This is a genomic window from Ureibacillus sinduriensis BLB-1 = JCM 15800 (genome assembly GCF_000772955.1).
Lineage (GTDB): Bacteria > Bacillota > Bacilli > Bacillales_A > Planococcaceae > Ureibacillus > Ureibacillus sinduriensis.
Map to the genome: position 1 here is coordinate 1 of NZ_JPVO01000041.1, position 98983 is coordinate 98983.

At 38.5% G+C, this 98983-nt stretch carries 104 protein-coding genes; 39 read left to right on the plus strand and 65 right to left on the minus strand.

Translation table 11 applies throughout. The features are described 5' to 3' along the window. Nucleotides 1-373: 373 nt before the first annotated feature. The 3 genes from CD33_RS03565 to CD33_RS03575 form a co-directional block, all read right to left on the minus strand. Nucleotides 374-1387 carry a DUF3231 family protein gene (locus CD33_RS03565; protein ID WP_036198348.1) on the minus strand — a complete coding sequence of 338 codons (1014 nt, stop codon included), beginning with the start codon at nucleotides 1385-1387 and terminating at the stop codon, nucleotides 374-376. Between the two features lie 457 nt (nucleotides 1388-1844). Then, complete coding sequence (locus CD33_RS03570; protein ID WP_036198349.1) at nucleotides 1845-2024, minus strand: hypothetical protein; 180 nt, start codon at nucleotides 2022-2024, stop codon at nucleotides 1845-1847. Nucleotides 2025-2565: 541 nt separating this feature from the next. Next, nucleotides 2566-3312 carry an SDR family NAD(P)-dependent oxidoreductase gene (locus tag CD33_RS03575; protein WP_036198350.1) on the minus strand — a complete coding sequence of 249 codons (747 nt, stop codon included), beginning with the start codon at nucleotides 3310-3312 and terminating at the stop codon, nucleotides 2566-2568. A 168-nt stretch (nucleotides 3313-3480) separates the two neighbouring features. On the opposite strand from CD33_RS03575, the gene CD33_RS03580 reads away from it, so the two are divergent. Continuing rightward, nucleotides 3481-3843 (plus strand): winged helix-turn-helix transcriptional regulator, encoded by a 363-nt coding sequence (locus CD33_RS03580; protein WP_036198352.1) that lies wholly within the window; start codon nucleotides 3481-3483, stop codon nucleotides 3841-3843. A 133-nt stretch (nucleotides 3844-3976) separates the two neighbouring features. Here the strand turns inward: CD33_RS03580 and CD33_RS03585 are convergent, their stop codons facing one another. From CD33_RS03585 to CD33_RS03605, 5 genes are all read right to left on the minus strand, one after another. Then, nucleotides 3977-6163, minus strand: a complete 2187-nt coding sequence (locus tag CD33_RS03585) for a DNA topoisomerase III (RefSeq protein ID WP_036198354.1) — start codon at nucleotides 6161-6163, stop codon at nucleotides 3977-3979. A 180-nt stretch (nucleotides 6164-6343) separates the two neighbouring features. Next, nucleotides 6344-8341, minus strand: coding sequence for a penicillin-binding protein PBP4(5) (gene pbp4 / locus CD33_RS03590; protein WP_052129966.1), 1998 nt, complete (start codon nucleotides 8339-8341; stop codon nucleotides 6344-6346). A 217-nt stretch (nucleotides 8342-8558) separates the two neighbouring features. Further along, nucleotides 8559-9755 carry an aminotransferase-like domain-containing protein gene (locus tag CD33_RS03595; RefSeq protein WP_036198358.1) on the minus strand — a complete coding sequence of 399 codons (1197 nt, stop codon included), beginning with the start codon at nucleotides 9753-9755 and terminating at the stop codon, nucleotides 8559-8561. Nucleotides 9756-10162: 407 nt separating this feature from the next. Next, nucleotides 10163-10837, minus strand: a complete 675-nt coding sequence (locus tag CD33_RS03600; RefSeq protein WP_052129968.1) for a YdhK family protein — start codon at nucleotides 10835-10837, stop codon at nucleotides 10163-10165. 140 nt (nucleotides 10838-10977) lie between these two features. Beyond that, nucleotides 10978-13215 carry a heavy metal translocating P-type ATPase gene (locus tag CD33_RS03605; protein WP_084591250.1) on the minus strand — a complete coding sequence of 746 codons (2238 nt, stop codon included), beginning with the start codon at nucleotides 13213-13215 and terminating at the stop codon, nucleotides 10978-10980. Nucleotides 13216-13845: 630 nt separating this feature from the next. Between CD33_RS03605 and CD33_RS03610 the strand changes: the two genes are divergently transcribed. Together CD33_RS03610 and CD33_RS03615 are read left to right on the plus strand one after the other, a co-directional pair. Further along, nucleotides 13846-14316, plus strand: coding sequence for a staygreen family protein (locus tag CD33_RS03610; RefSeq protein ID WP_036198360.1), 471 nt, complete (start codon nucleotides 13846-13848; stop codon nucleotides 14314-14316). A gap of 123 nt (nucleotides 14317-14439) precedes the next feature. Next, nucleotides 14440-15252, plus strand: coding sequence for a ZIP family metal transporter (locus CD33_RS03615; RefSeq protein WP_258516529.1), 813 nt, complete (start codon nucleotides 14440-14442; stop codon nucleotides 15250-15252). A 174-nt stretch (nucleotides 15253-15426) separates the two neighbouring features. Here the strand turns inward: CD33_RS03615 and CD33_RS03620 are convergent, their stop codons facing one another. The 3 genes from CD33_RS03620 to CD33_RS03630 form a co-directional block, all read right to left on the minus strand. After that, a complete protein-coding gene (locus tag CD33_RS03620; RefSeq protein ID WP_036198364.1) occupies nucleotides 15427-15699 on the minus strand; it encodes a DUF1292 domain-containing protein in 273 nt (90 codons plus the stop codon). A gap of 84 nt (nucleotides 15700-15783) precedes the next feature. Beyond that, nucleotides 15784-17235, minus strand: a complete 1452-nt coding sequence (locus CD33_RS03625) for a protein adenylyltransferase SelO (RefSeq protein ID WP_036198366.1) — start codon at nucleotides 17233-17235, stop codon at nucleotides 15784-15786. A gap of 18 nt (nucleotides 17236-17253) precedes the next feature. Then, the gene (locus CD33_RS03630) at nucleotides 17254-17829 is read right to left on the minus strand and encodes a hypothetical protein (RefSeq protein ID WP_052129969.1); all 576 of its coding nucleotides are present in this window, start codon (nucleotides 17827-17829) and stop codon (nucleotides 17254-17256) included. 262 nt (nucleotides 17830-18091) lie between these two features. On the opposite strand from CD33_RS03630, the gene CD33_RS03635 reads away from it, so the two are divergent. Beyond that, nucleotides 18092-19495 (plus strand): MATE family efflux transporter, encoded by a 1404-nt coding sequence (locus tag CD33_RS03635; RefSeq protein ID WP_036198367.1) that lies wholly within the window; start codon nucleotides 18092-18094, stop codon nucleotides 19493-19495. A gap of 45 nt (nucleotides 19496-19540) precedes the next feature. Here CD33_RS03635 and CD33_RS03640 read toward each other — a convergent pair whose 3' ends face one another. The 3 genes from CD33_RS03640 to CD33_RS03650 form a co-directional block, all read right to left on the minus strand. Continuing rightward, nucleotides 19541-20083: an NADPH-dependent FMN reductase gene (locus CD33_RS03640; protein ID WP_036198369.1), complete on the minus strand. Its 543-nt coding sequence runs from the start codon at nucleotides 20081-20083 to the stop codon at nucleotides 19541-19543. A 91-nt stretch (nucleotides 20084-20174) separates the two neighbouring features. Next, the gene (locus CD33_RS03645; protein WP_036198371.1) at nucleotides 20175-22013 is read right to left on the minus strand and encodes a cation:proton antiporter; all 1839 of its coding nucleotides are present in this window, start codon (nucleotides 22011-22013) and stop codon (nucleotides 20175-20177) included. Between the two features lie 175 nt (nucleotides 22014-22188). After that, nucleotides 22189-23001 (minus strand): NAD-dependent epimerase/dehydratase family protein, encoded by an 813-nt coding sequence (locus CD33_RS03650; RefSeq protein ID WP_036198373.1) that lies wholly within the window; start codon nucleotides 22999-23001, stop codon nucleotides 22189-22191. Nucleotides 23002-23153: 152 nt separating this feature from the next. Here CD33_RS03650 and CD33_RS03655 point away from each other — a divergent pair, with 152 nt between their 5' ends. The 5 genes from CD33_RS03655 to CD33_RS03675 all read left to right on the plus strand — a co-directional run bounded on the left by CD33_RS03655 (nucleotide 23154) and on the right by CD33_RS03675 (nucleotide 27842). Then, nucleotides 23154-24203, plus strand: coding sequence for a PseG/SpsG family protein (locus tag CD33_RS03655; protein WP_036198374.1), 1050 nt, complete (start codon nucleotides 23154-23156; stop codon nucleotides 24201-24203). A gap of 172 nt (nucleotides 24204-24375) precedes the next feature. Further along, nucleotides 24376-24564, plus strand: a complete 189-nt coding sequence (locus tag CD33_RS03660) for an SE1832 family protein (protein WP_036198376.1) — start codon at nucleotides 24376-24378, stop codon at nucleotides 24562-24564. A gap of 132 nt (nucleotides 24565-24696) precedes the next feature. Then, nucleotides 24697-26265 (plus strand): ABC-F family ATP-binding cassette domain-containing protein, encoded by a 1569-nt coding sequence (locus CD33_RS03665; protein WP_036198378.1) that lies wholly within the window; start codon nucleotides 24697-24699, stop codon nucleotides 26263-26265. Nucleotides 26266-26921: 656 nt separating this feature from the next. After that, nucleotides 26922-27326: a transcriptional regulator Spx gene (gene spx / locus CD33_RS03670; protein ID WP_036198380.1), complete on the plus strand. Its 405-nt coding sequence runs from the start codon at nucleotides 26922-26924 to the stop codon at nucleotides 27324-27326. 75 nt (nucleotides 27327-27401) lie between these two features. Next, a complete protein-coding gene (locus CD33_RS03675) occupies nucleotides 27402-27842 on the plus strand; it encodes a MarR family winged helix-turn-helix transcriptional regulator (RefSeq protein WP_036198382.1) in 441 nt (146 codons plus the stop codon). A 223-nt stretch (nucleotides 27843-28065) separates the two neighbouring features. On the opposite strand, the gene CD33_RS03680 is transcribed toward CD33_RS03675, so the two are convergent. The 5 genes from CD33_RS03680 to CD33_RS03700 all read right to left on the minus strand — a co-directional run bounded on the left by CD33_RS03680 (nucleotide 28066) and on the right by CD33_RS03700 (nucleotide 32014). Further along, nucleotides 28066-28716 carry an amino acid ABC transporter permease gene (locus CD33_RS03680; protein WP_036198384.1) on the minus strand — a complete coding sequence of 217 codons (651 nt, stop codon included), beginning with the start codon at nucleotides 28714-28716 and terminating at the stop codon, nucleotides 28066-28068. A 12-nt stretch (nucleotides 28717-28728) separates the two neighbouring features. Continuing rightward, on the minus strand, nucleotides 28729-29382 hold the full coding sequence (locus tag CD33_RS03685; protein ID WP_036198386.1) for an amino acid ABC transporter permease: 654 nt from the start codon (nucleotides 29380-29382) through the stop codon (nucleotides 28729-28731). Between the two features lie 173 nt (nucleotides 29383-29555). Continuing rightward, nucleotides 29556-30380 (minus strand): transporter substrate-binding domain-containing protein, encoded by an 825-nt coding sequence (locus CD33_RS03690; protein WP_036198388.1) that lies wholly within the window; start codon nucleotides 30378-30380, stop codon nucleotides 29556-29558. Between the two features lie 25 nt (nucleotides 30381-30405). Continuing rightward, nucleotides 30406-31134 carry an amino acid ABC transporter ATP-binding protein gene (locus tag CD33_RS03695; RefSeq protein ID WP_036198390.1) on the minus strand — a complete coding sequence of 243 codons (729 nt, stop codon included), beginning with the start codon at nucleotides 31132-31134 and terminating at the stop codon, nucleotides 30406-30408. Nucleotides 31135-31468: 334 nt separating this feature from the next. Beyond that, nucleotides 31469-32014 carry an RNA polymerase sigma factor gene (locus CD33_RS03700; RefSeq protein ID WP_036198392.1) on the minus strand — a complete coding sequence of 182 codons (546 nt, stop codon included), beginning with the start codon at nucleotides 32012-32014 and terminating at the stop codon, nucleotides 31469-31471. Between the two features lie 261 nt (nucleotides 32015-32275). Here CD33_RS03700 and CD33_RS03705 point away from each other — a divergent pair, with 261 nt between their 5' ends. Continuing rightward, on the plus strand, nucleotides 32276-33658 hold the full coding sequence (locus CD33_RS03705) for a dipeptidase (RefSeq protein ID WP_036198394.1): 1383 nt from the start codon (nucleotides 32276-32278) through the stop codon (nucleotides 33656-33658). 284 nt (nucleotides 33659-33942) lie between these two features. After that, the gene (locus CD33_RS03710) at nucleotides 33943-34197 is read left to right on the plus strand and encodes a hypothetical protein (protein WP_036198396.1); all 255 of its coding nucleotides are present in this window, start codon (nucleotides 33943-33945) and stop codon (nucleotides 34195-34197) included. A gap of 666 nt (nucleotides 34198-34863) precedes the next feature. Here CD33_RS03710 and cyoE read toward each other — a convergent pair. The 4 genes from cyoE to CD33_RS03730 form a co-directional block, all read right to left on the minus strand. Next, a complete protein-coding gene (cyoE, locus tag CD33_RS03715; RefSeq protein WP_036198397.1) occupies nucleotides 34864-35748 on the minus strand; it encodes a heme o synthase in 885 nt (294 codons plus the stop codon). Between the two features lie 394 nt (nucleotides 35749-36142). Further along, complete coding sequence (locus CD33_RS03720; RefSeq protein ID WP_052129971.1) at nucleotides 36143-37222, minus strand: AbrB family transcriptional regulator; 1080 nt, start codon at nucleotides 37220-37222, stop codon at nucleotides 36143-36145. A gap of 274 nt (nucleotides 37223-37496) precedes the next feature. Beyond that, nucleotides 37497-37862, minus strand: a complete 366-nt coding sequence (locus CD33_RS03725) for a VOC family protein (RefSeq protein WP_036198400.1) — start codon at nucleotides 37860-37862, stop codon at nucleotides 37497-37499. Nucleotides 37863-37963: 101 nt separating this feature from the next. Next, nucleotides 37964-38608 (minus strand): NIF family HAD-type phosphatase, encoded by a 645-nt coding sequence (locus tag CD33_RS03730; protein ID WP_036198402.1) that lies wholly within the window; start codon nucleotides 38606-38608, stop codon nucleotides 37964-37966. Nucleotides 38609-38890: 282 nt separating this feature from the next. On the opposite strand from CD33_RS03730, the gene CD33_RS03735 reads away from it, so the two are divergent. Beyond that, complete coding sequence (locus CD33_RS03735) at nucleotides 38891-40885, plus strand: methyl-accepting chemotaxis protein (RefSeq protein WP_036198404.1); 1995 nt, start codon at nucleotides 38891-38893, stop codon at nucleotides 40883-40885. Between the two features lie 72 nt (nucleotides 40886-40957). Here CD33_RS03735 and CD33_RS20800 read toward each other — a convergent pair whose 3' ends face one another. Together CD33_RS20800 and CD33_RS20805 are read right to left on the minus strand one after the other, a co-directional pair. Then, on the minus strand, nucleotides 40958-41089 hold the full coding sequence (locus tag CD33_RS20800) for an N-acetyltransferase (RefSeq protein ID WP_309299184.1): 132 nt from the start codon (nucleotides 41087-41089) through the stop codon (nucleotides 40958-40960). Nucleotides 41090-41136: 47 nt separating this feature from the next. Beyond that, nucleotides 41137-41430, minus strand: a complete 294-nt coding sequence (locus CD33_RS20805) for a hypothetical protein (protein WP_309299185.1) — start codon at nucleotides 41428-41430, stop codon at nucleotides 41137-41139. Nucleotides 41431-41600: 170 nt separating this feature from the next. Between CD33_RS20805 and CD33_RS03745 the strand changes: the two genes are divergently transcribed. Beyond that, the gene (locus CD33_RS03745) at nucleotides 41601-42167 is read left to right on the plus strand and encodes a GNAT family N-acetyltransferase (RefSeq protein ID WP_036198407.1); all 567 of its coding nucleotides are present in this window, start codon (nucleotides 41601-41603) and stop codon (nucleotides 42165-42167) included. Nucleotides 42168-42238: 71 nt separating this feature from the next. Here CD33_RS03745 and CD33_RS03750 read toward each other — a convergent pair whose 3' ends face one another. Then, entirely contained in the window at nucleotides 42239-42442 is a 204-nt protein-coding gene (locus CD33_RS03750) for a hypothetical protein (protein WP_036198410.1), read from the minus strand. 279 nt (nucleotides 42443-42721) lie between these two features. Here CD33_RS03750 and CD33_RS03755 point away from each other — a divergent pair, with 279 nt between their 5' ends. Then, nucleotides 42722-42901 (plus strand): small acid-soluble spore protein H, encoded by a 180-nt coding sequence (locus CD33_RS03755; protein WP_036198412.1) that lies wholly within the window; start codon nucleotides 42722-42724, stop codon nucleotides 42899-42901. A 58-nt stretch (nucleotides 42902-42959) separates the two neighbouring features. Here the strand turns inward: CD33_RS03755 and CD33_RS20920 are convergent, their stop codons facing one another. Together CD33_RS20920 and CD33_RS03760 are read right to left on the minus strand one after the other, a co-directional pair. Then, a complete protein-coding gene (locus CD33_RS20920; protein WP_328587766.1) occupies nucleotides 42960-43058 on the minus strand; it encodes a hypothetical protein in 99 nt (32 codons plus the stop codon). A 312-nt stretch (nucleotides 43059-43370) separates the two neighbouring features. Then, a complete protein-coding gene (locus CD33_RS03760; RefSeq protein ID WP_258516509.1) occupies nucleotides 43371-43637 on the minus strand; it encodes a VOC family protein in 267 nt (88 codons plus the stop codon). 264 nt (nucleotides 43638-43901) lie between these two features. Here CD33_RS03760 and CD33_RS03765 point away from each other — a divergent pair, with 264 nt between their 5' ends. Both CD33_RS03765 and CD33_RS20665 read left to right on the plus strand, forming a co-directional pair. Continuing rightward, the gene (locus CD33_RS03765) at nucleotides 43902-44108 is read left to right on the plus strand and encodes a hypothetical protein (protein WP_036198413.1); all 207 of its coding nucleotides are present in this window, start codon (nucleotides 43902-43904) and stop codon (nucleotides 44106-44108) included. Between the two features lie 28 nt (nucleotides 44109-44136). Next, entirely contained in the window at nucleotides 44137-44271 is a 135-nt protein-coding gene (locus CD33_RS20665) for a hypothetical protein (protein WP_258516512.1), read from the plus strand. Between the two features lie 49 nt (nucleotides 44272-44320). Here the strand turns inward: CD33_RS20665 and CD33_RS03770 are convergent, their stop codons facing one another. Both CD33_RS03770 and CD33_RS03775 read right to left on the minus strand, forming a co-directional pair. Further along, nucleotides 44321-45040, minus strand: a complete 720-nt coding sequence (locus tag CD33_RS03770) for an AAA family ATPase (RefSeq protein ID WP_036198415.1) — start codon at nucleotides 45038-45040, stop codon at nucleotides 44321-44323. A 28-nt stretch (nucleotides 45041-45068) separates the two neighbouring features. Then, nucleotides 45069-45536, minus strand: coding sequence for a GNAT family N-acetyltransferase (locus CD33_RS03775; protein ID WP_036198417.1), 468 nt, complete (start codon nucleotides 45534-45536; stop codon nucleotides 45069-45071). A gap of 165 nt (nucleotides 45537-45701) precedes the next feature. Between CD33_RS03775 and CD33_RS03780 the strand changes: the two genes are divergently transcribed. Beyond that, the gene (locus tag CD33_RS03780) at nucleotides 45702-46667 is read left to right on the plus strand and encodes an NAD(P)-dependent alcohol dehydrogenase (RefSeq protein ID WP_036198419.1); all 966 of its coding nucleotides are present in this window, start codon (nucleotides 45702-45704) and stop codon (nucleotides 46665-46667) included. 12 nt (nucleotides 46668-46679) lie between these two features. On the opposite strand, the gene CD33_RS03785 is transcribed toward CD33_RS03780, so the two are convergent. From CD33_RS03785 to CD33_RS03815, 7 genes are all read right to left on the minus strand, one after another. After that, complete coding sequence (locus tag CD33_RS03785; RefSeq protein ID WP_036198422.1) at nucleotides 46680-47516, minus strand: GNAT family N-acetyltransferase; 837 nt, start codon at nucleotides 47514-47516, stop codon at nucleotides 46680-46682. Between the two features lie 152 nt (nucleotides 47517-47668). Then, nucleotides 47669-48541: a YitT family protein gene (locus CD33_RS03790; protein ID WP_036198423.1), complete on the minus strand. Its 873-nt coding sequence runs from the start codon at nucleotides 48539-48541 to the stop codon at nucleotides 47669-47671. Between the two features lie 201 nt (nucleotides 48542-48742). Then, a complete protein-coding gene (locus tag CD33_RS03795; RefSeq protein ID WP_036198424.1) occupies nucleotides 48743-49333 on the minus strand; it encodes a nucleotidyltransferase family protein in 591 nt (196 codons plus the stop codon). 93 nt (nucleotides 49334-49426) lie between these two features. Then, entirely contained in the window at nucleotides 49427-49984 is a 558-nt protein-coding gene (locus tag CD33_RS03800) for an isochorismatase family protein (protein ID WP_036198425.1), read from the minus strand. A gap of 127 nt (nucleotides 49985-50111) precedes the next feature. Next, entirely contained in the window at nucleotides 50112-50864 is a 753-nt protein-coding gene (locus CD33_RS03805) for a YqjF family protein (protein ID WP_036198426.1), read from the minus strand. Nucleotides 50865-50914: 50 nt separating this feature from the next. Beyond that, on the minus strand, nucleotides 50915-52045 hold the full coding sequence (locus CD33_RS03810; protein WP_036198427.1) for an NADH-dependent flavin oxidoreductase: 1131 nt from the start codon (nucleotides 52043-52045) through the stop codon (nucleotides 50915-50917). A gap of 156 nt (nucleotides 52046-52201) precedes the next feature. Beyond that, on the minus strand, nucleotides 52202-52528 hold the full coding sequence (locus CD33_RS03815; RefSeq protein WP_036198428.1) for a YnfA family protein: 327 nt from the start codon (nucleotides 52526-52528) through the stop codon (nucleotides 52202-52204). A 335-nt stretch (nucleotides 52529-52863) separates the two neighbouring features. Between CD33_RS03815 and CD33_RS03820 the strand changes: the two genes are divergently transcribed. The 5 genes from CD33_RS03820 (at nucleotide 52864) to CD33_RS03840 (ending at nucleotide 59834) form a co-directional block, all read left to right on the plus strand. Further along, nucleotides 52864-54042, plus strand: coding sequence for a beta-ketoacyl synthase N-terminal-like domain-containing protein (locus tag CD33_RS03820; RefSeq protein ID WP_052129972.1), 1179 nt, complete (start codon nucleotides 52864-52866; stop codon nucleotides 54040-54042). 12 nt (nucleotides 54043-54054) lie between these two features. Further along, nucleotides 54055-56442 carry a putative bifunctional diguanylate cyclase/phosphodiesterase gene (locus CD33_RS03825; protein ID WP_052129974.1) on the plus strand — a complete coding sequence of 796 codons (2388 nt, stop codon included), beginning with the start codon at nucleotides 54055-54057 and terminating at the stop codon, nucleotides 56440-56442. 277 nt (nucleotides 56443-56719) lie between these two features. Continuing rightward, nucleotides 56720-57049: a hypothetical protein gene (locus tag CD33_RS03830; RefSeq protein WP_036198429.1), complete on the plus strand. Its 330-nt coding sequence runs from the start codon at nucleotides 56720-56722 to the stop codon at nucleotides 57047-57049. Between the two features lie 159 nt (nucleotides 57050-57208). After that, entirely contained in the window at nucleotides 57209-59011 is a 1803-nt protein-coding gene (locus CD33_RS03835) for a S9 family peptidase (RefSeq protein WP_036198430.1), read from the plus strand. A 298-nt stretch (nucleotides 59012-59309) separates the two neighbouring features. After that, nucleotides 59310-59834 carry a metal-dependent hydrolase gene (locus CD33_RS03840; RefSeq protein WP_036198431.1) on the plus strand — a complete coding sequence of 175 codons (525 nt, stop codon included), beginning with the start codon at nucleotides 59310-59312 and terminating at the stop codon, nucleotides 59832-59834. A gap of 66 nt (nucleotides 59835-59900) precedes the next feature. On the opposite strand, the gene CD33_RS03845 is transcribed toward CD33_RS03840, so the two are convergent. The 3 genes from CD33_RS03845 to CD33_RS20430 are packed head-to-tail and all read right to left on the minus strand — an operon-like array spanning nucleotide 59901 to nucleotide 60884. Beyond that, nucleotides 59901-60119 carry a hypothetical protein gene (locus CD33_RS03845; RefSeq protein ID WP_036198432.1) on the minus strand — a complete coding sequence of 73 codons (219 nt, stop codon included), beginning with the start codon at nucleotides 60117-60119 and terminating at the stop codon, nucleotides 59901-59903. A 23-nt stretch (nucleotides 60120-60142) separates the two neighbouring features. After that, nucleotides 60143-60706 carry a DNA-3-methyladenine glycosylase I gene (locus CD33_RS03850; RefSeq protein WP_036198433.1) on the minus strand — a complete coding sequence of 188 codons (564 nt, stop codon included), beginning with the start codon at nucleotides 60704-60706 and terminating at the stop codon, nucleotides 60143-60145. A 19-nt stretch (nucleotides 60707-60725) separates the two neighbouring features. After that, nucleotides 60726-60884 (minus strand): hypothetical protein, encoded by a 159-nt coding sequence (locus tag CD33_RS20430; RefSeq protein WP_176400129.1) that lies wholly within the window; start codon nucleotides 60882-60884, stop codon nucleotides 60726-60728. Between the two features lie 228 nt (nucleotides 60885-61112). Between CD33_RS20430 and CD33_RS03855 the strand changes: the two genes are divergently transcribed. Then, nucleotides 61113-61796: a toxoflavin lyase-like VOC family protein gene (locus tag CD33_RS03855; protein WP_036198434.1), complete on the plus strand. Its 684-nt coding sequence runs from the start codon at nucleotides 61113-61115 to the stop codon at nucleotides 61794-61796. A 49-nt stretch (nucleotides 61797-61845) separates the two neighbouring features. Here the strand turns inward: CD33_RS03855 and CD33_RS03860 are convergent, their stop codons facing one another. The 6 genes from CD33_RS03860 to CD33_RS03885 all read right to left on the minus strand — a co-directional run bounded on the left by CD33_RS03860 (nucleotide 61846) and on the right by CD33_RS03885 (nucleotide 66946). Next, a complete protein-coding gene (locus tag CD33_RS03860; RefSeq protein ID WP_036198435.1) occupies nucleotides 61846-62343 on the minus strand; it encodes a CarD family transcriptional regulator in 498 nt (165 codons plus the stop codon). Nucleotides 62344-62614: 271 nt separating this feature from the next. Continuing rightward, nucleotides 62615-63619, minus strand: coding sequence for an acyltransferase family protein (locus CD33_RS03865; RefSeq protein ID WP_052129975.1), 1005 nt, complete (start codon nucleotides 63617-63619; stop codon nucleotides 62615-62617). A 213-nt stretch (nucleotides 63620-63832) separates the two neighbouring features. Beyond that, nucleotides 63833-64387 carry a GNAT family N-acetyltransferase gene (locus tag CD33_RS03870; protein WP_036198436.1) on the minus strand — a complete coding sequence of 185 codons (555 nt, stop codon included), beginning with the start codon at nucleotides 64385-64387 and terminating at the stop codon, nucleotides 63833-63835. Between the two features lie 132 nt (nucleotides 64388-64519). After that, complete coding sequence (locus CD33_RS03875) at nucleotides 64520-65296, minus strand: sulfite exporter TauE/SafE family protein (protein ID WP_036198437.1); 777 nt, start codon at nucleotides 65294-65296, stop codon at nucleotides 64520-64522. A 193-nt stretch (nucleotides 65297-65489) separates the two neighbouring features. Continuing rightward, nucleotides 65490-65879 carry a hotdog fold thioesterase gene (locus CD33_RS03880; RefSeq protein ID WP_036198480.1) on the minus strand — a complete coding sequence of 130 codons (390 nt, stop codon included), beginning with the start codon at nucleotides 65877-65879 and terminating at the stop codon, nucleotides 65490-65492. 77 nt (nucleotides 65880-65956) lie between these two features. Continuing rightward, entirely contained in the window at nucleotides 65957-66946 is a 990-nt protein-coding gene (locus CD33_RS03885; RefSeq protein WP_036198438.1) for an NADPH:quinone oxidoreductase family protein, read from the minus strand. Nucleotides 66947-67393: 447 nt separating this feature from the next. Between CD33_RS03885 and CD33_RS03890 the strand changes: the two genes are divergently transcribed. Both CD33_RS03890 and CD33_RS03895 read left to right on the plus strand, forming a co-directional pair. Further along, entirely contained in the window at nucleotides 67394-67810 is a 417-nt protein-coding gene (locus CD33_RS03890; protein ID WP_036198439.1) for a DUF1284 domain-containing protein, read from the plus strand. A 306-nt stretch (nucleotides 67811-68116) separates the two neighbouring features. After that, nucleotides 68117-69175, plus strand: coding sequence for a GH25 family lysozyme (locus CD33_RS03895; protein ID WP_036198440.1), 1059 nt, complete (start codon nucleotides 68117-68119; stop codon nucleotides 69173-69175). 272 nt (nucleotides 69176-69447) lie between these two features. On the opposite strand, the gene CD33_RS03900 is transcribed toward CD33_RS03895, so the two are convergent. Beyond that, entirely contained in the window at nucleotides 69448-69975 is a 528-nt protein-coding gene (locus tag CD33_RS03900; RefSeq protein ID WP_036198441.1) for a YtxH domain-containing protein, read from the minus strand. Between the two features lie 478 nt (nucleotides 69976-70453). Between CD33_RS03900 and CD33_RS03905 the strand changes: the two genes are divergently transcribed. Genes CD33_RS03905 through CD33_RS03915 form a run of 3 tightly spaced genes read left to right on the plus strand, consistent with a single transcriptional unit; the run spans nucleotide 70454 to nucleotide 72198 of the window. Continuing rightward, entirely contained in the window at nucleotides 70454-70663 is a 210-nt protein-coding gene (locus tag CD33_RS03905; protein WP_036198442.1) for a hypothetical protein, read from the plus strand. Between the two features lie 12 nt (nucleotides 70664-70675). After that, complete coding sequence (locus tag CD33_RS03910; protein WP_036198443.1) at nucleotides 70676-71038, plus strand: spore coat protein; 363 nt, start codon at nucleotides 70676-70678, stop codon at nucleotides 71036-71038. Nucleotides 71039-71061: 23 nt separating this feature from the next. Continuing rightward, nucleotides 71062-72198: a zinc-dependent alcohol dehydrogenase gene (locus tag CD33_RS03915; RefSeq protein ID WP_036198444.1), complete on the plus strand. Its 1137-nt coding sequence runs from the start codon at nucleotides 71062-71064 to the stop codon at nucleotides 72196-72198. 157 nt (nucleotides 72199-72355) lie between these two features. Here CD33_RS03915 and CD33_RS03920 read toward each other — a convergent pair whose 3' ends face one another. After that, complete coding sequence (locus CD33_RS03920) at nucleotides 72356-73378, minus strand: serine hydrolase domain-containing protein (protein WP_036198445.1); 1023 nt, start codon at nucleotides 73376-73378, stop codon at nucleotides 72356-72358. A gap of 456 nt (nucleotides 73379-73834) precedes the next feature. On the opposite strand from CD33_RS03920, the gene CD33_RS03925 reads away from it, so the two are divergent. Beyond that, entirely contained in the window at nucleotides 73835-74830 is a 996-nt protein-coding gene (locus CD33_RS03925) for an NAD(P)/FAD-dependent oxidoreductase (protein WP_036198446.1), read from the plus strand. Between the two features lie 50 nt (nucleotides 74831-74880). Here CD33_RS03925 and CD33_RS03930 read toward each other — a convergent pair whose 3' ends face one another. Then, nucleotides 74881-75369, minus strand: coding sequence for a YndM family protein (locus tag CD33_RS03930; RefSeq protein WP_052129977.1), 489 nt, complete (start codon nucleotides 75367-75369; stop codon nucleotides 74881-74883). Between the two features lie 125 nt (nucleotides 75370-75494). Further along, on the minus strand, nucleotides 75495-76193 hold the full coding sequence (locus tag CD33_RS03935) for an AIM24 family protein (RefSeq protein WP_036198447.1): 699 nt from the start codon (nucleotides 76191-76193) through the stop codon (nucleotides 75495-75497). 322 nt (nucleotides 76194-76515) lie between these two features. Between CD33_RS03935 and CD33_RS03940 the strand changes: the two genes are divergently transcribed. Continuing rightward, on the plus strand, nucleotides 76516-77079 hold the full coding sequence (locus tag CD33_RS03940; protein ID WP_036198448.1) for a sigma-70 family RNA polymerase sigma factor: 564 nt from the start codon (nucleotides 76516-76518) through the stop codon (nucleotides 77077-77079). After that, nucleotides 77076-78095 carry a DUF4179 domain-containing protein gene (locus CD33_RS03945; protein ID WP_036198449.1) on the plus strand — a complete coding sequence of 340 codons (1020 nt, stop codon included), beginning with the start codon at nucleotides 77076-77078 and terminating at the stop codon, nucleotides 78093-78095. Before CD33_RS03940 ends, CD33_RS03945 begins: the two co-directional genes overlap by 4 nt. Before the next feature lie 101 nt (nucleotides 78096-78196). Here CD33_RS03945 and CD33_RS03950 read toward each other — a convergent pair whose 3' ends face one another. Next, nucleotides 78197-78727 carry a GNAT family N-acetyltransferase gene (locus CD33_RS03950; protein WP_036198450.1) on the minus strand — a complete coding sequence of 177 codons (531 nt, stop codon included), beginning with the start codon at nucleotides 78725-78727 and terminating at the stop codon, nucleotides 78197-78199. A gap of 349 nt (nucleotides 78728-79076) precedes the next feature. Here CD33_RS03950 and CD33_RS03955 point away from each other — a divergent pair, with 349 nt between their 5' ends. Next, nucleotides 79077-79421, plus strand: coding sequence for a MerR family transcriptional regulator (locus CD33_RS03955; RefSeq protein WP_235863394.1), 345 nt, complete (start codon nucleotides 79077-79079; stop codon nucleotides 79419-79421). 41 nt (nucleotides 79422-79462) lie between these two features. Further along, nucleotides 79463-80770: a hemolysin family protein gene (locus tag CD33_RS03960; protein WP_036198452.1), complete on the plus strand. Its 1308-nt coding sequence runs from the start codon at nucleotides 79463-79465 to the stop codon at nucleotides 80768-80770. 103 nt (nucleotides 80771-80873) lie between these two features. On the opposite strand, the gene CD33_RS03965 is transcribed toward CD33_RS03960, so the two are convergent. The 7 genes from CD33_RS03965 to CD33_RS03995 form a co-directional block, all read right to left on the minus strand. Continuing rightward, nucleotides 80874-81338 carry a DinB family protein gene (locus tag CD33_RS03965; protein WP_036198453.1) on the minus strand — a complete coding sequence of 155 codons (465 nt, stop codon included), beginning with the start codon at nucleotides 81336-81338 and terminating at the stop codon, nucleotides 80874-80876. A 40-nt stretch (nucleotides 81339-81378) separates the two neighbouring features. Next, a complete protein-coding gene (locus CD33_RS03970) occupies nucleotides 81379-81828 on the minus strand; it encodes a GNAT family N-acetyltransferase (protein WP_036198454.1) in 450 nt (149 codons plus the stop codon). Between the two features lie 30 nt (nucleotides 81829-81858). Beyond that, nucleotides 81859-83295, minus strand: a complete 1437-nt coding sequence (locus tag CD33_RS03975) for a YcdB/YcdC domain-containing protein (protein WP_036198455.1) — start codon at nucleotides 83293-83295, stop codon at nucleotides 81859-81861. Nucleotides 83296-83433: 138 nt separating this feature from the next. After that, nucleotides 83434-84306, minus strand: coding sequence for an AraC family transcriptional regulator (locus CD33_RS03980; RefSeq protein ID WP_036198456.1), 873 nt, complete (start codon nucleotides 84304-84306; stop codon nucleotides 83434-83436). Nucleotides 84307-84546: 240 nt separating this feature from the next. Then, complete coding sequence (locus CD33_RS03985; protein ID WP_036198457.1) at nucleotides 84547-84756, minus strand: hypothetical protein; 210 nt, start codon at nucleotides 84754-84756, stop codon at nucleotides 84547-84549. A 223-nt stretch (nucleotides 84757-84979) separates the two neighbouring features. Beyond that, on the minus strand, nucleotides 84980-85822 hold the full coding sequence (gene pgoN / locus CD33_RS03990) for a glyoxal/methylglyoxal reductase (RefSeq protein WP_036198458.1): 843 nt from the start codon (nucleotides 85820-85822) through the stop codon (nucleotides 84980-84982). 49 nt (nucleotides 85823-85871) lie between these two features. Beyond that, nucleotides 85872-87065, minus strand: a complete 1194-nt coding sequence (locus CD33_RS03995; RefSeq protein ID WP_036198459.1) for an MFS transporter — start codon at nucleotides 87063-87065, stop codon at nucleotides 85872-85874. A 195-nt stretch (nucleotides 87066-87260) separates the two neighbouring features. Between CD33_RS03995 and CD33_RS04000 the strand changes: the two genes are divergently transcribed. Next, nucleotides 87261-87623, plus strand: coding sequence for a winged helix-turn-helix transcriptional regulator (locus tag CD33_RS04000; RefSeq protein ID WP_036198460.1), 363 nt, complete (start codon nucleotides 87261-87263; stop codon nucleotides 87621-87623). 119 nt (nucleotides 87624-87742) lie between these two features. Then, nucleotides 87743-88375: a lysozyme inhibitor LprI family protein gene (locus CD33_RS04005; RefSeq protein WP_036198461.1), complete on the plus strand. Its 633-nt coding sequence runs from the start codon at nucleotides 87743-87745 to the stop codon at nucleotides 88373-88375. 54 nt (nucleotides 88376-88429) lie between these two features. Here the strand turns inward: CD33_RS04005 and CD33_RS04010 are convergent, their stop codons facing one another. Next, a complete protein-coding gene (locus CD33_RS04010) occupies nucleotides 88430-89068 on the minus strand; it encodes a TetR/AcrR family transcriptional regulator (protein ID WP_052129980.1) in 639 nt (212 codons plus the stop codon). A 162-nt stretch (nucleotides 89069-89230) separates the two neighbouring features. Here CD33_RS04010 and CD33_RS04015 point away from each other — a divergent pair, with 162 nt between their 5' ends. The 3 genes from CD33_RS04015 (at nucleotide 89231) to CD33_RS04030 (ending at nucleotide 91854) form a co-directional block, all read left to right on the plus strand. After that, nucleotides 89231-90394, plus strand: a complete 1164-nt coding sequence (locus tag CD33_RS04015; protein WP_036198462.1) for a YhgE/Pip domain-containing protein — start codon at nucleotides 89231-89233, stop codon at nucleotides 90392-90394. A gap of 249 nt (nucleotides 90395-90643) precedes the next feature. Then, the gene (locus tag CD33_RS04020) at nucleotides 90644-91240 is read left to right on the plus strand and encodes a phosphatase PAP2 family protein (RefSeq protein ID WP_036198463.1); all 597 of its coding nucleotides are present in this window, start codon (nucleotides 90644-90646) and stop codon (nucleotides 91238-91240) included. Between the two features lie 368 nt (nucleotides 91241-91608). Beyond that, complete coding sequence (locus tag CD33_RS04030) at nucleotides 91609-91854, plus strand: YkuS family protein (protein WP_036198465.1); 246 nt, start codon at nucleotides 91609-91611, stop codon at nucleotides 91852-91854. 1041 nt (nucleotides 91855-92895) lie between these two features. On the opposite strand, the gene CD33_RS04035 is transcribed toward CD33_RS04030, so the two are convergent. The 5 genes from CD33_RS04035 to CD33_RS04055 all read right to left on the minus strand — a co-directional run bounded on the left by CD33_RS04035 (nucleotide 92896) and on the right by CD33_RS04055 (nucleotide 97334). Next, nucleotides 92896-93801 (minus strand): ABC transporter ATP-binding protein, encoded by a 906-nt coding sequence (locus CD33_RS04035; RefSeq protein ID WP_036198466.1) that lies wholly within the window; start codon nucleotides 93799-93801, stop codon nucleotides 92896-92898. A 17-nt stretch (nucleotides 93802-93818) separates the two neighbouring features. Further along, entirely contained in the window at nucleotides 93819-95012 is a 1194-nt protein-coding gene (locus tag CD33_RS04040; RefSeq protein ID WP_036198467.1) for a hypothetical protein, read from the minus strand. 11 nt (nucleotides 95013-95023) lie between these two features. After that, nucleotides 95024-96142 (minus strand): ABC transporter permease, encoded by a 1119-nt coding sequence (locus CD33_RS04045; protein ID WP_036198468.1) that lies wholly within the window; start codon nucleotides 96140-96142, stop codon nucleotides 95024-95026. A 295-nt stretch (nucleotides 96143-96437) separates the two neighbouring features. After that, nucleotides 96438-96944: a GNAT family N-acetyltransferase gene (locus CD33_RS04050; protein ID WP_036198469.1), complete on the minus strand. Its 507-nt coding sequence runs from the start codon at nucleotides 96942-96944 to the stop codon at nucleotides 96438-96440. A 117-nt stretch (nucleotides 96945-97061) separates the two neighbouring features. Further along, nucleotides 97062-97334, minus strand: coding sequence for a hypothetical protein (locus tag CD33_RS04055; protein WP_036198470.1), 273 nt, complete (start codon nucleotides 97332-97334; stop codon nucleotides 97062-97064). A gap of 395 nt (nucleotides 97335-97729) precedes the next feature. Here CD33_RS04055 and CD33_RS04060 point away from each other — a divergent pair, with 395 nt between their 5' ends. Continuing rightward, on the plus strand, nucleotides 97730-97924 hold the full coding sequence (locus CD33_RS04060) for a hypothetical protein (RefSeq protein ID WP_036198471.1): 195 nt from the start codon (nucleotides 97730-97732) through the stop codon (nucleotides 97922-97924). A gap of 199 nt (nucleotides 97925-98123) precedes the next feature. Here the strand turns inward: CD33_RS04060 and CD33_RS04065 are convergent, their stop codons facing one another. Further along, the gene (locus CD33_RS04065; protein ID WP_036198472.1) at nucleotides 98124-98663 is read right to left on the minus strand and encodes a GNAT family N-acetyltransferase; all 540 of its coding nucleotides are present in this window, start codon (nucleotides 98661-98663) and stop codon (nucleotides 98124-98126) included. Nucleotides 98664-98983 lie beyond the last annotated feature (320 nt).

Consider the following 98983-nt stretch of genomic DNA (forward strand, 5'->3'; position numbering starts at 1 on the left):
GTCCAGTAAATTACCGAAAACATGCCAGCCAATTAGCTGCATAATAAAAACTCTAACTTTAAGGGGTCACTACCTCCTTATTCAAGGAAAGCGCCCGATTGCTGAATAACGAAGATTATAATTTGGTACCAAATAGCCTTGGAATTAAGTACGGTATTAACCACTGTTAATTGGTTTGTTGAATCACTTTTTCAATTTCCCCATGAAAACTTAGAATTATGACTACTTTTAATTTCCGTTGCCATTGATAAGAATCTATAAAAAATCAATACAATTCGTTTGATATATTTTACGTTTGAACAAACCATCGTAGTGCTATGCGCCACATTTGTTTTTCAAATGGACGCTTAACCATTTATACAAACCCATATTTTTATGATTTATCTTGGGAAATTTCTTTTCTATTAGGAGCAAGTGGTGGTTGTTCTAACCATTTATTTTCTACCATTAGATTAAACCATTTTTTTGTTACCATTAGATTTTTCAGAATGATGCTTTCATAAGTTGTTACAAGGTCCGTTCGCATTGCTGTAGCTAGTCCTACACCTTGATACGCCTGTGCAGTTTGGAACAAGAAACCAATATGATATAACATTAACTTATCTGAAAACGGTGAATCCGTAGAAACTGTTACTTCTGTTTCAATCGATCTAGGAATTGGTAAATTATCCTTGTGCATTATTTTTGAAAGAGCTTGTATTTGAGTATCAGATGTTTTCTCTGTATCCGCTAAAAACTTTCTTACTTCTTTTGATTGAGTGACCTGACTAAATCCAATAGAAAGAGCTTTAGCCATAATACTTTTTTTAAGGTTGAAAGATAGGCTTATGATTTCAGGAGCAGCTATACGTCTTCCTTTTCCTAAAATTCCGTCCGTAAAATCCTGACTAGAAACATATTCCGGATTTTTTGAAGGATAAAATAAAGGGTCTCTCTGAAAAATTCCTTTTTCAAGCATTAACTCTACGGTTTGATGATACATCCTTTTACCGTCATTATCACATGAATCGTAAAAATACCGTAAGTCCTCTCTGACAGAAACGCTTAATGAACTTGTGTGTCCTAACAAACCATGTAAAGTCATGATGTGCAAATATTGTAAGCAAAATATGTCAGTAAATAATCTCTCTGCACCTATATTAAGATCAGATTCAGTAAATCCTATTGGTACTGGAAAACCCTCGTTCTCGATAAAAGTTATTATTTCATTCTTTTGTTTTTCGAATGTTTTGATAGCATCATCAAATATTTCTTTTATCGACTCATCTTCAATAATAGAAAACATGTACCTATTTACCTGATCAGTCATTGTTCCATTTACATACTCCATCCATAATGATCCTATTTCGGAAGATGTGAGTTTTATTTTATTTTTGTCCTTATCCACGAAATCACCTCTTTAGTAAATTTATCTGGGACAACTAACCCAATCACTACTTTTTTTTATGAGACATAGTTTGTGGACTTTTAACGGATTTATTCTCAGATTCCTTCAATATTAAAAATATATATCTCATTATAATAATTACTCATTAATAGAAACCATCTTTTTTATAGATCAATCAATTAATTACCCTGAATAAACTTTATGAGTTTTTCGAGGCTTGTACAATTTACTATATGTTTTTGTTTTTCTGTAAAGATTATTAACGGTTTTCACGATTGCCCGCATCTTAGTTACGATTACGGTCGAGGTTTGCTTCGCGAGTGTTATTCCACAATCTGGCCCTATTGCTGAAGAAGGCACAATTCTTATTCAAGAATTGCACCCTTTAATGGATTAACTATAATAACCTTAAATTTACTTCATTCTTCTTACACTAACCCAACCGTTAATGCAATAATTACTGAGCTTCTATTATTTCGCGTAGGAATGGCATGACTACATCCCCGACGAACAAAAAGATGGCGATGTAAAGGGTCGTTCCAGCTATTGGCAGAATCCATTTTTTCTTCTTGTATTGGAGCCAGTAATTAACTGCCCACATGACGAGCAGGAAAACAAAAAAAACGAATGCAAACATGTCACCAATGGAGTCTTCGACTGGGGGCTAATATTAACCACAGAGAAAAACGCGAGTAAACCGATAGCTCCCAATAGAAGTAAATTGACAACATGCACGACAATATTATAAATAGTATCATTGTTTTTCATTTAACTTCCACCCCTCATTTAACTTAAAAAAATGACGTTTCTTTTCTGTACGAAGTTCCAATAAATCCCTAATTTTAGTCATGTGACTGTGTTGCTCCACAATCTGGCCCTATTGCTGAATAAGGCACAATTCTATTCAAGAATTGCGTCCGATAATGGAATAAAGCACTTCCTTATTCAAGGAAAGCACCCGTTACTTTAAGTACATTTATTTATTCACGAAGTAATCTTTTTTACAGGTCATTTAGTGGTAGCCCCAGGAATATGCGAATTTACAACGTTAAGCAAATTCAAACATAAAAAAAGTCGAATTCCCTGTCCTTTAAGGAAACGACTTTTTTATACGACTTCTTCAAATAAATCTCCATTAACCTTTTTGGGGGACTATTTGTAATCTCTGCGCAGTGAAATTATACCTGTGCTAGCCCGCCATCTACGAACAATTCAACACCCGTCAAGTAACTGCTTTCGTCTGAAGCAAGGAAAGATACAGCGTTTGCTACTTCTTCAGGTGTCCCAACTTTTCCAGCTGGAACAGTATTTCTGCTATTTTCCAGTACCTCTTCAAGTGCATCACCAAAAAGCTCATCGTATGCAGGTGTAAGAATACCTCCTGGACTAACCACATTTACACGGATTTCAGTACCTTTTAGGTCAAGAATCCAGTTGCGAACTAGTGCTCTTAATGCGGCTTTAGATGCTCCATATACACTAAACGCTGGGTTGCCAATTGATCCAGCAGTAGAGCCAGTTACAATAATAGAACCTACTTTGTCCGGGAATAGTGATAACGCTTTTTGAACAGTAAAGATGGTTCCTTTAACGTTAATGTCGAACGTTCTATCAACCTGCTCTTCAGTAATTTCACCTAATGGAAGGAAGTTGCCGGTGCCTGCATTAGCAAAAAGAATGTCCAACTTACCTTTTTCCTGCTTTATAATGTCATATAGTTTGTCTAAGTCTTCAAGCTTAGAAATATCACCTTGAACACCGGTTACGTTCTTGCCAATTTGGTTAACAGCTTTATCAAGTTCGTTTTGTCTGCGTCCCGTGATATAAACATATGCACCTTCGTTTACAAATTTTTGTGCTGTAGCAAGACCAATCCCACTTGTTCCTCCCGTTACAAGCGCTATTTTACCTTCAAATTTACCCATACTTAACACTCCTTTAGAATTAATTTTATTTTATGTCTAGTACCGTTAAGTACTTGAAGAACAACTTACAAGATATAGTATCCTTCAATAAGCACATTATCGGAAGTACCCACTTTTTTGTGATATAGTAACTAAAAAGTAATAAATGGGGAATGGAGAGCTTTAGACATGAAAAAATTTAGTTGTGGGTTTGAAGTGACAAAGGAAGTTATTGGCGGAAAATGGAAAGGCCTTGTATTATACTTTTTAATGAATGGACCAAAGAGAACGAGTGAATTAAAGCGCATTATCCCAAATATAACTCAGAAAATGCTGATTCAAACACTAAGAGAGCTGGAAGCCAGTGGACTTGTGAGCAGAAAGATGTATAATCAAGTACCGCCGAAGGTTGAATATTCATCCACTGAACTTGGAGAATCTCTTAAACCTATCTTGCAGGAGCTCTGTCAATGGGGAAGCCATTATGCGGAGCAAGAGTATGCAGAAGGTGAATATGAAATTGTACAGCCAGAACAAGTTTCAATTTCATAGAGATCTAAAGGTATTAGTCATCTTAATCAATACCTTCAGAATAAGGTTTAGGCATGCAGTTAGCAATTAGAATAAAAACGAGCTATTGTCATCCAAAAAGGATTCAAAATAGCTCGTTTTTAGCTTCCCAATATTAATCTAATTTTATATTTTTCAAAAGGTCGGCAAACGCATTATTGATCGGTTCCGCTTCTTTTTCCTGTTGCTTCATATATTTTTGTACACTTCGTTTATCTACTTTGCCTCCGCCTTCTTTTTTGCGGCGCGCTTCAAAAGCAGATAGTTTTTCACGATAACCACATTTACATACGAAAATTTGCCCATCCCCTTCGCCTCGCAACTCCAGCTTCTTCTTGCATTGAGGGCAACGTGCATTCGTTACACGGGAGACGTTTTTGCGATGGCCGCATTCACGGTCTTGGCAAACGAGCATTTTTCCTTTTTTGCCGTTCACCTCAAGCATTGGTTTTCCGCAATCCGGGCAGGATTTCGTTGAAATATTATCATGCTTGAATTTTTTATCGCTCCCTTTAATTTCTGAAACAATTTCTTTCGTATGTTGTTTCATTTCATTAATGAACACATCTTTTTTCAACTTGCCTTTTGCAATCAACTCAAGTTTTTGTTCCCACTCTGCGGTTGTAGCCGGTGAGCGCAATTCTTCAGGAACTAGATCAAGTAGCTGGCGTCCTTTGGAAGTAATATAGATTTCCTTGCCGCCCCGTTTTTCGATTAAAAATGAATTAAATAGTTTTTCGATAATATCTGCGCGTGTGGCGACTGTTCCCAGTCCCCCGGTTGATTTTAACGTATCTGCAAGCTTCTTGTCCCCGGTTTCCAAATACTTTGCCGGATTTTCCATTGCAGATAGCAATGTTGCTTCCGTGAAACGTGAAGGCGGTTTTGTTTGTCCCGAAGTTTGGGCAATCAGTTTCGTCTTTAACACTTCGCCCTTTTCTATACGAGGAAGCAGCTGCTCTTTGACATCATCCGTATCTTCATCATCGAAACGATTTTCATAAACTTCTTTCCAACCGGCTTGCAAGACTGTTTTCCCTTTCGCTATAAACTTTTCACCCTTAATTTCGGCTTGTAAAGTTAACTGCTCATACTCATGTGCAGGAAATAGAACCGCCAGGAAGCGTTTCACGACCAAATCATAAATCTTGCGTTCCTTATCCGAAAATGCTGAAAAGTTCACATAACCTTCTGTCGGAATAATCGCATGGTGATCGCTTACTTTGCTATCATCCACAAACGCTTTTGATGGCTTTATCGGTTTCGTTAACACTTTGTTTGCAAGCGGACGATATTCACCTATCCCACACGCTTTGAGACGCTCAGGCAAAGTACCGACAATATCGGATGATATAAATCTGGAATCCGTTCGTGGGTACGTTAATACTTTATGCTGCTCATATAGCTTCTGCATAATCGTTAACGTCTCTTTTGCAGAGTAACCAAAGAACTTATTGGCATCACGTTGCAGTTCCGTTAAATCATATAATGCAGGGGCAAATGATTTTTTCGCCTTACGGTCGATGGATACGACCTTTGCATGATCTCGGCCAAGCGATTTTACAATTGTATCGATTTTTTCTTTATTGAAGCTACGGCTATTGCCATTTGCATCTTGCCATGTCAATTTTACTGATTCCGTTTGTGCTTCGATTCCATAATAAGTTTGGGGTTTGAAGTTCTTGATTTCATCTTCGCGGGCTGCAATCATTGCAACTGTTGGTGTCTGCACGCGCCCACAATTCAGCTGGGCATTAAAGCGAGTTGTTAAAGCACGGGTAGCATTCAATCCGATATACCAATCCGCTTCTGAACGTGCTACGGCAGCATGATATAAATTTTCATAGTGTTTGCCGGGCTTTAAATTTTGGAATCCATCCTTTATGGCTTTATCTGTTACAGATGAAATCCATAAGCGTTTGATCGGTTTGTTCACCTTCGCTTTTTCAATAATCCAGCGTGCAACTAATTCACCTTCACGACCGGCATCGGTCGCGATGATAATTTCATTCACATCTGGACGATTAAGCTGTGATTTAACTGCATTGAATTGCTTACCTGATTGTTTGATCACCGTAAGTTTCAAACGATCCGGCAACATTGGCAAATCCTCTAAATTCCATGTTTTATATTTCACATCATAGTTCTCCGGATCAGCGAGCGTGACTAAGTGCCCCAACGCCCATGTCACGATATATTGCGTGCCTTCTAGATAACCATTTCCTTTTTTATCACACTTCAGCACACGGGCAATGTCACGTGCGACTGATGGTTTTTCTGCAAGTACTAAGCTTTTTGCCATTGATTAAAACATCCTTTCATACAAATCCCTTTGTTTACTATAGCATAAGCTCCCTGGTTCATCATTCATTCGGCTGCAACTCTTCAAAGCATTTCTCCCGATATTCAAAAGCCCAAAATCCTGTTCTTGGATCTTGGGCTAATGCGTTTTTTTTGAACTTCAAAAGGCACCGTTAGTTATTTACTGCGTCAACAATTCTAGATATTGGATAACCGGTTTGATGAGTTGCGTCGCTGTTTTCCCTACTGCCCTATGATCCTCCACAATCGAAACAGCCATATAGCTCGAGTCATTTGCATCGAAAACAGTGATTAGGCTATTTTCAACTCCGCGCTCCCCTTGCGCTTTTTTTAATTCAGCCGTGCCGGTCTTAGCTGCAATATTTCCTGTACCATTCAATTCATGAGCCGTCCCTTCTGGGGCTGTGACAACTTCTACCAACATCGGTTTAATTGTATCTATCGTTTCTTTCACAAATACTTCTTTTGTTTTCGCTTTTGCACCGGCAATGAGGTTTGGGTAAGTTAATACACCATCGTTTGCAAGGACGGAAAAGTTGGCTGCCATGTGAATCGGTGACATTAACAGTTGTCCTTGACCATAGGCCGTATCCGCTAATAAAATCTCGGATTCAAATACTTCTTTATTCGAAATCTGAGCCGGTTCCATCGTCAAAGGCAATTCATATGATTCGCCAAAAGTAAGCTTATTCAAACCCTCACGGAAAGTCTCCTCTCCCATCTCCAAAGCTTCCTGTGCGAAATAAATATTATCGGACTTCACTAAAGCCGTCCTTAAATTCACATTAGCCGTTTCGGATACACGTGAAATTTTATAGCTACCCCATGAAGCATCTTGTTGCCATTGCAGTCCGGAAATTTGATGTGTTTCATCGACAGTCGTCACACCTGATTCAAGTCCTATGGAAGCAGTAATCGGTTTGAACGTCGAACCTGGTGCGTAGCGAGTCGTTATTCTGCTAATGAAAGGCTTGTCTTCATCATTATTGTAGGCATCGTACTCGCTTTGCGAAATGCCGACAACAAATTGATTCGGGTTGTAAGACGGTTTGCTGACGAGGGCAAGTAAATTGCCTGTTTTCGGTTCCATGACTACTGTGGATCCCGCAGCATTCCCAAGTGCATCGAAGGCAGTTTGCTGTAGATTCGCATCAATGGTCACTTCGATTGTTTGTCCATCTTGCTTCTCAATCTTTTGAATTGTAGCCCTTTTTTCGCCATTTGCCGTTTCGATGTAGATTTCCCCGCCATTTTGCCCGCGTAATTCTTTCTCGAAGGCAAGTTCCAATCCTGTCCGACCAATCACATCACCAGCTTGCAATGTAGGGTCCTTTTCGATATCCTCGGCATTGACCTCGCCGACATATCCAGTGATGTGTGCCGCAGCCTCACGCAATGGATATGCACGTGTATCTACCTGTTGATACTGAACCGCCTCGATAGCTGGCGTATCTGCACCATAAGGCAATGTTTTTAATGGGACAAAATGTTCTTCCTGCACCCAGCTTTGTCCTAGCTGACCTTCTATAAAATCAACCGTTATCCACAACTTTTCTGCTATAGCCACGATTTTTGCTGTTCTCGTTTCCCCTTCGCCTAAATCTTTCGGTACAACCCCTGCTTGGTAAGTTATTGTATTAAACGCCAGAGGTGAACCTAATCGATCCACGATTTCCCCTCTCTTTGCTTCATTAACTGTATAGCGAATTTTATCGTCCGAAAGCATGCCGGGGAAGATTAATTCCGCTGTCCAATCAATTTTATAATCATCCTCGTTTTCAATGAGCTTCGTTTTATAACGGATTTCCGATATTGTTCCTAAAACGGTGTCGAATGTGGCAATGTATTCCAAGTTATCTTCTTCATCCACTTCATAGTCGATTTCCATATTGGATACACCAATGCCGCCAAAAATAGCTTTGTACTTTTCAACGATCGATTCCTCTGTATAACCCGCTTGCTCAACTGAATCTTTTGTAACGAGCCCAGGGATTTTTTCAAAGGATTGCTCTTTTAACATTGCCACCCATTCCTGTGCAACCCGGTCTTTTTTTTCCTTCGTTTTTGTTTCATTCCATTGTTGATAGCCGAATACCGAACCGGCAGCTACCAACAAAATAGCGATGAACCCTGCTATCCACATCCATTTTTTCTTCATGTACACCATCCCTGTTCAATTCCAATGTATAATAATTACTCTCAGTTTAGCATATGGTTAAGAATTTTCAGATGAAATATAAAAAAGAATTGAGTTTCTATTAGATTGACTCAATTCCAAAATTTAATAACTATTAAAGTAAATTCACACAATTTCAAGTGTTATTTTCCATAAATTAATATGACTCTTCCCTAATTGCTTCTCTTTCGTCCTCCACTTACACTATCTGCTTCTCGGCAGATAGGGAATAGAGTATCTTTCCTAATCGTTTAATCCCCTCTTCGATTATTTCTGGTGAAGAGTTTGTATAGTTCAAACGTAAAGTATTTACATTTGTTTTATCGGTATAGAATGGGTCACCCGGAACGAATGCTACTTTTACTTCCATTGCTTTTTCAAAGAATTCAAGGGCAGATGTCCCTTCCTCCAATGTTACCCAAATGAACATCCCTCCATCTGGTTTTGTATACTTCACGGAAGATGGGAAGTATTTTGCCATTGCATTCAGCATGGCATTTGCTTGAGTTTCATATAGATTGATAATCTTCTTAACATGTGAGCCCAAGTCATTGTTCACCAAATACTCATGCAGTATCATTTGTGAGAAAATATTCGTATGCAAATCCGTTGCTTGTTTTACAGTATTTATATGATGCATTAACTCTTTATTTTTTGTTACCACATAGCCAAGTCGCATACCCGGCGTTACGATCTTGGAGAATGATCCGAGCAAAACGGAATTTTCCAGTTTACCTGCCCCGATGTAAGGCAACTTTTCCCCATTCCAGCGCAGCTCACCGTATGGATCATCTTCAATCAACACCACATCATATTTATTCACCACTTCATAAACAGCTTCCCTTTTTTCCTTGGAATAGCTAATGCCCGTGGGGTTTTGGAAATTCGGGACTGTATAGATAAATTTAATATTATTATTCGCAGCAAGTGTTCGATCTAGCTGTTGGGCGTCTAGGCCATCCTCTTCCAATGTTACCGAATAAAATTGTGGTTCGGCTAAAGAAAATGCCTGGATTGCCCCTAAATACCCAGGCTCCTCCATCACAATGCCCTCCCCCTTGTTCAGGAGTACTTGAGAAATAAGTTGTAATGCTTGTTGGGAGCCTGTGGTAATTAAAATATCATCCGGTTCAAAGTGTAGTCCGTAATCTTTTTTATATTTGTCTGCAATGTATTGTCGCAAAGGTAAATACCCTTCGGTAGTCGAATATTGGAATAATTTTGCCCCATTTTCTTCAACGGCATGATTAATCGAGCTTTGCAATTCTTCAATTGGAAAAGAAATTGGGTTTGGTAAACCTCCAGCAAACGAAATGACATCAGGTACATCGGTCACTTTTAAAATGTTTCGTATAAATGATGATGGAGTATTTAATATTTTATCAGAGTACTTCATAGCAATTCCCTCTTTTTTTCGATAGTCGCTGAACCATTTATACTTATTCTCCAAAGGATTGGATTTGAAAATGAATCAGTGTTACATGATTTTATCAGACTATTTAAAATATTTCAAAATAAATTTTGACTAATTTATATAAATCGTTAAATTTTTAGCAGTCCAATGCAAATATTTGCTCGAACTCTTTACGTTACGCATCCTGGTGATGGAAATATGCTCTTTTTTGATTTTCTTGAGATTATAGGGGATATCGTAGTAATTCAATAACTCGCAAGGATAGCCCGGGAATCAACACTCATGTCACTTCAGATTAGCTTCCGCTCACAATGATTGTTGATCCGAATATGATCATTCCTTATAAAAAAATAGCCCAGTTCTTTTTACAAGAACTGGACCGCCATGTTTTATTGGGAATCTGAATTTGAACCTGAATCTGAATTACCATCCCAATCCGTGTCATAATCGGATTCTTCTTCAGTTTCCAGCTCGCTTTCCTTGAGCCATAAATGATTTGTTACAGTTTCACCTAGGGAATTTGTATAATCGACTACGTAGACTGTTGTATCTTCCACCGTATCAACGGAACCTTCAGCACCCTGCATTCCGTCCAGATGGTTGACATTGATGATGACATCCGAGCCAACATCGATTTTCTCATCATCCATCCCCGAGATCTCTCCCTCTACAAACCATCTGTGATTTTCTTCAAATTCATCACCATTGGTCGGCTTATATGAAACAGAGTATACTGTTGTTTCATAAGCCCCCTTGATAGTAGCCATCGCACCTTCCATGCCGTCTGTATGGCTTGCATTGATGACTGCGGTACTGCCAACAGGGAACCTAGGATTTTCTGCTTCTTTTAAGCCTTCTGGCAGCTGGCCTTCAGCATGCCCTGCATGTTCGACAGATTCCTCGGCCGCTTCTTCACCCACTTGTTTGTCTGTCCCCTCAAGGTTATTTGTCACATCCGCCCCAGCTTCAGTAGGTTCATTTTTTTCCTTATCCCCCCATCCACAAGCGGATAAAAGCAGTACGGAAAGCAGTGTCATCGTAACTAATAGTAACTTACTATCCATTTTCATAATCCTCCTAGTTTCTCAAGTCTCTCCACTAGTTTAAGGATTGAACTTTCCAGCAGATTCTATTCATAAAAATGGTATTACTTTAGAAATGATGATGGAATGAACGCTTAAATTAAACAATAAAAATGGGCTGCTCAATGAACATCCCATTTTTTTGTTGCTTTCTTATTCAATTCGACTCTTTGCAAGCGTAATGCATTCAGCACCACTGAAACGGAGCTGAATGCCATCGCCACTCCAGCCAGCCACGGTGCAAGGAATCCTGCTGCTGCAATCGGGATGCCCAGCGTATTATAGCCAAACGCCCAAAATAAGTTTTGTTTAATATTGGCCATGGTTTTATGGCTCATTATAATGGCATCCGCTATACTGTTTAAATCCCCGCGAATCAAAGTGATATCCGCCGCTTCCATGGCAATATCCGTACCGGTTCCAACGGCCATGCCGATATTAGCCACTGCTAATGCCGGTGCATCATTTGTACCATCTCCGACCATCGCAACTTTCCTGCCCGCTGCTTGCAATTTCCTGACTTCTTGTGCTTTTTCTTCAGGCAAGAGCTCTGCCATAACCCGTTGAATCCCCAACTGTTGTGCGATGGCCCGAGCAGTTCGCTCATTGTCCCCCGTCATCATAATGACCTCAATTCCCATGTCCTGAAGGCGTGCAATAGCTTGTCCCGAAGAATCTTTAATCGTATCGGCCACGGCGATCATGCCTGCATACCGGCCATCGATGCTCGCGATCATGGCGGTTTTCCCTTCGGCTTCAAGTTCTTCCATCATCCCGAGTGCTCCGGAAATATTGATATTATATTTATTCATTAATTTACGTGTACCTACCAAAATGGCTCGTTGGTTGACCGTTGCCTTGACACCATATCCAGGTATCGCTTCAAAATCGCGGACTTCGCGCAGCTTGATACCTTCTTGTTCTATCCCTTTAATAATCGACTGTGCAAGTGGATGTTCGGATTGTTTTTCAGCTGAACCTATAAATGAAAGGAGCATCCGAATATTCATGCCCTCGGCAACGATGACATCTGTTAGAATAGGTTTGCCATTTGTGACTGTTCCGGTTTTATCGACAATGACTGTATTAATATGATGAGTCTGTTCAAGGTGTTCCCCGCCTTTAAAAAGAATGCCCAATTCTGCTGCACGACCGGAGCCGGCCATTATGGATGTAGGTGTTGCAAGCCCCAATGCACACGGACAGGCAATTACGAGAACGGCAATTAAACTTTCCATTGCTGGTCCAAATTCACCTGGGGCAAGGAAGATCAACCAGACGAGATACGTCATAATGGCAAGAGCGATCACGACCGGGACAAAAACATCCGAAATCTTATCGGCCAGGCGTTGAATAGGCGCCTTAGAACCTTGCGCATCTTCCACCACTTTAATAATTTGGGCGAGCGCCGTATCACGTCCTACTTTTGTTGCCCGTATCGTAATAAAACCATTCTTGTTGACGGTCGAACCGAATACAATAGACCCGGCTTCTTTGTCAATCGGCAGGCTCTCACCTGTTAACATCGACTCATCAACAGCGGTATTGCCTTCCAAGATTTCTCCATCAACCGGTATTTTTTCGCCTGGCCTTATTAAAATAATATCGCCGACTACTACATCTTCTATCGAGATTTCTCTTTCCGCATCATTCCGAATCACTAATGCCGTTTTCGCTTGCAATCCCATCAACTTCTGAATCGCTTCCGATGAACGCCCTTTTGCTTTGGCCTCGAAAAGTTTTCCCAAAAGAATAAGAGTAATCAAAACTGCACTTGTTTCAAAATAGAGATGTGGGTAATGAAGCTGTGCATTTGTATTAACTGCCTGATAAACACTGTAAAAGTAAGCTGCCGACGTACCCATCACAACAAGTACATCCATGTTGGCACTTTGATCGCGTAGCGCTTTATAGGCACTGATATAAAATTGCCCTCCGATGATGAATTGAACAGGTGTGGCCAAAATCATCTGCACCCAAGGATTCATCAGGATTTCAGGAACATAAATAAAGGAAGTTAATGAGAAATGACCTACCATTGTCCATAAAAGCGGTAATGACAGAATTGCAGAAATGGCAAATTTTCTTTTTTGCTTTTGTATCGCTTCTTCGCGGTGGTTGAACACCGCCTGATCATTCTCCTTAACCTGTGCCCCATAGCCCAACTTTTCCACCCGGCTTATGATATCGGACACAGCAACTCGACTTGAATCAAACTCGACTGTCGCATTCTCCAAGGCTAAGTTGACATTGGCCATCGTTACGCCGTCCATTTTATGAAGGCCTTTTTCAATTCGGGCAGCACAGGCTGCACATGTCATGCCAGTAATTTGCAAACTTGTTGCCTGGGCATTCATCATTTTGTTCCACCAACCTCCAAATACCGATTAGGGCTATAGATATATGTCAAAAGAGAGAGCTGTCATCGAGCACTCTACTCTTGAAGCAGTTTTATTACTGAACTACGTATCCTTGGTCATCAATCGCTTCCTTAATTTGTGTAAGCATGATTTTCCGTTCATTATAAGAAATGTTTACTTTGCCCGTTTCAAGATCTCCATACACCTCATTTTCTTAGCTCACCGACACTTCTTTCCACTGTTTTTTTTGCAATGTCCACAAGACATTCCTTTGACTACCAATATCACGTTTTCCATATATCCATCGCTCCTTTACAAATTCGATGCAGGGCTATAATATTGTCAAACATTCTACTAAGTTCTGGATGATGGCTTTTTCGGCACTGTTTTTTGTTCGTTAAGTTTTCAATCGTTTTATCCAGTTTCTTCAACTCCGTTCTATCTTTCACTGCTTGTCCATATAAATTATGTTAGTCGCATAGAAAACATTCGATTCATTTGCTATATGTAGTTCCTTTAACACACCCTTTTAAACTAAGAAACGAAATTGACTAACCTTCCGAGTATTTGCGCCATATATTAGCTCGATATTTACTTTTACGGTTAACCGATTTTTAGGAGGCGAATTAAATGGAGGATTTCAATCCCCAAATGATGCAAGTGAGATTTATTCTACCCGCAAGTCCTATCGACCCTTTAATGGGAAGAAAATATACACTGACACATTCAGATGGAACCGGTCAACTTTTTCTCGATATTGGAATTGATTTTAATTATGAGGCTATCAATGGGGAATTGCGTGATGAAATCATTGCACAATGGCAAAATGATTGGGAATATCGATTAATGGGTAAAGTCTACGTAGACAATGGAGAGTATACAGAGGAAGAAGCACACAAGCGATACAATCAATTTAAAAAACACATGAATGGCGCACTGCAAGGCATCGTTTTTGGAGACCGATTATTTTTATCAAACTACCCGCTGCTCCTTGATGCACCAATCTACATCCTCTTTGAGTCTACCTATCCACAATTTAGGGAAATCTATAATTATGGCACCCCACAACATTATTTGAATCAATTTCAGTTTGAAATTTAATTCATTTACTAGTTTGATAAGCTGAACCCCATCCATTTCCATTGATTTTCCAGTTTATTCAGATTAAAATTTTCACTAAGGAAACATTTAATATGAAAGTTTGTAAAGGGGATAGAGCCATTGATGGACTTAATTTTAGAGCTTGATCCACTCCTTCAAGTAATAATTGCCACACTATTTACTTGGGGAATGACGGCATTAGGTGCTGCTCTAGTATTTACAACCAAGACCTTCAATCAAAAGTTTTTGGATAGTATGCTCGGCTTTGCTGGTGGTGTAATGATTGCCGCAAGCTTTTGGTCTCTATTAGCCCCCGCTTTGGAGATGGCTGAAGGCGGAAGTCTGCCAGCTTGGCTTCCAGTAGCAGTTGGATTTTTGCTGGGGGGAGAATTCATTTACTTGATTGATAAACTGCTCCCCCACCTCCATCCCAACGCACCACTCAATAGTGCAGAAGGAATTCGTCCAAAAAAACGAAAGAGAAGTACTTTGCTCGTTCTCGCGATTACATTGCATAACATCCCTGAAGGCTTGGCCATCGGTGTATCTTTTGGTGCCGTTGCCCTTGGCTCGCCTTCCGCTTCACTGGCAGGTGCCCTGGCTTTAGCCATCGGAATCGGGATCCAAAATATCCCTGAAGGTGCTGCTGTGTCGATGCCTTTGCTACGGGATGGACTCTCAAAGAAAAGAAGCTTTCTCTTTGGCCAGTTTTCAGGAATGGTTGAGCCCATTTCAGCAATAATCGGATTTCTGGCTGTGGCATATATTGAGCCGCTATTGCCCCTCGCTTTAGCTTTTGCAGCAGGTGCCATGATTTTTGTTGTGGCAGAAGAAGTAATTCCAAGTTCACAAGAAGAAGGAAATAAAGACCTTGCCGTCATGAGTTTAATGATCGGCTTTACTTTGATGATGATATTGGATGTTGCATTGGGCTAATACTTGGGGGTCGGCATCCCCAAGTATTATTGAGCTATGAGCGTTTTCAATCTATTACGAGCGACTTTCGCCCGTTTATGAGCGGTTTTTTCCTCTTTACGGGCGAATTACTCCTTTTCTTCCCAAAAAAAGACGCCTCCAATTCTGTTTGGAGACGCCCCTTGAATCAACTAACTATATTTCCTCTTCATCCATGATTTCATCGAAGGCAGCCGATACCTTATCGAATTCTTCATCACTTTCGACCGCGCTAAAATCGCCTTCACTATCCACTTTCAGGAAGAAAACATCGATATCTGCTTCCGTATCCTCCTGAATGTCGTCTACAAAACCGACTGCCACGTATTCCGTACCTTCGATATTGATGGAAGCTAGAACTTCAACTTCCATTTCCTCATCATTTTCATCAGTAATTGTAAATACTTCTCCTACTTCGTGTTTTTCCATGAGCGTAGTCTCCTTTTATTTCATGCTTTTAGTATCCGGAACTGGAATATAATTGAGAATCGCTTCCCTAAACCTATTATATCCTCAAGTTCCACAAAAAGTCCGATATGGGCGTTTTTGTGTTTCCGGCACTATGCAGTATTCCTCATACTCCGATGAATAATCATACGGATCAGCAAGCGCTGCCAGTAACCGTTCCAGCACACTTAAATCGCCATTTACGGCTGCATCCAATGCCTCTTCTACACGGTGATTCCGCGGTATAACAGATGGATTGCTATTTTTCATTAACTCCGTAGATTCTTCAATACTCTGTGTTTGCCTGCTGCGTCTTAGTTCCCACTTTTGGAGCCATTCCTCGAACCCATCTTTGCCTTGGAGCGGTGATTTTTCATGTTGACCGATTGTGAGTGCACTAAATGTATTTGTATAGTCTGCTTGATTTTTTTCCATCAAGTCGAGCAGCTCATCAGCCAGCTCTTTATCTTGATCTTCTTGGTCGAACAGACCCAGCTTTGCTCTCATTCCATCAAGCCAGTACTTCTCGAATTGGCCCATATACTGCGATATTTGACCTTGAGCAATTTCAATCGCTTTGTCCTCATCGTCGTCCAATAGAGGAACAAGCGACTCGGCAAAACGCGCTAGATTCCATAGCCCCATTTTTGGCTGGTTGCCATATGCGTAGCGACCCTTCGTATCAATTGAACTAAATACCGTTTCAGGATGATAGGTATCCATGAAAGCACATGGTCCAAAATCAATCGATTCCCCGCTAATGGCCATATTATCCGTATTCATGACACCATGAATAAAGCCTACGAGCTGCCATTTAGCAATCAATTCAGCTTGTTTCTTAATGACTTCTTGAAGCAAATACAAATATTGGTTATCGCTATTTGGAATATCTGTGTAGTGTCGGATGATTGTATAACTCGCCAAAGATTGAAGATCCTCAAAAGAACCCCAATTGGCGACATATTGGAATGTCCCGACACGAATATGGCTGGAAGCAACACGCGTCAAAATGGCACCTGGGAGATCCGTTTCGCGGATGATTTTCTCTCCTGTTGAAACAACAGCCAAACTTCGGGTAGTAGGAATCCCCAATCCATGCATCGCTTCACTAATAATATATTCCCTTAGCATTGGTCCGAGTGCTGCCCGACCATCTCCTCCGCGTGAGAAAGGCGTTCTTCCTGCCCCCTTCAGCTGGATATCGAATCGTTCGTTCTCTGGGGTCATCTGTTCTCCATATAAAAGGGCCCGCCCATCCCCAAGCATCGTGAAGTAACCAAATTGATGCCCTGCATAGGCTTGCGCCATTGGAAACGATCCCTCCGGTGCTTTATTGCCGGCCAGGATTTGTACTCCTTCTTCACTTTGCAGCTCATCGCTGCTTAAACCCAACTCTTTTGCGAGCATTTCATTGAATATCACGATTTTTGGGTCACTTACAGGATGAAGACCTACACTTGCATAGAGCGTATCCGAAAGCCTTGCATAACTATTATCAAAATTCCATCCAAATCCCATAGTATCCTCTTCTCTCTTTTATTGACTATTTTTAGCCTTGGTAGCTGTATTATACTGTTCACCAGAATTAAGTATCCTGTTAAAAAAACCTGTAATTATAAAGCATGCAATACAAGCAACAGTCGTGATAATACTTGCCAGAAGTAGGCCGAGCGATCTCATGAAAGTATCCTCTCCTGGATAATATGGCTCAATTCCAACATACATATATACAAATAGTATAGTTAATCCGAAATAAAAACTGCTGCCGATCAGTGCAAGTATGATTCGTTCCCCATTCGATCCCATCCATGCTTTATTAAAGCCAATCCAAACCCATATGCTCAGAACCACTGCCACGATCATCACGAGGAGATGGATATAAGGTATAAAAACAAGGGTCAATGCATATAGAATCCCAAGGCACCCAAAAAACAAAGCGGCATTTATTAAAAGTAACATAATTCCGGCCAAATAACTTTTTTGAAACCATTTTAACTTTTGCAGTTTTTTTTCAAGTGCATTATTTCCGTTAACGCGATCAGCTATTGGTTCACGCAAAAACAAGAGGAAAAGGAATCCTATGAGCGCGGCTGCGAAAAAGAAAGCAATCAATCATAAAACCTCCTTATATGGTAATTATAACGCACCCCCTCATTGGTAGTTTCAGCCAAACTATTCCCTCTTTTTATGGATTTACTTAAAAAGAGCGTATTTTCTTCATATAAAACGTTTACATAAATTAAATAATAATTTTATATTTTTTATATCACTTTTGTGATAAGATATTGCTCGATGTTAGAAAAAGACATTTCGACCAACTTTCATCGAAGTGAAGTTTTTCTATACAGATATCTCTAAAGAAAGAGGAAGATGAATGAGTGAAACACTTAAAAAACCTGCTGAAAAGCTAAGCTTGTTCCATTTAACATGGCCAATTTTTCTGGAAGTTTTCTTATTTATGTTAATGGGGCTGGCCGATACCTTTATGTTGAGCGCCGTCTCGGATGATGCGGTTTCAGGTGTCGGTACAGCCAATCAATATATACACATCGCGATTTTAATATTAGAAGTAGTTGGAAATGGTGCTGCAATTGTTGTCTCCCAGTATCTTGGCTCACGTCGATATTTTGAAGCCGCTAAAATTTCAGCATTAGCAGTTACTTTGAACCTATGCGTCGGACTTGCAATGTCGGTCGTTTTTATTTTGTCATCAAAGCATTTAATGAAGATGATGAATTTGCAAGGTGCAGTACTTGAGCATGCACAAAGCTATTTGATCATTGTAGGTGGAGGAATCTTCCTGCAGGCCATCATCAATTCATTAGCGGCAATCATCCGCGTGCACGGATGGACGAAGCAAACCATGTATGTTTCTTTAGGAATGAACATATTCCACGTTGCTGCGAATTACGTTTTAATTTTCGGTAATTTTGGTGCACCGGAGCTTGGTGTGCAAGGTGCAGCGATTTCTTCAGTAGTCAGTCGATTACTTGCCGTGTTCGTGTTCCTATGGCTACTTTATCAAGCCTTGGAGATAAAAATAAAATTCGAGTATTACATTACCTTTTCAAAGGATTATGTGAAAAAAATCTTATCCATCGGGATACCAAGTGCCCTAGAACAGATTTTGTACCAACTATGCCAAATTATTTTCTTGTACTATGTAACATATCTTGGCGCTGAAGCGCTGGCAGCAAGACAATATGCAAATAACATCTCTATGTTTACGTATTTGTTTGCTCTGGCCATCGGAATGGGGACTTCAATTATTACTGGCCGCTTGGTCGGTTCAGGGGAAAAGGAAGCAGCTTATAAGCAGCTATGGTTCAGTGTGAAGGCCGCACTTATCTTTACCGCTGTTATTGCAACTCTTGTAACAATATTCCGCGTTCCTTTAATGAGTCTATTTACTGACAATCCAGAAGTGATCAAGTTCGGTGCTTCAGTGTTGTTATTAAGTTTATTATTAGAAACTGGACGCACAATTAACATAACAATAATTAACTCGTTACGCGCTTCAGGTGATGCGAGATTCCCGGTGAAAATCGGATTCCTGTCGATGGTTTGCATGAGTGTACCTTTAGGCTATTTACTTGTCTTCGTTTTCGATTTAGGTTTAGTCGGGGTATGGCTTGCTATTGCAGCCGATGAATGGACTCGGGCAATTATCATGCTATTCAGATGGAAAAGTCGCAAATGGGAGCATCATGCATTAGTTTCACCATCCACGGACGACAAGGTTGAAATTGAGTTAAAAGAAACACCTGCACTCCCATAAGAGCAAATAAAAATGGATCTCCTATTGATGCGAGATCCATTTTTTTTAGTCTTTATTCGGCAATGTTTCACTTAATTTACAGTACTGTACGAATACATAGGCCAATTCCTGCAATCGCTCCTGGATTTCCTCATCTACAATCATATCGTTTTCATCGAAGTGGGATGAGTGCGTATAGACATAATTGGGTGTTACTAAGCAACGGAAATAATCCAGAATAGGTCTCAACTGATTTTCGACTACTAAATGATGTTGGTATGTACCACCATTGGCAACCATAGAGACCGGTTTATATCTCATTGCCTTGGGATTGATCATATCAAACGCATTTTTCAATACTCCAGGAATGGATGCTTGATAAATCGGCGTCGAGATAATATATCCGTCCGCTTCCTCGAATTTTCGAATCATTTTTTGCATATCTTCGTTTAGCGGGCTACCATCCAGAATTTGATGTTTTAAATCGGCAAAATATAAAATTTCTAGCTGTAAATCATTATTAATTTCCTTGATATATTGTTCAATTTGTCGCAAGATTGCGCCTGTTTTCTTTCCGAATACAGTGCCATCAACAAGTAATATTTTCATTATTGTGTTTCCTCCACCTTTTTATTTCCAACCGTTATTTTATCAGATGCGGCGGAAGTGGAATAGGGAACCGGTTTAGATTAATTAAAATTCAGTCTTTTGGCGGATTTTCGGTATTTGTCGCCCTCTCCATCGCCTTTTCCATCATTCGGGTTGGTGAGGACAGGCTTACGATGGTCGTTCCGGCGTCAAAGGAACGCTTTTTTGCAGTAGCCAAAAAAACTAAATTATTCTCACTATCCACGGCAAATAATGGGATTGTTTTATGTTCCTTGTCCCCAATAAAATCACCCAATGTGTATTGATCGGTTAGTTGGGTTTTCCGAATCATATAACCTTCTTCAATGAGGCGATCCAACGAGTGTATATCATATTCCCCGTCGCAAAGAATTTTACCGCCAATAGATTTGCTATAGCCTCCCGGATCCCCCGTATGTCTTGGTGTTTGAAAAATATGTTCCCGTCCCAATTCGGGCACAAAGTGTTGGCAAATCAATGCATTATAAGCATCATCTTCCGTTGCTGCTATCAACATTTCATACGGTGTCAAATCTACATGATATTCCGTATTTTCGCTTAGAATATCTCCAACTTCCGTCCTTAAGCCGAGTTGGCGTGCATGAAATAGAGATCCCCAAGAGCGATCGATCACCAACACCGGTTTATTAAAACTTTGCAAAGCCTCACCGAACACCGCACTAAATCGACTTCCCCCGACAATCATTACACCTGCTTCATCGGTTGCCCGAAGGTCCAGTTTCTTCGCTAGCCAGCTGATTGAAAACCCATGCGCCAATACCGTCGCAAAAACAAGCGCTAGCGTCAAGGCTGTAATGATATCTGCATCAGGAAAGCCTTCCTCTCTTAATACACTCGCAAAAAAACCGGAAACGGTAAGCGCGACAATTCCCCTAGGAGCAATCCATCCGATCAAAATGCGTTCCTGTATTGTCAAGCCTACACCAATTGTCGCAAGCCAGATTGAGATTGGCCGCACAATAAATAGCATCACCAAAACAAAGATGAGCATATTCCAGCTTAAAACATCCATCAATGTATCAACGGTTAGAGACGCAGTTAACATGATAAAGACCCCGGAAATTAAAAGAACCGATATATTTTCTTTAAAATGCAGTAAATCCTTTAGACTAGTTAAATGCATATTCGCCATAATAATCCCCATGGCAGTTACGGCGAGCAATCCTGTCTCATGCATAATCATATCGGTCAACACAAATACGAGAAGTACAGTCACCAAGACAATGGGTGATTTCAGGAATTCGGGGATATATCCATGTTCCAATAATTTACCTAGTAAAAAACCCGCCCCTGCCCCAATAATCGCGGAGAGGAAAGACGCACCAAAGAATAGTAGAAGTGAATGACCGGTGATTGATTCATTGGTCCATAACACCACTTGCAGGGCAAACAAGGCAACAAGGGCACCAAAAGGGTCTACTACTATTCCTTCCCATTTCAAAATTGTTGCAGGCCGTTCTTTTAGTTTTGCCTGACGCAATAGCGGCATAATAACGGTTGGACCCGTGACGATAAAAATCCCACCGATGATAAAGGCCACATCTAGCGAGATGCCCGCTAAGTAGTGGGCTGCAAAGGATCCAGCAATCCATGCTATAAATGAACCGACTGTAGATACACGGAAAATGGATTTGCGCGAATCTTTTATTTCTCGAATATCCAGACTTAGACTACCTTCAAATAAAATAATTGCTACAGCAAGCGAAATAACCGGATTAAAGATCTCCCCAAAACTTTCTTTCGGGTTCAATAATCCGAGAAAAGGGCCGACAATCAATCCTGCAAGCGACATAACGACAATCGCAGGAAGTCTAAATCGCCAGGCAAGCCATTGTGACAAAATTCCAAGTGCGATAATCGCAACGATTTGGAAGAGTATTGAATCAAGCATTGTACTACCCCTTTTTACAAGTGATGAAAGCGAATCCGTATAACTCAACCCATACAGCAAATATTAATCGTCAATTCTATTTTGATGATTTGTCGTTTTTAATGATTAATGAAAAAAAAGCCCTCCCACAAGTTTAGTATTTGCGGAGGACGTTCTTTCATTCCATATTCATTAGTTATTGTTTCGTTTCATCGTTCACTTGCAGCTCTTGAAGCTTCTCACGGTTAAATACCACTTCTTCATCGATTGGGGTCAACTCTTCTTCTTTAAATTTACCCCAATTAAAAATTTCCTCACTAGGAGCTAGTCCCTCTTCAGGCAATTCAGGCATCTTCATATTTGAAAGTTGTGCAGAATTATAAATCGTGACAGGTGATTTATCACCATATAATGCGATTGTTTTCATAGCCAATGCTAGCTGAGCGGCCTCAATAGAGCGATATTTTTTCATTGGTCCAATTAGTAAAGGGTTGAAAATTTTCAACACCCATTCCCCTATTTTTTCACCAAACCGAAATTCATTACGTTCCCCAACTAATAAAGATGGTCTTACGATGGATACTTGAGGCAGCTCCAAATCGATCAACTCTTTTTCAAGTTTCCCTTTCACTCGATTGTAATATACTCGCGACTTCTCATTTGCACCCATTGCCGAAATAAGGATGAAATGCATGATGCCACATTTTTTGGCTAGTGAGGCAATGTGCAGTGGATATTGTACATCCACTTTCTCAAACTCCTCGCGTGAACCTGCCTTTTTAATCGTCGTACCAAGGCAGCAATAAATTTCATGAGCAAATTCAATATCCTTCTCTTCTATTTGATCAAAAGAGCGTAATTTCACAGTTAGTTTTGGATGTTCAAATGTTGGTTGTTTTCGCGCAATGACAGTGACAGAAACATATTCTTTACTCTCACAGAGTAGTTTTACCAGGTTTGAACCGACCAAACCCGTACCGCCAACAACAATTGCTGAGCGCATTTCCATTTTTCTTTCACTTCCTATCATCTTTCTCTATGTTAGCGCATAAAATTGAAAATCTATGTTACCTCTTTGCAATGACTCTATTGTTAATTTTCACACATACTTTCAAATTTTTCACCATAATTTAATTAATAGTTGGGAAAGGATGGGATTATATGCAGAATGAACTAAGTGTCACTTCTTTAAAAAAGAAAATCGCCTTTATCGTTGAGCATAGTGCAATAAAAGGATATTATCCACTTGAACGCGCAGCAATATTAGCAAGGCTATTAAAAGAAGAAGAAAGTGTATATATTTTTTTAAAACAGGATGGACAAGAAGCTATTGAGATTTTCACTGACAAACAGCTTTCTCCTATTCTGTTCGATAATTATAATGAATTAAAAACGCAGATTCGTAATCTTGAGCCCGATTTAATCGTTCAGGATGGAAAAGATACATTGGTGGAACAAATTGAACAGCTGAGGCCTTTCTGTAAAGCGATTGTGCATTTTGATGATTTTGGTGAAGGTTCCATTCTAGCGGATTGCAATATCGTTGCGCTTTTCGAGGAAGTTAGGGAAAATACCGCCCAAAATATTATTTCCGGCAGCTTCGCCTTTGCTGTAAAGGAATCTCTTAAAACAATTGCGAATGAACGAGTTTCAAATGAACTATCAAATCCGCCACATATCGTTGTCGCCTATGAAGATGGCGATGAAAACAATCTAACCTACAGAACATTGCGCCACTTGACCCAGTTGCAAATTCCATTAAGCGTGACGGTGGCAATTGATCGGGAGTACAAGCATTCAATCGAGGATTTGCAGATGATGGTGCTGAGCCGCCGCAATACAAAAATATTGAAGGATGAACATGCTTTGGAAAAGCTTTTGCCCGAAGCCGATATTGTCATTTGCAATGCAAACTATACCCCATATAAAGTGGCAACAGTTGGTATTCCTTGCATTACAGCCGCACAAAATGAACGGGAGTTGAACAACGCTTTCCCTAGGGAGCATAATGGGTTTATTCATCTCGGCTTGGGCCGTAAAATGAAACAATCCAATATCCAAAATGCCGTAATGGAAATGCTGTTGCATGAAGCAAGACGCGAACGGGCTGTACGGAAGCAGTTTGAGCTTGAAATTCAAGATAATAACGACGTGATTAAGTCACTACTTCTAGATTTTGCATATGAACGCCATAACATGGTGTCATTGTAAATTTGCATTCACAGCATTTTGGACGAGTATCTTCGTTTAAAATGCTTTTCTTATGCAAGAAGGCTGATAGATTTTAGTAATGCCGGTTTTTCATTATTAATGAAAAACTACACCTTCCTATGATACAATGTCTTTAAGTTTTTGTACCGACAGAATAAGGAGCGTTGGAATTATGCCTACGAAATCAGAGCTTCAACAACAAATTGCAGAATTAAAAATGGATTATATCAATCTTCAAGGCGATATAGAAAAGCTTGAAAGTACAGGTCATGCTGATTCTGTTGCAAAAGCGGAAGAGCGCCTTTCCAACATGGAAAAACAACTTGCTGAACTGAACAAACAGCTCGCGGCGTTGTCGTAACCCGCGAGTTTTTTTATGGATATAGAGCTTCAGTTTTTTAGGTTGACCATCTATATAGCGCTAGATATAGAAATCGATTATTAAAGTTTATTGACAGATAAAGCAAGAAATCTACTATCGGAGGAATTTGGTATGGCAATATTAACAGTTGAAAATTTAGGTCATTCATTTGGTGATCGTACTCTTTTCAAAGATGTTTCATTCCGCCTCGTTGAAGGCGATCACATAGGATTGGTTGGAGCAAACGGCGTCGGAAAATCTACATTGATGGGTATTATTACTGGACAAACAATCCATGATACCGGCCGTGTGGAGTGGCTTCCCGGAACACATTACGGCTACTTGGACCAACATACGGTATTGAGTGCAGGGCGTACAATGCGCGAAGTGTTGCGTGATGCATTCCTTCCATTATATAAAAAAGAAGAAGAATTAAATGAAATTACTAATAAAATGGCTGAAGCAACTCCGGAGGAACTGGAAGAGTTGCTCGAGCAAATGGCCGATGTTCAGGATGCATTGGATGCGGGGGACTTTTATTCATTAGATATCAAAATCGAAGAGGTTGCCCGTGGTCTGGGACTGGATGCGATCGGATTGGAGCGTGATGTGGCGGCTCTTTCCGGTGGTCAGCGTACCAAGGTTTTGCTGGCAAAACTATTACTTGAAAAACCAAAAGTGCTGCTTCTTGATGAGCCGACAAACTATTTGGATGAAGAGCATGTTACTTGGTTGAAAAACTATCTTAAAAACTATCCACATGCTTTTTTATTAATTTCCCATGATACAGAGTTCATGAATGAAACAGTGGATGTCATTTTCCAACTAGAATTCTCCAAGCTGACACGCTATACAGCAACGTACGAGAAATTTCTGGAGCTTGCAGAAATTAATAAACGACAGCATATTGACGCATATGAAAAACAACAAGAATTCATTAAAAAGCAAGAGGACTTCATTGCAAAAAATAAAGCACGTTACTCGACAACAGGCCGTGCGAAATCCCGTGCAAAACAGCTTGACCGTCTGGAACGAATCGATCGTCCCGAAACAGCTGTGAAACCTGAATTCAGCTTTAAAGAGGCTCGCACACCAAGCCGTTATGTAGTAGAAGCCGAAAATCTTGTAATTGGGTACGATAAAGAAAAACCATTGCTTCCTCCCCTTACATTTATGATTGAACGTGGGGAAAAAATTGCACTTGTTGGAATGAATGGAGTTGGGAAATCAACTCTACTTAAAACAATGCTAGGAAAAGTAAGACCACTTGATGGAAGCGTAATACTTGGCGACTATTTGGTACCTTCCTACTTTGAACAAGAAGTAAAAGCAGATAAAATCACGCCGATTGACGATGTCTGGAATGCCTTCCCATCAATGGAACAGGCACAGGTCCGTGCGGCTTTAGCACGTGCAGGCCTGAAAACAGACCATATCACACGTCCTTTAAACTCATTGTCCGGGGGCGAACAAGCGAAAGTCCGCCTTTGCAAACTGATGATGGATGAAACAAACTGGTTAATCTTTGACGAACCAACAAACCACTTGGATGTCGATGCCAAAGCTGAGTTAAAGCGCGCCATGAAGGAATTTAAAGGAACAATTGTCTTAGTATCGCATGAACCTGAATTCTATGAAGGCTTGGCAACAAAAGTTTGGAACGTTCAAGACTGGTTTACAACCGGGAAAACAGATTTATAGGATTGATACGGATTAGAGCCGATTTTTGGCTCGGTCCGTTTTTTTGGTTTGCTTGAGGGTCTGGGGGTGTATATTGTTGGTCCGGATTGAAAGTTTCGATAAGTGTGAGATACATCCTACCCGCTCTAATTATTTAGTTTTCCATGAATTCATTTTCCTATCGGCAATCATTTCTTTCCTTAATAAACCGCATCCACCACCGTTGATTATATGGAAGTAAGCAAATAATCATCCCACTTTATGCAGCGGCATCACTTGGAATACAAGCATAATTTGACACTCACTTTCTATAATGCAATATAATCCTGCCTTTTCCCAATCTGCAACTTCCCTTCCCCGCCCCCCATCTCCTTTTTCATACTCTACTTTGGATACTAGCAAAATATTAAATTTAAGTTTCCAACATTGGAAGTTAGTCGAGGTAAATAATTCAAATTAGCATTTGTAATTAAAATATGCAATTATTTGAAACTTTTTTTCCGTAAAAACGTATATATTTATAGAAAAACGGTTATTAATTTAATGTAACAAGCCCACTTATAGGACGGAAATCGCTATTGACTTACAATTAACTTATTGGTAAGATATTAATATAAACAATATGACTTACTAGTAAAATTACGAAACTTTAAAATATATGAAAGCGAGGAGATTTTATGACAGTTACAATTTATACACAATCTAGCTGTTCCTCTTCACGAAAAGCTATTAAATGGTTAAAAGAAAATGAAATTAATTTCACTGAAAAACGCATAACATCACAACCTTTAACATTAGCAGAATTTAAAAATATTTTAAGAATGACTGAAGATGGTACAGACGAAATCATTGCAACTAACTCAAATGACTTCAAAAACTTAAATATCGATATTGAACAACTATCAATCCAAGATCTGTATAACTTGATTCAGCAATATCCACGTATGTTGCGCAGCCCAATATTACTGGACGAAAAACGCATCCAGGTCGGTTACAACGAAATGGATATTCGTCGATTCATTCCACGGAAAGTCCGTGCCTACGAGCTAAACGCCATGCAACAAATCGCTGCACAAGGATAATCATTGGCTAGCGAAAGCAAATTTCGTAAAAGTACAAGACCTGCGAAATGAATTTTGTAAGTGGAGCTGAACATTATGGATAACCAACGGCATGAAACCCTTTCCTCTCTCTTTGAAGTTGTCTCTTCATTAGAGCGTAAATGGGCAAATGAGTGGAACCAGCAAAATATTTTAGGATTTTCTAAATCTCATATATTACTCTTAGATTTATTGGCCAAAGAAGGTCCAAAACGTCCTTCCGCTATTGCTGAACGCTTAAAAGTGACGACGGGTGGCGTTACTGTTTTAACTTCAAAGTTAATTAATGGTGGCTTTATTGAGAAAACACAAAGCAATGCCGATCGTCGCGCTTCGCAAATCGCTATAACATCTGAAGGCGAAAGAATATTACAAGAATCCCGCGCCCAAGTGACGGCAATGGTAAACTCAATGTTTGGCATGCTCACAAATGAAGAAATTAAAACGTTACATACAATTTTTGAAAAATGTCTTGTGACTGGAAATGGGCAAAGTTAAAATAAGTAGCATCAAGTATTGGAAATATCATTAAAAAAAGAGTAAGATGCAACCATATGCATCTTACTTTTTTTGATGATAAGTTAAGCAGTTTTAAAAAGCTAGTGTATGGTTCAAAGCTTTTCCCACCCGAAATATTGATTATGTACCACAAATACCAATTATAAAAAATCAACGCTAAGATTACAAAAAAGGAAACTACCCAATAGGTAGCTCCCCTTCATTAGCTCGCCTTTAATTCTAATCTTCTTGTCACGATTGATAGGATATAATTTACAACAAAGTACATTAATGCTACTAGAATGAAGATTGGAACAATATAATTGATACTTTGTGCATTAAGCACTTGTGCGTTATGCATTAAATCTGGTAAAGCGATAACTGTCGCAAGTGATGTGTCTTTCAATAATGAAATAAATTGACTTACTATCGGTGGCACCATCTTTTTAATTCCTTGAGGGAGAACGATGTGCCATAGAGTTTGAATATACGATAATCCAGAAGATCGACCTGCTTCAATTTGTCCTTTCGGTACAGAATTCAATCCACTTCGTATAATTTCAGCTAACATGGCAGATTCAAAGACCGTTAATGCAATAATTGCAGATGCTTCAATGCTAAACTTAATTCCAATTTCGGGTAATGCGAAATAAACAAAGAATATGATCAACAGTAAAGGTAAGTTACGGATAACTTCAATCATACCGGCTACAATTTTAGAGACAACTGGTATATCCGCATAACGGAGAATTCCTAGTATACCTCCTATAATAAAACTCAATACAATTGAAATAGCTGCTACTTTTAGTGTAATCCAAAAACCATCTACTAAAAACATTAAATTGTCAGGGCTATATGCTCCGATAAAATCCATTCACCTAACCCCCTAATTACTCAGTGCAAGTCTTTTTTCTAAACGATTTACGCCCAGACTTAAAGGAAGCGTAATAATTAGGTAAAAGACAGCAACAAAAATATAAACATCAAAAGTTACGAAAGTTCTAGAAGAAATCAAATCTCCCTGATACATTAGTTCTCCTGCAGCCACAATTGTCAAAACTGATGAGTTTTTTACTAAATTGATAAATTGGTTTCCTAATGGCGGAATAACAATTTTAATCGCTTGAGGTAAAATGACATGCACCATTGCTTGAGTATAAGTGAGACCCGATGATCTCGCCGCTTCCATTTGTCCCTTTGGTACTGAGAGAATACCCGCACGGATTGCTTCTGCAATAAAAGCAGCGGTATATATCATTAATGCCAATGTCCCAGCAACAAAACCACTTAAACGGATTTCAAATACAGGTAGCCCTGTGAAAATAAAGAATAAAATAATTAATAAAGGTATATTCCGGATAAACTCAACGTAAATTGTCCCAATCCAATTTAATGGTTTGATAGGAGCAATTCGAAATATCGCTAAGATTGTTCCCAATATGAAACTCCCAATAAGCGCTAGGAAACTTACATACAAAGTATTTTTGAATCCTTCTAAAAACACATCAAAGTTTTCAGATAGGATAGTAAAATCAAGCATATTATCACTCCATTAAATAACCAAGATAGAAAAACTGTAAAACAATAATACTAAGAACTTACGAATTGAGATCATTCTCCAAATTAGCTTGGACTGTCTTTATAAACAAAACGGGCAGCTACCCTTTGTAGAGTATTTCTTGACTGCCCGTCAACTTACAAGTCTTTATTAAATTAGAAATTAAGCCATTTGCTATAAATTTCGTCATATTTGCCGTTTTCTTTTAATTCAGCAAGTGCATCGTTAACCGCTTGAACAAAATCGTCACTGCCTTTTTTCATAGCAATACCATATGGCTCATCCGTAAAGATATCGCCTACAAGCTCAAAATTACTATCTTCCGAAGCCATTCCGTATAGAATCGCATTATCTGTTGTTAAAGTATCCCCTTGACCAGCTTTTAAAGCCGTAAATGCTTCTGCATAGTTTTCAAATTCTAATACTTGTGCATCAGGAGCTTTTTCACGAATGTTGATTGCTGATGTAGAACCTTTAACAGCGATTACTTTTGTGTCCGCAGTAATATCATCAATGCTTTGAATATCGCTGCCTTTTTCAACCAATAGTGATTGTCCAGCCTCAAAGTATACATCCGAGAAATCAACTTCTTGTTTACGTTCTTCAGTAATTGTCATAGTAGCAATAATTGCATCAATTTCACCATTATTTAACATTGGAATACGAGTTTTCGATGTTACTTCTTTAAATTCCACTTTAGAAGCATCGCCTAAAATAATTTCAGTGATTGCTTTTGCCATATCAACGTCGAAACCTTCAATTTCTCCATTACTTGGATTTTTAAGACCAAATAATTTTGTATCGTTTTTTACACCCCAAACAATTTTATCATTTGCTTTAAGCGTTTCTAATGTTGACTTACCTTCCGAAGAAGAGGCATCGTCTCCTGAGTCCTCATCACTGCCACCACATGCCGCTAGAGCAAATACCGATAGAATTAGTAAAAACATGAAGGTGAAGAGTTTTTTGCTTTTGAACATTTTAATTCCCCCTATTTTCTATTTTTTAATGATTCAAAATTCGACTAAGGAATACGCGAGCGCGTTCATCTTTTGGCTCATTATAAAACTCAGTCGGATCTGTATCCTCAAGTATCTGACCCTTATCTATAAAGATAATACGATCTGCAACTTCTCTTGCGAATCCCATCTCATGAGTAACAACGACCATTGTCATCCCTTCACGAGCAAGTGCTTTCATAACATCTAGAACTTCTCCAATCATTTCTGGGTCCAATGCGGATGTAGGCTCATCAAACAACATAATCTCAGGATTCATCGCGAGACCTCTGGCAATTGCAACACGCTGTTGTTGTCCGCCCGAAAGTTGGCTTGGATAGGAGTTTGCCTTTTCAGGAATCCCCACCTTTTCCAAGTAATACATAGCCGTCTTTTTCGCTTCATCTTTTGATTTGTTAAGTACTTTCACAGGTGCTAACATTATGTTTTCCAAAACCGTTTTATTAGGATATAAGTTAAAATGCTGGAATACCATTCCCACATTCTTTCTAAATTCGTTTATATTTACTTTTTTATCGTTCACTACAACGCCATTTACTTCGAGATGGCCTTCCGTTATTGTTTCTAATCGGTTTATACAACGAAGCAGGGTACTCTTACCTGAACCAGAAGGACCGATAATAACAACTACTTCCCCTTTGTTAATTTCGAGATTAATATTATTTAAAACATGGAAATCTCCGTAATGCTTATGTACTTTTTCGAATTTAATCATTAATAAAACCCCTCACTATAAAAGTAATGCGATCACTTTTATGTATCATATAAAGCTATTAAATTACATATTCAAAGGTATTTTTAACACTTTTCAAGTATAGTAGCAATAATCTAAAAATCAGCTATTTTCTGAATAATACGATTATAAGTAATTTGTCGATTTAAATCATTGCCTTTTTGATATAGGTTTAATCTAATTTTGATATATATTGCATTTATAACAGGAAAATCAATGTATCTCAATACATACCAATACGTTACATTCCTAATAAATATGAGTAAAAAAAAGGAAATCTCCTATTAAGCAGGAAATTTCCTTTAGTTCTTTTTTCTTACGCCATCACAACATCCTTAAGAGATGAATCCGAAAGTAATATTTCTTTTAATCTAGCCTTCGCTCGAAATAGACGGGATTTTACCGTTCCAATTGATACCTTCATCAATGTTGAAATTTCGATTAAAGAATATTGATCAACATAGAAATACCATAATGTTTTTTGATAGATCGCATCCAGTTCATGCATTTTCTCCTGGACAATTTTCGTTACAACATCTTTTTCCACCTTTTCTTCAGTAGAAATGTCATTGCTGGGAACCAAATCTAGAATCGGTACGTCTAATGTTTCAGGTTGACTCATCATATACTTGCTTCTTCTGACATTCTTGCGATAGCGGTCGCGGAATGTATTCATTGTAATTGTTGTAAGCCAAGCTTTCACGTGATCAACCTTTTGTACCTGCTCTTCATTACGCACAACTTTCACCCATACTTCTTGCATCAAATCCTCGGCTTCTGCTGTGTTGCGAGTTAACTTTAAACATAAGTGATATATATAACGGTTATATTCTTCATAAATTCCATTTAAACAACTAATCATGTTTTATTTCCTCCAATATTCAATACCTTCTGTTTACATTTTCCCAAATAATTGCATTACACTCTATCGGATTTGCTTTCAATTACATTACATTCTTGTAATGTAGTAGTAACACAAAAATCGCTTCAATATTCAGAATTCTCCTAGATTTGTGTGTGTGCCTGGCACTCACACTATTCAGATTAGTTTGTGTGCCTGGCACGCATTCGGTATGCTATACTATTTCTACTATCTAAATAAATTTGAAATGAGGGTTTATGAATGAGTCAATCGCAAACTTTAGATGCTTATTTTACAGAAAATCGTGAGAAACACTTGGAGGAATTAAATGAATTTCTACGAATTCCAAGTATCAGTTCCCTTTCCGAACACAAACAAGATATCCAAACAGCGGCCGAATGGTTGGCGGAGAAACTGCGCATGTTAAATATCGAAAACGTATCGGTAGATCAAACTGCCGGTCATCCGGTTGTTTATGGGGAATGGCTGCATGCCGAAGACAAGCCGACTATATTATTCTATGGCCATTATGATGTTCAACCCGTCGATCCGCTTCATCTTTGGGAATCGGAACCTTTCAACCCTGTAATCCGCGACAATAAACTATTTGCTCGTGGTGCTTCTGATGATAAAGGACAGGTATTCATGCACTTAAAAATGATCGAAGCGTTATTCGCAACAGAAGGGACACTTCCTGTAAACGTGAAATTCATTTACGAAGGTGAAGAAGAAATCGGTAGTCCGAACCTGCCTGCCTACGTGGAAGAAAACAAAACTAAACTTTCTGCAGACTTGATTTTAATCTCCGATACTGGTCTTTATGCTCCTGGAAAACCTGCTGTTTGTTACGGTTTACGTGGTCTTACCGGGGTTCAAATCGATGTGCGTGGGGCAAAAGGCGACCTTCACTCTGGCCTTTATGGCGGCGGTGTTCAAAATGCAATCCATGCATTGGCAGATATTCTGGCATCGTTCCGTGATGAACATGGAACAATACAGGTGGAAGGTTTTTATGATAAAGTGCTTCCATTATCCGACGAAGAGCGTCAAGCTTATCGGGAACTAAACTTTGATGAAGAAGCATTGAAACAAGAAATCGGCGTAAATGAACTATTCGGTGAAGAAGGATACTCCTATTTAGAACAAACATGGGCTCGTCCTACGTTAGAGATTAACGGCGTTTTTGGCGGTTTCTCCGGAGAAGGAATCAAAACCGTACTTCCCGCTGAAGCTGGTGCAAAAATTACTTGCCGCTTAGTGCCTGACCAAGACCCAAATGAAATCGTCGAGCTGCTCAGAGCACATATTGAGAAGCATAAACCAAAAGGTGTGGAGGTAGTTATATCCGAGTTCGATAAAGGCGCTCCCTTCTTAACACCATTCGATCACCCATTAATCCAAGCAGCTGGACGTTCTTATGAACGCGTCTATAATGTCCCGACAGCATTTACACGTGGCGGCGGTTCCATTCCTATAGTCGCGGCATTTGATGAAATTTTAGCTCTACCTGTTGTCCTGATGGGGTTCGGTTTAAACAGCGAAAACTTCCATGCCCCGAACGAACACTTCCACTTGGAAAACTTCGATAAAGGTTTGCGCGTTTTGGGTGATTATTTACACGAAGTATCAAATCTCGAATTTTAATCACTTATATCAACCTAAAAGTTCTTTTTCCGAACTTTTAGGTTTTTTTATATTCAATCCCCCTCTTAACTACTCCAGAAAAATTGCAACTCTGTCTTCCTCATCTCAATCAAGCATTGTGAGTAATAATCATCATATTGAAAATACCCTAATCTTCGTTAAGAATATTTCATTTATGTAACAAAAAGGAAATTCCTAAATATTTATAGAATTCCATTAATATATACATTTATAAGCATATTTCTAGCAACATGCTATCTTTCTTGAACAGGAGTGTGATTTGTATGGAAAATAAAAGAAGTCTTGTAATTCTAATGCAACCAGTTGTTGGCCTTTTACTAGTATTGATTGGGATTTATACGTTCGCCGTGGGAAGCCCGAACTTACTGCCATGGGCGTATATGTTGATGGGACCCCTCTTTTTTGGAATGGGGCAATATGAATTGAAAAGTCAAAACAAGAAAAACTATAGTATTTTCTATTACTCATTAGCAACTGTTTCTCTTCTATTCGGTGTTTACTCATTTAGTGCATTCTAATCCAGTTAAAATATTGTGCAATAGCCGATGCGTAACGTCATCGGCTTTTTATATTTTTATAGTAAATACCCTAACATCGGAATTTTAAACTACACAAATTCCGGTTATATATAAATAGTAACAGAAAAAACACCGTGCACTAATGCACGGCGCTTTTGGACTGACCCTTTTAAAAAGCATTTTATATATAAACATAGGGGAGGTTATATATCTTGTCGAACAAGCTTTTATGAGGTTCTTATGAGCTTTACTTACCACTTTTACTAAAAGGAGCAATTTCTCATAGAGAGGCTGTCAAAGGTTGACCTCCTATGATATTTTTATCTTATCATCTCAAGCATTGGTTGGATATCGCTCATCCTTACATGTCACATTTTCATCACATTTCCGTTCACATTTCTGAAATATTTTGTTGTATAACACAATCTACTCAAACATTTTAACCATCTCCCTAGTCAAATTATTTAAAGAAAAATCCTTTATTAAAAGGGTTCGTTAAAATGAGACTATTACATTTGCATTCTTTTCTGATATGCAACAGAGTTATCCCGTTAGGATTGTTAATAATTACACGCCTACGCTTAAATTTTAAATAACTACCCCATTTCTTTATCCATTAATAATAGAAAAGGCATCCCATCTATTGATGGGACACCTTAGTCGATATTACTGGAAGATCATGCCGACACTGGAATAGATAATTACTGTTGCAAATACTGCCATCATATAGATTAACGAGTAACCAAACATTTTATTTGCCCACTTTTTCTCATCCATTTGTCGATAGCCAACAATACTGATCCAAAGCCATATTCCGCCCAGAATGAGTGAGACAAGCGTCAGCCCCCAACTTAAAGGAACGAACAAGAAGCTTGTCAGCATCATGATGACTAAATAAATATTCGTTTGCAAGTATGTTCGTCGCATACTCTTTATAACAGGTAACATTGGAATATTTGCCGCAGCATAGTCATCTTTTTTACGTATCGCAATCGCATAGAAATGCGGCATTTGCCAGATCACCATGATAATAAACAACGCCCACGCCGCGGGATACCAAATATTCGGCGCTACCGTTGCCCAACCGATTAGCGGGGGCATTGCACCTGAAATACTACCTACTTCTGTATTCCAAATTGTTCTTCGTTTTGACCACATCGTGTAAGGGACAACATAGAAGAATACGCCAAGGAATCCAAGAAAAGCAGCTAGCCAGGTTGTTAAAGAGAGAACTGCCAACCCCGCAATCAACAGGATAATACCGACAATCAGTACTGTTCGAGCACTTAATTCCCCTGTTACTGTAGGTCTGGATTTCGTACGTTGCATAATTGCATCAATATCGCGGTCATACAAGTTATTAAAAATTCCCGAAGCTCCGATAATAAAAGCAGAACCTACAAAGGCAAAAATGATATGCGGTATATGTTCTATAAAATTTAATTTGTACGTATATAATGCGAGCATAAGTGCGGCAATCATAGGAATTAAATTCGACTTAATTATTCCTGTCTTAACCGCCTTAGCCCAGAGATCAAGATAGTTTTGCATAGTATGTCTTTCCTCTCATTTTTAGGCAACCATTCGCGGAAGCACTATATTCTATCATACCATTCTGTTATAGCTTTCAACAATCACATCGCTTATTTTAATATGAATATTCATTGACAATTAAATCGAAATCCCAAACTTTACCTTATTTACAAGCATCTAATAAGCTATCGACACTAAACACATAACAAAAAGGGGCGGGACAAAATCCAAAAACACCATTTTCGATGGAAAATGGTGTTTTTAGTGTGCCTTGATTACCGTTACGAAGGCGCGCATCCAATGGCACGGCTCGAGCCTGTTGTCTCCCCCTTGTCTCGTCCCCCAGGAGTCGCCCTCCACTCCAATCAATCCACAGAGTATGATATTAATAATAAATATGATTCCATTGTCCCTATTGTATTCCGCTTTTTTTCAGCCGATTTACTTTTTTCTCCACTTGTCTATTGTCTATATATGAACATGCTATCTTCAACAATGGCAATACTAACAAAAAGACGAATAGCAACCTGAAAATCTGAAACACAGTTACTGTCGAAACATCAGCTCCAATAGCGGTCGCAAGTAAGCTCATTTGATCCAGTCCACCTGCTGCTGTGCTTAAAAAGCTTGTCGATAAAGAATAATCCAGGAAGCGAATTAATAGAAGGCCTTGTCCGAAAGTGATGGCAATTAAAAACATTGCACTTCCTATCCCCAATAATATTATTTTCTTTCCCAGTTTAATCATATTTGGTTTTAATAATAGGCCGATATATGCACCCATTAGTAATTGAGCTATATGTAGTACGACTCCCGGTACATGAGGTGTATCAAACGAAAATGAAGTGAGCGCCATAATTAATAATATTGGCGTTAAAAAGTATGGAACTGGCAATTTAATCTTTTTCCCGATCCATACTGTCGCCCCAGCCACTAACAATAAAACTATCAACGGCAACAAATCTCTGCCCAGGACACCATCCGTATTCCCAGGGAGCACGGCATGCCCTGACAATACAAACGGAATGACCATCACAATACTAACTACTCTTACAACGTGAAAATATGTAACGACAGCCAAATCAATATCTTTTTCTTCCTCAGCGAACACGACAATCTGCCCCAAGCCACCCGGGACAGTACAAGTTAATGCGGTCTTAAGGGAAATGCCACCCCATTTTTGCACTCCAAGCGCCATTACTATACTAATAATAACTAGAGCGATATTGATCAAGAACATAAAAAGGACTAACCAACCCATTCCTGAAAAAACATTTAACTGAAACGTTTGACCAATGGATACACCGATGACAATTAACCCTATATTCCGTAGCTGGATTGGCCAATATAATTCAAGCTTGATGAAAAATTGACTAATCAACACAGCAAACAAAGATCCTAGCATCCACGGAACCGGCAAACCAAGCATATCAAACAATAGGGCTCCAATAACGCTTATGATTGCAACTAAGCTAATTGATTTTATATGCATAAGTTACCTCTTTTCTATTTCGTGTTCCTAAATAGATTACCATATTATATGTTTTAGTGAGAACTGTGTTTATGTTTATATGTCTCAGTACCCGTATTGATGCAAATGCAAAAACCGGTTTCTAAATCGAAACCGGTTTTTTCGTAGAAGGATGAATCAGTTGTGCTCTGACCACTCTTAGAATACGCAAAGTAATGGACATTATACTCTGCTATTGTGGAACCCTCTCATTCTGACTTGATCCCCCAAGTAAATAGTGCGTAATCCAACATTCCTATCGAGTGTAATTCAATAGCCAACCAACACCAAACTGATCCACTAAATTCGCATGTAAAGCTCCCCAATTGGTGTCTTGGAGTTCTACAGTCACACTTCCGGAGACACTTAAATCATTATATACCCTAGTAATCTCATCTTCACTTTCACATTCTAGACTTACTCGTACATTATCCCCTTTCGTCGTTCCCCCAAAATGATCCGAAAAATGAATAGTACTATTGCCTATAACAAGTTCTGCATGTAAACACTTGCCATCGTCCGTTTGTTGAACATTGCGAATTTCGCCATTAAATATATTCCGGTAATATTCTATTATTTCTAGACAGTTCTCTACAAAAATGTATGGACTTGCACTTCTCAAACTTATTCCTCCATTCCTCATTTTCCTGGGATTTTACCACCCGATTAGTATCACCAAATTTGAGCAAGTTAAATAACACAATTTGGTTATACACAAACCGCTTATGGAATGAGGGTTGTTAATTCCCTAATATCGTCAATGACAATGTCAGCTTGCTCCAGCTCATCTTTTTGAGCAAAGTCAAAATTCACGCCTATCGAGATTAGCCCATTATCTTTTGCCGCTTTAAAATCAGACAACCGATCCCCCACAACCCATGCTGAGGAGAGTTTATTTTCTTTCACTACTTTCTTTACCAGCTCCGATTTATTACCTGAAGGTATCAATTGAATGCTGTAGACCTTTTTAAAAAAGCGGTTCAAATGATACGTATCGACAATTGATTGCAAGTATTCCCCGAGCCCATTACTGGCGATGAAAAGATCATACTTGGTACTTAGTGATTGAAGAGTCATTTCCACATTTGGATAAAGAGACCCTTTTTGGCTACGGATTATCTCATTCAGTTTTCCTTGAAACAACTCATTACTATTCTCTCGGTCTTCTTGTGAAAAGCTTGGACATAGCGTTTCCCAAACAACCGGTAAGGGCACACCCATAATTTCGCGGTATTTGTTTATTGGCGTCTCTCCAACCCACAAACCATTTTCTCTTAACACGTTAAATGTTCCTTCCAATGCCGGTTCCAATATTTTATCTGTTTGAAATAAAGTACCATCCATATCAAAAATTATCGCTGTATTCATTGTTGCCTCCAATTTTCTTAGTTTACTTACATACTTCATATGTATAGGTTTTTTATCTTTTTTCCAACTACTAGCTTCTGTTAGATAAAAGAAAAATACATCTTCCACCTTATATTATTTTGTAATAAAAAGTAAATATATATAAATTTATGTAAAAGTGGGGATGATTTATTTTCTGAATAGTAGAAATATATTAAATATAATTAATTTTTAGCATGCTTTGTATATAAGATTTTGTTATTATAGTGTCATTATAAATTTATTATATTAGGAGGGATTTTTTTGAAGATATCTATTAGATGGCGAATACTGGCTATAGTTTTAATAATTATCGTGTTAGGCTTGGGTACACTAGGAACTGTCAGCTCACTTTTAATCTCTTCTAAGACGGAAGATAGTGTAATTCAACAAAGTGAAGTAGTTGTTGAAGGACTCTCTGACAATATTACAACATTTTTATCAATATATGAGAAAAGTATAAAAAAATTGGCCGTGTCACCAGATGTACATAATTTCCACTCATTTTCACTTACTTATAACGACGACGCCGATCAATTATACCGAGCCGATTTAGCAGATTACCTATCAGTATATGATGCTGCTTCAGGCATTTACTTTACCGATGGTGAATACACGATTATGGAACCTCATTTTGAGGGGCTCAAGGACCTCGATATGAAAACACGCCCTTGGTATACAAAAGCTATGCAAAATCCTGATCAGTTTGTTTGGTCGTCCCCTTACCTGGATAGTGTTACCGGCGAGTATGCGATAACAGGTTCTATGGCTGTTAAAGATGGTAATAAAATTATAGGTGTTATGGGTGTAGATATCCTATTAGCGCAACTAACAGATATGTTATCAACCACTAACCTGGGGTATGATGGTTATCCTCTAGTATTAGATAACAGCGGAAGCGCGATAGTGCATCCATCGAGAATGGGAGAAGACCTCAGTGCAGAAGAATTCGTTCAAGCATTACAGACAGATAGTAATACAAAAAATAAATTGAAGGCAACGATCGATGACAAAGACGCTGTAATCGTTTATACGAAAGTGCCGGAGTTAAACTGGACAGTAGCTTCAGTCTACTACGCCGATAATTTAAATGGACTTGCCAAGAATATTCAACAAGTCATCTTATATATTTCAATAGCTATTATTGTGGTTACTTTCATTGTTTTATTCCTTTTTATAACGAACGTTCTAAAACCTATCAACAAACTTGGGCACTTAATGAAAGAAGTTTCGCAAGGGGATCTATCAGTCAATATCGAAGTTAAATCACAGGATGAAATTGGTAAACTCAACACCCATTTCAACTCAATGATTGTAAACATGAAGAATATTATTAAAGTTGTGCAAGAATCATCAAATAACGTGGAACATCGTTCTCATCACCTAAGTGCTCTAGCTGAGGAAACAAGCGCTTCTAGTGTAGAAGTTTCAAATGCAGTAAATGACATCGCAGTTGGAGCGACTACTTCATCGGAGAATGCCGATGCGGTAACAGAAACTACAGGCCAACTCGGCGAAAAAATTAACGAGATGCTGGTTCAGTCCCATTCTTTACATGACATTACAGAAAAAGCAGATCAGTTAAATATTTTAGGTCACGACAAGATGAAAAATTTATTGGGCTCCTTTGACCATTCCAATCACGAGTTAACGATAATGGCACAGGCGGTTAAAGGCTTAGAGACAAAAGTGAATGCGATTGATACTGTCATGAGTTCGATATCTGATATTTCTGCTCAAACGAATCTACTCGCACTCAATGCAAGTATCGAAGCTGCCCGTGCTGGTGAGCATGGAAAAGGCTTTGCTGTTGTAGCCGAAGAAGTTAGAAAGCTTGCAGAACAATCAGCAAGAGCGACAGTACAAGTTAAAAGGACGCTCATTGAGCTTCAAACAGAATCTCAACAAGTGGCAAATCAAATGGGGGAAATGCAAAAAACATTCCTAAACCAAGGTGCTGTAGTAGAAGATACTAGTTCCCTTTTCAAAAATCTTTCTGCTCTTATTGAGAACATGGAAGGTACATTTAAGAATGTCATTTTCCAAATTGAAGGGATTGTTATTTATAAAGATCAAGTAATTCAAACAATTGAAGAAATGTCACTAACAGCTCAATCCACTGCCGCTGCCTGTGAGGAAGTAAGTGCTTCAAGCGATGAACAGCTTACAGCAATCCAGTCTGTTGCAGAAGCCTCAGAACAATTAAACAACTTAAGTACAGAGCTAGCAACTGTTATAAGTAAATTTAAAATAAAATAACCTGTCAAGCGGATTAAATTTCGTCCCACAAGCATATTCCAAACCTTTTGGGACGGATATTTATCTGATTAGTTAATCCCTCTTTACCATGGTCATAAATTCCGCTCGATCCGTCCAAAATTCTTTATCTTTTTTAAACCCAAGTTTTTCGTATAAACGAATTGCTCTCTGATTAAATTTGGCTACCGTTAACCGGATACTCACTTTCCCGTTTTTCTTTTTGATTACATTAATTATAAAAGAACAAAACTCTACCCCCTTCCCCTACCGACGAATCTTGGATTCATCCCTAATCCCATATCAACAAAATTTTCTTTATAGGCCCGTGTGGCATGTCCAGCAGGTACTTGCGCAGATTTACCAGAACAAAAAAATCCAAACAATTCATTTTCCGTATCTACTAAAGCATAGTATGAACTATCAAGTAATTCTTCCAATGCTTCCTTTGTATACTCATTATCATAAAAATTATAAGGTGGATCATACTTCCAATTAAGTATTTGAGTTGCATATTGCTCATTCATGTCGACTACTTTCATTTCCATGTCTACCATCACTCCATTACTGTTTCGCTAAGTTGTTAAACATCCTTTAAATCAGTTATATGTAAATTTAATTTGGGCAAAGCAAAATATTAAGTATTTATTTTAGAGGACTTTCGCTTTTTTTGAAGAATTTAAATATCTTTACATCAATGTATTCGGGAGGGGTTTCAATGATTGCTAGTATAGTTGGTAACAGAGTGACATTAAGAGAGCTGCAAGAAACGGATTGGATGGATGTGCATTCCTACGCCTCTTTGCCTATTGTATGTCAGTACCAACCTTGGGGGCCAAATTCAGAAGAAGATTCCAGGGAGTTTGTTCAGCAAGTGATTTTCGACAGTAAAGAAATTCCTAGATCCCGTTTTGTTTTCGCTGCGACAGTAGAAGATAAGCTCATCGGTTCAGGAGAAATCAACATACAAGATTTTATTGATAGAAAAGGTGAAATTGGATATGTTGTACATCCTGATTTTTGGCGATCTGGATATGCTACAGAGATTGCAAAACTATTAATTACATTTGGCTTCACTCAGCTAAACTTGCATCGAATTTCTGCAACTTGCGATCCTCGGAATGTAGGCTCAGTAAAAGTTTTAGAGAAGGTGGGCATGCTGAGAGAAGGAACAGTTCGTGACGATTTTATCATACATGATGGCTGGAGAGACTCTCACCTTTATGGCATTCTCGAACATGAATGGCTTGAAACTGCTTCTTCTCGAAAAATCATAGATCGATAAAGCCCTATATCCTTTTTTTTATTCTGTAATTTCACCTCAATTAAAGCAGAGGTGTTTTTTTATTCCAAATTTTATATACCATTACAAGTAAAAGACCAGTTTGATATGAACCCTTCCTTATGTACAACTGGATAACCATCAAGATTGTAGCAAGCATTGGACGCCTCCATAATTTCTTTATGGGTTAAATACAAATCTATTGATAACCCAATAACAACCATTAAAGCAAGAGAAGAGAGAATAAGTATTACTTGTTTTTTGACACTATTGTTCACTTTAATACACTCCTTATAAAATCCACAACAACGATAATATATGATTGTTTTTAACTAAATATGACAATCTATTACATAGTTTTCACTTTTTTATAGTTAATATACGAAGAACAAAAATGATTGTTTCATTTTTAGTGTATTTTTATTTTAATCTTTAGTTAATACTTCCTTTTTTGTCCAGAAGAGTTAATAATATTTGCCTCTATTTAGTTTTAATTACCTCCTAAATGCAAATAATAAGATTGGAATGTTAACTTACTCAATCAGGAGGATATCAAGATGAATGTTCAAAGAGCCCAAGAGATTTCGGAGTCTCCGGTTATTGCAAACGTATTGTATAACGGAGAAAAGGTATATATTCAACATGTAGATGCGGAAAAAGGAACTGCTAGAATATACCCTCTTGATGATCCTCAAAAAGAACAAGATGTTCCTTTATCCAGTTTATTGGAGCAGTAAGAAGTAATCAGGGAGAATATGTAATTAACAATATTCTCTCTTTTCTTTTTTATTATTTTCACAAGGGGTAATTCATTATCATTACCACATTCCCATCTGGATCTGCTACATTGAACCAAGCCATTTCATCAACATGCCATTCAATTTCCCTAACTATCTTATAGTTCCTCTTTTTTAAGTACTGATAAGCTCATCAAATTAGGAGCGTAAAAATTAAATATCGGATTTGAACTTGTTTGATGTTTAAAATGAGGATCGAAAGTATGATCATCTAAAGTCAGGAAGTACTCCCTCAATAGGTACATTGAAAACGGAGGATTTTATTATTTCTAAATCAACTTTTATGCCAAGTAGTTCGCAATCCCATTGTGCAGATTTTTCAAATTACTTGCATGAATGAAAATACCGTTCATTCGGTTTTTAATAGGAATTTCCTTTTCCATTAAAAACAACCTCCTACAAACATGAGTTACTTCTTTTGAATTAGACCAAATCCCATCCCAACCGGGTCGACCAAATAAGCTAAATAAAAATCATCAAATTCCATTTTATCCCGAAGAATCATAGCACCATTCCCTTTTGCTTTCTGCAACGTTTCATCGATTGATTTGACCTCTATTTGTATTCTTGTCCCGTGAGGATAATCACTAGGCCCTTTACTTATCCCCCCATCTATACCATGTTCTTCTGCTTGTCCCGTTGTTACTGCCCAATAATCCCAAGAGGGCTCGGCCACTTCCCAGCCAAACACGTCAGCAAAAAATTGGGCTGCTTTTTCCGGATTTTGACTGCTATTTCAAACCCAATAACTCTTGCCAAATTTATAGACCTCCTTATTTTAAAAAAGTATTATCATTTGTTCCAATATTTTGAAAAATCCATTTGAACTATCCATCAATAGAAAATAGGAAATTAATGTCTCCCTATGTAAATGTTTTTGACACCCTACCTAGAATAAAACCGTTTATCCTGAGCAAATTAGTACCTAGGAGGTGAATTCATGGGGAACAAAAACAGCAAGGAAACATTGAATGTGAGAACCCACAACCCTTTCGAAACTTATGCACATTTGCATAGAAATACCACTAGTCATCGAGATAATCCGGAGGACAATACTGCTGAGATAGCAGAAGAATTCGATTCAAAAGTTAAGAATAAGAACAATGCAACCAATCATGACAAAAATCAACAATCAAATAAAAGATAAATAATCTAAACTAATGGAGGAACTGGAAATGGCGAAAAAAAATAAGAATAGAAATAATAATAACAACAACTTAAACAATAACAACCAAGAGATCGCTCAAGAGTTGGATGTACAAGAAGTTAAAAACAACAACAAAAAGCAGAAAAAGAACAGAAACAATTAGTTAACTGTAGATGCACCAAAAGTACATATCGATACTTTTGGTGTATTTACTATTCCTCTCCTTGGAGAATGTCCTTTAAAAATCGCTCCCTGTTTTCCAAAAAGTACCTCATAATTCGGTAATGATTCGTTTCTTCATATTTTATTTCTTGAATGGACTCTTCATCAAAACTGTAGATTGTAGCATTGGGGTATCCTAAAAGAATTGGTGAATGTGTCGCAATAATAAACTGACTGTCTCCTTCTTGGACCAAATCATGTAGAATCCTTAAAAAAGCAAGCTGTCTTTGGGGGGAAAGTGCTGCTTCCGGTTCATCCAATAAATAGATCGCATTTCCATTAAACCGGTTTGAAAATAGCGACATAAAGGATTCCCCATGGGACTGTTCATGTAAAGAGCGCCCACCATACGATTTAAAAGCTGCTACTTCATCTATATGTGATGCAAAGTTATAGAAAGACTCTGCACGCAAAAAGAAACCGTTTGTTACTTTTGGCCACCATGAAAGTCTGATAAATTCACCTAATGCAGATTCGGACCGATGAACATCATAAAAATTGTTCCTTCCCCCACCAGCAGTATTAAATCCGCATTTTTCTGCAATTGCTTCTAATAGTGTCGACTTGCCCGAACCATTTTCTCCAACGAAAAATGTGACCTGATTCTCTATTTCCAATCGGTCAAGTGTCTTGATTGTCGGGATTGAAAAAGGGTATTCATTATACGATGAAATTAAATCGCGCTGGAGTTCAACTCTATTCAAGAACATTTTTAATCCCCCTCTTACCTCTCATATACTATAAATAATAGCTCATAACTATGAGCTCGCCCTTTTTGCCCATTCTTCGTTCCCCTTCATCAACATATCCACATTTTTTGTATAGATTATGGGCAACTTCATTTCCAAGATTCACTGCTAAAACAATTTCATTAATACCATAAAAATTTTCTCGAACAAAAGACGGTAATCGCTTTAACGCCTGTTTTGCATAGCCATTTCCTATATAGCGGATATCTGTGGAAAATGCTCTTAATAAAATTGCATCGGGATTGTCAGAATAGGGTTCTACCCCCTTATTTTTATGTAGATTAAAGTATGTAACCAAGATCCCGCCCTCAATCGCCATTATGGCGTGTCGATCCGGATCCTTTGCGCAAAGCTGCGTACAATCAACCGGTGCACCGGTAAACCTTAGTTGGTCCTCAGTTATTTGATAGTTTTCAACTGCCTCTTTATATGTTTCGTTATAAAAACAAAGATTCAAGATAATCACCTCACACAGGAACATTTGTTCCTATTTTACATTATATCACTTGTTCCTTCAACCATATTTTTCAAAAAATTCAATTTCCTATTTTGGACTTAGCTGTATTGAACCTCTTTTTGCTGGAATATACTCCTATATAAATTTCAACTTTGGAGGGTATCCATGAAAGCAATTATTACAAAAAAATACGGAACACCTGATATTTTGGAGCTAAAAGAAGTTAATAAGCCATTACAAAATGATGATGAAGTATTGGTAAGTATTAAAGCCGCCTCTATAAATTACGGTAACTTAGTTCTTTTATCGGGAAAACCATTTTTGGCACGAATGGCTTTCGGTTTGTTCAAACCTAGATTCGCTATACCAGGTGGTGATATCGCGGGGATAGTTGAAGCAATCGGCAAAAATGTAACCGGGTTTCAGCCAGGCGATCAAGTTTTCGGTGACCTTTCCGCTTTTGGATGGGGAGGATATTCCGAATATGTCGCGCTCCCGCAACGAGCAATAGTCCACAAACCAACTAATCTTACTTTTGAAGAAGCCGCCGCTGTTCCTATGGCAGCAGTTACAGCCTTGCAAGCGTTGCAGAGGGGCAAAATAAATTCCGGCCAAAAGGTGCTAATAAACGGTGCCTCTGGAGGAGTCGGGACTTTTGCCATTCAGATCGCTAAGGCATACAACACAGAGGTGACAGCCGTTTGTAGTTCTAGAAATATAGAAATTGCACGTTCACTTGGTGCAGATCATGTCATTGATTATACAAAAGAAGATATTTCAAAAATGGAAAATCGCTTTGATCTCATTCTTGCAGTGAATGGATACGTTCCGATTTCAACCTATAATCGTCTTCTAAAGCCAGAAGGTTCATACGTGATGATTGGTGGTTCTGAAGCACAAATGTATCAGGCCATGTTCCTGGGTCCCCTCCTATCCTTAACAAATAAAAAGAGCCTTAAGAACATGCTGCAGAAAACGAATCGAAAAGATTTGCTATTTTTAAAGGAACTTATTGAAGCGGATAAAGTAAAACCCGTTATCGATCGAACTTACAAGTTAAGCGAACTAAAAGAAGCCTTCGAATATTTTGAACAAGGCCATGCACAAGGAAAAATTGTCATTTCTATTTAATCTATTGTACCTTCACCCGCGTTTAAGTCGGTAATTGAACAATATATCCTTTTCCGTAAAACCTACTTTGAAGTAAATATGATTAGCTTGATCATTTTTCCGTTCTACACACAATTTTATTTCTTTTATAGTCAAAAAAGTAAAGAGTTCCGTAATAACTTCGTTCAGCAACATGGTGCCATATCCTTGATTTTTAGCAGATGGAGAAATAGCAATGTAGTGTAGGAAAGCTTCTCCCAATTCCATATCTACCTCATAATGAGCATAGCCAAGAATTTCACCCGTTGTTGATTTCAGCACTCTTAAAAAACAATATTCATCATTCAATCGGGCTACAATCGTTTTGGCATCATAATATGTATCCGGAAACTCTGCTCCATGCAAATATTCAAAAGCTTGATAGTCGGTATCACAATATTTTGTGCTTTTAAATTCAAGCACACCTTCAAAATTTTCTTTTTGAAGTTCTAAAATTAGGTGTTCACCCGTTTTAGTAGCTTGCAGTATGTTCATAAACTCCTGCTGAATGTGATTATCACTATTCAGAAAAAAGTTGAATGACCTGATTGTTGGATACTCTTCCAATAGCCGTCCCCATATTTTTTGCTGTAATACGTGCGAAGAAGTTTTATTAAATGGTCCCCATACTTCCGCACTTTTTCCATCAATATCCAACCCAATTGCCGCATCTATTTTTCCTTCAATATTTTTGGCAATATAAAAGGCAATCCGACCATTTTCCTGAACAAAATCTTTTTTTAATGTTGCATAGATTTCTTCAACTTTGTCACCACAATATCCAATATGGGATGATTTTTGATTATTTACTTCGTATAGGAAGTTTGCCACTCATCCAAATCTGCAGCCATTTCAATCATTGCAGGCATATAAGCACCCCATTTCTTTCTGATCTATAAAAAGTTCGTTGTGTTAGCGATAAACCCTTTTATATAAAGAAAAAAAGCGTTTCTTTTTATAGAAACGCTTTCCAGCATTAACAATTAATGAATATCCCGTTTTCTAAAGTTACCGCCCTTCACTTCCGCTACATCATAGACGGTAACAAAAGCACCTGGATCGATTTCTTGAATGATCTCTTTCATTTTACTTTCTTCCAAACGGTTAATGACACAAGTCACTTCAATGAACTTTTCTTTCGTATAGCCGCCATATGCTTCATTATAAGTGGCACTTCGACCTAGACGATCACGAATCGTATCAACAAGCATTTCCGGTTCCAGGGTGATAATTTTAAATGTCTTAGAGCCACTTAGCCCTTCTTCTACAATATGAATGACCTTAGATGCTATAAAGTAAGCAATACCCGAAAGAATAGCGCCTTGCAGACCGAAAACTGTTGATACAATAATGAAGACAAATAAATTCAGGAATAAAATTAAATCACTTGTCCCAAAAGGCAATTTTTTCGATAAGAGAACCGCCAACATATCAATGCCATCCAATGCACCGCCATTACGCAGCGCCAAACCCATACCAAATCCGAGGATAATCCCGCCGACAACCGTAACCAATAAAGTATCGCCATCAATAATGGCCGGGATATGATGCATGAGTATTGTCCCAACTGCTAATGAAGCTATACCCAACACTGAATAGATAGCAAAGCTTTTCCCAATTTGCTTATACCCAAGCCATACGAATGGGATGTTCAAAACGGCGATTAAAACGCCCAAAGGTAACCCGAACAACTGTGAGCCGACGATACTTAGTCCCGTTACTCCACCGTCCGATACATTATTCGGAATTAATACAGCCTCCAGTCCATATGCTGCGATTAACCCCCCCAATATAATCATGATGGATTTCGTTAAAATCCTGACTATATTAGTCTTTTTCTTTCTCACTTTATTCATTTTGTTTCCTCTTTCCAATACAGTTTCGTTCGGTTATGTAAAGTTTTTCACTTATATTTCCCAATATAATAATTATATATTAGCTTTCCCTATTCTCAAAACAACAGCCCTTAAAAGTTATATTGAAATGCTTTTTTGCAGTCGATAACTTGTTGAAATCCTAATCCACGAACAATGATCAGATAAAATATTCAAAGCCTTCTACTGCACAGGCGAAATGTTATTGACCTGTAAAATTTGTAATTTCCCCCACGTTCCTTTCCAATCTTTTTGAGCTACACGTGTTTCATAATTCTGAATTCTCCCTTTGTCCATCAATACGAAGGGAGTCGGCTTAACAACCATATTTACAACGTCGGTAATCCCATACGGTGCAGCCAAAATCAGGTTACCCCGGCCATCCAATTTAATTCCGATTGCAGTTGCTGTTTCCGGAAATTTTGATATTGCATCGATTGAAGATGTATAAGGAGCAGTGTTATTTCTTATGTGCATTCTCGCTTCATTTTTTACGGACCATGGAATATTTGGCAGGAGTGATTCCAACTTTATCTCGTACCACTTTTCCTCTGATTCATCAAGATTGGACGAATCAAAGTAAATTACGTCCACATCAGGTACCTGCGTCCTTTTATGAAAACCATGTAGTGTATCCCAAATTTTTGCCCTTACAAACCCCGCACATATCCACCAGTCAGGAAGATCCAATGTTTTCGCAGCTTGTAAGATGTCCATCATCCAAGCATCCTCCCGAATGATTGAAATAATCTTTTCCTCATTCAACAATACCATTCTCCCCCTTATGTCTTCTAAATCCCCAATAAAAAACTGCCAAAGCGGCAGTGGAGATCTGTTTTGATTAGAAATATTATAGACTATATCAACTTATCGATAATTATTATGTGTAGGCGTAAACAAATCCTCATCCGAATTTCGAACAAGTGAAAAATTATCAACATTGTAATGTCCATGCAATGTCCTATTATGATGATTGATAATTTGTTGTCCAGTTAGTGCATCTGAATCAGATGTAGAGTGTCCGTCCTCTACCAGCGTCACGTCAAATCCAGATACTGTTGCCGTCCTTACCGCTGTGTCGATGCAGTATTCCGTTTTGCACCCCATCATGACAAGATGTTCAATTCCACGTTCTTTTAGATAATTATTTAATGGCGTCCCATAAAATGAATTTGTCGCTGCCTTGTTAAAAGTGATGGTATGCGAAGGCACATTGATTCCCGGATGCACCTCAAAACCGGGGCCTTCGCCATTTGCAACATCGACGTCCCGGATAAATATGATTGTAATCTTTCTGTCTAATGCCTGTTGGATAACCGCGTTAATCTTTGTTATTAATCTTTCCTTTTCGATCACTCCCGGTTCAACGTGATCCCCTTCAATCAACGCTTGCTGTGCATCAATGATTACTAATGCTTGTTTCAACTAATTTCCCCCCTAGCAACTTGTTTATCTCCATTTCTATTCCTTATCTGCAGAAAAAAATCCTTCTTTCCGCCATGATAATTTAAATCTAAAAGAGCGATACCCTTATAAAAAGGTATCGTTCCCATTATTTATTCTCTGCCTGGACGATCGGCCAAATACGAACCACTGCCTTTTTGGCATAATGCAATATCGGTCTTTCGTAATTCGGCACGATATTCAAGGCTTTCAGCAAGGTGTTATGCTGGAATTCAGCTTCCGCTCTTTCCAGCAGCCAAGGTTCGTGCAAAATATCCGCTCGTAAAGGGACACCTTTTTCATTGACAGTATAGAGACAATATCGTTCCACTAGCCATTCTTCCATCGACCCTTTGTCTGCCACTGATGGCGCGGATATCGACTTATAATTGCACAGCAACTGTAGACCTGACTTCTTTTCACTTTCAAATATGATTAATTCCTTCGCCTTTTTGTAGTACATGTTCATATGAAAGTAGGGCAACCGGAAAAATGTTTTAGCAGAATATGCGGCAAGAAAGTTGGAAGCCGTTAAACTAAAAAAGTAAACTCCCGGCTTTCCATTCAGCGTTACATACGTACGGACATTAAAGCCTGGAAACGCAGCCATTCCGGGTATGGGCGGCAATCCTCTTAAATGCATGGAACTCGTTAAGTAAGGTACAATAGTAACCCACCCGGTTTGATAAAACGTATCCAACGTCAACCCACTTGGCACCAAATTTTCTAGAACTTTGCGTGGCACCGGATAATGTGCAAATAAGACATCACTCCAAGTCTGCTTCATAATCCAAGGCAAACTGGTCGTTAACTTCCTCTTTTCCTCTATACAGCCTTCTTCAACAAACATTCGCTCTTTCATTTTCCTTGCTGTCACCACCTTCATTATTCGTAGATAATTTCCAGTATGAACTAAACGCCAGGGAACCAACCAGGTGCGTTTAGGATAATTTTCCATAACGTGTCTGGTACAACTAACTCTTCTTGCTTTTCTTTATCGATCTCAGTTACGATTTCATCTTCTTTTCCATCCGCTACTTTTTGGACCCAGTCCGGATCTATAATCAATTCACGACCCAGTGCCAATAAAGGTATACCCGTCGCAAAAGCTCTGCGCGCGTCTTCAGCACTATAAATCGAACCAACCCCAATCAATGGGACACGTCCGTTGATTTTTTCAAGTAAATACTCAATACGTGTTTTCGATAGATCCTCAACACCTCTTTTGGCAGTTGAGAAAAATTCCATTAATGAAACATGCAGATAATCTAAACCTTTGTCGGCTAAAACATCCACTAACGCTAATGTATCCGCCATTGTAATGCCGTTTTCTTCAGGTTCTTCGGGAGAAAAGCGATGTCCAATTATGAAAGAAGCGTCACCATACTTTTCTACCACACTTTTCACCTTATCAACTACTGCCAATGGGAACGCCATGCGTTTTTCCAAGCTTCCACCAAAGCGGTCTTCACGCTTATTGGAATGTCCTGAGAAAAATTGTTGTATTAAATAACCATTTGCCCCGTGAATCTCCACACCATCATACCCTGCTTCGATTGCTCGGCGGGTTGCTTCACCATATGCTTCGATAATTTCATAGGCCTCTGCTTCTGTTAAAGGTTTCGGTATTTTCCCTTCTACTCCGTTATGAACAGCCGGCACATCGCTCGCACTGACAATTTCACCATTTGGAACCAGCTCAGGAGGAGACATTTTTCCGCCATGATAAATCTGCAGGATCGCTTTTGCCCCTTGTTCCTTAATGGCTGTTGCCACGCGCTTCATGCTTGGAATAAATTCATCACTATAGGCAGCAAATTGTCCATGGAAACCTTGACCATTTGGCGTTACATGCGTACACGCTGTAATGACCATACTTACTCCGCTAGAACGACGGGAATAGTATTTAATCTCTGCGTCCGTCACCGTTCCATCCGCATTAGACGAATAGTGCGTCATAGGTGCCATAATAAGCCGATTTTTTAATTCAACTCCATTCGGCAATGTATGCGGTGTAAACAAGTCTTTATATTTTTCATTCATATCTTATTCCTCCCCTTACTAATTGCAGAATCTATTTAGAAAGCTAAGAACTCCTATATCAATCTCATAGCGTAGTCCCTAATTTCCAAAATGTAGACCTTATGTATATACTAAACAAACATCACCCAAATCAGTAACTAATATGCTTGGGGAAACTTAATGGCGTGGTGCGAACAACATCACTGACACGCCGGCTAAGCAGATGCATGCACCAATCCAATCATAGAAATCAGGAGTTTTCCTATCAATCCCCCATCCCCATAACACTGAAAGGATGATAAACACGCCGCCATAAGCTGCATAAACTCTCCCGAAAGATAAAAAGTTTTGAAATGTGGATATAATACCGTATAGCGCCAATGCAATCCCACCCCCTATCCCCCAATACAAAGGTTTTCCTTCCCTTAGCCATAACCAGATCAAATAACCTCCGCCAATCTCCGCAACCCCTGCTAAGATGAATAACGCCATTGTATAAAACATATTTCAACACTTCCTTAATCGTTTTTATAAATTATACTAAACACTTTCACCAAATCTGTACTTGAGCAATCTGTTCTTGTTCTCTATAACTCCCCGTCCAATACCGTCATTCCCACCCTTCTAGAGTCGATCTACAAGTATCATCTCAATGTGACTAATTAAATTTAAACCGTACCTCTTTGGAATCTGAGAATAGTTAATTAGTATCATTACAAGTCTTATGCACTATACATTGCAAACATATTGCTTCCTTGCACTTAAGTCCTATCGAATATGGACGGTGTCGAGAATTGTTGTATATAATTGAATGAAGTCAAATTTTGTAGGTGAAATACTTGGACGATATCGTAATTACCGGTTATGGCATTAAAGCACCTGGTATTTTAGATAATTTAAGCTTTTTAAATGTTTTAGAAAAGGGCATATGTACACAGAGTATTTTAAGAAACCCTCAGTATCCGGAAACTCATATTGTTGCGGGTATAATAGAGGACAGTTTCCTAGATATACGAGGAAGAAATTATAAGCGCCACTCGCGTTCTGTCAGAATGGCGGTCGCCTCTGCTTTGGATGCTTGCGAAATGTCGAATTTGGAATATTTCAAACCACACCGTATTGCAGTAATAATGGGAACTTCTGCTGGTGCCATTCTTGAAATAGAACAGCAGTCTTCAGACTTTTTTGATTTAAAGACTACTCCCATCCAAGGTGTTTCATATGCCGATACACACACGCTTTCGGGTACGGTTGCAGAGGTAATAGGTTCGTTTGGGCCTGCCTTTACTTTAACTACCGGATGCACTGCCAGTTTGGATGCACTGTCTATCGGAAAACTCCTTCTTGAAAATGGGACCGTGGATGCGTGCATTGTAGGTGGAACCGATGCGCCGTTAGGCCAGTGGACAATCAATGGCTTTAAAAAATTAAGAGCCCTCTCAACCGAATTGTCCATTGAAAATGCTGGTGTTCCTTTTTCAACAGCCCATCGCGGATTTGTTATATCGGAGGGCGCTGGAGTTATTGTGCTGGAACGCAGACAAACAGCAGAATCACGCAGCCAGAAGATATACGGAAAAGTTGAACGGGTCATAACGAGAAATGAAGGGCAAAAACTATTAAGTTCAGATACGACCGGCAGACATATGCTTGAGGTATTCCAGGATACTATCGGGGATACTGTACCAAGCTATGTAAATAGCCAGGCGCTTGGTCTGGAAACAAACGATCACATAGAACGCTTGGTTCTGAAAGAAACATTCGGCTCGGAAGTACCGATCACTTCAATTAAAGGAATGACTGGACATTCATTTGGTGCAATGGGGGCCATTCAAATCATTTCATCACTACTTTCAATGGAACATGGGTTCATACCTCCTACCATTAAAACAAAATGCGTTGGTTTTAATGATATACCCATTGTTCTGAAGACTAGATATCAAGCTGTGGACTCTGTATGCATCACTGCTCATGGCAGTAGCGGGAATAATGCCTGTCTACTGCTGACACATTGCTAGGAGGCGCAATACATGTTTTTTACCTTTTTAATTTTACTATCCTGCATTCCGATAGTAGTCGGCGTGACGCTATTAATTTTATTTAAAAAATACAAGCTATCGAGAGTGCTATTTCTACTTCTCTTAATGGTGACATTTTGGCAATTGGATGTTGCCTTTTTATATTCTTATAATCTTTTAAGTGAAGAAATTATCCTCTTCTTGTTCAAGTTGCTGCGCTTTGGTTCGATTTTGATTACACCTGTATTTTTCCATGTCGGATATACAATTGTGCAAGAAATCTTGCCGGAGGAATTGCAAAAGAAATGGAAACCTTATGTAAATCGTACTACTGTCTTTTTATTCTACGGACTAGCCTTTTTTGTATATATCGTAGGATGGAGCAAAAATGGAGTTAGTAGTTTGGAGCTTATGCAAATAGGTTCCAACGAATTTTACTTTCCAGTTTACGGAAAGTTATCTTGGACTTTCATTTTCAATATTTTAATCTTCCTGGTTAGTATGACCACCTGTTTTTTAATTAGTTTAAATGTTAAACAGAATAGCGAACGTACCTTTTTAGTTTATTTTAGTATCTTTTCAACTGTTGGTTATGCTATAGGTGGCTTAAATATGTTTCCGGCGGCAAAATTATACCCAAGTTCAATTGCGTTGCTAGTCTATGCCCTTTCCATATTAATCATTTCTAGCAGAATGCATCTAGAGATTGTGAATAATATGAACAAGAAATTAAATGAGCAGAAGAAATTCCTTTTTCAAGTAATCGATTTGAACCCGAACTATATCTATGCACGAGACAGAAATGAACGTTATACTCTGTTAAATCAATCCTATGCACAGCTGAAAGGAATCAACATCCAGGATATGGTCGGGAAAACGGATGATGAACTGCAACGAGAACCCCAACTGGAAAAAAGAATACAGGCGGGCAATCTATACGAGGTGCGGGAAAAAGTCTTTATTCGCGAAGAAGAAATCACCTCTGCTTCCGGTGAGGTCGTATGGGTTCAGACTGTCAAGGTCCCAATCAATCTGGATGAGAGCTCCGCAATACTTGCTGTCTCAACAGATATTACTGAACGGAAACAATATGAAGACGAAATCAAGTTCCAAGCCTATCATGATTCTTTAACCGGATTGCCGAATAGACGAATGTTTAATGAAGATTTGACCAGCCTCCTGGAAAGAACAAAGTCGGAAAATAGTCAGAGTGCCATTATGTTTCTAGATTTAGACCGATTCAAATACATTAATGACACAATGGGGCATGACGTTGGAGACCTTCTATTAGTCGAAGTATCAAGACGTATTGAGAATCTGCTGAAGAAGAGGCACCATTCAGCCAAAATTTATCGCCTTGGGGGGGATGAATTTACAATTCTGCTTTCACAATATAGTGCTACCGAGAGTGAAGCCCTTGCCAAAGAATTATTGGCGCAATTTAAAACTGGCTTCATGATTGTTGGCAGTGAGTATTTCATCACCCCGAGTATCGGTATCAGCATCTATCCACAAGATGGCGTTGATGCAAATACCCTCATAAAACATGCTGATACGGCCATGTACTATGTGAAAGAAAAAGGGAAAAATAACTATCAATTATTTACTGCGGAAATGCAGAAAAACTTCTACCGAAAGATGATGATTGAAAGCCAATTAAGAACAGCATTGGATAATAAGGAATTGGAACTATATTATCAGCCTATCATTGATTTAAAATCCAAAAACATTGTTGCAGTGGAATCTCTATTAAGGTGGAATAACGAAACTGTCGGACCTGTGTCACCTGATGAATTTATACCGGTTGCAGAAGAAACAGGAATGATTTTGCCAATCGGCCATTGGGTGCTGCAAACAGCTATCCAGCAAAATGCGAAATGGCTGAGTGAAGGTTACAAACCTTTAAAGACAAGCATCAATGTTTCAGTGAGGCAATTACTTGATCCAATGTTTGGGGATAATGTGAAAAATGCAATAGAAAGCACTGGGATCGATGGGGACAAAATTGTACTGGAGATCACCGAGAGCATTGCAATGTATGCAGATTCGATGATAGAAAAGCTGAATGCCTTAAAGAAAATTGGCGTCACCCTCTCGATGGATGACTTTGGGACAGGTTACTCCTCCCTTAGTTACCTAAACAAGTACCCATTGGATTCACTGAAAATCGATAAATCGTTTGTTATGGGGATGCATCAAGACGAGGAGCATAAGGCCATTGTAAAAACGATTATTGCCATAGCAAATCATCTTGAATTGAGGGTGATTGCCGAAGGAATTGAAGGCCTGGAAGATGCCGACTACTTGAATGAAATGGGTTGTGATTATGGCCAAGGATATTACTTCAGCCGCCCACTTCCTGCAAAAGAATTCGAAGAAAGATGGCTGGCCTTAAAATAAATAACTATTTTTGTTAGTATATTTTGCAAATTAGAATTTTATAAACAAGCAAATAAGGCATTCAGTATGAAAACGTACTGAATGCCTTTCATTTTTTCATATGCCCATCTATCTTGCCATTTGGCATTTGCTATCTACCACAAATCTATAAAAGTTGCTCAGGACTACATATGTAAATCTTGTATAACCATCCTCTTATCTAATAGGAATTCCCACCTTTAATTACCAGCCTACTTTTAGACGATTCTATATTATGATTGTTAGTGAGGTGATGAAAATGATAAAAGCTTATACATACCCAGTAATTTTTGCTCTAGAGGATACAGAAACAGATGAAGGTGATTTCCCCGTTTATATCAGAATCCCAGATCTTATGGATGCGGGATTTTCCTTCGCCGCATCTGCAGGGAATACTGAAGACGATATTTTGGCTATTGCCAGCGATTGCATGAAGATGTCCCTTGCCGATGGGCTTCGTCGTGACTTACAGGCGCCAATAGCATCAAAACTTGACAACGTTGACTTAAAGAGACATCTGTCACGGTATGACGATGAAGATATAAATCTTAAAAGCATCGCAATAGAATGGATTAAAACTGAGGTGTAAAGCCTCAGTTTTTTTGCAGTTCATAACAATAAATTTGCCTATCCTATCCGCCCTGTCGCTACCGCTTTGCAACTAAAATTATTAGGTACTTTTCTTCATTTATAAGAGACTGAAAATTGTGTTAATATCGTTGTATCTTAATAGAATTGGAGAGTTGATATGATAAGTTTTTCTAAACCTGGTGTAGAACAATTTTTTCAGACGTTAACGATTTCAGATTTCACAATTAGTCCTGACGAAAAACAATTGGTATTCAGTACCAATTTAAACGGTTATTTCAACCTGTGGGCAATGGATTTGCCAAATCAATTCCCTTATCCTCTCACATTTAATAATCAAAGTGCAGCATTTCTGTCTTATGCTAAAACAGGTGAGTTCATTATTGCAGGCTTCGATAAGGATGGGGATGAAAATGCACAAATTTATGCTGTTTCCCCCCAAGGCGGAACATTATATCCTCTACGTCTGCATGAAGGCGAACGTCACTTTTTTTCACATCTGAGCGAAGATGGAAAACGGCTTTACTATCCAAGTACTTTTGGTAATACAACCTACTTCAATAACTACGTTTATGATATCGAATCAGGAGAAGAAAAACTCTTGCTTGAAGGTGAGGAAGCACCTACCTTCATCGATGCAGTGAGTCCTAACGAGGATTCCTTTGTTGCCATCAAACAATACGGCAACACCCATTCTGTGGCTTATGTATATCTTGGAGCAGAGAAGCACTTGCTCACTCCCGAGACAACGGAGCAGCATACTGTTACAGGAATTGTCTATACCTCTAATTCGGAAATTTACTTTTTAACTGAATACAACGCAGATTTAAATTATCTAGCAAAATTAAATCTAGCAACAAAAGAATTTTCAATCGAATTACAGCTTGATAAAGAAGATTTCACATATTTAACATATTCAAAGAAAGATCATTCTCTCTATCTAATCGGATCATATGGTGTTGAGGATCGTTTATACAAGTACAATCTGGAGAACGGCCAATTACACTCCTTGAACACGCCGACAAGTGTGATCGATAAACTAGTCGTTACTTCCAGTGGCAGCCTTTATGTTCTAGGTCGCAATGCAACTACACCAGGTAATATTTTCACCTCGAAGGATAATGGCACTGACTGGATAGAATTAACTCATTACCGTGTACCGGGGGTAAACGAAGATGAATTGGTTGAGCCGGAAGTGTTGACTTACCCTTCATTTGATGGAATGGAAATTGAAGCATTATTTTTCAAAGCGAAGGAAGAAACCTCAAATGGTCATGTTATTCTTTGGCCTCATGGAGGTCCGCAAGCTTTGGAACGCAAAACTTTCCGATCCATGTTCCAATCTCTTCTTTATAGCGGCTATTCGATATTTGCGCCAAACTTCCGTGGGTCAACCAATTACGGTCTGCAGTTTTCCAAAATGGTTGAAGGCGATTGGGGTCATGGGCCACGTTTAGATAATATCCAAGGTTTGGAATGGTTAATTGAAAAAGGCTATGCTGACAGAGAAAAAATTCTACTATTGGGAGGAAGCTATGGGGGCTATATGGCCCTTTTACTTCACGGTAGACATGCAGAGTACTTCAGGGCGGTAGTGGACATTTTCGGACCGAGCGATCTCTTCTCATTTATCGACTCTGTACCTGAGTTTTGGAAACCTTATATGGAACAATGGGTTGGGGATCCTGTGAAAGATAAGGAAAGATTAACAAAGGATTCCCCCATCACTTATTTAGATGGCATGACAAAACCAATGCTCGTCATTCAAGGAGCAAACGATCCACGCGTTGTGCAAAAAGAGTCCGATCAAATTGTTGCTGCACTGAAGGAAAAAGGACGCGAAGTGGAATACATCGTGCTGGAAGATGAAGGACACGGTTTCTCCAAAAAGCAAAATGAGATACTCGTCTATGGAAAAATTATCGAGTTCTTCAATCAACAAATCGCCAAATTGATGCAATAATATTAAAATAGCCCTTAATGCTGGATTTTCTTTGCATTAAGGGTGTATTATTTTTTCCGGTTGCATCGCATCTCAAAATAAATACACATATCAAGAAATTGCCACCCCTTCGTTCAACTCAAGAAACAAACACGATGAACAATCCTAATGATCTAAAAGAATTATTATAAATTCTTTTATTGCCTCCCCACTCAAATTTTCAATTTTTGAAATATATAAAACTCATTTAAACAAACGGTTTTTCTACTACAATAAGTAGAAACCTTAAATAGAATAAGAGTTAAAAGGAGGCAACATCATGAATAAATGCGCACATCTGATGGGTGGCCTAACAGCAGGTATAGCCGCATCAAAGCATCTCCTTCCATCGGTTTCACAAAACGGATCGTTTGATGGCTTGTTGGGTATCGGGGCGGTACTTTGTGGAGCTATACTGGGATCGCTTCTTCCTGACATTGATCATCGAAACAGTTATATCGGCAGAAAGCTGAAGATTGCTTCTTTTATCATTAGCAAGACACTAGGGCATCGAAGTGTCGTTCATACTCCTCTTGTTATCTTTGCGTTCTCCGCATTGATTTACTCCTTATCAATCGGATTAACCGGCCCAATTCAAGCCTTATTAACCCCCTTTATTTATGGGTTAAGTTGCGGGATGTGGAGTCATCTGCTTCTAGATATGATGACCAAAAGAGGGATTCCCCTCCTATATCCCTTCACTAAAATGAGTTTTCGGATTGCGAATTTCAAGAGTGGCGGCATGGGCGATACTATCGCAATAATGGGCTGTACGCTCTTGATGTTCTTGATGTTAATTAATTGAGATATAACGAAAAAAATGAGCACATTACGAGCTGACATTCAGCCTGTAATGTACTCTTCCTTTTCACTATTGCTTATGATTCATTTTCTCTTTCCTTGAATGAATAAATTTTTGAGTGACCATTCCCGCATTAAATAGCGCAATAATCATAACCAAGTAAAACAATAATCTAGGTAAAGCAAATTCCCCTTCATACGAAAAATCCGTATAGTAGAAAGAATTCATCACAAAGCAACCTGCTACAAATATTGTTAGAATGAGTTCAAATCTCGAGGATTTCCTCAATTCTTTTACCTCCCTAGTCAATTTCATTGTGAATGTGACGGATGGCAGCAGCATTCCAGGATGTGGTCGTTCACCATTCCCACCGCTTGCATAAAGGAGTACATAATTGTACTTCCGACAAACTTAAAACCCTCTTTTTTCAGTTTTTTGCTCATCTGATCACTAATTTCGGTCGTTACAGGAACTTCCTTCATGGACTTCCATTCATTGATGATCGGTTGATGGTCGACAAAATCCCATATGTAATTGGAGAATGAACCGTATTCCTTTTGTATCCGCAAAAAGATCTGAGCATTTGTTACAACACTTTGTATTTTCAACTTATTCCGGACAATCCCTGGATTTTCTTTCAGGGCTTGTAATTTTTCCTCAGTGTAATGAACGATCTTTTCAGCATCAAATTGATCGAAGGCTTCGCGATAGTTCTCTCTTTTCTGTAAAATCGTCCACCAACTTAACCCTGCTTGTGCACCTTCCAAGCAGAGCATTTCAAATAGTTTCCGATCATCATATACAGGGACTCCCCACTCTTTATCATGATACTCAATATATAACGGTTCTTTTGTTACCCATCCGCAACGCTTCACTGTAATCAACCTCCATTCATTAGCATTTCTTCTCTATTTCTTGTAGTAGCCTAATCATTTCTTTGTTTTGTTCTACATGAATTTCGCTATTTATTTTAATATGACGAATCCATCTGACGATAAAAGCCAATATGAACAACGGCACAAGATAAAAAATAGCGGCAATCAAATCTCCCATTTAAACACCCCTTAAATTACTCCATTTATAACTGTTGCATTTGCACTTATATGATAATATCAATTTCATTTCAAAATATAGCACACACTTTTATACATCCTAAATAATACCATATTACAATTAATCAGTTGTTAATTGTAGTAAAAACTATATTTAAGACTTTTGTACAAAATGAAAAAGTTATAAATTGCATTATGCTCACTATTAATAAATTTTGGGAGTGACGATATGAAGATAAATAAAGTTACCTTATATGCCCATGATTTGGAGGGCTTGGAAATTTTCTATTGCAAGAAACTCGGGTTTCAAAAGCTCGAAATGACTTCAACAGGTTTGGAAATCAAGATTGGGGAGAGTATACTAGCATTTGAAATGGCAGTTCCAAACGAACAAAAGCAATACCATTTTGCATTCAACATCCCAAGCAATCTTTTTGAGAAAGCAAAAGAATGGATCCAGTGCCACACCTTACTGTTAAAGGACCAAGGTCGGAATTTTGCATATTTTGAAAACTTCGATGCCCATTCCGTATATTTTTATGATCCTGAAGGAAATGTCGTTGAATTGATCGCCCGCCACTCCGCTAACCCTGCAGCTCATACTGACCGATTTACGGCAAGAGAGATACTTAGTATCGGCGAGATTAATTTAACAACTGAAGATCTGTTGGTAGTGGGACAAAAATTGGTTTCCCTCGGGATTCCCTTACAAAATGGAGCTGAGCTGGATGAAACTTCACTTAATTTTATGGGGGAACCGAACAGCAATGCCTACATCTTACTAGGGCCCGCAAAGCGCAATTGGTATTTTTCCACTAAGGATGCTGTTGTGAGTCGGATTAATATTATTGTGAATGGTCATCTTGAGCTTTCGGTTGATAAAAATGGCCGTTTCCATTACAAAAATAGTTAAAAAACGGGCATTTCTTCGCTTTGAAGAAATGCCCCTATGCTCATTACATTTAATTTGCCAAAATGATTTCTTCAACTTTATCCATTACCTGTTTGGCAGTTAAATTAAAGCTTAGTGCCAACTCCTCGGAAAAATGCGCTATCACTTGTTCGAGTATTTTTAAGTCTTGGTTGGGCAAATTTTTATCCTCTTTATTTAATTCGATCTTTTTTCTTAAAATGGTATTAATCATTTGGGCAATCTGTATATGATTTTTTGATTCTATCACTTTTTGATAATGTTGCGTCCGTTCATTCATACGGCTATGCCAGACATCCGGTGGATTTTTAAATGTCTCCAAAATCGTCTCCGCTGCCTCTTTCGTTGTAATAGTCGATAGTTTAGAATCCTTCGCTTCAACAGGATGATATAACCTGATGGATGCATCATGATAAGAATGCAATATATAGTAGGTTTTCTTTTGTCCAGAGAAAGTTAACTCCTGGATATCCTGGACTACGCATACGCCATGTGCACCATAAAAGACCTTATCCCCAATTGAGAACATCGTTTTCCCCCTTGTAATTAGCATTTTATTGTATGCCACTCATTACATCCAATGGCTTTTAAAAATGTTTACAGCACTCTCTCCAGCCACTTCTCATTAGTCAGTATATTCGCCGACTGCTCCAAATACCTCTAAAAATGCATCGTTCCAACTATCTTACTATTTTCGCATTAACTTTTATCATTTATAACGCAAACAATCAAATAGTAGTGCGTCAATAAAAAGAAGTGTTAACCTTTTACTGGCTAACACTTCATATTAATAGTCATTGTTAAACTAAATTTCTAGTACCGAACTTTTTCGGTAAATTCATAATATTACCAGTGATTAATGGCGAAGTAACCTTCCACACCCATTTGCTTGATAAAAGATAGACAATGAAAAATGCGATCCCGAACAATGCAATGTAGTTGCCCGTTTCTTCAATCCATTCATAAATGGCCGTTTCCTTAAACGCTCTGATGATAAATAGATGCAATAGGTAGATTGCCAATGTTTTACCGCCAATATCTGTATACCATTGCACATTTTTAGGGACAAGTGACAAGAAAATATAAGTTGCTATAAACATAACCCCATATACGGCCAATCTGCTTAATGCGCCTGAGTCGACTATGCCATAGCCAATATCCCCATACGGAATTCTACCGAAAAACCACTCTTTCCATCTTACATCGCCAAATTGATAAACGAATACTACGAGCATTATTCCTATAATATATGCTGCACACATATTCCATTTATTTTTCAGCTTTACAAAATTTTCCCGGTTCAAGTGATATCCCAACAGGAAGAATGGGAAGAAGAAGAAAGTTCTGGCCAAGGATAACCATTCATTCACTGTACTTATGTATCCAATAAGCAATGAGAGGGCGATCGATACTAATATCATCATCTTATGACTACTGAATGCCCATAAAAGGAATTTCCATATCGCCATACTAAGTAAAAACCATAATGCATAGCGAGGCTCGAAAATTTCAAACACTACATTATCTCCAAAAACGTTTTTATAATATACGGTATATAAGAGCTGAAAGATAATATATGGCAACAACAAGGTCTTTCCAATTTTAACCAAATCTTTCCGACTTTTAATAGTTCTTGAAAAATGCCCCGATATTAAAATAAATGCCGGCATATGAAATAAATAGATGACTAAATACAAAGTATCTATATATTGATTTTCTTTCAGATACCCCGACAATAGATGTCCTAATACAACCAAGTAGATTAATATTGCTTTTGCGTTATCAAAATATGCACTTCTATTCATGATGACTTCCTTTCAAGCAACCATTTTAACATAGAATAATAAAATTCTAGCTGCCAATTTTTTCATTCCCAAAATGCACTGTTTTAAAACATTGCTAACGTGTTATTTTTCATCATAGTCATCTGGGAATGGCTGCTCGAGGAACACCCCATCCATTCAATCGTTTAAATGAAAAAAACATTAATCTACTAGATTAATGTTTTGCAACCCAACTTATAATTTATAGTCTTCTTTTAATAGCCCGTACATATATAGGTCATCAAACTTCCCACAAGCATACTCGTATTTCCTCAACAGTCCTTCTCGAAGGAAACCTGCTTTTTCCACCATCTTTTGCGATGCGATATTGGGAGGTTCAATTAATGCTTGAATACGCTGGATATTCATGTGTTCAAATGCATAATGAATAATTGCCATGATCGCTTCACTTCCAATACCTTGCCCCCAATATTCCTTGCTTACTTCAAAACCGATGTCAGTTCGATAATGACTGGAAACCGTGTTCAAAAACCCACAGCTGCCGATGATTCGATCCGAATCTTTTAGGCTTATTCCCCATCTAATTCCTGTTTGTTCTTTAAAAATTGACTCATACCAAGAAATTTCAGCCAAGGCATCCTGTACCGATTGAAAAGGTTCCAATCCATAGTACTTCATAACCTCTGGATCGGATAAGTACGTATAAATACTGCTCGCGTCTGTCTCCGTAATTTTTCTAAGAATCAATCTCTCTGTTTTTAGTACTGGAAATACGATTTCTTGTCCCATTTCATCCCTCCTCCAATTCCCAATAATTCCAATTTTATGGCGAAGAAGGATATTTGTAAATGTACAATACATTGGTCAGGGCATAACTCTACACTAAAATAGACACATAGTTTCATATACTGTCTGTCATTTCTATAATAGGTCGATCCAAATTTTCATTGCAGTTCCAAGTATGAGGACTGCCAGGATGTTTTCTAGTACTTTCGCGTTAAGTTTTGTACTTAATTTCGCCCCCATCGGAGCTGCCATTAATCCGGCAATAATTATGATTACAGCAGGCAGGTACTCCACCTGTCCTGTCGATATTTTCCCTATCGAGCCTGCAACAGAGGAAATAAAAGTTATTGCCAAACTTGAAGCGATGGCCATTCTTGTCGGTATACGAAGAATCAATAGCATGATGGGGATAAGCAGGAATCCACCACCTGCCCCAACGATTCCCGAACCAAGTCCTACAAAGAATGCTAGGATGGCAGCAACAGGTTTATTAAATGTTACTTGCTCTATATGAGACTCATCGACTTCTTTTTTGGGGATGAACATCATAATCGCCGCAAGTAAAGCTAAAAATCCATAAACAACATTTACTTGAGTCTCGGTCAAATAACCCGACCCAAAGCTGCCCAATAATGACCCAATGAGTACAAAGCCACCCATGAGGATGATTAATGATTTATTTAAGTATCCACCATTACGGTATCCAAGTACGCCTGCAACCGATACAAACAATACATCCACTGCACTTATACCTGATACTTCATGGGCTGTAAACGTTTGAAATCCGAATACTGGCGGAATCATCAGAAGCAGAGGAAATTTAACAATCGCACCGCCAATTCCAAGCATCCCTGATAAAAATGATCCAATGAATCCTAATGTAAAAAGGAGTACCGCATAATAAAATTCCATGTTGTTTCCTTCTTTCGGGTAAATCTCGCAGCATACTCATCCTACTAGACAAGGGTGTATATTACAACATCCCTTTCATTAAACTTTATTAAAAAAAAGTTAATTCTTCTTCACCTTTCCTCTTCTGACAACAAAACATGCACAAAAAAAGACTGTTTTAAAAAATTGCTTTAAAACAGTCTTCCTCTTTTTATCAATTTTTCGCTATTACCGCCATCGTACAGCGTGAGATGCAAATCAATTTTCCCTCTTCATCTTCGATTTTTATATCCCACACCATCGTCTTTCGCCCTTTATGCAAAGGAGTTGCTATTGCTGTGACGATGCCATCTTGTTTACTGCGGATATGGTTTGCATTGATCTCAAGCCCCACGGGATTATACTTTGTCAGATCCACATTCAGCGCCGTGGCTATACTCGCCGCCGTCTCCGCTAATGCAACGGACGCCCCTCCGTGCAAAATACCTGCAGGTTGTCTTGTTTTTGCACCAACAGGCATCGTCATCACAACACGATCCAATGACAATTCCACATATTTAATCTCTAATGCCTCAATCAATGTATTACCGGCCCTCGATTGCATTTGTTCAATAAAAGCAGTCTCGTCCTTTGCACCAAATCGATCTAACACTTCTTGCGAAACAACCATTTTCTAGCCCCCTATAATTTAACTAGTATTCTCCCTCTTGCTTGACCTTTCAGAAGCGTGGGAAGGACTTCCGGCAGTTCTTTCAATGTCACTTCTTGTTGAATAACCTCTTCCAAATTGGCTGGTTTAAAGTCTGTTGCCAGACGCTCCCATACCTTCAAGCGTGTTTCCATATCACAGTATACTGAGTCAATGCCGAGCAAATTCACACCCCTAAGGATAAATGGAAAAACAGTAGTTGGCACACTTGTACCCGCTGTTAAACCACTTACGGCTACAGAACCTCCGTATTGAATTTGACTTAGCAGGGATGCAAGTGGTTCCCCTCCGACCGGATCAACCGCCGCTGCCCACTTCTGTTTACCTAATGCACGTATTTTCCCATCAAAAATCTCTTCTCGAGGAACTATAGTGGAGGCACCAATATTCTTTAAGTATTCCGATTCGGATTCTTTTCCGGTACTCGCTTCTACCTCGTATCCTAATTTCGAAAGTATGGAAACAGCAAAACTTCCGACTCCGCCTGTCGCACCCGCCACCAGCACTTTTCCCTTTTCGGGCTTTACACCGTTATCCTCTAGTCGCAAAACAGATAATGCTGCTGTAAAACCTGCAGTTCCAATTGTCATCGCTTCCTTTAAAGAAAGACCTTCAGGTAACGGAACAATCCATTGAGCAGGAATTCGCGCATATTCACTATATCCCCCGAAATGTGCTACACCGATTTCGTAGCTCGTTGCAATGACTTCATCGCCTTCTTTGAATCGTGGGTCAACCGACGCTACAACCACACCAGCCAGGTCAATTCCCGGTACAAAAGGGTAATTTTTCACGATATTGCCGTTTGGAATGGCGGCCAAGCTATCCTTATAATTTACACCCGAATATTGAACGCGAATTAACACTTCTCCCTCTGGTAAATCCTCTATTGTCAACTTTTGAATATCCACAGAAAATTGCTCTTCCTCTTTATTTACAACTAAGGCATCAAATGACTGCATTTAAAATACTCCCCTTCAATTATGACTGTATAATTATCTCTTAATATAAAATTTCCACAAAAAATATGTAAATCCTCTTATTATTTGCTTCCATTTCATTTGTTAAGTACCTCTGCGGGCTGTACCAGCTATCTCGAACCATCGATACAACCCATGTTTAAGACAAATAATTATACATTAATTTTAGCTAGAATTACATTGGCAGCTACTTCCGGTCCCCAGGTATTTAAATTCATCGATAATCTCAAGGCATATGCAAAATGATTCTGATCATACAAGTATGGGGCGATATCCGATCTTAAAAGCTAGCTCAACTATTCGGCAATCCCGGTTCATGAATAAATAATTGAATATTTCACTAAATATGTAAGTTTGATAGAATAAATTTTAAGTAAACATCAATATCCATTAAGTTAACACATTTCAAATTAATAGGAGTGGAGTACTTTGATTCACTTACGCGGACACCACTTGTTTTGCCTTTTAGGCTACCGTGGTATGGGCTATTCTCCTGAATATGTGAGAAATATGACCAAGATCCATCAAATGTTGAGAAACAACCCCAAGACATGGATCAAAATTGTTAATGGACCAGATCATTTATGCGATAAGTTTCCCCTGACAGAAGAGTACCATTGTGAAAACCCCAATATTTATGATAGAGATGCAGCGATTTTAGCAAAAATGAACCTTGAAATCGGACAGGTCCTAAAATGGGAGGAGATTGAATCCCGTATATCGACCCACATTGCTTCTTCGGATATTCAAGTCGTCTGTGAAACGTGCACTTGGCGTTCCCTTGGGGTCTGTGAAGAAGGGATAGACGAAATTCATCAAGGGAAGGGTTTAAGAGAAATTCACTAATCCCCCTTCCATTCTCTAAAAGTAGCTCAATAATCAATCGGCATCCTCGGTCGAATTTTGGAGGTGATCTATTCCTGGATCAACTCCTTTTTCGATATCCTTTCCCTCGCCTTGCTCTTAACATTTCCTTCCATACTCTATTAAATCCGAGAAAATTGATAGAATCCCCACTTTTGTTTATCCCTATTTATCTCAACACGGATATACCAAACTGTTGCCCTTGCACTTTTCAAAACCAATATATTCGCTCAAGCAACTCTTGTAATCTCGCATATCTTGTAATGAGTTACTAGATTGGAGGTGAATATGGTGAAGAAACTAGGGCAAGTATTTATCGCACTTCTTTTTGTCACTGTGCTCGCATTTACAAATAGTACTTATGCAATCGAACCCGAAAGTTCATCTGAATTTGAAGGGATAGACGTGAGTAGATATCAAGAGGAGATTGATTTTGATGCAGTGGCGAATGCCGGCATGGAAGCAGTGATCATCAAGTCCAGCGAAGGGGTTGACTATACGGATCCCAACTTTGAAGTCAATTATGAAGGCGCAAAGGCGGCAGGGTTGAAAGTTGGTTTTTATCACTTTTTAACTGCTACTACTGTGGAACAGGCTCGTGAAGAGGCAAACTTTTTCGCATCCATAATTAACGGCAAAGAAATCGACATTAAGCCGGTTATGGATTTTGAGGATTTGGAAGGCTTATCTGTTGAGGAGATTAATGCAATCGCTTTAGCTTTTGCCGATGAACTTGAAAGTCTAACCGGGCTTCCTGTGATGGTCTATAGTAATGCGAATAATGCCACAAATGTATTCAGTGAGTCGTTAACGACTTATTCTTTGTGGCTGGCACAATATGACGGGAGCGAACCTTCCGACGAAGTGATTTGGGATACTTGGGCAGGCTGGCAATACACGGACACAGGAACTGTTGAGGGAATTGAAGGGGACGTCGATTTAAATATATTCAATGACGGAATCTTCATAGAAAACATAGCAACAGAAGAAAGTCCTGTTAATCAACCTGAAGCGCAGCCAGAAAAATCTACTAACATGCCCGATTCGGTAGATACATCCTCTACGTATGTTGTAAAGTCCGGAGATACCCTTTATAGTATCGCGAAAAAGCATCAGACTACAGTGTCGGTCCTTCTAGCAAATAACGCGATAGACAATCCAGATTTAATCATGCCTGGGGAAAAACTAACAATCTCTGCTACATCTGCATATATCATCAAACCCGGAGATACACTCTGGTCAATTTCTAAGACATATGGAACAACTGTTGAGGCACTTGCTTCTGAAAACAACATCGAAAATCCAGATATAATCTATGCTGGAGATACGCTGAGTATTCCAGAATAGTTGATGAGGGGGTTAATCGGTTTGATTAACCCTGTGACTGTTGATAACGATCACACGATCAGATCGTTAGTTCCCTCATTTTTTAATGAAAAATAGCGCTTATCCTTGTTATTTGAGGATAAGCACCCGATTACTAAAAATTGTATCCAGTTTGAAGATGCTTTGCTAAATCTACTTCTTACGATTTGGTTATCAAGTGCAGTGGCATTGCTCTCCGAAACCGTTTAGGTAGTCCGATTTCAGAACAAATCGGTATAAACCGATTCGTCCTATTAACCCAATTGTCCCGGTATCTTACTTGTGGTATTAGTAGTGTTGTGGGAGATGGAAGCATCCTTATCAGAAGAGTCGTCACTTTGTGAATCACTGACATTTATTACTTCTTCTCCGGCTTCTTTCACTTTTCCACCGATACTCTTTAAATCAGAAGTGACTTCTTTGGCGCTTGAAATAATATCGCTTGAATCTTCCTTTACTTGAGTAACTGGTCCAAAAATGTTCTCGTTTACTTTTTCATAAAGGTTTTGAGCATCGTTGATTGCATCTTTAAGAACGGAAGAAGCACTTTTCAGTCGCTCTTGTAAGTCGTTTTTCACTTCCGTGGGATTATTTTTGACTTGGCTATACATATCCATTGTAGTTTCTTTCATGTTTTTAGTTGTGGATGTAATTTTGTTCCTCGTGTTTGAATCAAGCATTGCAATGGCCCCACCAATAACAGCCCCAATTACAACACCCTTTAAAAGCTTTCCATTATTTTCATTGACAGTTTCATTGTTATAAGTAGCTGTTTGCGTCATAAATCATTCCTCCTGTATGTTTTATGAATTTGTAACCTTACTCTTTAGGTGCCCCATATTTTTTTCATTAAACTTTTTAAGTAAATTCTTTTTACCAGCTGTTCAAAACATTCCCCGAAAAAAAAAAGCAAACAACTGTAGTTTTTCTTTTATCCCACACATTCGAATTGGTTTTTTTACTGACAAGTACTGTCAAAACACCTTTTTGTAAGTCAACAGAACCACTCCACTCAAACTTCCTAGTAATGTGCTTTTTCACTAGATGGTAAGAATCCCCCTTTCAAGGTATTCTCCTTATTCTTTCGAGGAATTATAAATTTATCAGAAATTGATTTTGGTTAAATATCATTGGGTATATTCGGTAAATTTATAACACTGAGGCATTCCATTTTTTTGCACCCTAATTATAGATCGGATTGTATAAATAACCTCACCACAGGGTAGCCTTTTTAAAGGAAAATCAGGAGGTGCGGATTGCATGTTCGAAAAGAAATTAGCACTTCATGAAACGATGGAGTTTCATGAAGTCATCAACTTTATGACCACTAGTATACTTAAATCGAAGCTTAGCCAAGGTGTAGTCTTTGATGATGATTTAAGAGCATTGTTGGACAAAAATGTGAAATTATCAACCCCGGCTTTAACAGCTATGGTCAAGCTTTATTCTAAATCGGAATTAGAATATTAGGAGGATACTTTTATGGAAGACTACCTAGATCCCATTAACTCGGTTGGAATGCCTGAACTTACCGATTCCGGAGTGGCACTGGAATTTTTGCTGACTACGAAAACAGGTATTCGCAATCTTTCAATTGCCTTAACCGAAACAGCTTCCCCTGCCCTTCAAAAAATCATGAAAACCCAGCTGGATGTGATGATCGAACTCTATTTCGAAGTTTCAGAACTGATGTTAAAAAAGGACTGGCTTAAACCCTATGATTTAGAAGCTCAAAAAGAATTGGATATCAAATCAGCGGAAAACGCAATCAGTATCGCCCAGCTGGATTTATTTCCAAAAAGTATGAACCGAAAAGGGATGTTCCCTACCCCGCCTAAAAACTAAAATGGAAATGAGGGATTTTTTTAATGAAAGCTGTTACTTTCCAAGGCATTAAAAATGTAGAGGTTAAAGAGGTTAAAGAACCTAAAATAAAAAAAGACGATGATATCATTATTCGTTTAACGACTACTGCCATTTGCGGATCTGATTTGCACCTGCTTCATGGAATGATTCCGAATCTTGGACAGGATTATGTCATTGGCCATGAACCGATGGGCATTGTGGAAGAAGTCGGCAAGGGTGTAACGAAGGTAAAGAAAGGTGACCGGGTTGTCATTCCTTTTAATGTTGCATGCGGGGAATGCTGGTATTGCAATCATGATTTGGAAAGCCAATGCGACAATGCAAATGACAATGGCGAAATGGGTGCCTACTTCGGATATTCCGACACAACCGGAGGATTCCCTGGAGGACAAGCAGAGTATATGCGTGTTCCTTATGGCAATTTTCTCCCTTTCAAAATCCCAGAGAAATCCGAGGTTCCAGATGAAAGCTTGGTTCTCCTTGCCGACGCAGCCACCACTGCTTTTTGGAGTGTAGAAAATTCAGGTCTCAAAAAAGGAGATACTGTTGTTATTCTCGGTTGCGGACCTGTCGGGCTATTAGCGCAAAAATATGCATGGTTGAAAGGTGCAGAAAGAGTCATCGCAGTAGACTACATCGGGTATCGACTTAAACATGCTAAGAAGACAAATAACGTTGAAATCGTCAATTTTGAGGACCATGAAAATTGTGGTGAATATTTGAAGGAGATTACCAAAGGAGGAGCAGACGTTGTCATCGATTGTGTCGGAATGAGCGGGAAAATGACGCCTCTGGAATTTCTTGCAAGCGGCGTTAAACTGCAGAGTGGTGCCATGGGAGCTATTGTCACAGCCAGCCAAGCGGTTCGAAAAGGCGGGACCATCCAAATTACCGGAGTTTACGGTGGTCGGTACAATGCCTTCCCACTCGGTGATATTTTCCAGCGCAACGTAGCAATACGTACAGGACAAGCCCCGGTTGTCCACATCATGCCCCATGTCTATAACCTCATTGCCGATGGAAAAGTGAATGTTGGTGACATCATTACACATGTCCTCCCACTTGAAAAGGCAAAACACGGTTATGAAATCTTCGATACAAAACAAGACGGCTGCATCAAGGTGCTCTTAAAACCATAAATCGTCTGCCCCCTTGTCTGCCAAGCGTTTTCAAGACAGTCTGGGTAGTTTTTTATTGAAGGAAATAGCCTAAAAAACGTGTAGACAAAGTCGAAGATCGACTTTGTCTACACTCTGAAGGTACTTTTTTCAAAAGTATCTTTTCTACTGAGTCTGCCTATCGATATTGAGACAGGATTTCCTCCTGTACCAAGGATAAAATTTTATACGCACCTCTCGAACCATTTGAACAAACTACAATCTGCACATCTTGCTCAGGATAAAACGAAGCATGGAAATTCACTCCCGGATCATATCCCATTAACATGTACTGTAGAACTTGACCGACTTTTTCTATCCAAATGCCGTAGCCGTATGACAGGCCGTCCTTTTCTGTTTCATGAATTGTTAATAATTGTTCCGTAGTCTCTCTGCCCATTAGAGAATGACTCGTCAAAGCCTTCCAAAATTTCAGCATATCCGGGGCTGTTACAAAAGCTCCCCCATCAGAACCCCCTTTTACAGGAACAGAGTAAAGATTCGTTTTCCAACTGCCATCCTCAAAATCGATATAACCTGTTGCAGTCATGGATGGAAGCCGATCCAGTTCAAAATAGCCTGAATCCTCCATCCCCGCTCGCTTAAAAATATGTTCCATCACGTACTCATCAAAACTCTGTCCACTTAGTTCTTCGACAAGCAATCCCAATAAAATATATCCTGTATTATTATAAGAAAATCGTTCTCCTGCTTGATATTTCATTTTGCTATTTTGGAAAAGTGGAAGGAAATCTTTCAAACTTCGTATATGATACATCGGCACATTTATCCATAGCTCTTCAAAATCATCCATGACTTCTTCATCGAAATAATCGGGTACGCCCGAAGTATGCGTCAATAAATGATGAACCGTAATATCCGGATCAAAATGGGGGAAATCTATCGATATGAAATTTTTTAATTTTGAGTCGAACTTCAATTTCCCCTGTTCAACCAGCTGGCCAATTGCTGTAGAAGTGAAAATTTTACACCCAGAGGCTATTCCAAATTTTGTATTTAGCTGATTTCTTATCTTATCACCACGATTTGCATAGCCGTAGTTTCCATTAAAAATCTCATTGCCCCCTTGTGCAACTATAACCGTTCCCGAAAACTGAATCTCATTTTGCAATGACTCTATCTTTTCTTGTAAATTGCCCATTTCAACTCCTCCTATTACTATTGAATCTACTTATTCTTTACTAGTGCACAATTTTACACATAAAACAAAAATGTTTTTTCAGAAATATATGTAAATTCCATTATACTAAATAACACCATTTGCAACACTTATATCTGTTCCTGCCAATAATATTGCATTGAGCAAACAGTCTAAAAACTATAAGATAAATGTAAGTTAATGCTTTGAACGGTTATTAACTTAGCCTCTCACCTATTTTTTGGTGATCAATATGAGTATTTTGCCTCAATCAATTATGATTGGGGATTTTTTTATCTCTATTACTACACTCCTTAGGCAAAAAAACTGCTCAAATTAGAAACAACTGCTATCAATATAAATTTGTCTTTCCGAAAATATAATAAAACACTACTTTTACGGTAATACTCCACATAAATAAGTTAATAACAAAAACATTAAAGAAGATGAGTGAGTATATTGAAAACCGATGAAAAAGTTTATGATGTCACAATTATTGGTGGCGGTCCAGTAGGGTTGTTTACTGCTTTTTATGCTGGAATGCGCAATCTGTCTGTCAAAATTATTGAAAGTCTCCCCCAGCTCGGTGGTCGCCTATCAGTTATTTATCCTGAAAAATTCATCTATGATGTTGCTGGTTTTCCAAAGGTTCGGGCAAAAGAATTGATTGATAATCTTGAAGCGCAATTGGAAATATTTGAGCAAACATTCGTAATGGAGCAAACCATTCAAAGTTATGAGAAATTAGATGATGGTGTATTCAAATTAACTACCGATAAGGAAAACCATCTAACTAAAACCATCATCATCGCAGCAGGACTAGGCGCGTTCCAGCCAAGAAAATTGTCTATTGAAAATGCCGCACTCTTTGAAGGGAAGTCACTTCATTATTTTATCGATGATATGAGCTTGTTCAAGGATAAAAGAGTCATTGTCCTAGGCGGTGGTGATTCTGCCGTTGACTGGGCTTTAATGTTAGAGCCTATTGCCAAAAACGTAACCATTATCCACAGAAGAGATAGGTTCACTGCTCACGAACATAGCGTCGAACAACTAAAAAAATCGACTGTGCAAATTAAAACCCCCCTTGTTCCTACAGAAATCGATGGTACGGAAGGGAAAATACAAAAAATGACCTTTAAAAATGCCGAATCCGGGGAGTCTGAAACATTGGAAGCGGATGAACTTATCGTAAACTATGGGTTTACTTCCTCCTTGGGTGCATTAAATAATTGGGGTTTAGACATGAGTAAAATCTCAATTCATGTCAATTCTAAGATGGAAACCAATATTGAAGGCATTTATGCTGTGGGGGATGTTTGCGACTATGAAGGGAAAGTAAAGCTAATTGCCACAGGCTTTGGTGAAGCCACTATAGCCATCAATGCTGCAAAACATTATATCGACCCCTCGACACGGGGACATGTCCCACACAGTTCGGATATGTTCAATTGAAAATAAGGAACAAATAAAGGACTGCCCAAAGATGCTCGGGCAGCTCCTCTTTATTTCATTGGATCTTCGGTTTCACTTTTGGTAACATCATTGTTCTCTTTCTTTTCCAAGCCTTTGTCAAAGTCCTGTGAAAATTCGGTTTGCGCTATTCTAGGAGAATAGGTATAACCCTTATTTTTTTCTGGTTTTTGGACAGTTTCCATAACATGATCCCTGAAATATCGATGATAGAACATCTCACCAACTCCGATAAAAAGGGATGATAAAAAGGCGGCAGCAAACATTGACGTATTTTCGCCATAAGCCCATGTTCCTAATCCCCAAATTACAAAAAAGGCAAGGAACAAGTCACTAGCTGCCGCTATCAGGTTGCCAACTTTGGGTAAGAGGAATACGTCGCCAACAAATGCTACAATGGTTAAGAGCGCCCCTATAAGAAGTATGTTTCCAAATGAAACTCCGTAAAATAATCCCAATACAATCCATAAGACGGCAATCGTCATGGCAAGTTTAATAAAAAAGGCTTTTGTATACTGCATTTGTCAACCTCCTTTCTTTATCTCCTATCGTATAGACTTTCCCGAACTTAAGCCTCCATACGTTCAAGAAATAAAGAATGGGTGGAAAAACAAAACAGTTATACTAATAGTTATATTATTGACGTTTAACTACTGCTCACCTGCATATTCACTTCTTCAAATGGTTGAACGATCACAAACCCGTCGCCCTCAAATCTCATCTGTATGGATTCCCCACTACCTCTCCCTACAAAGGTTTTCAGTGAAATGTCCGTCTGAAATTCGGGCTGAAGGTTACCGGACCATGCCACCGTTGCATTCGGGTCAGTTATCACAGGGTTGCCTGGTGTAACACGCAACGTAAGCGGCTCGTAGTGGGATGTAATGGCAATCATCCCTGTTCCTTCACATCTTACATTAAATAATCCACCTGCCATCATCCCTGCAACTTTTTTCATCAGCTTGATATTGTGTTTGATGGAAGTCTCGAATGCCAATAAATCATTGCCATTTACATGAATGGCTTCGTTTTGTAAATTCAATATGATAATTTTCTTGCCGCTGTCCGCCAAATATAATTTCCCTTTTCCGTTTGCCTTCATGAGGGTTGCACCTTCACCGGTAAAAGCCTTTTTGAACATATGGCCGATGCCGTTTTCCAAAAGCCCTTCACGTTCAAACTTGATCTTCCCACTATAAGAAATCATTGCACCTGATTTAGCCCACACAAGACCATCAAGATTCACTTCCAGAATACGGGGTGTCTCCAGCTCGAAAAACCCTTCTCCCTTATCAACTTGCTCTGTATTTTTTATAAATTCTTCAATTGAATATCTGTTTACCATTTTATCGCCTCCATTATTTTACATATACGTAATGACTTTCAATTTGGTTTCGTAATGTACCATCTGTTCCTTATTTTTTTGTCACAAGTGGATTTTATTATAAAGCCTCAGATAATATTCCGATTTTAAATCTGCCTATCTTTATCGCAAGAATTCTTCTATTTAAAGTACAATAATCCCAATAGCAATCATGCGCGTGACTTAGCATAAACAAGTACCATATTTTTTTTCATTTAGAGTTAGATTTTTTTGAGAATAAATTCTTAAACTGTTCGTTGTACATTATGAAAAAGCTTTTTCAATACCATAAGGAGCGAAGTGAATGAAATGTTCATCAACAAACTTTATTCCCCGATTAAAGAAACAGAAAGAAGACGCACTAGATTATATTATCGATGCCTATTTGCCGCTGGTAAAAACAATTGCAACAAAAATTTTGTACAAGATGAAAAGCGGTGATATTGATGAGTGCGTAAATGACGTCTTCTTGAGTGTTTGGCAAAATGCCCAGCAATTTAATGGGGATGCGCAGGATTTTAAAAAATGGATCGGCATGATTACAAAATACAAAGCCATCGATCATTATCGACAGGTCGAAAAACAAATGAAAAATGAACGATCCGATGCACCACTCGAGGAAAAAGCAAGTTCCTCGCAAACAGATCAGACGGTTCTGAAACGTGAAGAAAAAACGGAATTACTATTTGCAATCAGCCAGTTAGAGGACATCGACCGTGATATTTTTATGATGAAGTATTATCTGGAGCTCTCCAATTCCGAAATCGCCAACAACCTCGGATTAACAAAAGCTGCTGTTGATAACCGTCTTTATCGAGGAAAGAAAATTTTAGCCACTAACGTGAAACTAAAGGAGCGATTTGTATGACAAAAAAGGAATGGCTCGACTTGGATATTGATCAACTTGAGTTAATGGACGTAACAGAAATCGAGAAAGCCCGCGTTAAACAGCACATATTAAAAAAACGAAAAAAACGCCCTATGTGGCGCAATATTGCCGCTGCATCCGCAATTTTCATCGGTGCTGCTGGTGCAACAGGATTTGCCTTTCCTTCACTTGCATCTCAACTTCCATTTATGGACAATGTCATCCAATTTTTCAATGACGAAGAACATCGCTATACGAATTTTGAAGAGTTTTCCTCAGATATCAATCTTTCGCAGACAAGCAACGGCATTACACTCATGATTGATAACGCAGTGTATGACGGTACAAATATAACGGTGTCTTATGCAATTGAAACAGAACATGATTTTGGGGAGGAGTTGATGATTCCTCATTCGTTTGATGTGGTTGATGCATTTGGAAGTGGCGGGAGCGAACAAATTACGAAGATCAGTGATAATCGTTATGTTGGCTTAGCTTCATTCACCCCACACTTCGAGAATAATGAATATCCAGAAACAGTTGAAATTACTTGGTCTCCTAAATCCTTTACCAGTATATCCAATGGATTGGAGGTAGCAGGTGATTGGTCCTTTGACTTCTCCTTAAATCGCCTGGAGGGAGAGCTACAACTCGTAAATAGAATAGTTCAACAAGAAGGGGTTAGCTTTACTCTCGAATCGATTGAATTTACGGATGTATCAACCGTAATCTCCTATGAGCAAGTTGTGACTGAAGAACTGCTTGCAAAATGGCAAAGTGTTACACCCGTCTTCCGAATTACGGATAACTTAGGGAATGTATATGTAGATGAAACAAGTGGTGGCGGCTTCTCCAATGACAACGGCCAAACCTTCAATGGAACAACCGATTTTGGAACAATCCATCAAGATGCCAGCCAACTCATCATCCAACCCGTCGAAATTGCAAGTCAACAATCCGGCGAGGGACATATTGAAATTGAACTTGAGCCGATTGTAATTGATTTAAAGAAATAAAAAATTCAAAAACTCTGTGGAAGTTGAATGACTTTTGACTTCCACCGATTGATTTTCATCCAACATTTTCTACTAATGACATACTCCCCAAAAAATTATTACTACTCATTTTTCAGCAATGAATAGACATAAGTATCATGTGAGGTACCATTTTGATACATATAATCCCGTAAAACTCCCTCTTTTTTAAAACCAAGCTTTATTAGTAAATGGTTGGATGCTTCATTTTCCATAAATACAACTGCGCCGATACGCTTTAGATCTAGTTCATCAAAGCCATATGAAAGAACTTTCAATAGTGCCTCGGAAGTATACCCACTTCTCCAAAAGTCTGGGTGGATTTCATAACCGATTTCCGCCCTCTTATGTTTGGGGGACCAAGCATTAAACCCAATTGTCCCAATGATTCCTTTTTCCCCCTTTATCTCAATGCCCCATCTAATACCTCTTTTTGCTTCGTAGTTTTTTAAGAAGAAATCAACAAACTTTTCTGCTTGTTCTATATGAATCAACGGTTCCTCCCCATAATAACGAGTAACATTTTCATTTGAGAAACAAGCAAAAATTCTTTTGGTATCTTTTTTGGTGATTTCCCGCAAAATTAGTCTTTCTGTCTCTAGAACTGGAAACATCGAACTTCCCCCTTTTCATTCTTTTAAATTTCTTTTTAGAGTGGTGAAAGTCCTCCAATTAGAGATGATGATGTTGTTGCGTCTATTTCTTTGCATTTACTAGTATTTTTAAAGGCCCATTTTCATCTTTTAAAAATAAATACTCGCAAAATTAAGCTTCTCAAATTCAACTTTCCTTATCGCTCTTAATTTTTACAATTATGAAAAATCTAATGCATTTTAATAGCTTAATAGAAACTATCACGTTATACTTTAAGTATCACGTGATAGTTTGGAGGGGTGATAAATTGGGAACGAGAAAATAAAAATTAGTGATCTTGCTACTTATGCCGGTGTTACAAAACGTACAATCGATTACTATACAAATTTGGGCTTACTTGAAATGGAGCGTTCACCATCAAATTATCGACTCTATCCTGTAGAGATGGTTGAGCGTATACAATGGATTGAACAACAAAAAAAGTCTGGAAAATGTCTATCGGAAATAGCCAAAATAATAGGCAACCATGCAACAGAAGATAAACCCTATGAAGAAGTGAATATTCATGAGCTTCGCCTTCAAATGAAAAAACTAGAGAACGATGTCACGAAAATAATGGATTCTTTAAGTGAACAAGAAAAACAAAATTTAAAACGAAAAGTAACGCCGGAAAGTGTTGCTTTAATGCAGTCTTTAATTCTTTTAATACAATAACATGGGAGGTGAATGTTCTACCTTTTTAGTAGAACAACCTATTGTCAACCGTCATATATTTAATTGTTTTTGCCATATTAATTGCTTTAACAGCGTTCTTTGTAGCTACTGAATTTGCGATTATTAAGGTCCGTCAATCACGCATTGACCAGCTTGTTGCAGAAGGCAAAGCTGGATCTGCCGCTGCGAAACAAGTTACAACCCATTTAGATGAATACCTTTCTGCGTGCCAACTTGGAATTACGGTAACCGCTTTAGGAATCGGTATGGTTGGAGAACCCACGTTTGAATTTATTTTGCATCCACTATTCGAAAACCTGGGTATCCCTACTGATTATATTCACTGGTTCACAATTGGTGCTGCCTTTATTATTGCAACATTTTTACATGTTGTTGTAGGAGAACTTGCACCAAAGACCTTTGCCATTCAAAAAGCAGAAGCTGTAACGCTGGCCTTTTCAAAACCAATTCAAATCTTTTACAAAATTTTATATCCCTTCATTTGGACATTAAATGGTTCGGCCCGTTTATTATTGAAGCTATTTGGTATGAAGCCTACATCGGAACACGAGCTGTCACACACTGAAGAAGAGCTAAGAATATTACTTTCTGAAAGCTATAAATCCGGTGAAATCAATATGAATGAGTTGCAATTCGTGAATAATGTCTTTGAGTTCGATGACAGAATTGCACGTGAAATTATGGTGCCACGTACCGATATTATTGGTTTCGAGTTAAACGCCACTTTTGAAGAGGTATTAACAAAAGTAACGGAAGAAAAATATACAAGATACCCTATCTTTGAAGGCGATCGGGATAATATTATAGGGTTTTTAAACATCAAAGACTTTTTAACACTTGGCATGAATAACCGAATTCAGCCTGAAACATTTAATTTAACGAATTATATTAACCCTGTCATTCAAGTAATTGAAATGATTCCAATCCATAATTTATTGCAAAAAATGCAAAAGGAGCGGATTCATATCGCTATTTTATTGGATGAATATGGTGGAACAAGTGGTATGGTAACCGTAGAAGATATTTTGGAAGAGCTTGTTGGGGAAATACGTGACGAATACGATGGTGAAGAGATTCCTGATATTCGCAAAATCAGTGAGAACCACTATTATATCGATTCAAAAGTATTACTTGCTGATGTGGAAAAGCTATTATTTGTCGATTTCGAAATAGATGGCATTGATACAATTGGTGGCTGGTATTATACACAGGATCCAGATTTGGACTTGGCCAAAGTTATTCATCTTCAGGGCTATGACTTTTCTATTCAACAAAAAGAAGGTCAACAACTTCAATATATCGAGGTAATAAAAGCAGAATCTAATTAAAGTGATGGTGGGAAGATTAGCTGTAAACTCCAGATAGTACAAAACCGATTGGAGTTTGTACTATCTATCTTATATTAATTCTTAAATCGTCTATTAAATGCCTCTAGCTACATATACTTTTTTTAATATCAATGATTGTTTGTATATGCATTCCTTCGTGGAAGATTGTTCGAATTAACACTTGCTCGATTGTGTGCATTCCCATTTCTGTTGGTGGATACTCTTCTTCCAATCGATCCCCATATGCTTCCAGCAGTCTTGCTGGTTGTTGTTCCAGCATGACTCTCAGTTGTTCAAAAGAAGGAGTTTCCTCTGAAAAACTATCTGGTGTCGTCCCATATCCAAACCAATTCTCAAATTCTTCGTGTGCCTCTGTTTTTTCCTTCGTTAAAGCCTGAATCCACAAGTATTGATCTAGATAAATATGTCCCATATTCCATCGAATATTATTCCGGAAAGGGGTTGGCACGACTTCCGCTGCTTCTGCTGTTACCCCGTTTAAAACGTGAAGGACATATTCTCTATACGTTTGTAGCTGATTAAATAGAATTTTATGTCGCTCTTTCATTGTTTATCTCCCTAATAATTAAGTTTTTATAATTATAAAATTACTTTTTATCTAATTCCCAATAAACCATTGTTTCCCCAACATCAATTCTGTGCATCCCCAACTTTTCCAGTACTCGCATAGAGCCATGATTATCTTTTAGTGTTTCAGCTTTTATTTTTTCTACTCTAGCTGTATTAAAAGCCCAAGCGATTAAGGCTCCCACAGCCTCGGTTGCGTAGCCTTTGTTCCAAAATTCCTCGAGGAAACCATAACCTACTTCAACAGTATGGTTTTTGTCCGGTTTCCCTTTGAAACCTATATCTCCAATCACTCGATCATCCGATTTTCGAACAACCATCCAACAACCCCAATATAATAAGGATGGGTCTATAGTTAACTCCTGCAAATAAGTAGTGATTTGTGGGCCATTATTATAGTTTTGGTGATTAGCGATTTGAACTGTTTCTTCTGTACAAGGTATTATTTTTAATCTATCTGTTTCTAGCATTCCTATCCCTCCTTTCATTTATAGGCACTATCATTCTTTTTCCGTAATCACTGTCCCCGTCATTGCATCGATGAAACGAATAGCTTTCCTTTTATGACGGTCACAAGCTTGATACACAAGCGTATAGCCTTCACTTCCTTCTTGATCTTTGTTCCATGCCAACTCAAAATCCAGAGACTTTAGAAAAATCATATGTGCCTCTTTCTGTGGGATGGCTGGTTCAGATGGAATGGACTTAAGTTCCTCAAAGTCGAAACGAGGACCGCTATAATAATCAATTTGACCAGTTTGACGGTTAACCGCAACGACTACCAATTCCAAGCGAACCTCTATCCCCTGCCCATTATGTACACGGAAGGTGAACGCTTCTGTCAACTTCGGCTCATCCAATTCCCCGTCTTCATCGTTATGAACGATCAATTGCAAATACCGCTCATAATTTGGGACCATCTTTTGCAGAAATTCAATCGCTTTGTAATAACATTCTTCCCTGTTTAAACAAAGGCCGCCGCTTCGCTTTTTAAACCACATAAAGCCTCTTACTTTTCCAGTTTTTTTCGAAATAAATGCTTTTACGGTATCTTCGTTGTGCCTTTGAAGAAAACTATCCATCGATAAATCCGCTTCCTTCATCTTCCATTCTTTTTCCCTCCAGACTATCCCCTTTTCATCACCCAAATCGGCTTCGCGAATGACTTCCATCTTCTCCGTGATTCCGATCAGTTCTTCTATAGAAAGTTCTTTTTCGATTGGTTCAGGTGGGGGCGATAGTGAAACAAACTTCCCCGGATACTCTTCGTCTTCTTCATGGATGACCGTTAACGTTGGATTCATCACGTCCGCTTTATATCTCATGAAAAGTCCAATATCGTACATAAGACGAAGACCATCTTCGGCTACATCATGAATACTGGCATTCAAGTTTGTCAGAGTAAGTTGGAAATCAAGGCGGCTTTGGACATGTTCAATTAGTTTTTCTTTATTTATTAATTTTGATGGCACGTTAGGTTCTGGCTGTATCCCATAGTATTTAAAATTAACAATTTCACCGCCGGGCTCGACGTCGATAAAGCATCCGGCATGTGGCAGGGGCAAGTCCATCACGATTTGTTCATAATAAAATCTGTATACACCAGTTGATAGTTTCTTAGTTTCGTAGTGTGTTAATCTTTGTAGAGCTTGAGGGTGATGGCAGGACAAAAATTGCTCCGCCAATTGCTTTAATTCGTTATCATTTCGAGGAATTTGGTTGGTCTCAGTGTTATCCCGTTCGATTGACAAGCTAGTCAAATTTCCGGCAAGGTCAAGAGTGATTGAAATCCCTTCATCTTGCAGTTCATCTGTCCATGTGAACACAGCTTCCCCTTTGCCATTTCCCCATTCAAAATATTCTTCCAGGATAGGTTGGAAATTTTCGGGAATTTCGACGAATGTCCTTGCCCGTTCCTTTAATTGTTCTTTATTCAACGAAAACACCTCCAATTTAAAAGTAAAATCATTTCTTGCCGTTCAGATTAATATTAACATAAATATCCAATTAAAAAATCATCTCTCCTCCTGTAGAATCTTAAGAGGGAGATGATTTTAATCAATCCTAATACATAATTATCTTTTCAAGACCGGAATCCAAACTTCACTTTTGACAGTTGGTGAAGCTAAATCTTTACTTTTTATCGACAACATTTCTGGACCTTCGGCTACTTCATAATTGGAGGATGGGAACCACTCAGAATATATCCTTCCCCATGTTTCCTGCAACGTGCCGGGAAAAGGGCCCGATGATTCGAAAATTGCCCATGTCAAGGCTGGCACTTCAAGATTTTCAAAGCCTTCAGGGCATCTATTCGTTGTAGCTACCCCTATATACTGATCCAGTTCGCCTTTTTCTTCCATGCGCCCATCCGAAAAGTTTGTTGACGCTTGAATCAACCCAGCAGGTTCCATATTCGATAAATTTTTAAGTTGAGTGATGTCCTCCATTGTCAACGATTTCCACATTTCTGTAATTTCCGGGTTTTCCCCTTCAAAGATTATGGGAACTCTTTTCATAATGCCTACTATGTTAAATGCCTCTTTTCGTTCAATTCGGTAATTCATTTCATTTCCCCCTCTAATGGATAATTGAAAGGTCATTAGTGGATAGGCTTTTAGTGGCTTTCTATTTGTTCTTGCTTCTGAAGGAGTCACACCATGTAGGTTGTGGAAAGCCCTGGTGAATGAGTCCGGTGAATTGTATCCATATTTAATCGCAATATCGATTATTTTCATATTACTGCTATTTAACTCTAAAGCCGCCATACTGAGTCTTCTTCGCCGAATATATTCCGAGAGCGGAATTCCTGCTAGAAACGAAAACATTCTTTTAAAATGATATTCGGAACAATGAGCTATTCTTGCAACAGTCCGGAAGTCTATTTGCTTCGTAAGGTTTTCCTCAATATACCCCATGGCATCATTCATATGTTTAAGCGAATCCATTCTTTGACCTCCCTCTATAGTTAGAATACCAGGAGCCATTGGCATTCATCCGACAATCCGTGCACCATTATGCAGGGTAGTACCGTCTATTTTGTATGTACCCATAAACAATTTTGTGTTCTAGGAACTCCAGCTAAACCATTCTATTCTTTAAAAGGTTATAACTCAATGTTGCCATCTCACTTTATTTTCGCTCAAAAAAAGTGCAGAGTTCTATAATAAGAAATCTGCACTTTACATTTAGCGGGATGCTTTAGGTGGCTGGCATACATCGCATTTACGTTGGTTATTATTTTTAAATTTCGTGAATGTTCTTTCAAAGTTTGTTCCACAAGAACATTTAAATAGCAATTTTTGTGAAAATCCGTGATATTCTGTCGTAAGCAATTTACTCTCCGAATTATTTTCAACAAATTCTTTAATTTTTCCAATCGTCCATCGTTTATTCATTTATGACACCTCCATTGTTTAAGTAAAGCAGAGGCTAATGGGGCTTCCATTCCACTTCTTAAGTTCTACATTATATCATGTGCCTGGGAACTTTTATATAATGTTATTTTAACGCGAAACCTTTCTCTATATGCGGATAACTTTCCACCCGTATCAATATTTCTCTCCACTGAAGGAAATAAGTAAAGCCGTATCAACTATCGATACGGCTTTTTCTCCTAATTTAAAAATCAAAATTATCCGGGTCTGGACCAACGCGATGATTTTCGTTTAATCCATCGATTATAGCCATATCCCCACTTGTCAGTTCAAAATCAAATACATCCGCATTTTCAACTATACGGTGTTCTTTTGTTGATTTCGGGATTGTCACCACCCCATTCTGCAAGTCCCAACGCAGGATGATTTGGGCAACGGATTTATTGTATTTCGCAGCAATTTCTTGCAGCGTTTCATTCTCAAGTAATTGCCCCTGCATTAAAGGTGACCATGCTTCAAGCTGTATTCCATTCTCCTTGCAGAATGCATGCAACTCTTTTTGAGTAAGTCTTGGGTGGTATTCCACTTGGTTGATCATCGGCTTGATTTCTGCATCTTTCAGTAGGTCTTCAAGATGGTGAATTTGGAAGTTGCTGACACCAATCGCTTTTACTCGTCCTTGTTTATAAAGCGTTTCCAGCGCTCTCCATGCGTCTTTGTATTTTCCTTCCACCGGCCAGTGAATAAGATATAGGTCTAGATACTCTAGATCCAGTTTTGCCAAGCTTGTCTCAAATGCTGCCAAAGTTGAGTCATAACCTAAGTCTGAATTCCATACTTTCGAAGTGACAAATAACTCTTCTCTTGAGATTCCAGCTTCATTCAAGCCTGCTTTAATTCCTTTGCCTACCCCTTCTTCATTGCCGTAAATGGCAGCCGTATCAATGCTTCTGTATCCGTTTTTTATGGCAAATCTAACAGCGTTCACTAATTCAGGTCCTTCTTCTACCTTAAAAACTCCTAATCCAAACCAAGGCATATTGACGTCGTTATGCAAAGTTGTTGTGTCTTGTAAATGTTTGACCATTTTTTATTCCTCCAAATTATGATTTACTTTTTTGTAACTTCTTTAATTTTTAAACTGATTTTACTTGATCTCTACGTTCCATTGCTCTACTATACCCGGTCAAGATGACTGCAGCAAATACCATTAGTGCACCAATCCACGATGTGTGGATAAGTCCGATTGAATCCGTAATGATCCCCCCAAAAAATGAACCGATCGCAATCCCTGCATTAAACGCTGCAATATTGATAGCCGATGCCACATCCACCGCACTTGGGACAAAACGTTCTGACAATATTACCACATATACTTGAAGGCCTGGCACATTCATAAAAGCAAATAGACCCATCAGAAGTATTGTTAATAGCCCGACTATTTTATACGGTGCTGTAAAGAACAGCACAAATAAAACGACTGCCTGAACAATGAACATATAGAACAATGCGTTGATCGGATTTCGATTGGAGAGTTTTCCCCCAATCATATTCCCTATTGCGATGGCGACTCCATAAATTAGTAAAATAACTGCTACTGTTCCCTCTTTAAAACCGGTAATATCTTGCAGCAAAGGTGATAGATAAGTAAACACAACGAACGTCCCGCCATACCCTAGTGCAGTAATGATGAAGACGAGCAGTAAACGGCCATTTTTTATTAGCTTTAATTGGTCGCCAAATGTTGTTTTCGTTCCTTTGCGCAACGTAGAGGGTATAAGGATTGCGGTTGCAAGCAATGCAATTATTCCCGTTACTACAATAACTAAAAAAGCCGCTCTCCATCCGAGCTGTTGTCCAATATATGTCCCGAAAGGAACCCCTGTTACGGTTGCTACAGTTAGACCCGTGAACATAATCGAAATAGCGCTAGCTCTGCGATTTTCAGGAACTAAATCCGCGGCAATCGTGGATCCTATCGACATGAAAATACCATGTGACAACGCTGAAATTACACGCGCCACGAGTAATACTTGGATGGATGTGGCGAAAGCTGCAACACTATTTCCTGCAATAAAAAGTATCATAATCGATAATAATAGTGTCTTACGCGGTATTTTGGATGTCAATGACGTCAGAACGGGCGCCCCGAACGTAACCCCTAAAGCATATATAGAAACCGTCAACCCTGCAGTTGTCACCGGTATGCTTAAATCCTCGGCAATTAGCGGCAGCAATCCCACACTGATGAATTCAGTCGTCCCTATTGCAAATGCACTTACCGCTAACGCGAGCAATGCCCATGTACTTTGTTTTTTACTTAAAGCCATTTTTCTCCTCCTCTTGTAAACAATCCATACATCCATTCTTTGATGATGTTTTTAAATTAAATGTAGTATGAATCAGCCGGCAAATGTTATTATGGAACACAAGGATCAGAAAATAAAGTACGCACTTTTAAGTTATATAGGTACCAAAAAGTTGCATAGGCACTTTTTAGTACCTATCAATAGGAGGTTTCATCTATGCAGAAAAAAAAATATAACATATCAGTTGAAGCAACATTAGAGGTCATCGGGGGCAAGTGGAAATGCGTCATCCTGTGTCACCTTACGCACGGAAAAAAACGAACTAGTGAACTTAAACGTCTTATGGCCAACATTACCCAAAAAATGTTAACGCAACAACTCCGTGAACTTGAGGAGGATGGCGTCATTAATCGCATTGTGTACAATCAAGTTCCACCAAAAGTCGAGTATGAGCTTAGCGACTATGGAAAGAGCCTGGAAGGAATCTTGAATGCCTTGTGCAATTGGGGGGATACCCACATCACGAAAGTCTACGGTAACCGTTCAGAGGTTTTGGAGGAAAGTATATTAAATAATTAATAAATAAAATGAAACTTCCCTTGCTTTATTACGGTCTAAGTAAATGGAAAATCCTGCTCCTACTTCATTATGGAGGAAGAATGTAGGAAAATTACTTATAGAAGAAAGGTAGTCGTTTCATGAAACACAAACATAAGTTACTTATTGGCATGCTCAGCATATTATTAGAGCTAGTGGCCGCATGTGGAAATTCGCCGGAGGAAACAACTAACTCGCCGTCCGAAAACCAGGATCAAAATGACCGCGTAACTCAGGAAGAAAGCGTGGACACTGCTGTAGAAGTCCCTTCTAAGGATAGCGATTCTAATAACAGCACTTCCAATGATACTAAGGATACATCAAAGAATAGCCCAGCAGAACAGGAAGACCCGTCCGCCACTAATACCGAAACGAGCCTAAAGGAAGAATATCTCAAGAAATTAAATGAGGCAAAAAAAGAAACCGATGAAATGCGTAATAACCCGGCAGATGATAGTACGTATGCACTCAAAGCAGTGGAAGGCGAAATATACGAAGTTTGGGACGGTTTGCTGAATGAAATATACGGTGTTCTAAAACAACAGCTTCCTTCCGAAGAAATGAACAAACTAAGAGATGCCCAGCGTAAATGGATTGACTACCGCGATAAGACTGCACTCGAAGCTTCCCTAAAATACAAGGGCGGAACGATGGAACATTTGGAATATACAGTGGTCCTCAATAACCTGACAGAAGAAAGATGCTTCGAACTAGTTGAACACTATATGAAATAATATTTCTTCAATTAAGAGAAATCTAAAGCACTTACTATGAGTCTATATGAGCCTTTAGATTTCTTCAGAAATGTTATGTTCAAGTATATATTTCTTAATGCCCATCGCTTCAAGTGTTCCCTTATTCATAATTTGAAACAGCATCGAAGCAATTTCTTTAGGCGTTTGCTGCATATTCGTATTCAACCAATAGCGTACTACTCCTATTAAAGCAGATACGATAAAGTGAGCAATCATTTCGATTGGCATATTGAGATTTTCTATATTCGTGAAATTTGATACATTTCTAAACATTTTCTTGATGATGAGCCTTCTTACCTTCTCTTCAAAGGATGGGTCCCCATTCGGTCCAAGAACGGCTTTTAAAAATGGAGCATTCTCTTGAAAATATGTAAAAATATCTACGATGAATGGATGAGGAGTATCTGAAATTAAAAATTGTTTTAGATTCGGGGTTAGTATCTCATTATACCTTTCATCCAGATGCTCAAGAATTTCTTGTTCGCACTTCTCCAGTAAATCATATTTATCTAAATAATGAAGATAAAATGTTCCTCTATTAATACGTGCACAGTTCGTAATGTCACGAATTGTTATCGTATTAAAATTCTTTTCCTCCATTAAAAAAATTAGTGCCTCTTTTATATCATTTTGGGTCTGCAATGTTTTTCGTTCATATTTCTTTTTTTCCAAAACTTTTACTCACCTTCCTTAGTTGTATAAACACATTAATCGGATATGTTGAATTTTCAACATATCACTTATTTTTGATTATCGAATATATCCCGACTATACCATATACTGAATACCGATAGAAAATCAACACGATGTTAAATTTTAAAAGGAGGAAACATCATGAAAGAGAACAAATTCTTCGGTATCGCCTTTATAGCAGTGTTAGTATTATTATTTGTTTTTGTCTCTACTCAAATCCCGGCTGCACATCAGTCTGTTAAAAATTTGCCAATAGCTCTTATAAATGAAGATACGGGGGAAATGGGTAAAACTTTAATCGAGAAAGTTCAGGATCATTCGAAAACAATGCAAACCAGTGAAATACCGATGATCGATTGGGTGATTTTAGGGAGTCAACAAGAAATAGAAAAAGAAATGAACGATCAAAATTTATATGGAGCGATTGTCATCCCTTCGGATTTTTCTAAAAACTTCGGTTCTTTACAAACATCCTCACCTACTTCGCCTGAGCTACAGATATTTATCAACCAAGGTAAAAATGCAACAGTTGCTAATGTAGTAAGTCAGAACTTATCAGGCATCGTTTTACAAATGAATCAAATGATGAGTGATCAGTTATTAACCGCAATGAAATCAAATAATGTGCCACTAACAGTAGAGCAAGCACGCATTTTGACAGCACCCATCAGCAGTACCACATCTATGCTTCATCCAACAGGTGCTTTAGGAAATGCGCCTTTATCACTGTTTCAGCCATTATGGATGGCCAGTATTGCGAGTGCAGTTATGTTATTCTTTGCTGGTAAAAATAGAAGATTTCAATCCAGGGTTGGTCAATTGAAATTTAAAACGATACAAGTATTAATTGCGGTTCTGTTAGGTTTTGTAGCCGGCTTTACTTTAACTTGGTACACAACTTTACTGTTAGACTTTGAATTTGACAACTTTACTACTGTCGCTTTGTTCTTATCAATTACTTGTACTAGTTTTATTCTATTAATTTCTGCAGTACTAACCTGGATAGGCATGGGCGGTGTTGCCATATTCGTCCTATTCATGTTCTTTGGATTACCTTTGCTTCAGCTAGCCCCGGAAATGTTGCCAGAATTCTATAAGGATTGGATTTATCCATGGTTGCCTATGAGATTCATGTTCGATGGTGTTCGCGAGATTCTGTTCTTCGATGGCCGTGCTTGGAACAGTTCAACAACCGTGTTAATGTGGATGGCAGTTATAAGTATTTTCATTCACTTAACAAAAGCTTTTATTCCGATAAAAATCAATGTTGTTAGTGAAGAGATAAATGATAGACAAAATAGCTAATATCGTAAATTTTCTACCGTCTCTATAAATGGAGACGGTTTTTATTATTTCCAATGCTCTATCCTTCAAAATTTCATTAAACGAATATGGTTATATTTCCACCTTTAGGGGATAGCAGTAGGTAGACAAAATCGATTATAGACTTTATCTACTTTCTGTAATATTGTTAATTCTTGTATTTGCCTTCTATTTTCAAAATGTGGTACGGTGTAATTCCATATGAATATTGTTGACTAAAGGAATGAGAAAATGAAATTTCACTATGGTTTTGCAACTTTTACTTTTGTTGTATTCTGCATTCTCTGGATGACCTTCGAAACGCCTGTAATCAAGGCTTTTGACCAACAAGCCTCCGATTTATTGTTTGGCATTGATGTCATCACTCCTTTTCATTATTTAGGTGAAACAAAGGTGATTTTTGGTGTTTCACTCATTGTTCTCTTAATTATTTGGGTTCGACTTCGAGACTATAAATTAATGTTTTTTGTTTTTTTAACTATCGGTGTGGGATATGGTTCATATCAATTTTTAAAACGGGTTGTTGAACGCCCGCGCCCTGAAATTGTCGATCAACTAACTACATTCAGCTTTCCTTCAGGCCATGCAACCCACGGGATTTTATTTTTATTGACCCTTGCCTTTGTATTTAGCGAATTTGTTAAATCCAAAAAAGCTTCACAGGTCGCTTGGGGAGTTGCCATTATCATTTTTGTGTTAATCGGCCTTTCCAGAATAACCGAGGGACGTCATTTTGCATCTGATGTATTAGCAGGTTGGGCTCTTGGGTATACTTGGTTTACCTTATGTACGTGGTGGTATAAAATTAGTATCCGCAAAAGCCCCTGAATCCACAATCAAATTATTAAGTGCAACTACTATTGTCTAGATAGAAATAGGTGAAAATTAATGAACTTAACAGATAAAGAACTAGCCCATTTATATATGAAATATAAAAAAGAAAAGAAATTATATAAACAGAAAAAAAGACAATCTTTATATGATCTCAACCATTTTTTCGAGTGCAAAAAGGCCTTATCCCTCATTAAACTCGAAATGCATAGACGTGGGTTAAAGAAAAAACGTGCAAAAAAGCTATGCAATTTTTAGAATTCCCATAATCGGTGCGATGCGCATACAAAATAAATTATTTTTTGAATGGCATGAATAATTCATCTTCCTAATTGACACATTACATTATGGGAGGTGGAAGATTTATGCCGAATACAATTGGTGTTGAACAATCACTATCAAACGTGGAAGCTGCTTTAAAAGCAAAAGGCTATGAAGTAGTTCAACTTCGCAGCGAAGCGGATGCACAAAACTGCGATGCTTGTGTAATTACTGGGCAAGATGATAATGTGATGGGAATCAGCGATACTACCATTAAAGGATCTGTTATAGATGCTACTGGTCTTTCTGCTGATGAAGTTTGTGAACGAGTAGACAAGCTATTCCATTAAAAATCAAAAGGGTGCTGTCTTAAGGTCTCATCGACTTTAGGGGAGCACCTATTGTTTTTGCTTTTTGTTGCTGGGTCAAGTTGGGTGCCTCTTTTTGGACACTATTGATTGTGATTTGGGTGACAGTGTCTTTGAGAGAGCTTCTTTTGGACAAATTTACTTCGTGTGTTTAAGTGTTGGTGTGTGGAGGGAGCTTCTTTTGGACAAATCCTACTCGTTACAGTTAAAACCTGTCCTTTTGGGCGTTTCTTTTGGACAGATTTCCCCCAGTTTGGTTAAAAGTTGTCTCTTAGTGAGCTTCTTTTGGACAATTTTACTCGATTTGGTTAAAAATTGTCTCTTGGCGGGCTCCTTTTGGACAGATTTCCCCCAGTTTGGTTAAAAATTGTCTCTTAGAGGGCTCCTATTGGACAGGTCTTCCCCAGTTCGGTTAAAAGTTGTCCTTTAGGGTGCTTCTTTTGGACAGATTTCCCCCAGTTTGGTTAAAAGTTGTCTCTTAGCGGGCTCCTATTGGACAGGTCTTCCCCAGTTCGGTTAAAAGTTGTCCTTTAGGGTGCTTCTTTTGGACAGATTTCCCCCCAGTTTGATTAAAAGTTGTCTCTTAGAGGGCTCCTATTGGACAGGTCTTCCCCAGTTCGGTTAAAAATTGTCCTTTTGAGAGCTTCTTTTGGACAAATCTCGCTCGGCTTGGTTAAAAATTGTCCTTTTGGGAACTTCTTTTGGACAGGTCTTACTCGTTACTGCCAAAAGTTGACCGCGAGAGAGCTTCTATGGGACAAATTTACTTGCGACGGATGAAATTTGTCTTGTATCTGAACCACCTTCTAATTCACCCATCTCGAATCAAAATTGTCTCTAAGCCACCTCTAATAAACAACTTCTAATGGACAAGTGTTGCCACTCTTAAGAATAAAAATGTCCATGGGGCACCCTCTCACGGACAAATTGATACCTAATTTTATTTCTAGCATCCTTAAAACCCCTTAACAATCTTCCAATGCTCTCCCCTTTCACATTGCGTAACCCGCTAGCCTTTCTCACTCAGTGATAATACTTCGAATAAAGGTCACTTAAAGTCATTTTCCCTACACTAAATGTCTGGTGTTCGTGGTTCTCGTTTAAGAAAGCGGATATATTTTCTAATGTCCCTGATTCATTTTTAGGAAATTCTATCAGGATGACACTGTTTGCTAGTAGCTGGATATCCAGTTCAGGGAAAGCAACAGATAGCTTCTGCTTCAACTCCGGTGTCCCCTCGGGTACCCGGATGACCATGTTTCCATTCACCCCTAGATTCCTGTGGATATCCTCTGTCGAATCGAGGTTGCCATTTTTCACAAAGAATATACGATTTGCGTATTTCTCCAAATTCTCCAGCAAATGAGAAGCAATAATAATGGTTTTTCCTTCTTCTCTTTTCTTTACAAGGATTTGCGAGATAATCTCGACTTGTGTAGGATCCAGGCCATTCATGACTTCATCCATTAGCATGATTTGCGTATCGGAAACGATTTGCATGGCAAAACAAAGCCGTTGACGCATTCCCAACGAGTAGGTACCTGTTTTCTTGTTTACATAGGACTCCATCCCAAGCGCCGCAATCGTATTTTCGATTAATTGCGGGTTACTATCCCACATGGATGAATAAAGTTTTAGATGTTGTTTGCCGGAAAGATGATTATACAAGTCACTTTGGTCAGGCATCATGGATAAAAGCTTATGAATTTTAACTTCATTCTTTTTTGTCGTATATTCCAGCTCGTTATTAAACCTGACCTTCCCACTGTTTGGTTGAAGATAATTCATGATGACATTCATCAATGTAGACTTGCCTGTTCCGTTAGGTGCAACTAAACCTATGATTTCCCCAGGATGGAAAGTGATTGAAACCTCTTTTAATATATCTCTACCAGAAAAATTGACGCCTATACTTCTTAGTTCAATCATATAATCTCCTCCTTATATCAAAGGTATTTGAACCTTTTTGTTTTACTAATGATCAATGTGACAAGAAGTATGATGGCTGTACATACCGACATGACGGCAATACCATTTTCAAATGTGAGCGATGCTGAATTATTGAGGTACTCGCGATAACCGGCGACAATCTGCCCCACTTGAACATAGCTTGATGGATACCATTGTATCTCTTTTACAAACCCAAGCCCCCTCACGTAATAATAAAACTCGGCAAAGACGACCACACAGCCCAATACTAAATTGGCAAATTCATGTCTTATCTGAATGCTTAACAGCAATAATAATGAAATCAGCAACAAAAACCAGAAAAGCATCAATAATACGTTTTGGAAGAGATATTCCCCCATTGTGATTGTGGTGAAGGCTCTCGCTTCATAGCTGAAAATCGGCACCGGCAAATTCAAATCACCCATCCCATGTTGGATTGCAACGATAATGAAACCGATAGACAATGGAATAATTGTCAGAGAGCTGCCGATAAGGGCGACCCCACCTTTTACAACCAGCCTTCTCCATACCGATATCGGAAAACCTTTAATAACCGTTAAATTTCGTTTATCTTTTAACACGATATCGGCAGTAAAGAGAATGCAACAGACAAGGAGAATGATAGGCAGATACCCATGGAGCAAACGCTGCAACGTTTGCAAGGCTGTCCTTTCCTCGAAAACATCCATCGATAATTCGGAATCCCCTTGCGCATATCCTTTGTATCGGCTTGCAGAATACATATAGGCATAGTGCCCATCCTCCGTTGCATAAAGGTTCCCTGCGGTGTAATAACGAGGATTATAATAAAGTAGACCATTGCCATTTCTAAAAATCATGTAATCTGAGTATTCATACCACTTATAAGTAGACCCTGCATATTCTCTCAAACGATTGCTATCTAAGGCGTCCAGCCGCTGTTTATCGTATTCATTCCATTCCGGATAAATGGCGGCTGCAAACCTGGTTAAAGGGTATGAATTTTCATCAATGACTACGTTGTTAAGAAAGTCTTCGCGGGTTAAAAACCTTGCTTCTATCTCATCTCTATCCACTTTTTCAATCGGATCATAGGAAGGAGCAATCTTCAATGCGTAGAAACACGCTAAGAACAATAAGATGACATAGATGGCGATATTTTTCTTATTGAACAGAAACTGAATAAATTCAAACTTAAAATAGGCTCGCATGCTTCTCCCCCCTATACCTTTTTTAGCTTCCCAGTAGTGAAGAACAACTTTACACCAATGAGCATCAGAACAGTACTTATTCCGATATAAATCAATCCATGCAACATTTCCAGCTCCACTGGTTCTGCTAGCTCGAGACTGTGTCCGTTTAAAAGATTAGTAAAATTCATATAGTTGAAAGGATTAAACGGGACAAGGCTGACGAGCGATGGAAATAAAGACGGAGCAATGAACAATAGTAATTGAACAAACAAGGTCAGGTACATATTCTTTAGTAGCACATTTAGAATAACCGACAAAAGAACTGTAAAAATCGAGATAAGAATTATATATACTAAGGCAATTCCTATGTATTCAATAGTCGGGATCACTTTAAAATTACCATCAAAAATAGCTACTGGATAATTGGCGTCCCCTAGCCCATAAAAGTAAATGAAGGGCAGACTGCAAATAAAGATTTCAGCTATTAAAATACCGACCCAGAACATCGAAGAAGCACATTTTGCTAAGACATATTTATCAAAGGATACAGGGTACCCTTTTATCAGTGAAGTATGGTGGAACTCTTCAATCAAAATTCCGCAAGAAAAAATACTCATGAAAATAAACCAAAACGATCCCAATACCATAAATAAATCTAAGAGAAATGGAAAGAATGAGAGTGCATCCTGAGTCACTACCATTCCGGTTCTATCCATAAATTGATAGAATAATGAGTCCAGTTGGTTTTCTGTCCTGCTTGGAAGATTTGTGGCAACTTTTTCGTATCCTTCCATATCAAAAGCATTTGCCCTCAATTCGGCCAGCTTTATGCCCGACTCCAAATATAACTGCGGTCGGTCGACTTTCATGGCCATACTTTGATTTACAACATACCGCTGCTGTTGGAGCAAATTATAATATAAGTCGCTTCCATTCCCGTAATCCATGGCATCGGCGGTTTGAAATTTCGTCAAGGCCGATGCGACCGATTGATACTCACTTGCCTTTTCATCGATAAGTCTTTGTGAATTTTCGATTTTTGTATAGGAAAAAAATCCAAAAACAAATATAGCCACTATCAGACAAGCAATCATATTTTTCTTGTTTGTTCTTTCTATAAGAAAATCATTCTTCAAAAGCTTCCACATAGACAACCTCCGTTTTAAAATATTCTCCCAATAAGCAACACTTTATTTCCAAAGAAAGGTAATGCCACTCAGTATACCAAACATTCTGACTATTATATAGATTAATATATAGTCATACCGCGGCGCTCACAGTCCCAACATTCCTTCTATTCTGGCGTTGTTTGATTGAAGATCAATTTCATAATGCATTTTTCAAAATGTAGTGGATACCCAAAATTTAACCTTTTTAATAAAAGGTTTGCAGATTTCGAAGATAAAAAAAACCAAATCGGAATTTGGTTTTTTCAAGTTGCTTTTATTTGTGAAGCTTTATTCCCATGATGACTAAATCTCTTTTTGCCCCATCCAATGTGGCAACTTCCGAGAAGTGCCCCCATTTTTCAAAGCCAAATTTTTCGAATAAGCGAAGGCTTGGCTCATTGTGACCGAAGATGAAACCTAGCAAAGTATCGACTTCACAACTCGGTGCCGTTTCAATGACTTTCGACAGCACCGTTTTCCCCAGTCCATGCCCTCTGAATTTTTCATCCAGGTAAATGCTGACTTCCGCAGTTGCTTGATAAGCAGGTCTTCCATAAAAGTCCTGGAGGCTGACCCACCCACAAATTTCGCCACTTGTTTCCACTACCCAAAGCGGTCTCTTTGCTGCATTATGTTCGTGAAACCATTTTAACCGATTCTCGACTGTTACCGGTTCTGTATCTGCCGTTACCATTCTGCCTGCAATGGTTGAATTATAGATTTCAACGATTTTCGGTAAATCTTCCAGTGTTGCGTCGCGAAATGAAATTTCCAGTGCCATCAATACACCCCATATCTATATTTTAAATCCATGTTAATTCTATTTACATCGGAATACAATAGATTCTTTTTTATATTTGCCATAATTAAAAAGTGTTCCCGCATTTTGCAGAAACACTTACTTTTTCATTCTTTTAAATATTCCAAAGTAAACTAGGACAAATCCGATGACTTCTAAAAAGACAAAGCTATACATCATCACGGTGAATCCTACAAATCCGTCACCTTCACCCAATCCAAAAATAACCCCTGCAACCCAGGACAATAAAGGTGCAATGGCTACAATTGTCGTCACACCCCAAACGACAAGCTTCTTTTTTGTCGTCTTCTTCCGACTAATAAAAACTGCCAATGCGATGGCAAGTACTAAGATAGTTATGGCAATTGGCAAATGTTCTCTCTCCTAATACGAACATAGATTTAAATTCTTCTAGCTTTATTATAACAAAACACCCTTTGCCTGTAATCAAAATGTACTCTAAGTTATTAAAGTTCGGTATTTAAATATCCAATTACCTTACAAACAATCATGCAAATGTTTATTGAAAAAAAGAACACTATCCTTCTGCAAGGTGACACCCTTTAATGGAATACCTAACTTAGATCTCCCTACGAGCTAACTATGTTAATGTACGATGATTTACTTGTAAAAATTTGATAAGCAGAAATTGGAGCTGATGATATAAACAGAGTAATTTCTAGTATGAGCATCTATCTTGAATAAAAATTTGAGTAGGATTATTATACTCGTTGTAAGAGAATCTCACTAATTCGGAGGGGTTTAATATGAATAAAGAACCAATTACAGTTAGCGCTATTATTAATGGCGAAAAGATACAAACAGCTAAAAAAATCTCGCGTGAAAATCCAACACATCCCGAGCAAATTGTTGGTTACGCTCCAAATAATACGAGAGAGGAAACGATCCAGGCAATTGATGCAGCTTACGTTGTTAGGAAGAAAAGACAGTGCTGTTGTTAACATTGATGCCCCGTAACTAATTCTCAATTTTTTGACTATGAATTAAGCCATTTTAACCCTAGGAAGACATATTGATTTTCTTATTGTGGCTACTTATATATAACTTTGTATAAAAAGCTTCATAGACCACGTTCCAACTAAATGTGCGTAAACGCTCATTTAATAGCGTTTACGTCTTTTTCATGTATTGGAAAATTTTTTAAGCTTTCTGCATTTCCCATTCTTCTCGTAAAATTCCCATTCTAATTGAATCGTAGTAATTCCCTTCATAATAACGAACCTTACGAATACGGGCTTCTAATTGCATTCCTAATTTTTCACCTACTCGAATCATCCGTTCGTTTCCAGACCATGTAGTAAAGCCAACGCGAACTAAAGGCATCGTATTGAATAAGTGATCTACCCACAGTTTTAAAGTCCGGGTACCGAGCCCTTTTCCCCATTTTCCACCTTCGTAAAAAAGAATACCTATTTCTAACCACTTCGATGGTTCATGTTCCCAGTAATATGATACTGTTCCAACCAAAATACCATCAACACATACTGCCCAAACGTCCGGTTGATTTACCCAACCTCTGCCGATAGGTAAAAATTCATCGAAAGTTTTTGTTTCATGAGGGTAATAGGGGGCATTCCATTTCTTCCATTCAGGTTTTTCTTCTTTGAACTCTAATTCCCAAATACGATGTAAGTCCGTCTCTTCTATTGGACGAATTATTAAGTTTTGATCTTTATACAAGTTTTAGTTCCTCTTTTCAAATAGAATTCGTTAATCGTCTTGTGAATTGAAAAGAGTAAGTATGTAGACTACTTTTCAATCACTTTGGTTACCTTTGATACCTGTTTCATATTCATCAATCCTTTCAAATTAAATTATTTTAATTATATCTTAATATTAGGAAATATAGAAATATTCAAAACAGTATTTAAACTAATAAAATTACCAAAGCGTCGTTTGATAACATTTTCATAAATATGGCTCCATCTCCGAAAATGGGCACAATCGCTTTCAAGAAGGTACTGCACCCCAAAAGTTAGAGTAAAAAAACTAACTTTTGG

Excerpts from the sequence above, each read along its gene's own strand:
- CD33_RS03655 (WP_036198374.1), top strand. The coding sequence starts at position 23,154 with ATGCAGAATGAACTAAGTGTCACTTCTTTAAAAAAGAAAATCGCCTTT.
- cyoE (WP_036198397.1), bottom strand. The coding sequence starts at position 35,748 with ATGCAAAACTATCTTGATCTCTGGGCTAAGGCGGTTAAGACAGGAATA.
- CD33_RS04060 (WP_036198471.1), top strand. The coding sequence starts at position 97,730 with ATGAATAAAGAACCAATTACAGTTAGCGCTATTATTAATGGCGAAAAG.
- CD33_RS03905 (WP_036198442.1), top strand. The coding sequence starts at position 70,454 with ATGTTCGAAAAGAAATTAGCACTTCATGAAACGATGGAGTTTCATGAA.
- CD33_RS20430 (WP_176400129.1), bottom strand. The coding sequence starts at position 60,884 with ATGGGAGATTTGATTGCCGCTATTTTTTATCTTGTGCCGTTGTTCATA.
- CD33_RS03950 (WP_036198450.1), bottom strand. The coding sequence starts at position 78,727 with ATGTTTCCAGTTCTAGAGACAGAAAGACTAATTTTGCGGGAAATCACC.
- CD33_RS03645 (WP_036198371.1), bottom strand. The coding sequence starts at position 22,013 with ATGCTTGATTCAATACTCTTCCAAATCGTTGCGATTATCGCACTTGGA.
- CD33_RS03765 (WP_036198413.1), top strand. The coding sequence starts at position 43,902 with ATGGGGAACAAAAACAGCAAGGAAACATTGAATGTGAGAACCCACAAC.
- CD33_RS03995 (WP_036198459.1), bottom strand. The coding sequence starts at position 87,065 with ATGGCTTTAAGTAAAAAACAAAGTACATGGGCATTGCTCGCGTTAGCG.
- CD33_RS03965 (WP_036198453.1), bottom strand. The coding sequence starts at position 81,338 with ATGAAAGAGCGACATAAAATTCTATTTAATCAGCTACAAACGTATAGA.
- CD33_RS03810 (WP_036198427.1), bottom strand. The coding sequence starts at position 52,045 with ATGAATGAAAAATATAAAGACTTGTTTACACCGCATACATTGCCGAAT.
- CD33_RS03815 (WP_036198428.1), bottom strand. The coding sequence starts at position 52,528 with ATGTTTTATACAATGGCGTTATTCATCTTAGCAGGGGTTGCGGAGATT.
- CD33_RS03615 (WP_258516529.1), top strand. The coding sequence starts at position 14,440 with ATGGACTTAATTTTAGAGCTTGATCCACTCCTTCAAGTAATAATTGCC.
- CD33_RS03600 (WP_052129968.1), bottom strand. The coding sequence starts at position 10,837 with ATGGATAGTAAGTTACTATTAGTTACGATGACACTGCTTTCCGTACTG.
- CD33_RS03595 (WP_036198358.1), bottom strand. The coding sequence starts at position 9,755 with ATGAAGTACTCTGATAAAATATTAAATACTCCATCATCATTTATACGA.
- CD33_RS03780 (WP_036198419.1), top strand. The coding sequence starts at position 45,702 with ATGAAAGCAATTATTACAAAAAAATACGGAACACCTGATATTTTGGAG.
- CD33_RS03835 (WP_036198430.1), top strand. The coding sequence starts at position 57,209 with ATGATAAGTTTTTCTAAACCTGGTGTAGAACAATTTTTTCAGACGTTA.
- CD33_RS04005 (WP_036198461.1), top strand. The coding sequence starts at position 87,743 with ATGAAACACAAACATAAGTTACTTATTGGCATGCTCAGCATATTATTA.
- CD33_RS03790 (WP_036198423.1), bottom strand. The coding sequence starts at position 48,541 with ATGAATAAAGTGAGAAAGAAAAAGACTAATATAGTCAGGATTTTAACG.
- CD33_RS03755 (WP_036198412.1), top strand. The coding sequence starts at position 42,722 with ATGAATGTTCAAAGAGCCCAAGAGATTTCGGAGTCTCCGGTTATTGCA.
- CD33_RS04020 (WP_036198463.1), top strand. The coding sequence starts at position 90,644 with ATGAAATTTCACTATGGTTTTGCAACTTTTACTTTTGTTGTATTCTGC.
- CD33_RS03605 (WP_084591250.1), bottom strand. The coding sequence starts at position 13,215 with ATGATGAATGCCCAGGCAACAAGTTTGCAAATTACTGGCATGACATGT.
- CD33_RS03920 (WP_036198445.1), bottom strand. The coding sequence starts at position 73,378 with ATGGGCAATTTACAAGAAAAGATAGAGTCATTGCAAAATGAGATTCAG.
- CD33_RS03705 (WP_036198394.1), top strand. The coding sequence starts at position 32,276 with ATGAGTCAATCGCAAACTTTAGATGCTTATTTTACAGAAAATCGTGAG.
- CD33_RS03865 (WP_052129975.1), bottom strand. The coding sequence starts at position 63,619 with ATGAATAGAAGTGCATATTTTGATAACGCAAAAGCAATATTAATCTAC.
- CD33_RS03935 (WP_036198447.1), bottom strand. The coding sequence starts at position 76,193 with ATGGTAAACAGATATTCAATTGAAGAATTTATAAAAAATACAGAGCAA.
- CD33_RS03915 (WP_036198444.1), top strand. The coding sequence starts at position 71,062 with ATGAAAGCTGTTACTTTCCAAGGCATTAAAAATGTAGAGGTTAAAGAG.
- CD33_RS03840 (WP_036198431.1), top strand. The coding sequence starts at position 59,310 with ATGAATAAATGCGCACATCTGATGGGTGGCCTAACAGCAGGTATAGCC.
- CD33_RS03570 (WP_036198349.1), bottom strand. The coding sequence starts at position 2,024 with ATGTTTGCATTCGTTTTTTTTGTTTTCCTGCTCGTCATGTGGGCAGTT.
- CD33_RS03745 (WP_036198407.1), top strand. The coding sequence starts at position 41,601 with ATGATTGCTAGTATAGTTGGTAACAGAGTGACATTAAGAGAGCTGCAA.
- CD33_RS04030 (WP_036198465.1), top strand. The coding sequence starts at position 91,609 with ATGCCGAATACAATTGGTGTTGAACAATCACTATCAAACGTGGAAGCT.
- CD33_RS03885 (WP_036198438.1), bottom strand. The coding sequence starts at position 66,946 with ATGCAGTCATTTGATGCCTTAGTTGTAAATAAAGAGGAAGAGCAATTT.
- CD33_RS04035 (WP_036198466.1), bottom strand. The coding sequence starts at position 93,801 with ATGATTGAACTAAGAAGTATAGGCGTCAATTTTTCTGGTAGAGATATA.
- CD33_RS04040 (WP_036198467.1), bottom strand. The coding sequence starts at position 95,012 with ATGCGAGCCTATTTTAAGTTTGAATTTATTCAGTTTCTGTTCAATAAG.
- CD33_RS03860 (WP_036198435.1), bottom strand. The coding sequence starts at position 62,343 with ATGTTCTCAATTGGGGATAAGGTCTTTTATGGTGCACATGGCGTATGC.
- CD33_RS03675 (WP_036198382.1), top strand. The coding sequence starts at position 27,402 with ATGGATAACCAACGGCATGAAACCCTTTCCTCTCTCTTTGAAGTTGTC.
- CD33_RS03610 (WP_036198360.1), top strand. The coding sequence starts at position 13,846 with ATGGAGGATTTCAATCCCCAAATGATGCAAGTGAGATTTATTCTACCC.
- CD33_RS03880 (WP_036198480.1), bottom strand. The coding sequence starts at position 65,879 with ATGCAATCGAGGGCCGGTAATACATTGATTGAGGCATTAGAGATTAAA.
- pbp4 (WP_052129966.1), bottom strand. The coding sequence starts at position 8,341 with ATGAAGAAAAAATGGATGTGGATAGCAGGGTTCATCGCTATTTTGTTG.
- CD33_RS03930 (WP_052129977.1), bottom strand. The coding sequence starts at position 75,369 with ATGCAGTATACAAAAGCCTTTTTTATTAAACTTGCCATGACGATTGCC.
- CD33_RS04015 (WP_036198462.1), top strand. The coding sequence starts at position 89,231 with ATGAAAGAGAACAAATTCTTCGGTATCGCCTTTATAGCAGTGTTAGTA.
- CD33_RS20805 (WP_309299185.1), bottom strand. The coding sequence starts at position 41,430 with ATGGAAATGAAAGTAGTCGACATGAATGAGCAATATGCAACTCAAATA.
- CD33_RS03685 (WP_036198386.1), bottom strand. The coding sequence starts at position 29,382 with ATGCTTGATTTTACTATCCTATCTGAAAACTTTGATGTGTTTTTAGAA.
- CD33_RS03805 (WP_036198426.1), bottom strand. The coding sequence starts at position 50,864 with ATGAAAGAGCGAATGTTTGTTGAAGAAGGCTGTATAGAGGAAAAGAGG.
- CD33_RS03640 (WP_036198369.1), bottom strand. The coding sequence starts at position 20,083 with ATGAAAATATTACTTGTTGATGGCACTGTATTCGGAAAGAAAACAGGC.
- CD33_RS03700 (WP_036198392.1), bottom strand. The coding sequence starts at position 32,014 with ATGATTAGTTGTTTAAATGGAATTTATGAAGAATATAACCGTTATATA.
- CD33_RS03665 (WP_036198378.1), top strand. The coding sequence starts at position 24,697 with ATGGCAATATTAACAGTTGAAAATTTAGGTCATTCATTTGGTGATCGT.
- CD33_RS03620 (WP_036198364.1), bottom strand. The coding sequence starts at position 15,699 with ATGGAAAAACACGAAGTAGGAGAAGTATTTACAATTACTGATGAAAAT.
- CD33_RS20665 (WP_258516512.1), top strand. The coding sequence starts at position 44,137 with ATGGCGAAAAAAAATAAGAATAGAAATAATAATAACAACAACTTAAAC.
- CD33_RS04045 (WP_036198468.1), bottom strand. The coding sequence starts at position 96,142 with ATGTGGAAGCTTTTGAAGAATGATTTTCTTATAGAAAGAACAAACAAG.
- CD33_RS03870 (WP_036198436.1), bottom strand. The coding sequence starts at position 64,387 with ATGGGACAAGAAATCGTATTTCCAGTACTAAAAACAGAGAGATTGATT.
- CD33_RS03580 (WP_036198352.1), top strand. The coding sequence starts at position 3,481 with ATGAAAAAATTTAGTTGTGGGTTTGAAGTGACAAAGGAAGTTATTGGC.
- CD33_RS03585 (WP_036198354.1), bottom strand. The coding sequence starts at position 6,163 with ATGGCAAAAAGCTTAGTACTTGCAGAAAAACCATCAGTCGCACGTGAC.
- pgoN (WP_036198458.1), bottom strand. The coding sequence starts at position 85,822 with ATGGTCAAACATTTACAAGACACAACAACTTTGCATAACGACGTCAAT.
- CD33_RS03980 (WP_036198456.1), bottom strand. The coding sequence starts at position 84,306 with ATGGATTCGCTTAAACATATGAATGATGCCATGGGGTATATTGAGGAA.
- CD33_RS04050 (WP_036198469.1), bottom strand. The coding sequence starts at position 96,944 with ATGGCACTGGAAATTTCATTTCGCGACGCAACACTGGAAGATTTACCG.
- CD33_RS03830 (WP_036198429.1), top strand. The coding sequence starts at position 56,720 with ATGATAAAAGCTTATACATACCCAGTAATTTTTGCTCTAGAGGATACA.
- CD33_RS03720 (WP_052129971.1), bottom strand. The coding sequence starts at position 37,222 with ATGCATATAAAATCAATTAGCTTAGTTGCAATCATAAGCGTTATTGGA.
- CD33_RS03730 (WP_036198402.1), bottom strand. The coding sequence starts at position 38,608 with ATGAATACAGCGATAATTTTTGATATGGATGGTACTTTATTTCAAACA.
- CD33_RS03690 (WP_036198388.1), bottom strand. The coding sequence starts at position 30,380 with ATGTTCAAAAGCAAAAAACTCTTCACCTTCATGTTTTTACTAATTCTA.
- CD33_RS03910 (WP_036198443.1), top strand. The coding sequence starts at position 70,676 with ATGGAAGACTACCTAGATCCCATTAACTCGGTTGGAATGCCTGAACTT.
- CD33_RS03855 (WP_036198434.1), top strand. The coding sequence starts at position 61,113 with ATGAAGATAAATAAAGTTACCTTATATGCCCATGATTTGGAGGGCTTG.
- CD33_RS03900 (WP_036198441.1), bottom strand. The coding sequence starts at position 69,975 with ATGACGCAAACAGCTACTTATAACAATGAAACTGTCAATGAAAATAAT.
- CD33_RS03825 (WP_052129974.1), top strand. The coding sequence starts at position 54,055 with ATGTTTTTTACCTTTTTAATTTTACTATCCTGCATTCCGATAGTAGTC.
- CD33_RS03695 (WP_036198390.1), bottom strand. The coding sequence starts at position 31,134 with ATGATTAAATTCGAAAAAGTACATAAGCATTACGGAGATTTCCATGTT.
- CD33_RS04000 (WP_036198460.1), top strand. The coding sequence starts at position 87,261 with ATGCAGAAAAAAAAATATAACATATCAGTTGAAGCAACATTAGAGGTC.
- CD33_RS03985 (WP_036198457.1), bottom strand. The coding sequence starts at position 84,756 with ATGAATAAACGATGGACGATTGGAAAAATTAAAGAATTTGTTGAAAAT.
- CD33_RS03795 (WP_036198424.1), bottom strand. The coding sequence starts at position 49,333 with ATGGTATTGTTGAATGAGGAAAAGATTATTTCAATCATTCGGGAGGAT.
- CD33_RS03680 (WP_036198384.1), bottom strand. The coding sequence starts at position 28,716 with ATGGATTTTATCGGAGCATATAGCCCTGACAATTTAATGTTTTTAGTA.
- CD33_RS03575 (WP_036198350.1), bottom strand. The coding sequence starts at position 3,312 with ATGGGTAAATTTGAAGGTAAAATAGCGCTTGTAACGGGAGGAACAAGT.
- CD33_RS03945 (WP_036198449.1), top strand. The coding sequence starts at position 77,076 with ATGACAAAAAAGGAATGGCTCGACTTGGATATTGATCAACTTGAGTTA.
- CD33_RS03770 (WP_036198415.1), bottom strand. The coding sequence starts at position 45,040 with ATGTTCTTGAATAGAGTTGAACTCCAGCGCGATTTAATTTCATCGTAT.
- CD33_RS03660 (WP_036198376.1), top strand. The coding sequence starts at position 24,376 with ATGCCTACGAAATCAGAGCTTCAACAACAAATTGCAGAATTAAAAATG.
- CD33_RS03875 (WP_036198437.1), bottom strand. The coding sequence starts at position 65,296 with ATGGAATTTTATTATGCGGTACTCCTTTTTACATTAGGATTCATTGGA.
- CD33_RS03635 (WP_036198367.1), top strand. The coding sequence starts at position 18,092 with ATGAGTGAAACACTTAAAAAACCTGCTGAAAAGCTAAGCTTGTTCCAT.
- CD33_RS03940 (WP_036198448.1), top strand. The coding sequence starts at position 76,516 with ATGAAATGTTCATCAACAAACTTTATTCCCCGATTAAAGAAACAGAAA.
- CD33_RS03970 (WP_036198454.1), bottom strand. The coding sequence starts at position 81,828 with ATGCTAGAAACAGATAGATTAAAAATAATACCTTGTACAGAAGAAACA.
- spx (WP_036198380.1), top strand. The coding sequence starts at position 26,922 with ATGACAGTTACAATTTATACACAATCTAGCTGTTCCTCTTCACGAAAA.
- CD33_RS03710 (WP_036198396.1), top strand. The coding sequence starts at position 33,943 with ATGGAAAATAAAAGAAGTCTTGTAATTCTAATGCAACCAGTTGTTGGC.
- CD33_RS03895 (WP_036198440.1), top strand. The coding sequence starts at position 68,117 with ATGGTGAAGAAACTAGGGCAAGTATTTATCGCACTTCTTTTTGTCACT.
- CD33_RS03625 (WP_036198366.1), bottom strand. The coding sequence starts at position 17,235 with ATGGGATTTGGATGGAATTTTGATAATAGTTATGCAAGGCTTTCGGAT.
- CD33_RS03650 (WP_036198373.1), bottom strand. The coding sequence starts at position 23,001 with ATGGAAATGCGCTCAGCAATTGTTGTTGGCGGTACGGGTTTGGTCGGT.